Genomic DNA, 90750 nt, shown 5'->3' on the forward strand with positions numbered 1-90750 from the left:
CTGTTGCTGTTGCTGTTGCTGTTGCTGTTGCTGTTGCTGTTGCTGTTGCTGTTGCTGTTGCTGTTGCTGTTGCTGTTGCTGTTGCTGTTGCTGTTGCTGTTGCTGTTGCTGTTTTAGCTTTTCTTCTACAACCGATAGGTTTTTCTTCGCGGCTTCAAAGTTAGGCTTATCCTCTAGCAGTTTTTTATACAAATCAGCCGCATCTTCTAATTGACCATTTTGAGCGAGCGAGTTGGCGAGGTTATAGCGGCCGTTAAGGGAGGCATCATGAGAAAATGCTTCGATAGCGGCTTCGTAGTCACCTTTTTGATAACTGGCGGCTCCTTTCCAGCTTGGGTTTGTAAATAGGTTTTGCGCCTGTTCATACTCACCTTGCTTGTAGAGTTCCGCTCCTTGTTGGTCGGCATTTAAGAACGGATTAGCTTCTGCATGCGGTGTCCACGTTACTGGGACTACAGTCGCAACTAACACCCAAATCAGGCCGCGTCGAAACAGTAAAGCCGCAGGAATAAGTAACAACGGCAGTAACCAAAAGCCACTGTTGAGACGAGAATCAGTTTTAACTTCTTCGCTTTGGGTCGCAGAAAGCTGGCTACCAATGTTATTAGTAAAGGCCGCGATATTTTCAACATCACGGTTGGTGTGCTGAATAGGAACAAATAGACCGCCAGTTTTATTCGCTAGCGTCTGTAGATTTTTCAGGTTTGTTTTCGCTACGACGGTTGTGCCTTGTGCAGTTTTTAGCAGAGAGCCATCGGGCAGCGCGATAGGCGCACCGTTAGGAGTCCCGACGGCAAGAACAGAAATGCGAAACTTTGTACCTTGGACTAAATCTAACGCGCGAGACAGCTCTGACGTATCAAGATCATCCGCTAACACGATGATATCGCCTTGTTGCGTGCCAGCTTGAGAAAACTGGTTGATCGCAAGTTCAATCGCGGCAGGCAGGTTTGCTCCTTGAAAAGGCATCAGCTCTGGTGACAAATTTTCGATAATGCCCGCAAGCGTGCTGGAATCAGTTGTCAGTGGACTTAAGTTATAGGCATCGCCAGCGTAAGCAATAAGTCCAGTGGCTCCCTCTTTCCATTTAGGCAGCAAATCGAGCGCCTTATAACGTGTTTGTGCTAACCGATTGGGTTTGATGTCTGTAGCAAACATAGAGCGAGACATATCAAGCACCAAGATTCGGTTTTGGTTTAACTCAAAGCTTGGTCGAGCATTGGACTGCCAGCTTGGCCCCGCTAATGAAATGCAAGTTATTGCCCAAGCTAAACCCCATAGAGTGAAGTAATGCTTAGACTGCGTGTTTTGTCCGAGCATCCGCGATAGGTGAGGGGCAATCAGTGTGGACTTTTGGGCTCTAAATTTGTGATTAAGCAAGAGTGCTATAGGGATCACGATGAGCCCCAAAAGCCAATAAGGATTGAGGAAAATAAACTCAGCCATGTTTTCTCCTTAATAGGAATAACAATACCGATAATACAAATGCAGCGCTTAATGGATATGGAAACCATTCAGACTGTGGGCGCCAAGTTTGTGTGTCGCTAGATACGGGTTCTAGCTGGTTGATGGTGTCATAAATCTTTTCGAGCTCTTCCGTATCTCGCGCTCGAAAATATTGTCCACCTGTCACCTCTGCCACTTTAGTCAGTGTTTGTTCATCTAAGTCGGCTGCGGTGTTGACTTTGCGAGTCATGAAAAACTCTTTCACCATCATTTCACCAGCGCCCACGCCCACGGTGTAAATAGTGGCGTTGTATTTTTTCGCAATTTCCGCTGCTTCTAGCGGCTCGAGCACCCCTGCAGTATTGCTGCCGTCACTGAGCAAAATCATGACTCGTTGGGGAGCATCACTGTCTACAAAGGTTTTTGTGCCTAACCCAATACCATCACCAATGGCGGTTCGTTGACCAACCAAGCCGATGACGGTTTGATTAATCTGTTGCATGACGCTTTTGCGGTCTGCAGTGAGTGGTGTTTGCAAATAAGCATGGTCGCCAAACAAAACAACTCCGAGACGGTCACCTTTTCTCTTTGCTACGAAATCAGACAGAACTTTTTTGACTGCTGTGAGGCGATCGATATATTCGCCGTTGAGTTCCATGTCTTCCTGCTGCATCGAACCGGACAGATCGACGACTAACATCAAGTCCCGATATTTGGGTTGGAATTCAACGGGATCGCCAAACCAAACTGGACGCGCACAAGCGACGACAAGAAGGCCCCAGATCGCGATTGAAAGCGCTTTTTGCAGGGCTTGCTTAGGTTTGCTGCTATTCTCATTAGTTGGTAAGTACGCCAATTTGATCTCGGCTTGTTGAGATTCTTGTGGCAGGAACTTGTATACCAGCCAGGGGATGGGCAACAAAAACAGTGCCCACCACCAGACAAATTCAATGTTTAGCCATTGGGCAAGATCGGTTATGAGTGTTTGCTCAGTCACGGTTATTTGCCTTTTTCTTTGGTGGCAAAGCGTAGGTTATCCAAACGACACAATCGTCTACCAAGCTTTGATGATGCCCTTGGGAGGAATTCTGATACAACGCTTCTTGCCACTGATGTTGTTTGTCTACGAATCGACTCTCTTTGGTATGGCTATCGAGAAATTCATACCAAGCGATTCCGGTTAATGGTGCGATCTCTTCACGCGGAAAGTAACTCAATGCTGCCTGGCGCAATATTTCCAGAGCAGAAGAGGGGGTATGAGGCGCGGTAGGTTGAGTTAAAAGTGTTAATGCTGTCTTTTTTGCGCGTAAGTGTTTTTTACGCCATCTCACATAAAGACAAATGCCGAAAACGAAGAGCAAGGTGGCTGCAAGCACCACCCACCATCCCCAAGCGAGCGGAAACCAATCCGGTGCGTTTGGCAAAATCAAAGGTTCAAGGTCTAGGCTTTGGTTGTTTGTTGTCATTATTATTACTGCTTAATAAATACTGCTTGTCAGTTTGTTAGCTTAATTGTGAAATTAAGGGCCAGCCACTTGATAGCGTGTTAAATGGAATTGCTATCGAATGGCACTGCTGCTTAATGGTTTCTTGATGTTGGGTAAAGTGGCTTTCGAGTTCTCTTCGTTGTCCTTTAGAGCCAAAGTTAAACCATTGACTATGCAGCCCATCCGAAGCTTTCACTTGACCTCTAAAGTCTGTTTCGCCTCTTTCTAACGGATCATAAAACTGAACGGCCCTTACGCTATTGTGTTGTTTGAGTCGACGTAGTTGTGCCAGTTCCGTTGGTGTTACGTGGGCAAAGTCACTGAGCATAATCAATTCGCTGCCTTTTGGGGTGAGCGTATGAAGTGTCTCCAATACTTGTGTATAAGGCAGTGTACGAGTGTCGTTGCTTGCAGTACGAGTTACTTGCGCATTATGTATGTCGACTATGGCGTTAAGAATCCGCAGCCCTTGTCTTTGTAAAGAAGAGGGGCGAAATTCAAGACATTGATGTCCGTCATCAATCACTGCGCCGATGCGATCTTTTTTAGCTAGAGTTAGCCAAATTAGAACACTGGCAAAGTGGGCCAATTGAACGGATTTGAGTACATACTTAGATCCAAAATGTAGACTAGAACTTAGATCAAGATAAAGAATGACCGCTTGCTCTTTATCTTCTGCAAACAACTTTGTATGTGCTTTACCGGTCCTAGCGGTGACTCGCCAATCAATGCTGCGAATATCGTCGCCAGGTTGATATTGGCGTACCTCCATAAAATCCATACCTCGCCCTTTTTGGCGACTGGTATGGTTACCACTCATCTGCGACCAGAGACTCTGTGCTGGTGGTAACCAACGTACAGATTGAGTGCGATATTGGAGCAGCTCTTCAAGGGTTAATGTCACCCCATTCGCATGAGGTGGTAATGAATGTGTAGCGGACATATCACTCACCTGTTTATGCACTGCCAACAAGGTTTAGCAGTTTATCGATGACCTGGTTTGCCGTAATGCCTTCCGCTTGAGCGTGATAACTCAACAATAAACGGTGGCGCAGTACCGGATAAGCCATGGTTTGAACATCTTCCGGAGAGACAAAATCACGACCAGCAAGCCAAGCGTGCGCACGTGCACAGCGATCAAGAGCGATGGTGGCACGCGGACTCACACCCATTGACAACCACTTGTCCAACTCAGTGTCATATTCGTTGGCTTGACGTGTCGCCATCACTAAACGGACGATGTACTGCTCTATCGTTTCCGCCATATGAATATCCAACACTTCTTTACGTGCGGTGAATATATCGTGTTGGCTTAACATTGGGCGTTCAACCTTTGCTTCGCCTTTTGCTTCTCCGCGGTTAATACGCAAGATAGACAGCTCATGCTCCGCATCTGGGTATTCCACTTCTAAATGCAATAAAAAGCGGTCTAGCTGCGCTTCAGGAAGGGGGTAGGTCCCTTCTTGCTCTATCGGGTTTTGAGTTGCCATAACCAAAAACAACTCTGGCAGCGGGTAGGTATGACGACCTGCTGTGACTTGTTTCTCTGCCATTGCTTCAAGCATTGCCGCTTGTACTTTGGCTGGCGCACGGTTTATCTCATCCGCAAGAATAAGCGAGTTGAAGATAGGACCTGATTGGAAAGTGAATTCTCCGGTTTCGGGACGGAAGATATCGGTGCCGGTTAAATCGGCTGGCAGCAAATCAGGGGTGAACTGAATGCGGTGGAAGTCGCCTTCAACACAGTCTGAGAGTGATTTTACTGCACGGGTTTTTGCTAACCCAGGAGGGCCTTCAACTAAAATATGCCCATCCGCAAGAAGCGCAACAAGCAGTTGCTTTACCAGATCTTGCTGTCCGATGATCTGCGACTCTAAGTATTGCTGAAGAGTTTCGAAGTTAGATTTATGCATGCTTTGGACTCTCGGTATCCATATGATTTTCGTGTTGAGTATTGGTCATTTTCCATGTGAAAAAAGTTCCAACGCTCTATTGCAATTTATCTTTTCAATATTGGGACGCTACAGAGAATTGCAAGTACGTGCTATCTCTGAAAGTGCTTATTTGACAGTGTGTTACATTTATTTTTCATAATATAATGAGAAATGCCTCTAGTTTTGTATATATGAGCCGATAAAGATTCCGTGGTGTGCGTGTCATGAGATATGCACCTGATTCCCCTTGTGGGGCCAATAACAAGTGATTCTTTTAAAAGGTCCGAATATGTTGAAACTTCATTCCTTGAGCATCAAACAGAAGGTTGTACTTGGCATTACGTTTGCTGTTCTAGCATCAACAATCATTGTTGGTGTTATGGCTCAGCGTCATGCGAGAGATGTATTGAGCCATCGTCTTATTGACATCGAGCTACCTGCGATGTTGCAGCAAATCAATACCGAAATTGACCGCGAAGTTGTCGAAATGCAACAAGCGGCAAAACAGCTGGCTACAAACGAATTTATTGTTGAAGCCCTATCTAATACAGACCGTGATCCGTCAGTAGAAGTTCAGTTGGTTCAGCAGCTCAATAACGTTAAATCACAGTATGGTCTTAATGATGCTTCGGTAGCGAATCGTCAAACGGCATATTACTGGAACCAAAACGGGTTCTTACGTCAACTTAACCAAACGCAAGATGCTTGGTTCTTTGGATTTACGTCGTCTGGTCAAGAAACGTCCGTGAGTGTGTTCCAAGAGGCAAATGGCGAAGTGAAAATGTTTGCCAATTTCCAAGATCTTAATGGTACATCAATGTCAGGTCTCTCTAAATCTATGGGAGATATGGTTGCTTTGCTCAATGGGTTTAAAATTGAAGATACGGGTTACGTGTTCCTCTCTAATGAACAAGGCCAGATTCAAATACACCGCCAACAAGGTAAGAACCAAACTTCTATCACTAAACTATTTGGTAGTGACGCAAGTGCGCTGTTGAACAAAAATAGCTTCAACCTAATTAATGTGGAGTTTGAAGGGCAGGATACTTTTGTTTCTAGTTTGTATGTTCCTTCAATGAACTGGTTTGTTATTGGCGTGGTTCCCGTTGATGAAGTATTCGCAGACCTGAATGCGACAGCTAAAAAAATGCTGTTTACGACCATCATTGTTGCCGTTGTATTCATCCTCATGGGCGTATGGTTAGCAAACAGCATTACGAAACCAATCCGACTGATTGCCGATCGTTTTACCGACCTTGGGCAAGGTGAAGGCGATTTGGCGCAGCGTATTGAAATTAAGGGTAATGATGAAATTGCTCAGCTTTCAAAAGGCTTTAATGGATTTATTGAGAAGATTCATGCCACGATGAAAGAGGTTGCTTTAACCAGTGGCTCATTAAGTCAAGCGGCAGAAAGTGTGTCAACGAAAGCAACATCCACACACGACAACAGCCAAGAGCAGCGTGATCAAACCATTCAAGTAGTTGCAGCTATCAACCAAATGGGGGCGACCATCAGTGAAATTGCATCGAACGCTGCTACCGCGGCTGATACGGCAAATCAGGCTTCAGATAACACTCAAACTGGTCGAGAAGTTGTGATGAAAGCAAAAGAGGTGATCAGCCGCCTAGCCGATGATGTTGAAACAACCAATATTGTTGTGACGCAGTTGGCATCGACAACCAAAGATATTGGCTCGATTCTGGGTGTAATTCGTGACATCTCTGAGCAAACGAATTTACTTGCGCTAAACGCTGCAATTGAGGCTGCTCGTGCTGGTGAGCAGGGACGTGGTTTTGCGGTTGTTGCTGATGAGGTAAGAAACCTAGCTTCACGCACGGCTGATTCTACAGAAGAGATTCAGCGCATGATCAATCAGCTTCAAAGTGACGCACAAGACGCGGTAAGTGCTATGGAAGCGGGCAAAGCGGTCACCATAGAAGGGGTTACTTCTACCGATGAAGCAGTCGAGGTCTTAATCAGTATCTCTGAACGAATCACCGACATCTCTGATCGTAATACACAAGTTGCAACGGCGACGGAAGAGCAATCCACGGTGGTGCATACCATTAATCAAAATATCGAAGAAATCAACGCGATAAATGAAATGACAACCGCGACAGCAGAAGAGTTGGCGGATGCAAGTCGCGATCTTCAAGCGCTCTCTTCTCGTTTGGACAAGATGGTTGGTAGCTTCAAGTTATAGAGTTGGATAGAATAGGCGAAGTTTAAAAGTTCAATCATTAATTTTAGGTAAGTACTATGAATGACTTCGAAAAAGAACTAGAGCAAATTTCTCAAGAAACCGCTCAGGAGCCAGAAGTAAAACTGCCGTCGCTAGAAGAGCAAAAAGCGATCGTCGCTGAGCTGAAAAAGCTGGAAGCGGAAGGTAAGCTGACGCCAGAAGTGTTAGAACAACACTTTGGTAAGTTTAACCAAAAAAACGCAGTTCCAATCCACTAAGTTAGGTGGTGTTTTGCCTCTAACGTGCGTGATTAAATCACCTGCTCAAACACAAAAAGGGAGTTTATACTCCCTTTTTTAATGTCTGAAAAATGCTAATACCTCTCATATACTTGCCACTTAAAAATTATTGACACTTCAATGAGTTATTAATTAGTACTAGTGATTTTCATACTTGACAATACTACCGCTCTATCTAAATCTATTGCGTATTTCAATAAAAACGACCAAGGGAATGCGATCAGGATGGAGCAGCAAAAAAAAAGAAACGTTATTTTAATCACGGAGGGAAGTCTACAGTCATCTCTGTTGAAAGATGTATTGGAGACCAAACTCGGTATTAGTGTTGCTCTAATCACGCCAGATAATCTGATTCACGGAGTGTTACATGAATCTCTTGCATCAGCCATTATTGTTGATTGCAGCGTGATCACGGATGAAATTTTTCGCCGTTATGCGGAGTTTAAAGCGGCCAAGCAGAAAGACACGCTTGAAATCTTAATTAATTGTGAGCAATCCATATCGACAGAAGACCTCTTTGCTTGGCGTACTTTGGCCGGTATTTTCTATACCTCTGATGATATAAAAACGTTGCAAGTTGGTATTGGTAAGGTGCTTCAAGGAGATATGTGGTTCAGCCGTAAGTTTTCTCAGCAGTATATTACTTACCTTCGTCGACATTGCAAACCTATAAATAAGAATGTTTCCGCTATTTTGACCAAACGAGAGCAACAAATAATTACCTTTCTTTCCATGGGGGCGTCCAATCAACAAATCGCCGAACAATTATTCGTCAGCGAGAATACGGTAAAAACGCATTTACATAATATTTTCAAGAAGATTGATGTGAAAAATAGAGTTCAAGCACTTATTTGGGCAAAGGAAAATATTTCAGACAACTCGTTAACGGTGTAATGCTATTGCAATATTAGGTTGCCTAATTTAGTAAACTCTTAATAATTTCAGTGACCTGAATGTGTTAAAAGTGTTTCTTTTATGAGAAACACTTTTTTTGGTTCTCTTTTTAATAACTTTAGAATTTAAAAAAGTAGCAAATAACTTTACTCTGTGAACTAGGACTTACATATCAAACTAAGTGCTGACGATTAACTACTAATTTAAGAATGTTAAGTCACTGAAAGTATGAGAAACATTATGGAACAGTATATGGAAAAGCCTGAAATCCTAATGCTCACTCAACAAAGTTTACAGAGTGAAAACTTTAAGGAAATGCTTTCTAAAAATACAGAAACTAAAATAACGATCATTGATACTAAAAACCCTAGTTATCATGAACTCATTCCGGAACGCTACTTTTTGCTTGTTGATTTTTCAGTTGAGATTCCTTCCGAAACTTTAGTTTATTTAAAAGATAGTAATAAAGTGCTAGGAACCATAATGCTTAATCTAGGTTATGACTTAGACACAGAAGAACTCGCTTCTTGGCCTCATGTAAAAGGTATATTTGGTCCAGGAGATTCAATGGACAAGGTTTGTCAGGGATTAAAAGCAATAATAAAAGGGGATAATTGGCTGTCTCGAAGATTACTTGATCAGCTAGTAAATTATTATCGAGGCAGAGAAGTAAATAGCATTATCGAACCTGCTATTGAGGTTGAGCTTACTCGGCGTGAAGTTCAGGTTTTAAAAATGTTGAAAGAAGGTGGTTCAAATATGGAAATCGCTGATTCTTTATTTATCAGCGAGCATACTATTAAATCACATCTATACAATATTTTTAGAAAGTTAGAAGTAAAGAACCGTACGCAAGCTACAAGTTGGGCTAAGAGAAACCTGTAGTACTAGTATTAACTTGCTGTATTTAAAAGAAAATGTCCTATAAAGTACTAAATTTTATATTTATTATTAAAATGTCAGTCTGAAATATCATCCCATATTCAAACTTATTCCTATTCAGTTGACTATTAGACTTCTCATGTCGTGACGAATCTAGTCAGACGTGGAACAGAAGGTCTATTCAATTAATAAGCTAAGAGGGAATAAAAATGAGCGCAAGTGACAATGACACGTATTTAGGCGATGCAGGTGTAAATAACCAATTTGCTGATTTCGATGGCGGCGATGATTTGTTTATCGGTTTTGGTGGTAATGACTCGTTTGTTGGCGGTGGCGGTAATGATTATGTGATCGGCGGCGACGGTGATGATCGCCTAATTGGTGGTGCTGGAGATGATTTGTTAAAAGGTGGGATTGGTGATGATCTATTAAAAGGAGGTTTTGGAAACGATAAGCTTTTAGGTTTGTTGGGTGATAACAAGCTATTAGGAAACACTGGTGATGATATTCTTGTTGTAGGGGCTGGAGATAACATATTGGTAGGTGGGAGTGACAGTGACAAGTTTGTGTTCACGGATAAGTTTGGTGGCCATGGCGAAGCAAAGGTTATGGATTTCACCATTGGTGAAGATTCTTTGCACATTATTAGCGACTCGGTTACAGCCTTCGGTGATTTAAGCTTTAGCTACGATGCAGTTGGGAATGCAGTGTTTACCGATGGGGCTGATCTAACAGTGAAACTTATTGGCGTGACTGAAACTGACATCAACACCTATGGTGCAGATCTGTTCGTAATCTAAACGACTGAAAATAACTCTGGATGGGAATTAGTTTGCGTGGCTCTGCCATGCTGAAGCGAACTAACCGGACACTCTAGAGCGATTTGAGGTTACCTTAAGCTAGGCGCTAGTATTTCTGGCGCCTACAATTTTCACGTTAAACGGAAGTAGTCGTGCAAAAAACGGTTTTCAAAGAAGTGAAACAAAAACTATGCACGCTTGCGGGCTTGCTGATCGTTTTTAGCCTTTTTATCAACTTATTGGTTCTCTCGATTCCGCTGTACATGCTTCAAGTGTACAACCGAGTGATATCTTCCTACTCAACCGATACTTTATTCTTGCTCACTGTCATCGTAATTGTCGCGCTGTTAACCATGTCCATCATCGACATTGCACGAGCACAAATGAGTAAATCTTTTGGTTATTGGATGGACACAAAACTCTCCGCTTTCATGCTCAAGCGCACGATTCAATATCAATCACATACCGGGAAGAGTTATACCTCGCAAACTCTGAGAGACATTCAGAACATCAAAAGCTTTTTGAGCAGTCAAGCACCTTATCCACTGTTGGATGCGCCCTGGACACCGCTGTTTATTTTATTTGTGTATTTATTGCACCCGATACTAGGTCACATAGCGTTACTTGGATCTATCGTATTGTTTAGCCTAGGTCTACTCAATGAGCTGATGACGCGTAAAACAATGCAAGAGAGCGAAGTCAGAGCGATTTCTCATATCAACAACGCTGAATTAGCCACGCAAAACTCCAATTCAATTCTCGCAATGGGGATGATGAATGCATTTTTAGAGAAGTGGCAGTCGCGCGTGAGTGAAGTGAATGTGCTTGAAGAGCGAGTTGCAGGTAAGTCCATCTACATGGCTAACTTTTCTAAGTTTGTACGTGGCTCATTACAGATATTTTTACTGGGAGGTGGTGCATGGTTAGTTATCCAACATGAGATAACGGCAGGGGCGATGATCGCGAGCTCCATATTAATGAGTCGGGCATTATCGCCGATGGAGCAGGCGATAGGCACGTGGCGAAGCGCGATGTCTGCTAAAGGCGCCTATAAAAGGTTGAAAGAAATCGATGCGATCGTGCGCCAAGATGAATCAGATATGCCACTGCCTAAACCAAAAGGACACTATGAGCTTTCCGGACTGGCCTATCGCCATCCTGGAGCAACTGAACCAGTGCTCTCATCGCTCAGCTTATCGATTCCTCCGGGTGTTGCTGTTGGGGTGATTGGCCCTTCTGGTACGGGTAAATCGACGTTTGCTCGGCTGCTATTAGGTACGGTTAAGCCGTTAGCGGGTAAAGTGACTCTTGATGGTATGGAAGTCTCCGTATGGGCATCTGAAGATCGCGGCGTACATTTTGGGTATCTCGCTCAAGAGGTGGAGTTATTTCCTGGCACAATTCGAGAGAACATCGCACGCTTTAAAGAAGAAGACCCCGCTAAAGTCATCAAGGCGGCGCAACTAGCAGGATGTCATGAATTAATACTCAAGAAAAACAAAGGCTATGATTGCATTATTGGTGAAAATGGCCGTGGTTTATCTGGGGGGGAAAGGCAGAGAATCGCTCTTGCAAGAGCCGTTTATGGCGACCCATCTATTGTGATTTTCGATGAAGCGAATGCCAACCTCGATGGTGAGGGAGAGGCTGCATATCAACGTTTGATTGCCCATTTAAAAGCACAGAGTACAACGATTATCGTCATTGCCCACAATCCGAGTACGTTGCGACAAATGGATAGGCTGTTGTATTTGGCTGACGGCCGAGTCAAGTTATACGGCGCTAAAGATGAAGTATTAAAACGTTTGATGGGCGAAGAAAGAACAGATATCCCAAGGGTAAGAAATGAGCAATCAACTGCCAACCGTTAATCAGAGTTCTACCGAGATCGTATATCGTTTTAGCCCCAAAGCGAGACTAAGCTTTCGAAAACCAATTTTACTCGGTGTGGTGACCTTAAGTGTTTTTCTTGGAGGTCTTGGCTACTGGGCTGCAACAGCCAAGTTAGAAAGTGCAGCGATTGCTTATGGTGATTTGTCAGTTCTCACTAAGCGACAAGAAATTCAGCATTTAGAAGGCGGTATTATTGAAAAGCTATATGTACAGGAAGGGGATTTAGTCGAAAAAGGTCAGTTATTAATTCAACTTTCTAAGCGTCAAGCTATGGCTAAGTTGGATTCGTTAAGTGGTCGTTTTATCCATACTCTAGCAAAGGAAAACCGTTTAAGTGCGGAGCTTGATGAGCTTCCAACGATTGTATGGTCTGATGATCTTGAGAGCATTCCCCGTGTCGATATCGTCCAAGAAGCACAACTGGTTCAAAACAAGATCTTTGAAGCGAGAAAGCGATTCTTTGATAGTAAACTGAGTATCATTGAGCAGAGTATTTCTGGAGCAAATTTAGAGCTTGAAAACCTTCAGCAAACCAAAGTGATTGAGACGGAACGGCTCAACTTTATTGCTGAAGAAATAGATAGTAACCAAGCCTTGGTGCAAAAAGGTTTCTCGGGGAAATCTACCTTACTTCAACTCAAGCGCCTAGCAGCGGAGGTGAGAAGTACCTTAAGCCAGTTAGACAGGCAGTCGCTCACCGTTAGAAAAAGGTTAGATGAGAACCTAGCGCAAATTGAAGAGTTGAAGCTTGAAAGGCTGAATGAGATTGTCGAGGAACTACGAAATACCAAAACGGAAATTGTCGCAATTCGGGAAGAATATCGCTCCGCTCAAGATATTGTCGCAAGAACGACGATCAACGCACCTATTTCTGGTCGCGTAGTCAACATGCAAGTGTTTACCGAAAAAGGTGTGATTGGCTCGGGTGAAACGTTACTAGAACTGGTCCCGCAAGACGATAAGTTGTTAGTCGAGGCTCGTGTTAATCCTCAGGATATTGATTTAGTGAATCCAGGCCAGCAAGCGCATGTTCGTCTGACCGCTCTGAATGCACGGACGTTGGCACCTTTAGACGGTACTGTGCTGACGATTTCTGCCGATAAGCTCTCGCAAGAAAACCAAGAAGATTTTTATCTCGCTAGAATTGCAATTTCACCGGAAGATGTGACAAAACATCGTTTAACCTCAGGCATGAATGCCGAAGTGCTTATTTTATCTGAGCCACGAACGCCATTGAGCTACCTAATAAAGCCAATTACAGAAAGCATGAATCGCGCCTTCAGAGAGGAGTAATTTCAAAAAGACTTGAGTGAGCACGGACAACAGACAAAATAATTTGTTATCGTTAGCTGTTACTGGGCCGTATTTTTATTCGAGGGAGCCGTGGAATGGAGAAAGTGCAGTTAGTTGTCGATTTTCTTCTCACTCATAAATTGATTTTTACCGCACTGATCTTTGCGATTATGTGGTTAATTCGTCGTGCAATTTTATCGATGATTCGTGGTGATCACGCTTTTCTCTCAGAAGATCAGCGTAGTTGGATGTCCAGAACTAAAAATGGCACCTTTGCTGTTACATTACTGATTTTATTTATTTTATGGCAATCAGAAATTAACGAGTTTGCTCTGAGTGTAACGGCGATTGCCGTTGCCATTGTAGTGGCATCCAAAGAAATCATTTTGTGTTTTACGGGTTCGATTCAAAGAGCAAGTTCACGTTCTTTTCGCGTTGGGGACTGGATTGAGGTCGGGAAGTTATGCGGTGAAGTGATTGAGCACAATATGATGGCGACGGTGATTCAAGAGATCGACCTGCATCATGGGCAATATCATTACACCGGCAAAACAGCGACATTGCCTAATAGTATGTTCTTTACCTATCCAGTAAAGAACCTCAACTTCATGAAGCGGTACGTTTACCACAACTTTTCTGTAGTGGTGAAAGACTTCGTCAATTTGTATCCACTGCTACCGATTTTAACTGATAAAATTGAAGAACATTGCAGTTACTTTGCTGATGTTGCACATCGTTACAATGCGATGATTGAAAAACATGCCGGTGTTGACCTTCCTGGTTCTGAGCCACATATGCATATTTCTAGTAACATTAATGGTGAACAAATTCTGCACGTGATGATTTTCTGCCCAACCGATAAAGCGAACCACTTAGAGCACTTAATTCGTAAGGACTTTATGGAACTTTATGAGCAACGTTTTCCTGTAGTGCGAGAAGAATAGAGCATCGTACTTCGCCTTTAATTTCAAACCCCGCTATCAAAATAGCGGGGTTTGTTTTTCTTAGCGTATTTTTAGGCTGTAACAATATTCCCAACTTAGCTGAATTTACTCTTCAGCATTAAAAATAGGAAGTAAGTGCTGCCTATAATAGCGACCAACGTGCCAGCTGCGACCTGACTTGGATAAATAGCGATTTGTCCTAGCCAATCTGCCCACAACATTAGGGTTGCGCCAATTAAGGCACCGACACACAGTTGCTCTTTCACTTTTCTTGCTCCTAACATCATCGCCATATGGGGAGCGACCAAGCCAACAAAAGATATTGGACCAACTGTAGCGGTAGAAAAGGCGCATAACAAAGCAACGATGGTGAGCATAAGCGTATTGGCTACGGTAGGGTTAAGCCCTCGTGCATTTGAGAATTGTCGCCCGATGGAAATTAGTGTTAGCCAACGAGAAATCGAGAATACAGCGGCAAGCAGAACTATTATGGCCAAACATAGCATCAGTGCGGTGTCGGCTGTGACTCGATAAATAGAACCAGTTAGCCACAATAAAATTTTGTAACTGTCACCTGAGCCTTGAGCTAGCGAAAATTGAACGAGGGCTTCTAATAGTGCCGTTAGTGCGATGCCGGACAACACGAAGTTAGATGGATTAAAATGGCTTCGTTTACCGATAACCAGCAATAACATCAATACGGACATACTTCCGAAAAAAGCGATACCCCAGCTAAATGCGGAGAGAAGCGACCCAGCGATGACTCCTGTCGTAATAATGGCAAACGTGGCTCCGGAAGACACACCGAGAATATCGGGACTTGCCAGAGGGTTATAAACAATGCGTTGCAAAATGATTCCGGCAACGGATAGCGCAATACCGACAGAGAGTGCGGTTAACATTCTCGGCCAACGCAATTGCCATTGGAACTCACCTGGCACAGACCATTGAATTCCGTTTATACCATGGGTAACGAATGAGTAAGCTAGAATCCCAACCAGACTGAATAGCGCAATGCTGCATACCGCGCGTTTAGAAAGCGCCGTTTTTCCTTGGCTCATTGAAAGGTTAAGTTGATCGGTTGCCGTCAGCTTTTTACGAGTAAACCAAATTAAAGCGGGAGCGCCAATAGCTGCAGCCGCTACGCCGCTAGGAATGGTTTCCTCTAACCATAAGCTCAGCGAGATAGCGGCAGAGTCTGTGATGATTAGTAGCATTGCGCCCAAAAGCATGCTGCTGATCAATTCGTCGCGCGGTGTTCTTGCCCCCATCGCTCTGGCAATATTGGGTGTCAGTAATCCGATGAAGCTGATAATGCCAACTGCGGTGATTGAGGCAGATACCAGCCAAATACCCATCACCATTAACGCACCAAACGCGGGTAATACCGCTAAGCCTCGGGCTGCTGCGCCTTCTTGTCCTAGTTTCATTAAGGTCAGAATACGTGGTGCGACGATCAAAATTACGATTGCGATAGCGCAGCGAGGCAATAACCACTCAAACCAATCCCAGCTGTATTGAGAGAGGTCTCCTGCTCCCCACATAAAAATATTCTGTGCGAACTGGGCGTTTAAAATAATAATGGCTGTGGCGATAGAACCGAGCAAGATATTGATCACCATCCCCGAAACGACCAGCGGCAAACCTGTCATGTTACGCACACCGGCAATTGATACGATCAGGCCAAACGCCACTAAAGCCCCAACCATTGCGGCTAATGCAGAGTAATCGGCGACCCAATCGACGAACCAAATGTTTACCACGACTAATGCAAGCCAAGCACCAGAAGAGGTGCCAAGAGTCAACGGCGAGGTGAGGTTATTCTGCGTTAATTGCTGCATTAAGCTGCCGGTGAGACCAAGCATGGCACCAACAAGCAGGGTCATACTTAACCTAGGAAGCTGCGCTTGCGTAAAGAATACGTCACGAAACTCGGTTGCTACCTCTGGTTTTGTTAATAATTGCCATTGTTCGAAAAGTGATAAATTAGTATCAATTTGTAGGCTAAAGACGCTAAGTAACGTAATCAGCGCCAGATAACCAATATAATGTTTCGTTCTCATTGTTCTGGTGCCAACTCTATTAGACTGTCGGTAATCGCTTCAGCGGTGTATTGCAAAGACATGGCACCGCCATACGCCCACACTGCTCTGACTGAATTTACCCGCTGCTTTTTCACAAACGGCATCGCTTGCCAAAGTGGCGACTCTTTCAGTTTTCGTTCTTCTGGGAAAGGCTGTACGTAGAGAACGTAGCTGTTTTGAAGGCTCTGAAGCCGATTGATTCGATCTTGCTTTACTCCCCACGCACGTGGGTCCTCTTTAATTGGAGCCTGTAATCCCAGTTTTCTAACCACGTAGTCAGTGGTGGAGTTTTCGGTTGCAAGTAATACAGTATTCGGGGTTGAAAATCGCATCACAAGAACGCTGAGTGGAGCAGAGTAATAGTGGCGAATTCGCTGGCGCATCTGCGCAAATGAAGCATCTAATTCTGCCAATTTCTGTTCAGCAAGTGCCTCTTTATTGAATAGCTTGCCGAGCGTACGAAAGTGACGAATGGCCGTTTCAGCTGCGGCCTCATTTTCAGAAAAATTAGGTAAATAGATTACCGGAGCAATTTGTTTGAGTAACGGAATCAAGTCTTGCTGTGGAGACGCAGCAAGGATGACATCTGGTTTCAAACTGGCTATTTTTTCTAAGTTGGGTTCTGCTCGGGTCCCAATATCTTCAATTGACTCTGGTGCGGTTGGATTGACTACCCATTGGCGGTAGCCTGGTAAATTTGGGGCTGCGATTGGCTCTACGTTTAGCGCCAAAACTTGTTCTAAGATGTCCCAGTTTAAGGCAACAACGCGTTGTGGCGCTTGCTCAAAACTATGCTCACCATATTCATCAGTAATGGTGATTTTTGCATTTGCGTTGGTCATAAAAAATGCCGATAGGAAGGCAGATTGCATAACCAAAGTAAGTAAACGAGCCATTATGCGCATACAACAGCCACCTTTTGGCTCGCTAATGTGTTAGCCGGGCTTGGGTGCTCAATCAGCTTAATTGGTGACTCATATAGTTTAGAAAGGCGTGCCTCGTCTAACAACATGTCGGCGTTGCCTTCAAAGGCAATTTTGCCTTTTTTGAGCGCAACAATGTGGGTGGCGTAGCGCAGTGCTAAGTTCAGATCGTGCAGGATCACGATAATGCCTACATTCTCGGTTCGATTCAGTTCTGCCAGCAGCGCCATTAGTTGAAACTGATGGTGAACATCGAGCGCCGAGGTTGGCTCATCGAGAATTAAAATTGGCGATTGTTGAGCCAGTAGCATAGACACCCAAGCACGTTGGCGCTCACCGCCCGATAAGTCATCCGCCAAAGCTTGAGCAAAAGGTGTAACCCCTGTTCGTTCCATAGCCTGCGTGATGATCTGTTTGTCTTCGGTTTTCCAACGACCAAGTGCCCCACGCCACGGAAAGCGACCTAAGCGCACTAGCTCTTCGACCGTTAAACCAGCTGAAGAGGGCAGCTTTTGTGGCAAATAGGCGATCTGTTTTGACAACTCTTTGGTTTTAAGTGATGAAAGGGAAGTATCGTTTAGTGTTACCGTGCCTTTATCTGGTGGCATTTGACCAGAAAGCAGGTTCACCAGTGTCGACTTACCTGAACCGTTATGGCCTAAAACGACCGTTAGCTCATTTGTTGGGATGTTAAGTTGTTCGATGCCGAGGATCTGACGTCCACCTCGCACGATCTCAATATTAGACAGTTGAAACATGGATGGCTCTTAGGAGAAAACTCCCCTCAATAGAGGGGAGTAGAAGTACAATTACCAGCGGTAGTTTGCGTTTAGCATAACAGAGCGAGACTGGCCGTAGTAACACCAGTAATCGCAACCTGAAACAAACTCTTTATCTAGGATGTTGTTCACGTTTAGCTGTGCTTGCCACTGTGAAGTGATGTCGTAAGTGACTGACGCATCCCAAAGAGTGACAGAAGGAACCGTTAGGTTCGAGCTCTTAGGGTTATCTTTTGACTCACCTACGTAGCGCACACCAGTACCGATATTGAGGCCTGGAATCAGGCTGTAGGCGCTGTAGTCTACCCATGCAGACGCTTGATGCTCAGGAATAAGTGCGGCTTGTTTTTTACCTTGGCCAAAGCTCTCATCTGTTTTCGCTTTAGTGTAGGTGTAGCTTGCCATCAGTTTTAGATCGTCGGTTAGCTGCGCCGTGCTTTCTAGCTCAACACCTTGAGATGTCACTTCACCTGTTTGTGTCGCAATCCATGTTGATGGGTTTGTGACCAATGCATTCTTTTGCGTGATGTCGAACCATGCAAGGTTGATAAAGCCATCCATAAAGCTTGGCTCATACTTCACACCCACTTCTACTTGCTCGCCTTCCAGCGGTTTGTAAAGTTCATTGGTTGCCGCATCAATAGTGCTGATCACTTCAAACGACTGAGAGTAGTTTGCGTAAGGTGACAGGCCATTGTTTGCAAGGTACATCACACCCGCACTTAGAGAGAGCTGACCATCATCACGAGATTCACTTTGATCAACGGTAGCGCCTTTGCCAGAGTTTTCTGTTTTCACCCAGTCGTAACGAGCACCGATGTTACCAATCCACTGTTCATGCAGTTTCAATTGGTATTGTGAATAGAGACTTGCTTGAGATTTCTCAATCTCACGTTTCACGTTGTTGGCAGGATCAAGAGGGGTGAAGTTACCGTAAACTGGGTTCCACGGATTGATGGTGCCAAATGCGTAGTTGTCCTGCTCGTCGCCATCGGTTTTGTGGAATTGCAGATCCATACCGATAAGCACTGTGTGCTCTGCGTTGTCTGTCATCCAGTTACCGACAGCATTGTTATCGAACGTGATGCTCTGGTTTTTTCCGTCACGGAATACGATGCCTTGCGTTAACTCTTCTTTCGCTGGATCGTTGTTTGAGAACGCGTAAGAGCTGCGCAAGTACAACTCATTCGAACCGTAGTTGAGGTTTTGCGAGAGTGACCACGTGTCATTGATGTCGTGCTCTAGTAAGTAACCTAGAGAAAACTGCGTGCGTTCGTATTTATCGTAGTTTGGCTGACCAAGGTTAGTCGAAGGATCGATTTTGCCAAAGTTAGAACCAATCAGAGTACCTGCTGCCGGGAAGAATGGGTTAGTTGGTACACCGTCATCATGAAGGTAAGTTGCCAAAACGGTCAGCATTGTACGGTCAGAAATGTCGAACTCGACACTTGGCGCTAGGTAGAAACGCTCGTTATTTGTGCCGTCCAGTTCACCATCTTGGCTTGTCATCAAGCCAACCAAACGATAGCGCACAGTGCCTGCGTCGTTTGCTTCGTCAGCAATGTCAAAACCTACGGATTGGTGTTGGTTGTTGCCAACTTCGACTTTTACTTCGCCTTGAGGCGTAAACGTTGGTTTTTTCTGAACAGCATTCACGATACCGCCTGGTGCCGATTCACCAAACAGAATAGCCGATGGACCTTTAACGACTTCTACACTTTCTAGGCCGTAAGGTTCGACCAACCATGTGTAGTAACCATCGCGGAATAGGCGGTTGCCGTTTAGGTAAGTCGCTGCATCAAATCCACGAACTTTGAACCAATCAGTGTCGTTGTCTGCGCCATAAGGCTGAGCGGTTACACCAGACGTGTAGCGTAATGCTTCATCTAGCTTTTTCGGTGCACGAACACGAAGTTCATCTTCAGAAATGATAGATACGCTGCGCGGCGTTTCTGCTGCCGGGGTTTCTACTTTAAGTGCTTGCGCGGTGACCGTTATGGTCTCCATGGCAATCACGTCATCTTGTACGACGTCTTCTTGAGCTTGTGCTGTGAATGCAACCACTGCTGTAGGTGCTAAAGCACAAACCAACGCGTTGCGGATAGCGATGGTCAGTGAGTTATTCTTTTGCATAAATCTATTCCCGATAATTATGATTAACGCTAAACTTAATTGTAATTATTATCATTTGAGCTTTTGTTTCGGTATTTTACTGACTTTTGTATCAAAAGATAGTAAAACGTTCGCAAATTCATTCGCGGTACCTAAAGTCATTGTTATGTTCAATTGGTTTGAAAAACTGACCCAACCCTTTCCCCAGATGGAAACCGAAAAGCCACCGAAGACGCTATTTGGCTTTTGTCGTTTTTACACTCGTGGCTTTGAAGCCCCTTTACTCGTTATGGCAGTGTTCAGTGCGCTTATTGCCATCACAGAGGTGACGCTGTTGCGTTATATGGGCGAGCTCGTCGATATTCTCTCTAATCAAGATCGCGCAACATTCTGGCAAGACCAGGGTGATCGCATGCTAATGATGCTGTTCTTAGTGGCGGTTGTGATGCCAGCTCTCGGTTTTGTCCACTCAATGGTGATGCACCAAACGTTATTGGGTAACTACCCGATGTCTATCCGTTGGTTGATTCACCGTTACTTGCTAAAACAAGCGGTTGGATTTTTCCAGCGTGACTTTGCAGGCCGAGTTGCGACCAAAGTGATGCAAAGTGCGTTAGCGGTACGAGAAACGGTCATGAAGCTGGTGGATGTACTGGTTTATATCAGCGTTTATTTTCTTTCGATGCTCTGGATGATGGGCGAAGCCGATGGTTTGCTAATGTTGCCTATTGTGATTTGGATAGGAATGTACGCGGTTATCCAGTTCTACTTTATCCCTAAAATGAAACAAGTAGCGACGGAGCAAGCGGATGCTCGTTCTGTAATGACTGGGCGCATTGTCGATTCTTACACCAACATATCTACCGTAAAGCTATTCGCGCACTCGCAAAGAGAGTTGGAATACGCAGAAAGCAGCATGAAGCAATTTTTGGTGACGGTTTACCGCCAAATGCGCATGGTGACTTGTTTACTGTTTAGTGTGGATGCCATCAACTATTTGCTGCTGATGTCTATTAGTGCCATTTCGGTTTATCTATGGCTAGATCACGCTGTAACAATTGGTGCTATTGCGATTGCCATCAGTATTGCGTTGCGCGTACAAGGTATGTCGAAGTGGATCATGTGGGAAGTTAGCGCACTGTTTGAAAACATCGGTACAGTAGTAGACGGTATTAATACGATTTCAAACGATGTTGAAGTGAAAGACGTACCAAATGCTAAGCCTTTGCAAATCTCTCAAGGTGAGATCTGCTTTGATCACGTAGGTTTTAACTACAGTGATGAGAAGGCAGTATTTGAGAACTTGAATCTGACTATCAAACCGGGCGAAAAAGTCGGCATTGTCGGTCGCTCTGGGGCAGGTAAATCCACGTTGGTCAACTTGTTGCTGCGCTTTTACGACGTAAATAGCGGTAAGATTTGCATTGATGGACAGGACATTTCTCAAGTTGAACAAGAGTCTCTTCGCCAACACATCGGTATGATCACGCAAGACACCTCTTTGCTGCATCGTTCAATTAAAGAGAACATTCTTTACGGTGATCCAGATGCTTCAATGGATGCCGTTATCGCAGCTGCTGAGAAAGCACATGCTCATGATTTCATTCAATCTCTACGAGACGAGCAAGGTAACGTTGGCTATGACGTTGAAGTGGGTGAACGCGGTGTGAAGCTGTCTGGTGGTCAGCGTCAACGTGTGGCGATTGCTCGCGTGCTGCTGAAAAACGCGCCAATTTTGATCATGGATGAAGCAACGTCTGCACTTGATTCAGAAGTAGAATCGGCAATTCAAGAAAACCTTGAAGTTCTGATGGAAGGAAAAACAGTGATTGCGATTGCTCACCGTTTATCAACGATTGCCGCGATGGATCGTTTGATTGTAATGGATGACGGCAAAATCATTGAGCAAGGATCGCATTACGAGCTGCTGCAATTGGGTGGTGTTTACGCTCAGCTGTGGAAGCATCAAACCGGCGGCTTTTTGTCTGAGCAAGGTGATGCTCAACTACAAGTCATCTAATATGACGCTACACGAAAGAGGAGCAAATGCTCCTCTTTTTTGTGTCTGTCGTTTATACCGAGTAAGTAGGCGTTAATGGGCAACGTTAACTTGTGATTATTCATTGAGTTAGGCCAACTTAATGATGATTATGTTTATAACTTACTGTCGTTATTGAATTTTTTACGCTTTTTTTACGCGAACTCCGAATGGGCTTTTGCTAAAGTTTTCTACATCGAATTTTGGTTGATGTATTTTATGTTTGTTCAATGGCGAGATAACACCTTTCTCTTTTCTACTACCGTGATTGTTGGCGCGGTTGTCGTCTCATGGTTGTTAGACCAACTGTTTGGCTCTACAGCCGCAGTCCTGCTGATTTTACAGTTAGCTGTCGTGGTAGTGGCGTTTCAATGCAACTCGCGATTCGCTTATGCGGCGGCGGTGATCGAAGCGCTGAGCTTCAACTTCTTTTTTACGACACCTCGTTACTCTTTGCAGATGTTTCGTCCGGAAGACATTTTTAATTTAGTCGTGTTTATGGTGGTGGCTTTTATCACCAGCACCTTTGCGGATCTTTATCGTCGGCAGCAGGGAGAGTTAAAACAAACCAAGCTGCAAAACAGCATCCTGCTATCGGTGTCCCATGATCTACGCACGCCGCTAGCAACCATTATTGGAACACTGACCACACTCAACGAGTACATGCCCAAGCTCAATGACTTAGAGCGCAAAGAATTGCTCGACAGTGCGACTTCAGAAAGCCACCGTTTGCACCAATATATCGAGAACCTTTTACAGGCGACTAAGCTCCAGCATGGCACATTAAAAATTACCAAAAAAGATGAGCTGATTGCAGATATTGTGCGGGATGCGGTTTCTCGTTTGCCGAATTACACCGAGAAAGTTTCCATGAATATGGATGATTCCGTTGGTTATTTATCAGTAAGTCGTTCGCTAATCGAACAAGCGATTTTTAATGTGTTGGATAATGCCATGCGATTTTCACCAGAGAATGAATCTGTTGAGGTTTCACTTTCTAAGCAGGGTTCGTCGTGCGTGATTGATGTTCGGGACATGGGGATTGGCATCAAAGCTGAAGATGCGGAAAAAATATTCAGCCTTTTCTATTCCGGTGTGAACAACAAATCGGCCGATTCAGGCACCGGAATGGGACTCGCGGTTGCCAAAGGCATCATCACCGCACACCAAGGATATATTCAATCTATGCCAGTATCAGAAGGGACGCTGATCCGCATTCGACTTCCACTCAATCAAGGAGCAGAGCAGGCGTGAGTTACAAAGTTTTAGTCGTGGACGATGAGCCTCGCATTCATACCTTTATTCGAATTTCGCTGTCTGCTGAAGGGTTTGATTACATTGGCGCGAGTACCATTTCAGAAGCCAAAGCGTGTTTCGAAGCGCATTCGCCGCACGTCATTCTGCTAGATTTAGGCTTGCCCGACGGCGATGGGGCGGAGTTTCTCACTACGCTTCGTCAGACCTATAAAACGCCAGTGCTAGTGCTGACAGCTCGCGATCAAGAAGAGGAAAAAATCCGCCTTTTAGAAGCGGGCGCGAATGATTACTTGAGCAAGCCTTTTGGCGTAAAAGAGCTCATCGCGCGCATCAAAGTGCTGGTTCGAGATTTGGTGGATGAGCAAACCGTCGCTGATGAGCTGGTGGCTGGCCGAGTCAAAATCATCAAAAGTACTCACCAATTTTGGTTGGATCAGAGGGAAATTCCACTCACCAAGAAAGAGTTTTCTTTCATTGAACAGTTGATTCTCAAGCCGGGAAAACTCATTGAGCAAACTCATTTGCTAGCGGTGATTTGGGGAAAAAGTCATGTCGAAGACACTCACTACTTACGTGTGTTAGTGAGTCAACTACGCAAAAAACTGAACGATAGTGCTGACGAACAGCGGCTATTAAAAACCGAGCCGGGGCTGGGTTATCGTTTAGTGCTTGAGACGTCCAAGCACTACTAAATTCCAAATTTAATCAACGTTAATGCCAAGGTTTAGTGCTGGTTATCGGCACTCGAACAGGATTCGTGTTGCCTATTTTCCGTGACGGAAAATCAGTCTAGCCCTTAACGCATTAGCATGTTCTATACATAAAACACAGTTAGGTATTGATATGGCTCACTTTACAGTAATTGGTCTAGGGCGATTTGGCGTTGCCGCCAGCTTAGAACTTATTCATCTTGGACACACCGTAACGGGGGTGGATAGCGACCCGAAAATCGTCGAAAAATACGTCGAAGAGTTAACGCAAGCGGTCATATGTGACGCAACAGACGAAGGTGCACTCAGAGAGTTAGCGCTAGCGAACAGTGATGTGGTGTTGGTGGCGATTGGCGAAGACATGCAAGCCAGTTTGTTGTGTACGCTGGCGCTGAAAAATCTGGGTGTGAAATCCATTTGGGTCAAAGCGAGCACCAAAGCGCACCACACCATCGTGTCTAAGCTTGGCGTACAACGCATTATTCATCCGGAAGAGGAGATGGGCGTAAGAGTCGCGCAGGCACTCAACTATCCGATGGTGAACAACTATTTGGAAATGGGTCATGGTTTGTATGTGGTGGAAATCCACGTTAAATCCAATCTGCACGATATGCCGCTTTCTAAGTTGATCAGCCGAGGCAGTTACAACATTCAGCCTATCTTGGTGAAGCGCGAAGAAGCCGTCTACACCAATATCAATGATGAGTTTGTGCTTAATGAGTTCGACACGCTGTTGCTTTGTGGTAGTCGCGCTGAGCTGAAATACGTCGCTCCAAGGTTGGTGTAACATGGTTTTGTGGCATCCCTCTATTATCCCCATCGAGCGAAAACCCAAAGCGGGCAAAAAATTGTTGGGCGCACCGCCATTAATACTTAGCCTCAGCTTTGCGTGCTTGATCATGCTCGGCACGGTCTTACTCAAACTGCCGATTGCCACCACAGAGCCCATCACTTGGATTCAAAGCCTGTTTACTGCGACATCGGCCATTACGGTGACGGGATTAGTTGTGGTAGACACGGGCACGGCGTTTACGCCTTTTGGGCAAGTGGTTATTGCTTTCCTGATTCAATGTGGTGGCCTAGGTTTGATGACGTTTGCTATCGTGACCTTGCTGGCTCTGGGCGGAAAAATTGGCTTTTTGGAGCGAGCAGTCGCGAGAGAGGCGTTCAACCAGACTGATTCATCGACACTCATTGCCACCGCTAAATCTGTATTGATGTTCGCTCTGCTCGTTGAACTTATTGGTTTCACTATTTTGAGCGTTTATTGGAGTGAAGAGCTGGGCTGGAAAACCAGTTTGTTCCATGGTTTCTTCTACACCATCAGTGCGTTTAACAATGCAGGTTTTGCGTTGAGTGCCGATAGCTTAATGCCTTACGTGGACGACCCGATCGTTAACTTCACCATTACCAGTTTGTTCATTATTGGTGGTTTAGGCTTCTCGGTTTGGATTGACTTAAAACGCAATCGCCGTTGGCAGCGACTCACCGTTTACAGTCGAATGATGATCTTAGGCACGGTGATCATTAACGTGGTGGCACTTATCGCGATTTACCTGATTGAATATGAGAACCCCAACACGCTTGGCCCTTTGAGCGAAGCAGGGAAATGGTGGGCATCGTGGTTTCAAGCGGTGACGCCAAGAACGGCAGGGTTCAACACTTTAGCTATCGATCAGTTGGAAGATGCCACAACGGCGATCATTCTGGTGTTGATGTTTATCGGCGGTGGATCATTGAGTACGGCAAGTGGCATTAAAGTTGTGACATTTATAGTGTTAGTCTTGGCGACTTACAGCTATTTGCGTCGCGATGAAGCAACCTATGCCTTTCAACGCGAGATTCCCAAAGAGACCATCAGCAAGGCATTGGCGCTGACTCTGATCTCGGTGGGGGTGACTTGGTTTGCCATATTCACGCTGTTACTGACAGAGAAAGCGTCTATGTTAGACATTATGTTCGAAGCAGTCTCGGCACTGGGTACGGTTGGTTTGTCGCGAGGCTTAACGGGCAGTTTATCCGAACCGGGTGAGTTAGTGATCATCTTCATGATGTTTATGGGACGATTAGGCCCCCTTACTTTGGCGTACTTCTTAGCCAGTCCAAGAAAGAAAAAAGCGCGTTACGCGAGCACTAAATTGGCAATAGGGTAAATGGGCTAACTCGAAGAAAGTGAGCAAAAGGCTAGGCAAAAGAGGAGTAACTGCTCCTCTTTTTGTGCTCGTTGTAGCCACGAAACTGTATACGGCAGTCTCTCTCACAACAATTTATGATTCATCTCTATTTTTTATCATTTATAAATTGTCGTTTTTGGGGTGTTGTCCAGAATGGCATTATCCACGTGCAACATAAGATTGCCGGGAATAAAAATAATTACAATACTGCCTTACTGGAAGATACATGAAAATCAAACCCCTCCCACCTTTAAATAGCCTCGTTGCGTTTGAAGCGTCGGCGCGGCACTTGAGTTTTACATTAGCCGCTGACGAGCTAAACGTGACCCAAGGTGCTATCAGTCGCCAAATTAGACAATTAGAAGAATACTTAGGCAAGGCTATGTTCACGCGAGCCAATCGAAGCATTAATTTAACGCCTACAGGTCTTCAATATTATCAAGCTGTCAGCCAATCTTTGCTCGATATTGCTCAAATCACGGGTGAAGTGAAGAAGTGGCAGGGCGAACAAAAGCTCACGGTTGCGACGACAAATGCAATGGCAGCCTTGTGGTTGTTGCCTAAGGTTGCTCAATTTCAAAATGAACATGATGACATCGATATAAGGATATTGGCCTCAGATAATGTGTTGGACTTACGCCGATTAGATTGCGATATCGCCTTGTTTTATTGTCGCACTCCACCTGCGGAAATGGACGTGACAACGCTATTTTCAGAAGAAGTATTCCCTGTGTGTAGCCCGCTTTATTTAGAGAAAATCGGCCAGCCTAGTGAGCCAGAAGAAGTCTTCAATAAAACGTTACTCTATCTGGAAGAGTCTCAAAGAGATTGGGTGAATTGGGAGCAGTGGTTTGCGAGTGTAGGATTGCCAAATATTTCGCCTCGTAATCGCATGAACATCAATAACTATCCAATGCTGTTACAAGCGGCAATTAATGGTCAGGGAATCGCGTTAGCCTGGGGGTCATTAGTGGACGACTATTTACAAAGCGGTGCTTTAGTTAGGCCAGTCGAACACGTGCTTTCAACACCTTCCAATTTCTCTATGCTTGAACCTAAAAATAGAGGTTTAATCCCAGCAAGCGTCAAGCGTTTTAGAGAGTGGCTTTTGCAACAGTTGCCAGATGAGGTAGGTGATCGAGGTTTAGCCTAAATCAGTAAGCAGAGAAAATAACAGAGTTTGGTCATGTTAAAAAGCGGGAGTACCAGTTCCCGCTTTGTTTTAATTGATTGATGAAACGACGCACTAAGTGAGTGCTGGTCCTTGATTGAGTGTGGAATCATCTTTCAGCGAGGATGTTGAAGCGATAGGCTCGGAAGCCACAGTTTTGCTTTCAACAAGCGGTTCAACAGGACCATCAAGTTTCTCTTGCTCTGGGTGAACATGCTCAGGAAGCATTGCCCATGGCTTAGGTTCGCGTCGAATACTATGGAACAGCGTTAAGCTCATCACCGCGATAAAAATCGCGATAGGGAAACCGGCAATAATGGAGGCCGTTTGCATTGCTTTTAACCCTCCGGCGTATAGAAGCACTCCCGCAATGGCGGCGATCATGATCCCCCACAATACGCGTATAGAGGTAGGAGGCTCACTGTGCCCAGCGGCATCGAGGGTACATAGAACCAAGGTACCCGAGTCTGCGGAGGTAATGAAATAAGTACCGAGCAATAGACACGCAAGCACGCTAAGGAGTTTACCAAACATACCTGTATCTAGATTGTCGAATAGCGTAAACAAAGCGCGCGTCGTATCGGCTTTAGTCGCTTCAAGAATCGGGCCGCCAGAAAAATCCGCAGGTGGTGTTTGTTTGGCTTCTTGTGCCGCAGTGACTTGCTCTTGATGAGCAAAACGAGCGTCTTGCTCTACCTTCAACGCTGCACCACCAAATACTGAAATCCATAAAAACGTGATTAGCGTAGGTACGATTAATGCGCCACCGATAAGTTCACGTATTGTGCGTCCTTTAGAGATACGAGCCACAAACATGCCAACGAAAGGTGCCCAAGTCATCCACCAAGGCCAGTAATAAGCCGTCCACCAGTTTTGCCAGCCAGAGTCATTCTGTGCATCGCTCCATAAGCTCATACCGACAATGTTTTGTGCATAAAGCCCCGTACTTTCGAGTAGCGTATTTAAGATATAGCGAGTTGGACCAATATAAAGTACGACTAGCACGAGTGCGAGCGAAAGCAGCATGTTCCATTCTGATAAACGGCGAATACCTTTTCCTACACCAGATAGCACCGACGCAACCGCACAAGTACAAAGGGAAACGATAATAAAGAGTTGAATCCCCAAACTAATGTCTAGACCAAAGGCTTGATTCAAACCAGAGTTTATTTGGATAACTCCCATCCCCAAGGTTTGAGAGATACCGAAAGCAGTCACCGCGACTGTTAGGATATCAACCGTGTGTCCGATAGGCCCATAAATACGATCACCAATCAAAGGGTACAAGATAGAGCGTAGGGTAAAAGGCAGATCTTTACGGTAGGAAAAGTAAGCTAATGCGAGTGCAACAATGATAAAGACAGACCAAGGATGTAGACCCCAGTGAAAGAATGTCAGTTTCATTGATGTTGTTGCGGCTTCATTGGTCAGGCCTTGAGTAAATGGGTTGTCAGCGTAATGCCACATCGGTTCGGCGACCGACCAGAAAATTAAGCCTATCCCCATGCCTCCGGAAAAAAGCATGGATACCCAAGACAAATAACTAAACTCTGGTTTTTCGTCATCTTTACTCAAACGAATATGCCCATATCGACTAACCATAAGGTAAAGAAGAAAACCGACAACGAGTGAAACAAGTCCGATGTAAAACCACTTCATATTCTGTAGCAAAATGCCGGAAATCGTTTCGAAGTATTGGCCCGCTTGGTTGGCGAGAATGGCGCAGAAAAGTACAAAACCGATAACGACGATCTTTGATGCGATTGTCACAGTCGGATTGAGTCCTTTCAATATCCCAGATGTTGCTCTCATAGGCATCCCTCACAGTGCGTTTGTTTTAGCGTTATTGTTTGTTGCGTTATTGTTAATTTTTGAAAGAGAGTAGAGAGAGGGCTTTTGTGTTTCAACTGATTAATACTCATCGGTTAATGAGTATTAATCATGACAAGAAGATCATTGTTAATTAAAAGGTTATTTTTTTGTTCGAGATCAATGCATGAATGACAAAAACTCATCCAAGCCCGGCGAAAAAGTCGTTTGTTTGTTGCCGGGTTGTTAATCAAAATCATCTCCACTAACACAACACGATGTTGTACGCACTGGATGCAACTCGACTCTCGGAGATAAGAATATGAGCAATGTCAACCAAACCATTATTCCTGTTGAACTTGTTGATAATGTACTGAACCCAATCAGTGAAGCAACAGGAATGCCGAATCAGGCCTACACCAGCGAAGAGTATTTTACTTTTGAGCGTGATCAGGTGTTTGGTAACACTTGGGTATGTATTGGTTTTGCATCAGACCTGCTTAAAAATGGTTATGTGATGCCACTTGATTTCATGAATCTTCCACTACTCATGATGAGAAATCGCCAAGGTGAAGTCCAAGTTTTCCACAACGTATGTAGTCATCGTGGTATGAAGCTGGTTCATGAGGCAGGCGAAGTTCAAGGCATGATTCGCTGTCCTTACCATTCATGGACGTACGATCTTGACGGCAATCTAAAAGGCACACCACACATTGGTGGTATCGCAAAACATAAAGATGATCGATTTAAGTGTGAAAAGCACGGCCTTAAGCCACTTCGTTCAGCCATTTGGATGGACATGGTATTCGTCAACTTATCGGGCAAAGCAGAAAGCTTTGAAGAGCATATCGCGCCGCTAGAGCAACGTTGGCAGCAATTCTTAGGTGAAGAAGGATTAGGGCTTCTTCGCCGCGTGAACATGGGTGGCAACTTAGAGATAGAAGTGAAAAGTAACTGGAAGCTTGCCGTAGAAAACTACTGTGAAGCTTACCACTTACCTTGGGTGCATCCGAGTTTGAATAGTTATTCTCGCCTAGAGGATCACTACAACATCATGTTTGCAGAGCGTTTTGCTGGCCAAGGTAGTCTCGCATACAACCTCTCTGATACTGCAGGAACACACTTACCTAAATTTCCAAGCTGGCCAGAAGATAAACTGCGTCATGCAGAATACGTTGCACTCTTTCCAAACGTGTTGCTTGGTATTCAAGCCGATCATGCCTTTGCGATGATGATTGAACCAATCACTGCGAATAAGAGTGTTGAGCACCTACGTGTTTTCTATGTGGGTGATGAAGCAACGAAAGATGAGTTCGCTGCGTGCCGTACTGCTACCGTTGAGTCATGGCGAGTCGTATTCGGCGAAGATATTGGAGCGGTCGAGGGCATGCAGGAAGGTCGTTACTCACCTGGCTTTGGTGGTGGTGTGTTCTCACCAGAAATGGATGTTCCGACGCATTTCTTCCAAACCTGGTTGGCAAAGCAAGTGAAAGCGGCACTGGAGCAGTAATATGATGCATTACCTTAATTATATTGATGGTGAGTGGTGCGATTCAGAGCAAGCGCTGACCGTCATGAACCCTGGCACAGCCGAAGCGTATGCGACGGTTGCAGAAGCCACTATCACCGATGCAGATCGCGCAATGGCAGCGGCACGTCGAGTAGTCAATCAAGGCCTTCTTTCGGACGTTCGTCCAGCCGTCAGAACCGAGTGGATGTTAAAAGCCGCCGCGGCTATTCGTGAAATGGTTGATGAAGGTGGGTTAGTTGCCTGCCGTGAAAATGGGAAATCTTTGCAAGATGCCAAAGATGAGTTTTTAGAATCGGCACGTTACTTCGAATACTACGCTGGCATGGCCGACAAGCTAGAAGGCACGTCAATTCCGTTGGGTAAAGATTATGTCGATTTCACCCAATATGTGCCGTTTGGTGTGTCAGTGCAGATTGTGCCGTGGAATTTCCCAGTTTCTATTTGTGCACGCTCATTAGCACCTGCATTAGCTGCTGGTAACGCAGTGGTGATCAAATCGCCAGAGATTTCCCCACTCGCTATGACGTTGTTGATTAAAGCGATTGAAAAAGCGGGTTTCCCAAAAGGCGCGATTAACTTGCTATGTGGCAAAGGCTCCGTAGTTGGCAGCCACTTGGTGCAGCATCAAGACGTTGATCAAATTGTCTTTACAGGTTCTGTGCCGACCGGCCAACGCATACTGAAAGATTCAGCGCAACGCGCCACACCATCTGTGATGGAGCTGGGTGGTAAATCGGCCGCTATCGCACTGAAAGATGTGAGTCTCGAAACGCTTTTACAAAGCGTTCAAGTCGGTATTTTCTTTAACGCTGGTCAAGTTTGTTCGGCAATGTCTCGTTTGCTAATTCAAAAAGAGCGTTATGAAGAAGTAAAAGCGGCGGTAGTGAAAATGGCGCAAGACCTAACCATTGGTCAAGGTGAAAGCCAGCCGGATATAACACCGTTGGTATCGGCTGATCAACAAGCGCGCGTGCTTGAAATGATAGAACAAGCAAAAGCCGACGGCGCGAACATCCTAACGGGTGGATACGCCCCTGATTTGTCGGGTTACTTTGTGGCACCGACGGTGATTGAAGCCTCACCAGATATGCGTATTGCTCAAGAAGAAGTGTTTGGTCCTGTACTGGTAATTACACCGTTTGAAACCGAGCAAGAGGCCGTTGAAATCGCGAATGGCACCGATTTTGGCCTGGTCGCTGGTGTCTTTGGTGAAAGCCTAAACCAAACATTGCGTGTGGCACAGCAACTGCGTGGTGGACAAGTGTTCATCAATGAATGGTTTGCTGGTGGCATCGAAACACCATTTGGTGGCGTGGGCTTGTCCGGGTTTGGGCGAGAAAAAGGACAAGAAGCGATTTATAGCTACGTCCAGACACGCAATATTGCCATTCGTTTGCAGCAAGACAGCAACGTATAGCTACCGTGTAACTGTATTTTCATCACCTCGTACCGGCTTGGATTTCAGACCACAAGCTAGGGCGAGGTTGATGGAATCACAACAAATCTGACAGCGGTTTGTAAACACGGAAATTCTGAACAAGGTAGTTGGAGTATAAGTGATGAGAAAGTGGCTCTGTATTATTTGCGGCTTAATCTATGATGAAGCACAAGGTTGGCCATCCGATGGCATTGCACCAGGAACAGCATGGGAAGATGTACCGGATGACTGGTTATGTCCTGACTGTTTAGTGGGTAAGGCCGATTTTGAAATGATCGAAATTACCGACGACGCGCCACTAGAAGAGGTTGCAGCGGTGTCTTCGGTGTCGGTAGAAGCGTCTGTTCAGCCAAATACTGCTCAGCCTCTTCCATCTGAAGTTACTCAACCTGTATTCTCAAATGACCCTATCGTTATCATCGGTAGTGGCCACAGTGGTTACCAGTTGGCGGCGGCACTTAGAGCGCAATCTGAGACGGTTCCGATCACTGTCTTTACCGCTGATGATGGCGCACTGTACAGCAAGCCTGCCTTGTCTAATGCACTGGTCATGAATAAAGACGGCGACGCGCTACAAAGTGAGAGCGCGTTGGAGTGGGAAAGCCGTCTCAATATCCGAGTTTACCCGCATACCCGTGTTGAACAGATCGATCGTGCCAATTCAACGTTACATACCTCCATCGGTAAATACGCCTACAGCCGCTTGGTACTGGCAACAGGTGCATCACCGATTGAAATCCCAATTGAGGGCGATCGCTCTTGGGTTATGAGTGTGAACGACTTAGTTGATTACCGCCGTTTCAGAGCGGAGCTGCAAGACAAAAAGCGCATCGCGATCCTAGGTGATGGCTTAATTGGCTGTGAGTTCGCAAATGATCTGATCGAAAGCGGTTATGAAGTAACAGTTATCGGGTTGGGTCAATGGCCAATGGAGCGTTTGATCCCGCAACAGTTGGGTGAATCATTACAAAGCGCACTTGCCGATCGAGGCGTGCAATGGGCTCTACAAGACAGTATCACCAGAATCGAACCAAGGTCGGAATCTAGTGCGGTTTTACATCTAAACAGTGGCAAGCAGATTGAAGCAGATCTAGTGCTGAGCGCGGTTGGACTCAAGCCAAATGTTTCTCTGGCTGAGCAAGCAGGGCTCGAAGTGGGCCGCGGCATTAAAGTGAATCAATTCGGCCAGACGAGTGATGAGAATATTTACTCGCTAGGTGACTGTGTTGAAACTGAGCAAGGTTGGCAGCCCTATATTGCACCTATTAATCAAATGATCCCTTCTGTAGCGAAAAGCTTGCTAGGCGATGTCGCCCCTATCTCGTTAACACCAACTCCAGTGATTGTAAAAACGCCGATTCTTCCACTCACGATTTTCACGGTAGCCGCTGAAGAACAGGGACAATGGTACATCGAGACCCAAGCAGATGAATTGACCGCTGCGTTTTATTCACCAGAAGGAGCAATGCTCGGTTTTGCGTTGCTAGGAAGAAAAGTACAGTCATTACGCGGCCCTTGGCTAGATCAATTGTCATTGAAACTGTCAGCAGCGTAGCGGAGAAAAAAGATGATTCATTTACCCAATGATGACGTGACGTGTGGTTGGTACCATGCGTTGCCAAGTATTCCAGAAAAATCGGCGTTAAAAGGTAAACAAAGTGCTGACTATGCCGTGTTAGGTGCCGGTTTCGCAGGCCTAGCTATGGCAAGACGTTTAGCTGAACTTATGCCTAATGCACGAATTATACTGATTGATGCGCAACGTATCGGCCAAGGGGCTTCAGGAAGAAATTCGGGCTTTGTTATCGATTTGCCTCATAAGTTTTCACTTGAGCATCCCGACCCTGAGCACAAGCAAAAGTTATTATCACTCAACCGTTCTGCGATTGCTCAGCTAAACACTTTAGTGTCGAAGCACAGTATTTCTTGTCAGTGGTCAGCAAAGGGCAAATATCAAGGAGCCGTAGGGGCGCGCGGTGAAGCATATCTCGATCACTTTGAGCACCTAATGAAAGACCTTGGCGAACCATACTTCCATGTTAATGGCAGTGAGCTGGCGAAAGTCTTGGGAACCAACTACTACAGCCGAGCAATTTACACGCCAGGTGGTTATTTAATGCAACCTGCTGCTTTGGTGCGTGGGCTAGGGGAAAGCCTTCCAGAGAACGTCGAGGTGTTAGAAAACTCGCCAATCCGCAAGCTCAGTAAAGAAAACGGTTGCTGGGTATTACATGGAGATAGTGGCTCTGTTGAAACCCCTGAACTGCTGCTTGGGACCAGCATTTTTACTCGGGAGTTTGGTTATCTTAAAAACAGATTACTTCCAGTGATGACGTTTGCAAGCTGGACGCGTCCATTAACCGACGCAGAAATGCAGCGATACGGAGGTGAGCTGAATTGGGGGTTAACTCCAGCTGATCATGCGGGAACGACGTTACGTATGACCGCCGATCGACGTATTTTGATCCGCAATACTTACAAACACGTGCCGAAATATGGCTCAAGCATGAACGATAAAGTCAGAGAACAAATTCGCGACGATCATCGTCAGGTCTTTCTGGCGCGTTATCCCGAGCTGGCCGACGTACCATTTACTCACACATGGGGTGGGGTGTATGCCATCTCTCGTAACTTTACTAACTTTTTCGGTCAATTAGATGAAGGTGTTTATGCCAGCGCTTGTGACAATGGTGTTGGTGCTGCGTGGGGAACCATTTCTGGAACACTGTTAGCTGACTATGTCGTTGGTGCGACATCTAAATCATTGGATGACATACAGCAAGTGACAGGAATGCCTTGTTTGAATCCGCCAGAGCCTTTTTTAGGTTTGGGAGTAAAAACGCGTATCCAATTAGCAAAATGGCAAAGCCGGAGTGAATTATGAAGCAAGTCAAACTTGTTGATAGTAAAAGTCTAGATTTTAATGTTCGTGGTGATACGCCGGGAATGGCGTACGTAGCCCGAGCGTTAAGCCCGGAAATTTCACCAAACATTGGCGTAGGCTTTGCTAAATGGGAAGGCGCTCAAGTGGCTTGGACGGTGCTTTATGATGAAGTTATTTTCGTGATTGAAGGCTGTTTCGAGCTGACCGCAAATGGTGAAAAACATTTTGTGCACCCAGGTCAGATGCTGTGGATACCGGAAGGAACTGAATTGGTTTATGGTGGGCATGCTCTGTTCGGCTATGTGGTTCATCCAGGAAACTGGAAAGAGTTACATGGTATTGAATGACTTTTATCATTTAGTAGTGTCTCGGAAAGGCAAAACAAAAAACCGATTTTTACCCATGAGTTTTCGTAAAAGAACTTAATCTCAATGGAGCAAGGGTTTCTTACTTGCTATGTTTCTTGGTCACGTTTCCAGACGTGTTAGACCTTTCTCAATTGCTATTTTATCTATCAAAAAGGGAAGCCTTGGCTTCCCTATAATGAGTCTTCTTTTGGCTTGGCTAAATCTTTTATTTTAGCTCAAATTTACCCTGCATGATTGCCCAGTGACCCGGGAACGAACAGAAGAATGAATAGTCACCGCCGGCTTTCATTTTCTCAGTACTGAACGTAATGCTGGTGCTTTCACCGCCACCAATTACTTTTGTGTGAGCGTAGACGCGATCATCATTTGGTTTTACGTAGTTATTTTCTGCTCCAGCTGCCATGCCATCAGTACCGACTGCTTGTAGGTTGGCTGTGTCAGAGATGACCACGTTGTGACCCATCGATTGCGCTGGCATCTTACCTGTGTGATTCAGTGTCAGTTTTACCTCTTTACAAGTGGCTGGTACGCTCAATGTTTTAGTAGAAAACTGCATCATATCGTTAGCATCTAATGACACTTCACACTCGGCACTGGCTTGGGCACCAAAGCTCATTCCGACTAATGCGAAGGTTGTTGCTAATAAACGTAAAGACATATAACACTCTCCATTTTGTATTTTAGGCTGACTTGGATTGATCTTATCCAATAGTTCTCATTATCAGCCAATTTTCACTCCAAAAACGTGCTTCAATCGGTATATTGACGTTTTGTTGCAAGCTTGTACTGGTCAGTTCCGCTATTTGATCACTCAAATGCCTTATTTCATGCGATTGCGTGAGTTAAATCAAAAGTCGTGATTAGCCAGAGTTAAGGTGAAATTAATCTCGCTAAACGGGTGGAAGAATCGTTTGGTTTTAAGGTATTGGAGAGGTTTCGAGAAAGAAGCTCAGCTAAATTGCTGAGCTTCTATAGAACAGACGACAAGTAAACCTAGCGAGTTTGTTTTAACGCATGCAACACATCATGCAGTGAAGGTGCGACAGTATGGCCTAATTGCTTTATTTCGTCACAAGGCTCAACCAAATCAGGGATTTGATAAGTGATCATGTTCGCTGCTACAGCAGCACGCACGCCATTATTTGAATCTTCAAAGGCGAGACATTTGGTTGGATCTACGCTTAGACGACTTGCTGCAAGCAGGTAGATCTCTGGATCAGGTTTGCCGTGTGACACTTCACAGCCCGTCGTTAAGTTGTCGAAATACTTGCTTAGGCCCGCTAACTCCAACTTCTTCTGTGCCACTTCTTTTGCTGTAGAAGTGGCGACTGCAATTGGCAACCCTTGGCTTTTCAACCACTCAAGCAGCTCAATCACCCCTTCTTTTACTGGTATCGCTTGGTGCTTAACCACAGCGTCGTAACGGTCGCGCCACTCTTCGTGTAAGCGGTCAAGATCATCCCCATAAGCTTTACGAAAAATCACTTCAATGCCCGCTGCATTGCGACCAATGATTGAAAGGTAAACATCTTTATAGAAGGGTAGGTTCTGGGCTTCACATGCTTTTTGGAAAATATGCATACAGACGCGCTCAGTATCAAGGAGCAAACCATCCATATCAAAAATAGCAGCTTGGTAGTTCATTACATTAAGACTTTTTGGTTGGGATGGCGCATTTTGACACAAGCAGATCGGTTTTTCTTCTAAAAATTAGAACTTGATTTTGATCCTATGAGTTCACATTGCCTCTGAACACACTATACACAGAGTCTATAAATTAGGTGTGAAATATAATATTTTTAAAATTATAAAAATTCAGTTAAATAGATAAAACTCTATCTTAATATAAGCTAGAGTTTTATTAATATTTAATATTCTATTGTTATTTTAACTATTGGATAATTTATTAATAGTTAAAATTAATAATAAAATAATACCAAGTCACGATTGTTTACGACTGCATGAGTGTACCAGCTCTTGACTTCAGATATTTGTTGCTCTGATAAGCCTCCGAAGTCAACGTTATCTTGGTGAATATCTTGATTTTTTATCATAAAAACAACAGGGAAATCGTCAGGGAATGGGAATTTTATAGGATAATCGGTATTAGTGAATGGAATATCGCAGAAATCGTTTACATCGCAAGGATACCAAGAGTTATTGGATAAGTAATAACCAGTTATCTTACATATAGCTTCAAGCAAGTAAGCATAGGCGTAACCCAAGTGACTGTATTTTATCTCTTCAGACAACATTTGCATAAGAAGCTCTTCAGCTCGGATGCTTTCGCCACTACTTTCCAGCATTTCATTAATCACCTTAAAGGAGTCTTGACACCTTTCCATTATGGCTTTTTCTAGCTCTGGATTACGCTCATTCTTTAGTACGTTAAAAACCTTTTCAGTATCTAATGAATATACTGTCGCCCCATATCCCATATTTTATTCTCCTCACTTTTATACAGTTAAATTCATTTAAGTGTTTTTTATCGAAGGGATTATATTTTGATGTTTTTTGAAGGTAAAGTGTATATATAGAGGTTGTATTTATTATGATGAACTTTGAAAGTTTAGATTCTTAAAATAAATACTATATATTTAATTTTATTAGATCTAGCTCATAAAAATACCTTAACTATTATTGTGTTTATTGTTAAGGGTCATTAAATCTGTGAGGTGGTTCAAGACAATAAAATTTAGAAGAAAATACCGTCAAACTTAGGTAGCTATTCTATCTGAGCACTCAGCCCACTACTTATGGTGGGCTGAGTGCGCGGTTGGGCATCAGGCACATTATTTGGCGATGAATATGCCATATTAGGTGATATTCGTTAGTGTCTATTTTATCCCTAGGCGTTTTGCTAAGCGGTGTAAATTACCGTTATCTAATTCAAGCTGACGTGCAGTTGCTGCCCAGTTACCTTGGTTCTCTTCCAGAGCTCGAACAATCATCGCTTTTTGGAAGGCATCTGTGGCAGGCTTTAATCCACCTTCTGGTAGCTCACGCCGAGAGTTTTGCTCCGTTTCTTCAACATTCTTGATGTTCTGATTCGGCGTTCGAATATCAAAATCTTGCTCAACCAACTCAATGTCTATGGCGTGAGTACGTGCTTTTGCCAAAACACCAGCACGTTTAATGACATGTTCAAGCTCTCGCACGTTGCCTGGCCATGAATAGTCTTTGAGTGCCTGCACCAAAGTGGGAGACAAACGAATGCTGTTCAATCCCAATTTGCTTCTTAAGCGTTCGGCGAAAAAGCCCGCTAACAACACCACATCGTCTTCACGTTCACGAAGAGGTGGAACATGAAGCGGGAAGACGCTTAGGCGGTGATATAAGTCGGCTCGGAAGCGACCAGCAGTCACTTCTTCATGCAATATACGGTTAGTTGCGGCGACAATGCGTGTGTTGACTCGAATATGGCGGTCATCACCCACACGTTGAATGTCTCCATATTGTAGAGCTCGAAGTAACTTGGCTTGCAGCTCTAACGACAGTTCGCCGACTTCATCCAAAAACAGTGTGCCGCCATCGGCTTGTTCGAACTTACCTTTACGATTGCTGATCGCGCCCGTAAATGCGCCTTTGATATGTCCGAACAACTCGCTTTCCGCGACTGATTCGGGCAGCGCTGCACAGTTGAGGTAAACCAAAGTATTGTTCGAGCGGCTAGAGCGATGGTGAATAGCGCTGGCAACCAACTCTTTACCTACGCCCGTTTCTCCCATCACTAGCACAGACAATTCAGTATCGGCGACTGCATCAATCTGCTCTTGAAGATTCTTCATCCCCTTAGAGTTGCCAATGATTTCATTACTTAAGGTGCGTTTCTCGGCGTAAGAGTCGCGTGGCAGGCTCGCTTGTGTCTCGAGCTGTTCTAGTAGGAGTGCAGTGTGCAAGCCACCTGCTGCCAATGCGCTGACAAAACGTAACTCTTGGTTGCGTAGCCCATCAAATTGGTTGGGGTCGAAGGCGTCAATCGTAATGGCACCAATCAGTTGATCGTCGATCAGCAGAGGTAAACCAATGCAGGAATGGACATGCAGTTTGTCATCGTGGTTTGGAATCAAGCCGTCGTATGGATCAGGTAAGTCGCTGTCGGAGGGAAAGCGCACGATGTCGCCTGCTCGGGCAATGGCTTCTAACCTTGGGTGCTGCTCAATGGAGAAACGGCGTCCAAGGACTTCTTTCGCCAATCCATTAATCGCTAAAGGTTTAAAGTGCTGGTCTTCATACAAAAGAAGGGCAGAAGAGTCACACTTCAATACATCTCGAATCGTGGTTAATAACGTATCGAAGCGAGCCTGTTGAGTGAGCGCCGAGTTAAGGTCTTGCGTGATGTGTAGCCATTGCGCGATTAAAGAAGTCATAGCCAATACCGATTGTGTCAATATGACTATTGTAGTGTCTTAATGACAATTTTCAACTGTGTCTAAATGACACTTGTTAAAGTTGTTTTTTGATTAAAGTATTGAAATGTATAGTAATTAAAAGTTGGCACGCCCGGTGCAATACAAGAAGAAATTATTTTTGTTTATCCCGTCATTCAAGGTAGTAATTATGACAATTCACGTAAAAAACAACATTCACTGGGTAGGTCAACGCGATTGGGAAGTTCAAGACTTCCACGGTACAGAATACAAAATGACAAAAGGTACCAGCTACAACAGTTATCTAATTCGTGAAGAGAAAACCGTATTGATTGATACGGTCGATCACCGATTCAGTCAACAATTCATCCAAAATTTAGAAATGGAAATCGACCTTAAGTCTATCGACTTTATCGTGGTAAACCATGCAGAAGAAGATCACTCAGGTGCATTGTCGGCATTAATGGAGAAGATTCCGAACACGCCAATTTACTGTACAGAAGCGGCGATTGATTCAATTGTGGGTCATCATCACCATCCTGAGTGGAACTTCAAAACCGTAAAAACGGGCGACAGCATTGATATTGGTAATGGTAAGCAATTGGTCTTCGTGGAAGCGCCGATGCTGCATTGGCCAGACAGCATGATGACTTACCTAACTGGCGATGCAGTGTTATTCAGCAATGACGCATTTGGTCAGCACTACTGCGATGAACGCTTATTCAATGATGAAGTGGATCAAAATGAGTTGATGGAACAGTGTTTGCGTTACTACTCAAACATCCTAACGCCATTCAGCAGCTTGGTAACCGCAAAAATCAAAGAAGTGCTGAGCTTTAATTTGCCTGTCGACATGATCGCAACGTCACACGGTATTGTATGGCGCGATAATCCAGTTCAAATCATCGAGCAATACTTAGCATGGGCAGACAATTATCAAGAAGATCGCATTACGATTTTCTACGATTCTATGTCAAACAACACCCGAATGATGGCCGATGCAATCGCGCAAGGCATTCACGATGTCGACCCTGGCGTGGCGGTCAAAGTCTTTAATGTCTCTAAGCATGATAAGAATGAAATTCTCGCCAACGTATTCCGCTCAAAAGGCATCTTGGTTGGTTCGTCTACCATGAATAACGTCATGATGCCGAAGATCGCAGGCATGCTAGAAGAAATTACCGGTCTGCGCTTCAAAGCGAAGAAAGCCGCTGCGTTTGGTAGCTACGGTTGGAACGGTGGTGCGGTAGATCGTATCCATGCTCGATTGACCGACGCAGGCTTTGAAACCGCAGTGAGCTTGAAAACCAAATGGCGACCAGATGGTAAAGCGATGCGTGAGTGCCGTGAGCATGGTCAGAACATCGCGAAATTGTGGGCAAAGCATGACCTGACAAGTCCTGTTATTTCTCCGGCGATTGTGGCGTCTGCACCACAAGTTCAATCACAACCCGCTGCGGCAGCGACAACACAGGCGGTAGTAGATGCTGCTCCTAGCAACCCTAGTGCCGAGGCGCATCCTGCAGATTGTCAATGCATGGTTTGTACGGTTTGCAATTGGGTGTACGACCCAGCTAAAGGTGAGCCTAATCAAGGCGTTGAACCGGGTACGGCATGGTCTGAAGTGCCAGATTACTTCTTGTGCCCAGAATGTCACTTGGGTAAAGACGTCTTTGTCGAATACAACGGGTAAGGGGGCGAATATGCAAGCACCTATTGTGATTATTGGTAGCGGCTTTGCGGCTTACCAATTGGTGAAAACAGTGCGTCGAATGGACGCACATATTCCGCTGCAAGTGTTTACTGCTGATGATGGCGCGGAATACAACAAGCCTGATTTGAGTCATGTATTCAGCAACAAGCAAACCGCCCAAGACTTAGTGGTTAAAAGTGGTGAGGCGTTCGCACAGGAACACAACATCGAACTGTTCGCCTATACAATGATTGAGCATGTCGACGTGCAAGCTCAGCAAGTGGTCGCCAACGGCCAAACCTATACTTACTCCAAACTGGTGTTTGCGACAGGCGCGAAAGCCTTTGTGCCGCCAATATCTGGTGATGCTGCACCTGAGGTGATAACGTTGAACTCGCTACAAGAATATCAATTAGCGGAAGAGCAAATCAGTCGTGCGAAACGAATTCTAGTAATGGGTGGTGGTTTGATCGGCGTTGAGATCGCCATGGATCTCGCAACCAGTGGTAAAGCCGTTACGGTGGTTGAGCCAAATCCCCGTTTGCTCGCTAACTTGATTCCTGAATTCGTCGCATTGCCGCTGGAGAACCAACTTAAGCAGCAAGGTATTCAACTTGCCTTGGAGACTGGAGTTGCTGCGATTAATCACTCAAATGATTCGCTGGTGGCAAGCTTGAGCCAAGGTAAAGCAATTGAAGCTGATGTAGTGATTTCAGCGGCGGGTTTACGTGCTAACACTTGGTTAGCGAAGGCTTGTGGGTTGAGTGTCAATAAAGGCATTGAGGTGAATGCCCGATTACAGACATCAGCAGCCAATGTGTTCGCATTAGGCGATTGTGCTGAAATCCAAGGTCGAATGATGCCTTATCTCCAACCGATCGTGCTAAGTGCCAATGCTTTGGGCAAACAGCTACTAGGGCAAGAAGCAGAGCTGAAACTACCGCCTATGATGGTAAAGGTGAAAACGCCGAGCTACCCAATTCAATTGGCAGGCGATTTTAGTTCGGTGACGAACTGGAGCGTGCAGATTTCTCAAACTGGCATTGCCGCGAAAGCAGAAGATGAAAATAGCCGACTCATGGGCTTCGTCGTGACGGGAGAACAAGTTACGCAAGCATTTCCATTACTTCGAGAGTTGTCTCAAGCCGGTCAGGTTTAACCGATTTAAACGAAAAGAATTGTAATTAGAGAGGGTATTATTATGTCGCATCTACGAATTCCTAAAGACTGGACTGTTCAACGTTCAACGCCTTTCTTCACTAAAGACAATGTGCCACCAGCGCTGCTGACTCATCACAATACTGCTGAGGGAGTGTTTGGACAGCTGTGCGTCATGGAAGGGCAAGTGACTTACTACGGCTTTGCTGATGAACACGCAACAGAAGCAGAAGTAGTGGTGGTGATTAATGCAGGCCAGTTTGCTACCAGCCCACCGCAGTACTGGCACCGTATTGAGATGAGCGATGATGCTCAGTTCAACATCAATTTCTGGTCGAATAAGGACAAGAGTGGGCAAGCGATGTTCCATGCTAAGCAGTAGTAAACCTTTTTAAGTGCTTTGACTGTTATGCTAATCGTCAAGTAAAGGGGTGTAGAAGGCGCAATAAACGAACTGAAATACTGGATCATCGAGACCGTGGAAAGAGAAATCACGAGTAATGATTTCAATTCTTTAGTAGCATGTTACGAAACATTTCAGTCAGGTGAACTAAGGGAAGCGTGCAATGGAAAAACAACGAGTAGCATTTATTGGTCTGGGTGTGATGGGGTACCCAATGGCTGGTTACCTAAGTAAAGCGGGCTTTGAAACCAAAGTATACAACCGCACAAAAGCGAAAGCCGATAAGTGGGCTGAAGAATACCAAGGTGTGGCTTGTGAAACACCACGTGAAGCCGCAGAAGGCTGTGACATTGTTTTTACCTGTGTGGGTAATGATGGTGACGTTCGTAGCGTTGTTTACGGTGAAGAAGGCATTCTGGTTGGTTTGAAAGCGGATGCAGTGTTAGTGGATCACACGACGACTTCTGCAGACCTAGCGGTTGAGCTGGCTGAAGCGTGTGCTAAGTATGGTAATCACTTCATTGATGCGCCAGTTTCTGGTGGTCAAGCGGGCGCAGAAAATGGTGTTCTAACCATCATGTGTGGTGGTGAACAAAGCATTTTTGACTGTGTGTCTCCGGCGATGGATGTGTACGCGAAGCAGATGACGCTACTGGGTAAAAACGGTCAGGGTCAACGCTGTAAGATGGTAAACCAAATCTGTATTGGAGGCGTTTTACAAGGCCTGAGTGAAGCTTTGCTGCTGGCACAAAAATCAGGCTTGGACATCGCTCAAGTTGTAGAAACGCTTAAGCATGGCGCTGCAGGTTCTTGGCAGATGGAAAACCGCGCAAATACGATGGCTGAAGACAAGTTCGATTTTGGCTTCGCTATTGATTGGATGCGCAAAGACTTAGGTTTCTGTCTGCAAGAAGCTGAGCGAGTGGGTCTAGAACTTCCACTGACTAAGAAAGTGGATGAGCAATACGCAGACCTTCAACGTGATGGTTTAGGTCGCATGGATACATCAGTACTGATCAAAGCGGTCGCTAAAAATCAGTAGTTGATGAATCAGTAATAGATAAACAGTTCTTTGGTATCAAAGAGCTTAAAGAAATCTAAGTTAATCATAATGAACCTCCTTGAGCATGGTTTATGACTTGTGATTAAGGATTAGTGATTTGAAATCAGGAGGTACTGTAGAGTACCTCCTTTTTTCGTCTTTAAATCACACAGTGTAATGATTGCAGCGTTCGCTTACTTGTTTAAGCCTAGTGCAATTTCAAGACCTTTGCCGTACGCTTCGTCCGCTTGGTATGCGTGTTGAACGTGGCGCTGTTGGATGAACTCTGGCACACCGTCCATTGCGCGAGCTGTGTTATCGAACAGAGTTTGACGTTGCTCTTCGCTCATCAGACGGAATAGGTCACCCGCTTGGCTGAAGTAGTCTTCGTCTACACGATGATCGTAGTGATCAGCGTTGCCGTTGATGCGTAAAGGTGGCTCAGAGTAATCTGGTTGCTCTGCCCATTCTTGTTTGTAGTTTGGCTCGTAACCTAGTGTTGAACCAAAGTTGCCATCAACGCGCATTGCGCCATCGCGGTGGTAGCTGTGAACAGGACAACGAGGTGCGTTCACTGGGATTTGATGATGGTTCACACCTAGACGGTAACGCTGAGCATCGCCGTAAGCGAACAGACGACCTTGTAGCATCTTATCTGGAGAGAAGCCGATACCAGGTACGACCGCTGCTGGGTTGAACGCTGATTGCTCAACTTCTGCGTAGAAGTTTTCTGGGTTACGGTTCAGTTCGAACTCACCAACTGGGATCAGTGGGTAGTCTTTTTGAGACCATACTCGTGTTAGGTCGAATGGGTTGAAGTTGACTTCATCCGCTTCTAGCTCAGGCATGATCTGTACGTACATCTTCCATTTAGGGAAGTCTTGACGCTCAATCGCTTCGTAAAGGTCACGGTGATGGCTTTCGCGGTCTTTACCTACGATTGCTTCTGCTTCTTGGTCAGTTAGGTTTTTGATGCCTTGCTGAGTTTTGAAGTGGAATTTCACCCAGTAACGCTCGTTTTCTGCGTTGATGAAGCTGAATGTGTGGCTACCAAAACCATGCATATGACGGTAAGAAGCAGGGATACCACGGTCACTCATTACGATAGTCACTTGGTGGAATGCTTCTGGTAGTGATGTCCAGAAATCCCAGTTGTTGGTAGAGCTACGCATGTTAGTGCGAGGGTCGCGTTTTACTGCGTGGTTTAGGTCTGGGAATTTTAGTGGGTCACGTAGGAAGAATACTGGTGTGTTGTTACCAACCAAGTCCCAGTTACCTTCTTCAGTGTAGAATTTTAGTGCGAAACCACGGATGTCGCGTTCTGCGTCTGCTGCACCGCGCTCACCAGCTACAGTAGTGAAGCGAGCGAATAGTTCTGTTTTTTTGCCGATGTCAGAGAAGATCTTAGCGCGAGTGTATTTTGTGATGTCGTGCGTTACTGTGAACGTACCGTAAGCACCAGAACCTTTTGCGTGCATACGACGCTCAGGGATCACTTCGCGGTCAAAGTGTGCCAATTTTTCAAGGAACCAAACGTCTTGTAATAGTTGAGGGCCACGAGGACCTGCAGTCATAACGTTTTGGTTATGTGCGACAGGGCAACCTGCTGCTGTAGTCAATTTCTTGTTTGTCATTTTTCTTCCCCCTCCAGGGCTCAATACCATAGAAACTGTAGAGGAGGTTATTACGGAAAAGCTGGAGGAGAAAACTGATATTGCTTATCAATTCAATAGATGGTGACTATGGTCGAAACTATATTAGAATCAGAAATTTACTACATTAGCTTGATTGACATAACAATCGACGTTCTCGAAAGCGATTGACTGAGGGGGAGCGCTATCCAGTTAGCGTGTCTGCGATGCCAGTAATATCGCCCCTTAAATGAAGTTTTACGTGTCATCAAAGGGGCGAAAGGGGTGAAGTAATTAAGAGTACTTCACTTCAAGTTGTTCAGCTTTTGCAAATGCTGGGTGTGTCGCGAGCTGTTTCCCATAACGTTCAATATTAGGGAAGTGATTAACTAAACCAAACTTTTGAACCAATTCGACAATGAAAGACATCATGATGTCAGCGCCAGTCAGACGCTCTTCTACTAGGTAAGTTTTGCCTTCTAAGGATTGCTCGAAGTAGCCTAGTACATTCATTGCTTCCTTGTCGGCATAGCCTGATAAAAACTGAGTTTCATTTGGCTCTTTGCTTACGAAGATTTTTAGCAGCATAGGTAAAATTGCAGAGCTTTCTGCAAAGTGCATCCATTGCAAATATTCTGTGTGTGCTTTTGTACCACGCTCAGGAGCAAAGGCTCCGTCACTGTATTTCTCAATCAAATATTCGGTCATTGCACCTGACTCAATGATAATCTCGCCGTTATCTTCAAGAACAGGTGACTTTCCTAATGGGTGAACACTTTTTAGTTCTGGCGGTGCCATGAAGGTCACGGAATCACGGACATAGGGTACAATCTCGTAATTTACATCTAGCTCTTCAAGTAACCAAATGATGCGCTTTGAACGAGACTGATTGAGGTGGTGAAGTTTAATCATTTACATATCCCTTTTTATAATGGGTCGTTAATCTGTACTACAAGCTTGCCGAAATTCTTACCTTCCAACAGACCGATGAATGCTTCTGGCGCATTATCCAGTCCTTGTACTAGATGTTCGCGGTACTGGATCTTTCCTTCTGCCAACCATTGATTAATATCTTGCGCAAATTCACCGTAACGATGTCCGTAATCATCAAAAATGATGAAGCCTTGCACCTTGATTCGTTTGGTCAGGAGCTTACCCATTAGTAATGGAAGATGGTCGGTACCTTCAGGCAGCTCTGTCGCGTTGTACTGAGAAATCAAACCACAAAGTGGGATACGCGCATTTGTATTCAGAAGTGGCATTACAGCCTCGAATACTTTGCCACCTACGTTTTCGAAGTAAACATCGATACCTTTGTCACAGGCATTTTTCAGTTGTTCTGCAAAGTCTTCAGCTTTGTGATCAATACACTCATCGAAACCAAGCACCTCTTTAGCGTAACGGCACTTTTCTTCTCCGCCTGCTATACCAACAACTCGGCAACCTTTGATTTTACCAATTTGACCAACTGTTGCGCCTACAGGCCCCGTAGCAGCTGCTACCACGATGGTTTCCCCTGGTTTTGGCTGACCAATGTCGAGTAAACCCATGTACGCGGTAAATCCTGGCATACCTGCAACGCCTAGCGCGTAAGAAGGATTTTGCGGTTCTTTACCAAGTTTAATGACCATCTCACCAGTTGAGATAGCGTAGTCTTGCCAGCCAACAGTGTAGGCAAGAACCCATTCACCTGCTTCGTAATCTGGGTGGTTTGATGCTTCTACCTGACAAACTGTACCACCGACCATTACGTCATCAATTGCAACAGGGTCAGCGTATGATTCGGCATCACTCATGCGACCACGCATGTATGGATCTAGAGATAAATAAACCGTTCTCAATAGCATTTCACCCTCTTTCGGAGTCGGTTTCGTTACCTCTTCTAAACGAAAGTTTTCTTGTGTCGGTGCACCATGGGGACGTGACGCGAGTACTATTCTGCGATTTGTTGCGTTAGTCATATCTATCTCACTTTTTGATTAGACCGGTCGTCTAGTATTTATTTCAAAATATCCCGCTTATTTAAAGCGGGAAGGTTTACTGTGTTAACACTGACGCTTTTTCTGACAGTGAAACGTGTGTAGGGTGTTCATTCTGCTTCCACGCCGCCTGTTATGGACAAGTGCGCGTATTCTGCAGTAAGTGTTGAGTATAGGTCAGACTTTGCGTCAATGCTGCCTGATCTTGATAAAGTTTGTTCAGCAAGCTAGCGCCATTCCAAAGGTAGTATATCTGCCTTGCTAATAACGCACTGTCACCATTGGGGATTGAGCCATCTTGAATGCCGATGTCAATGCAATCCGCTATCGCTTGAATGGTTTTGTCTGCTCCTTGGCGTAATGCCAAGCGCATTGACTCTGAGAGATCGGAGACTTCTGCACTTAACTTAACCAATAAACATTTGTTCGCATTACACACGTCGTCTTCTACTTTGACCATTTCTTCGAAATAGCTCATTAGGCGTTGGTAGCCACTCAGTTCAGTATTGGTAAAGCGTGCGTTTAAACGCTCAAAATACTTAGTAAAGTAGTCTTGAATCATCGCTTCACCAAATTGTTCTTTGGATTTGAAGTAATGATAAAACGAGCCTTTTGGCACTGCGGCCTTTTTTAATAGCTCTGAAAGACCAACACTCGTGAACCCTCGGTTTACGATTAACTCGTATCCGACGTCGAGAATATGTTGGCGTGTGTCATTCGTCTTTGTGTTCATGAAGTGTACTATAGAATGAATTAGACCAGTCGTCTAGCCTTTGTTGTGGGTTATTTAATCAGCTCATACTCAATAACAAATAGCGTGTCGGTATTTGGGTAGATTTCTCGAATTAACTGCTTAAGTTTTGGTAGTTCGATGGCTTCTTGTTCTGCATGAAACTCATTAATATCTTCAAAGTGAAGTGGTTCTACAGAACGTATCTTGATATCGCAGACTTTACGATCCGTTTCTAAGGTAAAAACTTCGACTTCTGTATTGGGAACGTAATGGCTTTCTGATTCATCTCGAATCGTTATCGTCTTTTTGCCTGACGTGATCAACGGAGTTAAGAATTCAAAAAAAGTAATCTTGGTTGGATGAGATGGCATGATGTACTCGTTAGTCTGGTTGTTTGGCGTAATTATATACCCAAATCCCTCAGAGATTCCTGTATTACTAGAACGATCGAGCGCGGATGAAGCGAATTAACTTGGCACTAAAGTAACCTGAGATAACACCTATCCAGTTGGTGCTGAGATCATCAAAACTAAATGATCGATTTGGAATAAAAAGTTGGCTTATTTCTTCCATTGAAACGATAGCCAACAGCAGTAGCAAAAGACGAATCCCAAAAATGTCGGTTTTATTCGAGCTCACCAGAGAAGGGAACGTGAAAACCGATAAAAAGCCGATCAATAAACTGAAAGTAAAGTGAAGCGTACTCGATCCGCCTAAGTAGGTTTCCATTTGCAGGTAAGCAGTATGGTGTAGGTCAGAGCTTTTCCACAAAGAGAGTGAAGCGGTTAGCATCAGGACTAAAACAAAACTCGTGCGTGCCAGTATTAAAGCCATAATTAACCTATTGGAAAGAAGCCTAAGTAACGTTTTACAAAGTACAGTGCAGCTAAATTCTGGATAGCCATGCCAATTGCCATTGCCCACGCTGCACCAATCACACCAAACATTTGACAAAGCGTAACAAGTAGGCAGATGGACACCGTACCGGAGGAAATTGTAATGTATTTCATGGTTCTCTCATGACCACTCATTAATAATAAAAAACCTACTGAACCAGTCGCAACATTGACTAACTGCCCCAGAGAAAGGACGACTAATAGTGGTGCCGCGGCGAGAAACTCCTCACCAAAAAACTGCATTACAAACTCGGGGAAGAGGGTGCAAATAATTACGGGTACAATCGCTAAACCAACATTGGCTCGGCACGCCAAGCGGCTCAGGTTCTGCAGTTTGCGCATTTGACGCTCTTTGTAGAGAGAGGCAAACATCGGGGCGACCACAAAGTTAATGGTAATCAGCACAAAGCCAATCAGTAGTGATGTGCGTTGGGCTGCGGCTAACAAACCGATTTCCGCTGTTGAGATAAAAAAGCCCGCAATAACAAGGCTTCCCCATTGAAGAACATTCGTGAAGATACTGCCAACCCAGACTTGCTTGGCAGAAGCGGCCATTTTTTTGTTTGGTACGAAAGCCGATGTTTGATATTGATCTGAGCCAAGCCAATTGGCACTAGATATGACCGCGACGCCTATGCTCGCTAAAAGCAGTGCGGTCATTAGATTGTTGATATTTTGCTGACCGATATAGTCTAGGGCAAAGACAAAAATGACCATCAACATGCTTACCCCAAGCTGCAACGCAAACAGAGATGATACGACTTTTCTACATGCTTGAAGCACCCGACTGTTGGTTTGCGCAAGCACCAAGAAAGGTATACAAAGCAAGCATAAAGTAATCGCATACATTGGTGATTGAGTCTGGTTTAGCTGTTCTGGAAACAGATTAAACCCTGCCAACAAAACGCCTATGGCGAGCAAGCAAAATGCCATACTTCGATAAAGTGCGGTTTTATAGTTTTGGCTTTGTTCAAGCTTCTCTTTGTTATTAAAAGCGATCGCATTGTAACGAACTAACGAGACATCAAAACCTAGCTGAGAAACGATGGCGAGTAGCGAGACTAGGTTGAATAAAAAGAAGAATTGACCGGCCGTCGAAGCGTCACTGGTCTTCGATACAATCAGAGTCAGTAAAAAAGCAAATAGCGCACTCAACACACGCGTGATTGCGGTTTTTAATCCAGTAGATAACAAGCTTTTTTTACCGCTGGGCATCAACAGTAATTTTTGTTGAACAGTGTGAAACATAGGAGCATTTAACCGTATAGTTTATTGAGTGCTAGGCGCTGTTTTTCTTCACTGAAGGCATCGTTTAATTCTGCTGTATATTGGCGAAAATCGATCTCTTCATAATGATTGACACAATGCGCGATCTGCTTGGCCATTTCTTCAGGTGTGAGCGCTAAAAACGGGTAGTTGAGATCTTTGGTTGCGCCGATGGTCCGAATAACCATAGGAAGATGTAACTTGGATGCTTCTAGAATGGTTAACGGCATCCCTTCCCATGCTGCAGTGTGTAGATAAAGGTCTGAACCCTTGAGCTTTTCAACTACCTCATCGCGAGGCAGCATGCCCGTTACATCCACATTTTCAGTGCGTAATTTCTGTTCGAGTACGTGGTCACCGCCACCTATCCATGTGATCTCTATCGGGCGGTTAAGCGCATACCGATTAAGGAACTGCAATGTGCTGATAAGAAACTGAGGATCTTTTTGAGGCGCGACACGACCAAGTACAATGAGCTTCAGCGCTTCTTGCTTGTCTCGCTCTATACGATCTTCACTTTGATAAGACACGTAGTTGTTGAGCAGTTCGGCATGTTTCGCACCAATGCTAATGGCTAGGTCACACTCTCGTTGGCTACAGCCTGCAACCACATCAATTTTGCTCAGTTTTACTTTCTCTAGTGCTTTATAGATCTGGCGTGCAAGCTCTGAGATATCTTCACGTTCGAAGGCATAACAGTGCGGTGTGTAAACCAAGCGTGCCTTGCCAAGCTTTAGAAATCGGCCGAGAAATCCTGCTTTACTCGAGTGCAAATGCACGACGTCGGGACTAAGTGATGCAATCATGTGGTTTGCATCGCGAATAAATTGAAGCAAGCCGCCTTCTACCCACTTTGTCTGTACGAAAATGTGGTGGTTGTTCTCATTGGTTAAGTCGTTTTCTCGGGCTCTGGCTAGCAAGAAATGCTGGTAAGGCTCGTCTCTGGATGAGTGAACATAACTATAGAGGGCGGTTTGAACGCCACCTCCAAACGCTTCTGTAACATGGAGTACTTTCTTCATGATGATTTTGTCCCTGGTGTTTGCATCCATTTGTGTTTAAAGGCATCACGCTCTTGCTCTGAATAAACGTGGCGATACAAGGGAAGATCGTACATATAGAACAGTTTTGAGAAGTCGTAGTGATTCTTAAAGTGTTGGTGGATATTGGAGTACCACTTGTTTTTCGCTTCGTTACTGTTTTTCAGCACGAAGTCTTGCAACTCAAGAAACTCACCGATTTCTTTATCAAGAGAACTGAGCTGTTCGCATTTGATTAGCATGACGTTGGCCTGATCGTTCTGGAATGTGAAGAAAGGTTGAGTGTTGTCCAGCTCTTGGCGCATCACATCGATATTGAAATTACGCTTTAACTCGTTGTCGAACCAGTCCGCAAAAAAGTTGAGATTGATATAGTTATCAAAACAATGCTCGAGGTGCTGATACGTGACTTCCATATCTCGGTGAATTGCATCGTTCTTTTTGCCTTCGATAAATTGCAAATGGAGATCTTGAAAGAAGCGAGAAAAGACAGTTGCGATTGGATCGCGGACCAGAGTAACGATTTTAATCTGCTCGCGTTTTTGTAAGATACGTTTTCGCTGCTTGAGCACTAAGCGATAGAGTGCGCGGTTTCGGAAGTCGAAGAATTTACTCACGTCTTTTTTATTGTGATACATGTGAAATTCTTCGTGATCATCAAAGGTGTGGATGTGATAGCTCGGGATATTTTTCTCCCCTAGCGTGTGCTCAATTGATGAGGAGCCAACTTTGCCCATTTGGTAAACTAAAACAAAATTATCAGCTTGGAGTTCTCGGTTCTTTTCAAATTGTCGAGAGATTGAATACTTCATCTATCCTATCCTTGATTATTCATATTCGTGGTGATGGTTTACCGGAAAAGTATGAGCAATGGCCCTTGAGTCGTTGCTCATGCTGATCATGACGGGTAATAAGAGTATTAAAATTATGGTGGTGTTTACCGCAACGAAAAACACCATGATGAGGGCGTATATCGCAAGTAATAGGCTTTTTCTGTTTTCATTAAGACTACGGAAGCAAAAGCGAATAAAAAGAAAATAACCACCAAACAGCAGACCGATACCAAGCAATCCGTATTCAATTGCGGTATCTAACACAAAGTTGTGGGTGTAGATCGCCAGCTCATCATAGTTAAAGTAACTGATCATAAAGTTGGGTAACATTTTCGCGCCGACACCTAGCACTGGGTGTTGAAGTAAAATATCTAGCCCATTGGCAAGTAAAAGTTTTCTATGAAGATTCGATACCCAGCGGGCTTCACTTTGGTTGGCAAATAAGACGTCTTCTTGGGTTATTTCCAATGTGTCTGCTAGCGTTTCAAACCCAACGTAGAGTGTGGTTGTGACGGCAGTAAACACAATGAAGCTCAAGGCTAATAAAATCGCCCACGTGTACGTTTCGCTGAGCGATTTTCTCATTAAGTTTTTTACGAGCAGTTGGTCAAAGAAGAAAAGCAGACAAAAACCAAGTAGCGCTTTTCTTTCTTGTGACAACACCAGTAATACTAAAGCTACGAGCATCAAAAGGTGAAAAGCGCGAATTTTATCTCGATAAAGGTACAGTAGTGAGCACAGTACACCGAACCCGTATTTACTTACCCCGAGTAACTTAAACCCGCTTTGATAACCCTGAGCAAAGTGCCATAAGGCAACGAGCGTACAGATGAAAAACAACAGATACGTGAAATAAACCATTACCCGTTCGTCATCAAACACGCCATAGGCGTACATTAGGCTCAGTAGGCACAAAATCGCTAACCATTGCACAGTTTCTATAACTAGCGGCATTAAAGGGACGCGATTTAGCAGACCATTTATGAACACATACCCAGTGAACAATACGAGGAACCCCATACATGGATGCATGAGTTTTTCAGCTTTTCCTTCCAATACCACTAATGCAGTAAAACCAATAGACAAAAGGCTTGCGATGTCAGATGGGGCTAGCGCTATTCCTCCAGCACGAAACTTCATTGGAATAAAGAACAATGTTAGTAAGCACGCAGCTATTATCGGAGTTTGGTTATTTATCGGTACAAAGTTCATCATAAATTTTGTAATAGCTGTTCCTAAAGTTATTCAAAGTAAACTGGTTACAACGTTCGACAAAAAAACAGGAAGCAGCTTCATAGGAGCTTTTACTACCCACTATGTGAAGTATTTTTGTTATTAAGTCATCGGATTGACCTTGTTTAAATAAATAAGTTTTATCTCCGATTACTTCATTTAGTCCGGGGACGTCCGAGCCTAGAACTGGTAACCCTTCAGCCATAGCCTCTACAGCCGCAAGACCAAAACCTTCTACTTTTGAAGATTGCACATACAGATCGAGACTAGATAAGAATCGAGGAATGTCAGATGTGATACCATACCAATGTATACGATGATCGCAGTTCAAATCTTTTGCTTTTTTTCTAAGAACTTGTTTTTTTTCTCCGTCTCCAGCTAGATGGAGGTGGTAGTTTTCTGGTAATTTAGCTATTGCACATATTAATGTATCGTGGTCCTTATAGTGATGAAGCCTACCAACCATTCCTATGTTTATAACTCCTTTTTTTTCTAGCGCCTTATATAATTTAGGTTGTCTAGAGAATCGATGAAGATCTACACCATTGAATATTACTTCATAGCGGTCTTTGTATGCTGGTATGAATTTAACTAATGCTTCTTGAACCTTGTGAGTGATGCAAATAGTTTTGTCATTGTTCATATAAAGAAGGTGCTCCATAAACTTAAATAATGGATAGTCCCTGCGTCGATTAGTTGTGTTATGTTCTGTTTGTATTTTCCTTTTTCCAAAGGAAAATAGAGCGAGGTATATAGAAGGAAATAAATGACTATGTACCAAATCTGGCCATTGGAGTATTTTCCATTTTTCAATTAGAGACAGTGACTTCCAAACATAGCACGTCACTTCACTTTCTTTCAGTTTTTCCTCGAAATCATTGTCTGGATTAAGAATGAGAACTCGTATTTTATATTGAGGCATACGCTGGACTACTAGATCTACAAGAAAGCGCTGCGCTCCACCATTGCTAGATAAGTCATTGATTATGTGTAGTATTTTCATTTAAATACTTTTCCTTGAGTGATAGGATTTCAGAGTTTGAAAAGAAACGTTGTGCTAATTTTGATGAGAACATTTCTTCAACGTACTCGGGTGTAGGTTGAAATTGCGTTTTGAATTCTTTCATTAGTGGCGAGTACCATTTGTTGTCTGATTGATTTTCATAAACAACATCCACGGGGTAACCTAAAAAGTCTTCAACTGCGGAGTTAGCCTTCGTTAGCTTGTCACTTCGAATGACCAACAGTGAGAAGTTATTGTTATGGTATGTTTGATAGCCTACTTCGTGATTAAAAGACTCGTTAAACACATCAATCCCTGTTAGTTGTTTGATCTCGTTGTCAAACCACTGCAGCGCATATTGATGATTCATGTGCTTATCAAATGCTTCTTGGAGTAATTGCGGTCGTTCGGTACGTATTGCGCTGTCATCCTTTAGATATTTGTCCGCCATCCAAAAAGGAAGTGCTTGAAAGAACATTGAGACATTTCGTCCGATCGGTTCACGCACCAGAGAGATAATTCGAACTTTTTTCTTGCGCTTTAACATATGGCTCATCGTTATACGCTTTAGTCGTCGCTTTAACGCATTGATCTGAGGCTTATGCAATTGCGCTCTAACGGGGGATATTTGTTTTTGCGCATCGACGGTCATAAGGTCGTGCAAGTGAATCGAGTTAGGAATGGAATGCTCTAATGCACTCGAACCTACTTTGCCCATTTGATAGATCAATACCGGCTGTTCTTGGCTTTTCAACGTTTGGTACCAAGATAGGTTTACGTTAGTAGGCGTATTTCTGGACATAAAGCGTCTCTCCTTCCTTGGCCTTGGCTTGTGTGATTAAGACGCCAAGAGATGGAACTGAGTGTTGTATTTGTTTAGATAACGCAAGGTTAACCAGTGATGATTTTGTTGATTCTGAGCGAATGACGGTGATCAGACCATTGGCATACTGACCAAGAATAAGTGCGTCACTCACTGACAGTAGGGGTGGTGTATCGATAATGATCCGGTCATACTTATTTTGAAAATGTTCGAGCAACTTTTTAAAGCGATCAGAAGCCAGTAATTCCTGTGGGTTTGGCGGAATTAGGCCGGCCGGTAATACATCTAAGTTGGCTTCTTTTATATGTGTAACACAATCTTTGATTGGCGTATCCATCGTCAGGATATGCGTTAAGCCAGGGCTTGATTCAGCAATACCGAATCGCTTTGCGATGGAAGGTCGACGTAAATCGCAGTCGATGATCAACACCTTTTCCATTTTTGAAAACGACACCGCCATATTGATACTGGTCGATGTTTTTCCTTCTTCTGGAATAGCAGAGGTAAAGGGCAATATCTTTTGCTTCGTGTTGGTTAATCTGAGCAGAAGCGAGGTTCTGACGGAGCGGCAAGCTTCACTAAATAGCTTTTCTTCATCATCTAAATACGCGGTATAACTGACGCCGTTTTTACGCAAATTGCGTTTTTTGACCATAGGAATCACACCTAAACACGTAACACCAAGTTTTTCCTGCACATCGGCTGTGCTTCGGATAACTTCTCGCATCGTTTCTAAGATGATGACTAGAGCGCAAGCAATGGCAAAGCCAAAAAAGGTGGCAATCAGTACCAGTTTGATTCGTTGTGGTGCCACCGGGAATAGAGGAATGATGGCTTTATCAGTAAAGCGAGCCGTGACATTCTTGTAGTCGCTGGTGGCGTTGGTCTCTTTCTCACGATTTAAGAACGCTTCATAGAGTGCCTTATTGGATTCAACCTCGCGTTTTAACTGTTCGTAACGCGCTTTTTGTGACCCTAACGATTGGAAGTCTGACTTTTTGTTATCGAGTTCTGCTCGAAGCATGTCCTCTTGCGCTTTTGCAGCAAGAAGGTCTTGTTGCTTACTGAAGGAAATGTCACGGATGAGTTGCTGGGTTCTTGATTGAATTTCAGCAAGCTGTGCTTTCGCCTGAATCATTCGATCATGCTTAGGTCCGTAGCGCTGTGCCAGTTCAGAGAGATTTTTGGCTGCCTGTGCTTCCGACAATTTTAGATCGCGGATTTGCGCTTGATTAGCGAATTCATCAATTGACAACAAGCTGTCTAAACTTTGCGAAGATTTACGTTGTAACAGTTGGATTAACGTCTGCGCTTCAATACGCTTATTAACAGCGATATTCAGCTTGCGAGTGAGTTCTTCTAGCTCATTTGCGTAAATTTCATCAATACCGTTTATATCGATCAACCCTTCTTTTAACAAGAATTCTTGCAGCGCTTGCTCCGAGTTACGTAATCGCTCCTCCAATTTTTGAGAGTTATTTGTCAACCAAGTAGCCGCATTTTGTGTAACGACCAATTTGGCTTCAAAATTTGCGTCAATGTAGGCTTGGCCGACCGCGTTGGCGATTGTCGTCGCAAGCTTAGGATCGGTAGAGCGAAAGCGAATTCTGACTAATTGGGTGTTACGTACTGGCTCAATATCGAGTTTACTTCTGAAAGCTTGAAGTGCCTGATAATAGGACTCTGAAAACTGGGCGGTTTCTTTTGGGCTTGGTGCCACATTCAGTAGGTCTTGAACAAAAGGAATCGACTTTATTTGGTCGATTTTTTTATTTAACCCCCCTGAGCTTGTGAATTCAGGTAATTGGGTGAGGTTCAGCTCTCTAATGACCTTATCTGCAATATGATTCGATTTTAAAATGGCGATTTGCGTTTGAAAGTACTCTTTTTTTGTCGTGTCGACGCCATATACTTCCTCGATTGAAAGGGCGCTTTTTTGCTCCTCTTGGATGAGTAGCGTAGCTGTACCTTGGTATATCGATGCTTTGGAGTAGATATACCAAGTACAAGTTAATGAGAACAGAAGCGTGAATGCTGCGATGCTTAGCCAATTCTTTTTAATCGCTTTGAAGTGATGGCCAAAACGAATCAGTTCTACTTTGTTCATCTGGAGATTATTTGGATGAGTCCCGTTCATTTGATTCCCTGTCACTTAAAAGAAGCTCTGGCCAATAAATACAATGTCACCAGGTTCAACGTTGCGGTGCATACTGACTCCTTCCATCGTTTGACCCGTTTTATGCTTGGTTAGGTTAATGCCTTTGCGTGAGGCTCTGTCGGTCAAGCCACCTGCTAAAGCGATCGCCTTCTCTATGGTTAATCCTGGACGGTACTCAAATCCACCAGGCTTCCTGACTTCGCCATTAACGTAAAACAGACGAAAATTATTGATGGTGACCATCACTTTTGGATTGATGAGATAATCGCCTTTTAAACCCGTTTCTATTTCGTATTTGAGTTGTTTCGGTGTTTTTTTGATTGCTTTGATTCGGCCAAGGTAGGGGTAATCAAAATAGCCATCTGACGTTATTAGAATATTTTTAATCGTAAGATCTTCTTCACCATAGACCTGCACGGAAATGGTATCGCCAGTATCGAGTAAGTAATCTTCCTCGTTTGAGTCAGCGTTGACCAAAGTGCTAAATAGCAACAACGCTACACTCATGAATTTGATGAATGCCTTCATTAATAATCCTTTTTACAGAGAAAACTGTGCGCTTAAAGTCCAAATGTTCTGTTCGAAGCTATAACCCGATCGGCTAGAGTTTTTATCTTGGTATTGCCAATCGGCTTGCAGCTGTATCCAACGTTTGATCTGATAATCGATACCAAAAGATAGAGTGTACCGATCGTCGTTTCTGGAGATTCCCGTGTAATCATCTTGTTGATAAACAGCACCTAAGCGAGTTGCAAGGTAACTATTCCAATCGTGCTTCAGGTTCAGTCGGTAACGAGTTTGTAGGTTGTAATCGCCATCTTGATCGGGGTTAACCGCCGCTTGAGTGGTTTTCACGCTGACTAGAGTTTGTTCTTGAGGCAACCATTCAAAGCCGATATCCCAACTAAAGCCTTTAAATGTCTCTCGTTGAGCGCTGTCAAAATCTTTGATTTGATAACCGAGTCGAGCGATGCCTTTGGTTTTTCCTGTGACTTCCCATTCGGCACCGGTGTAATAGAAACTGGTGTTGTTATCTTTCGATGGCTGCGCAGAATTTCGGTGCTGATAATCGGTTACGATTTGGTTTGTTCCGACTAACCAATAGGTTCTTGGCGTCGCTCTTAAATAGAACTCCAAATGTGCATTGGGAGCTCGAAAATCGTTGTATTTAGTTTTAGCGTTTGGGCGACCAGGCAAGCCGTCACGATAGTTTTGATAGGTTTTATCACTGTAGCCTAAACCGAATTCGAGTCTGCCTTTGGCACCGTTAGATCCAAAGACATAATTGGTTTTTACATCGTTACGGTTGAACTCTATTGGTGAGTCGATTGCACTACCATTACCTTCGGTAATATCTTCTCCTCGAACTTCATGCTGGGCGCGAAAACGGTAATCAACCACTAAACGATGACGATGATTAAATTCGAAAAAGTTGGAAAACTGAAAAGTGTGGTCGTCGAAGTCGTTGCGATCGTCAGATGAAAAGCCCGCTTTTAACTTATATAAAATATCTGCGCGATAGCGATTCCGTTCTATACGTGCTAGTAAGCTTGGTTCTATACCCCAAATATTGACCGATTCTACATTGCCGGATTTTTCCGCTTTATTGATGTTGTCATCTCCCTCGTAGAAAGTTTTTACGAGGGGAATCAACTCTATACCAGACTCGGTTTGGTAAGCCATCGGTTCTGCGAGCAAGTCAGTAGAAAACAGACTCAATGCTATTGCCATTGTCAGTTTCTTCATAATCTCAACCTTAGTAAGCGTTAGCACCAGTGAAGCCTTTGAAAACGGTCATAAAGATGATTTTGATGTCCATCCAAACCGACCAATGGTGGATGTAATCCAAATCAAACTCGACTCTCTTTTCCATTTTTTCTAAGGTGTCGGTTTCGCCGCGATAACCATTAATCTGTGCCCAGCCAGTAATGCCTGGTTTTACTTTGTGGCGCAACATGTAGCGATCCACGATCTGACGGTATTCTTCATTGTGTGCCACGGCATGAGGGCGTGGGCCGACAATAGACATGGTCCCTTGCAGTACATTGATAAATTGAGGTAGTTCGTCCAAAGAGGTGCGACGTAGAAATCCGCCAAAAGGCGTAATACGAGGATCGTTCTTTGTCGCCTGTTTCACGTTGGAACCTTGATCCATGGTTGTCATTGAACGGAACTTCCAGACTTCAATCTTGCGTCCATCAAGACCGTAACGATGTTGTTTAAAGATGACAGGGCCTTTAGAAGTTGCCTTAATGCCAATCGCAATGACGAATAGAATAGGGGCGATTAAGACCAAAATAATGCTCGAAAACAAGATGTCTTCAAACCGTTTTACCCAAGAAGAAATTCCAGAAAAAGGTGTATCAAAGACACTTAGTGTTTGAACTTGGCCGATCTGCGCCCAACGAGAATGTAAAAGGTTATAAGTGAAGAAGTCGGGAATCAGATACGTATTTGCGGTGGTATCTGAGAATTGGTTAAGAAGTGACGCAATGCGCTCTTTTGCGTGCATTGGCATCGCGATATAGACGTAATCTACTTCCCCTTTTTTAGCTCGCTCAAGGGCGTGGTCAACAGCTCCTTTAATAGGATAATCAGAATTTGGCAATCTGTCGGAAGATCGTTCGTCGTAAAAGCCATCAAAAAGCACGCCGTGTTCTGTGTGGTTTTGAATTTCGTTAGCTAGGGTAATGCCGTGAGGAGTTTGGCCGATGATGATCGCAGTGCGAGTGTTGAATCCTTTTTTTCTCAAATAGGCTAATCCGGTACGGAATGTTACTCGCCATGCTAAAAGCAGAGCGGGCGTAATCGCAAACCACAGCGCTAAAATTGTGTTATCAAATAAGGTATGGACTTCAGAAAAATACAGCACAATAAAGATAAGTGCAGAAGTCACCGCCCAAGAAACACAGACAATAAACATCTGCTCTTTAAACGAACTGGTTCGCCAAGAGCGATACAGATTGCCGCTTTCTGCCATAAATAGAAAAGAGATGCCTCCAACGAAAGCCAATATGACGTAATCTTTCCCCATCGCAGTATTCATGTCTTTGAACACTAAAAGCAGCATAAAAGAGACGATGACAGCAAGATCTGAGATGCGATATAAAAAAGCGAACTCCATCTCATGAGAGCGGATAAGTCCTTTTTGTTTCATGACTCAGTTTCCCTTCTGACACGCTACCGCCCTTGGGTGTCTTCCCCAATTGCCGTGTCGTGAACGTTATTAGTAGTTGGTGCACAGAGCATTCTGTTGAATGCTACTGAGTTTTTTTGTCACGTGTAATTTCGTTGATAAGTGTAAAAATTTGCGTTGTTGAGGTAAGTGGAAATAAGAATGATATTTAGCCCTTTGGCTAAGTTTGGCGGGTTAGGAAAAAGCTGGTACTTACTTATGAGGAATGAGGAAAAGTATTAAAAATGAAGTATCAGTACAAAGACAATGGTTTATGTGAGGGTAGAAGAAACGGGTGATTTGATTCGTTAACGATTAATGATTTAGTATCGAATTGCTGATATTTATTAAGATAAAAAAATCCCTCTCACTTGAGAGGGATTTTTGAGTAAGGACGAATTAGCTATTCGACTTCTACGCCGTTTTCTTTGTATAGGCGGCGGCATGCGCGACCATCACTGTGGAACAGGTGACAACGATGAGCTGGAATACCGATCTCGATTTTATCGCCAGTGTCGACTGCAAGTGTGTCAGGCTGACGGAAAATAACGTCGGCGTCCGCGCCTTCTAGATTTAGGTATACTTGAGTTTCGTTACCTAGCTTCTCAACAATCATCACTTCACCGTGAATACTTGCATCAGCTTCAGAAGCGGATAATAGGTGCTCAGGGCGAATGCCTAAAGACATTCGGTCGCCGCGGTTAACTGTTGTACCATCCACCGGAATCCAGAAAGATACGCCGTTAGATAGTTGAACTTTGACGCGCTCTGCTTCTACTTCATCAATGAATACGCTCATGAAGTTCATTTTCGGAGAACCGATAAAGCCAGCTACAAAGCGGTTTTGTGGGTAATTGTAAAGTTCAAGCGGCTTACCAACTTGCGATACATAACCGCCGTCTAGTACAACGATTTTATCTGCCATTGTCATCGCTTCTACCTGATCGTGCGTTACGTAGATCATGGTACAACCAAGTTGGCGTTGTAGCTTAGTAATTTGTGCACGCATGTTTACACGCAGTGCCGCATCCAAGTTTGATAGTGGCTCATCTAGAAGGAATACATTTGGCTGCGATACCAATGTTCGGCCAATCGCCACACGTTGACGCTGTCCACCAGAAAGTGCTTTTGGTTGGCGCTCAAGCAAGTGGCCTAGTTGTAGGATTTCTGCTGCTTGTTCAACACGCTTGTCGATTTCTGCTTTGTCTGCTTTTGCTAGTTTCAAGCCAAATGACATGTTGTCATATAAGTTAAGGTGCGGGTAAAGAGCGTAAGACTGGAATACCATACCAACACCACGTTTGGATGGTTCGACGTCATTCATGCGCTGGTCACCAATATACAAATCACCTGAAGTAATGTCTTCAAGACCGGCAATACAACGTAAAAGGGTAGATTTACCACAACCTGATGGACCTACGAAAACAACAAATTCACCTTCGTTGATTGTTAGGTCTACGTTCTTAGAAATCAGTACGTCGCCATACGCTTTACAAACATTTTTTAACGTGACACTCGCCATGTAGCTCGTCCTCGATCAATTTTTTATTATTCACCGCTCATCATTATATGAATTATCTAGCGAGCAGTAACAGTAGGAATCGGTAAGTTCTTGCGGTTGGTAAGAAAAGTAGGGTAGCACTTCAATAAAATGTCCTGAATAGAAGTGCTACCCATCATAGCCAAGTACGAGTTTCTCTCCCCCACATTATTCGTATTGTCTCCCCCGTGAAATAATTACCACAAACAACACTAATAATGACATTCCACTCGTCTGGCAATGCAAAACCAGCAAATCTTTTCCTAATACGTAGGCACTGCTGGGAAAGGGTTCTTACCATCCACTCTTGGATGACTGCAGTTTCTAAGATTGTGCGTAGTGCGACATCCTCCTAATAGAAATAATTGTAGGGGGAGTAGAAAGGGAGGAGTAAAAAAGGAGGAGGAAGAAAGCAGTTGGTCGGAAATCACATTATTGCACCACCTAAAGTTGAAACCGATCACAGGAACTGTCCATTTTGTGATTTGAGTCTCTTACCCTTGGCGATTTAGATCACGAAAATACGTCATAATTGTAAGGGCGTAGGGATTAGGAGGATGAGACATATTGGATTATTTCAGATGATATATGTCGAAATACGGCTGAACCTCAATGGACTAGCCCTACATCAAAAATATAAAAAGGATACGAACATGAAAAAGTTAAGCGCTGTAGCACTAGGTACTCTTGTTGCTTTGGGTTCTTTTGGTGCTAATGCTGCCATCGAAGAAGGACAACTTACTATCTGGATCAACGGTGATAAAGGCTACAACGGCCTTGCTGAAGTTGGTAAGAAATTTGAAGAAGACACAGGCATTAAAGTGACTGTGGCTCACCCAGATGGCCTTCAAGACAAATTCCCTCAAACTGCAGCGACTGGCGACGGTCCTGATATCGTATTCTGGGCTCACGACCGTTTCGGTGGTTACGCAGAAGCTGGCCTGCTAGCAGAAATTAAACCTTCTAAGAATATTCAAGAAGGTATCGTTGATTTCGCTTGGGATGCAGTACGTTACGACGGCAAATTGATCGGCTATCCAGTTGCGGTTGAGTCTCTATCTCTAATCTACAACAAAGACCTAGTTCCAAACCCACCAAAGTCTTGGGAAGAGGTTGCAGCATTAGATGCAAAACTTAAAAAAGACGGCAAGTCTGCAATCATGTGGAACCTAAAAGAACCGTACTTCACTTGGCCACTAATGGCGGCTGATGGCGGCTACGCGTTTAAATACACTTCTGAAGGTTACGATGTTAAAGACGCTGGTATCGCGAAAGAAGGCGTTAAAGACGCAATGAGCTTCGTAAAAGGCTTAGTTGATAAAGGCGTAATCTCTGCGGATATGGATTACTCAGTGTCTGAGTCTGCGTTCAACCAAGGCAAAACAGCGATGACGATCAACGGGCCATGGTCTTGGGGCAACATTGAGAAGTCTGGCGTTAACTACGGCGTGACTACGCTACCTAAGTTCCAAGGTCAATCTTCTAAGCCATTCGTTGGTGTTCTAACAGCTGGTATCAGCACTGCGTCTCCAAACAAAGACCTAGCAGTTGAGTTCATTGAGAACTACCTACTAACAAACGATGGCCTACGTATGGTTAACAACGATAAGCCTCTAGGTGCGGTAGCGCTTAACTCGTTCCAACGTGAGCTAGATTCAGATACTCGTATCGCTGCAACAATGGACAATGCGATGAACGGCGAAATCATGCCAAATATCCCTCAAATGAACGCATTCTGGGGTGCGGCTAAGAACGCAATCATCAACGTAGTTGACGGTCGTCAAACTGTCGATGCAGCTCTTGCAGATGCAGAAAAACAAATGACTAAATAATTAAGTAAGATCTTTTTAAGGAGGAGGCAACTCCTCCTTACTTTTCTATATTTATTCTATATTCGCTAGCAGGTTCCCTATGCAGTCAGTTCAAGGTACAAATGCTATGACAGCACCAGAAGCCAGCCTTCCGAGCAGCAAAAAAGTGTTCATGAAATGGTCACTTTTAGGCACAGTCGGCATCATCAATGGCTACGCAACAATCCTTATGTATTCTCGCGGTGAGATTGCGTTTGCACTACTTACGCTCATTCTTACCGCTTTAGCGTTGTTCATCTTTGGTAGTAAAAAGACGTACGCACACCGTTACATCTACCCTGGTATAGCAGGGATGATCCTTTTCATTCTTTTTCCTTTGGCGTACACCATAGGTTTGGCGTTTACCAACTATAGCGCGAAGAACCAACTCTCTTTTGATCGCGCTCAGAACGTACTTTTGGACCGAACTTACCAAAGTGGTGATAGCTACCCGTTCACTTTGTATAAAACGGAGCAAGGCCATCAACTTGTGGTTGAAAAAGATGGTGAGCTACTTGCAAGCCCGACTTTTCAGCTTGATAACCTTTCAGCATCGGAGTTTGATCTTTCACCAATTGAAGAAGTGACGGGTGAAAAAGAATCAATCAAGGCGATTGTTAAGAACCGCAGTGCGTTGAGCAGTGTCGATTTACATTTGCCAAGCGGTGATGATATCCGTATGAGTGGGCTGCGCAAATTTGCTGCAGTTGTGCCTTTGTACACATTACAAGAAGATGGTGAAACGCTTTACAACAACCGGACTGAAGAAACGCTACGTCCAAATATGGAAGTAGGTTACTACCAGCCTGTCGATGAAAACGGTCAATTTGTTGGCAGCACAGTGTCACCAGGTTTCGTGGTGAACATTGGTACCCACAACTTTGAGCGTGTTTGGAAAGATGATGGTATCAAAGAGCCGTTTATCAGTATCTTTATCTGGACCATTGTTTTCTCTGCGCTAACCGTATTGTTTACGCTTGTTATTGGTCTTGTCCTTGCCAGTGTGGTTCAGTGGGAAGCACTTAAAGGTCGCTCAGTTTACCGTTTGTTGCTAATCCTGCCTTATGCAGTTCCGGCGTTTATTTCTATCTTGATCTTTAAAGGTTTGTTTAACCAAAGCTTTGGTGAGATCAACATGTTGTTGGAAGGCTTATTCGGCATTAGCCCGGCTTGGTTCTCTGATCCGTTCATGGCGAAAACCATGATCTTAATTGTTAATACTTGGCTTGGTTTCCCTTACATGATGATTTTGTGTATGGGCTTACTAAAAGCGATTCCAGACGATTTATATGAAGCATCAGCCATTGATGGTGCGAACTTTGTCACGAACTTCACACGTATCACACTACCAATGATGTTGAAGCCGTTAACACCATTGTTGATCGCGAGTTTTGCATTTAACTTCAACAACTTCGTACTTATCCAGTTGTTGACTGGCGGTGGTCCAAACATGATTGGTACATCAGAGCCTGCGGGTTACACCGACCTGCTAGTAAGTTACACCTACCGAATCGCATTCGAAGGTGCTGGCGGTCAAGACTTCGGTCTAGCAAGTGCGGTAGCAACGCTTATCTTCCTATTGGTTGGCGCATTGGCACTTATCAACCTACGCGTAACTAAAGTAGCTCAGGACTAAGGAGAAATTACAATGGCAATGGTACAAGGTAAGTCATTAAAGTATCGTGTTTGGGCTACTCATATTGCGATGTGGGCATTCTTGGCACTGATTATTTTCCCTTTACTGATGATCATCGCGATTTCATTCCGTGAAGGTAACTTTGCAACGGGTAGCCTGATCCCAGACAACCCAACACTTGATCACTGGAAATTGGCATTAGGTTTCTCGGTGACTAATCCAGACGGTACAGTTACACCGCCACCATTCCCAGTAATGACATGGTTGTGGAACTCGGTAAAAGTGGGTGGTATTTCTGCAATCCTAATCGTGGCGCTATCAACCACATCGGCTTACGCGTTTGCTCGTATGAAGTTCAAAGGTAAGAACACCATTCTTAAAGCGATGATGATCTTCCAGATGTTCCCTGCGGTGTTGGCACTGGTTGCTCTGTACGCGTTGTTCGACAAACTGGGTCAGTACATTCCTTTCCTTGGTCTGAACACGCATGGCGGTCTGATCTTCGCTTACTTAGGCGGTATCGCACTGCACGTTTGGACCATTAAAGGCTACTTCGAAAGTATTGACTCGTCTCTAGAAGAAGCAGCGGCTCTTGATGGTGCTACACCATGGCAAGCATTCCGTTTGGTATTGCTGCCACTGTCTGTGCCAATCCTAGCGGTAGTCTTCATATTGTCGTTCATCATGGTAATTGGTGAAGTTCCTGTAGCGTCACTACTGCTTTCTGATGTAGACTCGTACACACTTGCAGTGGGTATGCAGCAATACCTATATCCACAAAACTACTTGTGGGGTGACTTTGCCGCAGCTGCTGTACTTTCAGCAGTGCCAATCACTGCCGTATTCTTACTTGCGCAGCGCTGGTTGGTTGGTGGTCTAACCGCTGGTGGCGTGAAAGGATAATCTCTTGTGGTCTGAGATTGATAAGAATAACTAGAAAAGGGCGACCACATGGTCGCCCTTATACTTAGCACGGATATTACAATTTTGGTTTGGCCGCCGATCAGTAATATCTTGGCTTTTATTGGCGTTACGCATAGCTGGCTGTTAGCTTAGTTCCTTACGATTCAATCACTAACAGTTTTTGTAACCATAACCTGAGTTTAGACTCAGGTTTTTTTATGCCTGCTAAAGGCAATTTTGCAATAAGTAGATAGAGATTAGCGGCTTTGCAATGGATTACACAGGGCTTGAATAATGCCCTGCGTAGCACTTCACATAAATAACTAGAGCTTAGTAAAAAGCTAAATTGAGGTAGGGAAGGAAGAGATTAAAACTCTCGGCTGGAAGGTGCGCATCCAACGTATTGAAGCAGCGTGTACAAACTTTCTTGCTGCAGTGCGACGCGACGAAATAGATTAGCAAAGGTAACGTCACCGCCAAAGCAAGTTTGAATGTAATGATTAATTTCTGTTTCGTTATACCCCTCGACGTACATGGTTCTCACCCACTGGTACTCGACCGCTTTTAAATTGGTCAACGTCTCTTCACTTAAGGTCGTTTCTTTTAGTCTCAAGATCCAAACTCTATCCAACTCTAAAATAATGGATGGATTTAAGCAAAGCTAGGTGAAGGATTTATGACAGAGAAGGGCGAGCGTGAAACAAATGGCAAAACCATGATGTTGCTCCACACTCTGGGTCTAGGTAACGTTGAGGTACTTAATAGCGTTCTTAACGGATGCCAGTTACTTGAGGTATTTAACGTGTGCTTCCATTTCTTCCCCAATCTCTTTACGCATGTTCATAAGACGGATAGCGGATTGCTCTAAGGCTTTGTCTTCATCTGACTCTGGAATCCATTTCGGTACATCGGTTGGTTTTCCGTTTTCATCTACAGCAACCATGATAACGATACAGTGAGTGGTGAGTCTGTTTTTCATTTGCTTTGGATCACTAGCTTGCACGTCAATCGCAATGTGCATTGAGCTTCGTCCGGTATAAATGACTTTCGCGCTAACTTCGACTAAGTTGCCGACATGAATCGGAGCAACAAACCGAATGCCGCCAGCATATGCGGTAATGCAATATTTACCACTCCACGCTGCAGAACAGGCGTACGCTGCCAAGTCGATCCATTTCATTACGGCGCCGCCGTGCACTTTTCCGCCAAAATTTACGTCGCTGGGTTCTGCTAAAAAGCGAAGGGTAATGTCTCTTTGACCACTGCTCATCTGTCTTTCCTTGATGGGTTATTGTTTTCCCAATTTAGCAGCAAGATGAATTTTCGGGAATAGCGAATGAAACAAAATTTTAACTTTTATTCGAACGCTGGAAGTGACAAGCCACAGCGTAGTTCTGTGGCTTGGGGTGTAGATGTTAATTGGCGGTAGAGGCAATCTCAGAATTGGATAATGGTTTTCTCTGTCTTACTTTTACTTGCGACAGGATAACGCCAGAGATGACTAACAACCCACCAATAATGTGGTAAGCGTAAATTTTCTCACCAATTAGTGTTGAAGCAAGTATGACGGAAACCACAGGCATTAGGTTCATGAACATAGCACTTGAATCAGCACCAATTGAATCAATCGCTTTGACCCACATCAGCGGCGCGAAAATGGAAGCAGCAATACCAGCATAAGCGATTAATGGTAGCGCGTCTTGGCTTGGTAACAGTTGCTCACTAGAGAGCCAAAGTGGTGTGAGCATCAAAACAGAAAAGAAGCCCTGCATGTAAACCAGAGTCAAACTACTGAATGGCATTTTCCAGCGTTTTAGCAGAACACAATAAGCCGCGTATACCATGGCAGCAACGAGCATTAAGCTGTCACCTTGCGTTAAGTCTTGATGTAAAAAGTAAGTGATATCACCGTGACCAAGCATAAATGCCAAGCCGCCGAGCGAAATGACACCACCGACGATACTTAACATTGATATAGATTTACCGAGCAATGGGACACTTAAAAACACACTGATCAAAGGAACTAAAGAGGTGATCAGGGCCATATTAGAGGCCGTTGTTGTTAAACCGGCATAGTATCCAAGTGACTGGTTGAGAACCATACCAAGTAACGCAAGAAACGCCAACTTAGCTAAGTAAGGTCGAATAATGTGTCGTTGTTTGATGATTGCAGGCAGGCAAAATGGCGTTAGGAGTACCATTGCGACAAACCAACGGTAGAAACTCATCGCACTTGGTTCAATGGCGCTCGCAGCCATCTTGTTCACAATTGAGTTACCACCCCAAATCATAACGGTGAAAAACGGAAGTAAATAAATCATGAGAACCCTATAGCACAATTATTGATGGCGCTAGTCTGGCAGGTCTTTATAATAAAAAGTATCTCTTAAAAGACATCGTAAGCGATAGGAAGACAATTTTGAAAAAGAGCGCCAGAAATCTTCACCCCTCCTTATCAATCGATCGTGCGCCATCAGATGTATTTATGAATTTCGAAGCGTTTCTCTCTAATACAGAAACACGAATTCATAGCCACCCTTGGGGGCAAGTGCAACTGATCAGCGGTGGGATTCTGGAGATGGATGCAGAAGACACAAGATTTCTAGCACCTCCACATCTTGCTATTTGGGTTCCCGCCGGAATTCGTCACACTAGCTACAACCGTAAGCCAATCGAATATTGTTCTTTGAATATTGCCCCTGAATTGACGGCGCATTTTCCAACTAAAACGAGCTTGATCAAAGTGACTCCAATCGTGTCATCTATTATTGAGGACTTTCGTCAGCGAGACATTAATGTGGCGCAAACTGATGAAGACAAGCGCTTGGTACAAGTGTTATTGGACCAGCTTGCAAAGCAAGAAGTCGAACATCACTTTTTACCGACTACCGACAATAAGTATCTTGAACCGATTTTAAAAGCAGTAGAAGAATCGCCGACGGATGAGATCAGTTTGGCGGAGTGGGCGGCAAAAGTGCATACCACAGAACGCACGTTAGCGAGACATTGCCAGAGTGAGTTGGGCATGAGCTTTACTGAGTGGCGCTTACGTGTGCGATATTTACATTCTATGGAGTTGCTGCGTAAAGGGCAGACTGTGAAAGAAGTCGCTCTGACGTTAGGTTATAACCAAGCTAGCCCTTTTATCGCGATGTTCAAGAAATACTCCGGCATGACACCGGAGCAATACAAGAATCGATTGTTGTAAAAGTGTAGAGTCTATTTTAAAAAAATTGACAATGCGCTGTATGATGACCGACTCGAAAAGCTGATGGTATTGGAAAGACCTACGTCTATCTTGTGTCAGATTGAGTCAGAATTATAACCTTGAGAATTCGCTTTATTATCATTGCTTTACAACATGCCTGTAAGATTCTTTAGATGATACAATGTGCTAAAGTGACAAAAAAACTCAATTGACACCGCTTAGATTTAAGTATTGATTGTTATTAGTTTCTTCAGCCGCCAATTTGTCCCTACTTTTCAAGGAAGTAGAGTTGTACTGTGCAACTATAACTCTTCTACCCTCAATCGTGAGTTCCAATGTGGGTGACCATATATTCTGATCGCGATGCGTCACAATAATCACGGTCGAGTTCAATGTTTGAATATGTTGAGCAATACTTTTTTCGGTTGCTTCGTCTAATGCTGCCGTCGCTTCGTCGAAAATGAGGATTGGCGCCTTTTTAATGAGAGCTCGCGCAATTGCAACTCTCTGTCTTTCACCTCCTGACAACCCTGAGCCTCTTTGTCCTACTGTTTGATGTATTCCTTTAGGAGATGAGTCAATAAGTTTGTCCAATTGTGCGTGTCTTGCAAAGCTCTCAACTTCATAATCACTTGCATTGGGATTACCTAACCGAATGTTATCCGCCAATGTGCCAGTAAAAATGACCGGTTCCTGAGCAACATAGGCTATATGCTGGGTGAGCACGTCATAAGGGATATTCTTTAGATCTATCCCTCCGAGCGAAATAAGACCTTGGTCAGGATCATCAAACCTTAGAAACAGGCCCAGTAAAGTGCTTTTCCCACTGCCACTGACTCCATTGATGACGACGGTATCACCTTGTTTGATCTCCGTGCTAGCATCTTCAAAGAGATCTAAATGGCCCACAAGGTTCAGTTCGAACTTATGGTTTTTGGGGGAGGTTGCAAATTGAGGATTAGGCTCAGGCAGAACAGGGACATTCGTTAACTGAGCGTAATTTTTAATTGAGGATTTTACGTCGTTAATCGCAAAGCCTGCCAACGCGAGTTCACCCAAAGGTGCAGCTGCACGGGTAATCAATATCAATAAAGCCAAGGCTAATAAGGGTTGAGTAATCGGCTCTAAGACGAGATAGATGGCGATACCTGCAAGAGGTAAAATCGTTGCCAATCCTGATACTAAGGTTGCGATAGAAGCGTTACGATTAATAGTTGAATGAGCTTCTTCTTGTGCGTGCCAACTCTGTTCAATACGCTCGATTGAGCGCTCAGGCCCCGCTGTTGAGCGAAGTAACTCAAGGTGATCTATGAGCTCAAGTGTTGATTTAGTCGCTTGAAGCTCTGCGTCATGTCGGTCGCTATCTGAGCGACTTAGGTATCTTTGCGCCTTGTACTGAACGAGCAGTGCAACTAGTAACAATACGGCACTGAGTAGTGCAATTTCACCTCCTCCAACGACCCCAATACCGATAATTAAAAATATGGGTAACATTGGAGCGTGCAAAAATGTTTGTAGCTGATGAGCAGGAATGGCCATAAAGCCAGGTATTCCTCGTTCTGCTAGTTGAGTGAGCTGAGTTCTATGCTGATCATTAAACCAAGCTAACTTTGCTTTACTGAGCGAATGACCTACTGATGAATAAAGATCCCCAGCCAGTTTCGCACCAGAGAGAAATCCAGAACGAGTTACAATAACGGTAACTATCACAGTTAGAACAGCAGCTATTATGACGTTCAATGGTGAAGCTTGTTCGACAATAGATATTGCAAGAAATGTGTAAGCCGTTGCCTCAAATAATGCAACTAGTCCCCAACCTATAGCGACTCGATATAGACGGTGCTTTGCACTTTGTGGAATTGTCGAATTGGAATAGAGGGTATTGTGAGCCGTCATACTTCTTCATCCTGTCGTTGAGCCTTTCTGTTGAGCATCAATGTAGTGTCTGCAAGTTTCGCGAGTTCTGAGTCGTGAGTAATTATGATCAATATCTTGTCTTGTGTTTTCGCAAACTTCGCGAGATTTCTGATCACAGTGAAGGCCGTATTTTTATCGAGAGCACTGGTTGGTTCATCCAGTAATAGAACGTTGGCTTGAGTTAGAAATGTGTTAGCTATTGCGACACGTTGTTGCTCGCCTCCTGAAAGCACGCTTGCATCAGAATTGAGGTCAATCTTTAATTGAGCTTGTTGCAAAGCTTGGTTCAGCTCGTCGTCACTTGAACTTGGCGTTGATAGTTTCAAATTCTGCCTAATGGTAGTTTTGAGTACACCGATATCTTGGGGTACATAGCGTATGGAGGAGTATCGGGATATCTCAGAGAGTTTAGACAGTTGATTGCCTCCTAAGGTAACGAAGCCTGAAAGAGGTGTTTCTTGACCTGCTAATAGACGTAGTAACGTACTTTTGCCTGCTCCGCTAGGCCCCATGATGGCTGTAAATGAACCCCGTGGGAAGTAGTGGGAGAAGTTATCAATAATATTAACGGTTCCATTAGCCACTACGATATTTGATGCTTGTAGTGATAGCGGTTTTTCTCCCGCGCTCAAACTGCCACTTTCTATTTGTGGTTGCTGTAAAAAGTCGCTGATGTTCTTTGCAGCATTCTTTCCTGCGTTAACGTAGTCCAATCCATGGCCAAGCTTCAGTGCGGGTGATACGACGGCCAAACCAAAAAAGAATAGCGACGCCATTGCCACGGGACTTAATTCATAGCCAATGGTATAGGCCATTGCGAAAGTCGAAACCGCTTGAAGTAATGCGGTAGCAATTGCTGCTGGAAGGGCAACGCTACCAACCCATTTCACTATGCCGTGAGTAAAGCGTCTTGTGGCATCATTATAGCTGTCGAGTGCTCCTGCTTGCGTGCCGTAAATTCGATTTACTCGGATACCTCTTGTGTAGTCGTTTACTGCGGTAACGATATCACCCATTATTGTCATGCGCTCTTTGCCATGTTTAGCGGCGAACCTAGGTAAAAAGAGTAGGTAGTACAATGATGCAATTAGACCAGGGAGCAGAGTAAGCATCGCTACCGGACCTGTGAGATTCAACATGATAAAAATAGAAGTTGCGGGTACGACAATGAATGTCACGAGTTCTGAAGGCAAATGCGCAACCATGTGGTGAAGCGTGCTGATGTCTTCGGAAACTATGCGACGCAGTTGATTATCACCATATTGAGAGATGGTCTTGCTTGGCAAGCGCGTCAAGTGCTGAGCAACTTGGCGACGTAATCGAGTGGAAAACTGCGACTCGGCATCATGAACTAACCACGAGCCCACTGATGAGGCAAGTGCGCTAGCCGCCCAAAGTCCTATGGCACCGTAAATCCATTGGTTTGCAAATTTATCGATAAGGTTTATCAAGCATAGCAGTGCACCAACTTTTGCCACAGCGGCAAGTGCTTCACAAAACGTTCCCAAAGCAAGCTTCTTAATCGATGGCTTTAAGCTAGGCGTAACGTAATGTTGGCTGATTTTACTTATCATATTGTCACCTTATCTAGCCTATCAAGCGAAAATAAGGAGAACGTGGTAGAGCATATTGAGCTCTTATCGTTTTTCATATAAAGCCTATGGAAGTGGACGTTGATGGATTATGTTTTGAATTAACTTTGGCCGTAGGTGTTGCGAGCTCTTTGTCTGCTTGAATGTTGAAGATGAGTACTTCCTTTGATTTGTTGTGAATTTTCATGAACAGCCAAATGGGAGTAAGTCCCCCTTAGAAGGCAGGCTAAAGGGGAGGTGGAGGGATTAGAAATCCGCAGTAGCTGACAGCATCACTGTACGTGGTGCGCCAAGAGCTAGGTCCGCATAGTGGGTGGTTGTCCAGTAATCTTCATCCAGTACATTGTTTACGCTAAGGCGCCAAACCACGCTTGTTTCAGCAATATTTGAGTTGTAGCGTGCGCCAAGATCAAGAATAGTCTGTGCAGGTAATGCCTGAGTGTTTTGTGCATCAATGTATTGTTCAGACATATAGTTCGCTTGGCCGATAAGCGTGAGATCACGCATCGCAGGGAGGTTCCATTCTAATGCGAGTTTAGCTTGTAAATCGGGTAGCTTAGTTGCTTGTTTCCCCTCCTCTGTCACATCTGTTGCTTTTGTAATCTCTGCATCTGTATAGGCGATACCACCGATGAGTGTATAGTCCTTTGATAGTGTGCCGTAGAACCCCCATTCAATACCGCGATTGCGCTGTTCACCACCGAAAGAAAAAATGTTGGTATCCGGATCTTGGTACCCATTTGGCTTATTAATCTCAAATAAACTGAACGTATGAGCAAAGCCGTCCAGGTCAAGCTTCACGCCTGCTTCAGTCTGTTTGGTTTTTTGGGGTTCAAAAGCCTCTCCTGCGTTTGCAGCGCTAGAGCCTGCTGTTTTCCCATTCGTTAAGCCTTCGGTGTAGTTACCATAAAGCGAAACTGAGCTCGAAACTTTGTATAATGCTGCAAGTGCGGGAGTGTAAGTACTTTCCTTAAACTTGGTGGTAGGAAGCGACATTCCGTTCATTATTATTCCAGATTCATAATCAATGCTCTGGTAACGCAAGCCGAGCGTGATTTGGTATTTCCCATCAACAAAAGATAACGTATCGGCAATGCCATAGCTGACCTGAGTTGAATCGATAGGTAAACCATAGTAGTTGTCGTAAACTGAATTTTCTGGTCCCCAAACAGGATCATAAATATTCGAGTTCCAAGGGGCTGGATTATTATTACCAGTTGGAGAATCATTTTTATCTTCTCTAAAGTAAGTACTATTCAGTACAAGGTGGTGTTCTACTGGGCCAGTGTCAAAGTTGCTACGAACACCTATCTCACCTGAAGTCCGTTTGTTCTCAAGCTTAACTGATCCGAGAGATACCTCTAGGTTACCCTCGTTATCGATGATTTTGATTCGTTGCGGTACATTTGAATGAAAATCTGTACGGCTACCACCCAATGCGCTGTATACAGTTACAGAGTCACTAACGTTTAGCTCCCCGCGAATCATCATCCCTTTATCTTCGCTATCATTGTAGGCCCAACTTGGCGTCAATAATGTGTCAGATGGAGGAGATGATGGGATTTTGAGACCAGAAGCGATGCTTAACCCACGGTTTGCACCTTCAACTCGCTCTGTACTGTAGTAAAAATCTGCTTCAAGGAAAGCAATGTCATTACGCCAATCAAGGCTTAATGATGCAAGTTGAGTTTTGTTGCTTTGGTTGTTTATCGCGGTGTCTCCATCTTTAAATGCACCGTTGAAACGAATACCAAATTCTTCATTTGTACCAAAGCGACGTCCAATATCGATATGTCCTCCGAATTGAGTGTCCGATAAGTAGCTGCCGGTGAAAGATGTGATTGGTGTTTCTTGTGCTCTTTTTGTCACTAAGTTGATGGTGCCACCAACAGATCCATTCGGTGGCATACCGTTGAGCAAAGAAGCAGGACCTTTAAGTACATCAATACGTTGATACATTTCAGGAGAGGTTCGGTAATAAGGAGCGATACCATACAATCCATTAAACATAACGTCGCTAATGTCTGAGTTGAAACCTCTTACTTTGAAACTTTCTTTGTTTAAGCCGGTTTCACCGCTGGTGAAAACAGAGGGATCAGAAGCTGAGATTACATCTGAGATATCGCGTGCTTGTTGGTCTTGAATGTGTTTTTCTGTGTATCCAATCGTATTGAAAGGCGTTTCCATGAAGTTTTTGTCGCCAAGCATTCCCATATTACTCGCGTGAGAAACTTTGCCAGCGGCATAAACTCCGTTTGCTTCACCATAAACTGTCATTGATTCATCTACGACTTCTTCAGCTTGAGCGATACTAATTGGTACGACAAAAGTACTAAATTGAAGTGAAATAAAGAGGGCGATATGACACGGGCTTGGTTTGTTTTTCTGTGAAGAGTCCATCGCTATCTGATGATAGTCATGAGTCATTATAGATTCCTTTTCTTTGTTTGGGCTAGCTCACATCCGTTCTGACGTCGATTGAGTGTTGAATTACTTAAGATCCAACTCATTGTTATTAGATTTAGCTTTGGTAACCTTTTAGGATGTCTTCAATTATGATTTTCAGAGATGTGATGCTTGCTGAAGTGATGTACCAAGCATCGGCATCAACAAAAACGACGTTGTCGTTTTTCCATGCTTTGGTTTGACGGAGTAGTGGGTTTGCTAAGTGTTCCGCATCAATGACAGGCTTTCCTTCCATTACTGCTGTTCGATCAATGATGTAAAGAATGTCTGGATCAGCTTGGCTAATGAACTCGCTAGAAATTGGCTGACCATGCAAACCTGTCTCCACTTTTTCACTCGCTGGTTTTACCCCCAGAACATCGAAAACGAAGCCATAACGAGACTCAACGCCAAATGAGCTGAAAGCACCATTGTTATGCATGACAACCAAAGCTTTTTCAGAACGCTCTTTCGTAACAGCGCGCACTTCTGCGACTTTTGCATCGATTTCGGCAACTTTCTGTTGGGCTAGCTCCTGCTTTTCAAAGATCTCACCAAGCTCTACAAGGTGTTTCTTAATGGTATCGACGTGATGGTCACGACTATTACGGTAGTTGATGTCAAAATGTAAAGTCGGAGCGAGTTGAGAGAGTTCTTCATACTGATTAGCATGTAGCGGAGTCATCAATACGAGATCTGGTTTTAGGGCATAGATCTTTTCCATATTAGGCTGAACTATCGCACCAAGATCCGCTATCTCAGGTGTGTCTTTGTATTTCGCTAGAAAGTGAGGAACAAAGTCTTTCACCATTCCTGAGATTGGAACATTTAGCTGATCTAAAAAGTCCACTTCGTTCATATCTAATGCTGCCACTCGTTGAGGGCGATGAGAAATAGTAGTTGCTCCGAGATTGTGTTCAATCACGATGAGCTTTTCTAATGGCTGAGTATCTTCAATTTTAGTTATTTCCGGCTCGCAACCTGATAAGGTTCCTAGAGCGCAGCAAGCAAGCGCGATACTCAAACGTAGGGGGCTATTAAACATGGGGTATTTCCTTTTTGTCAGTGAGTTGTCTTTAAACAGGCGAGTAACAGTTTTCATATTTGGCTTCTTGTTCTTATCGTGATGGCTAGGAAATATCCCCCACAAAGGACATTCACCAAAATAGAGACGGTGGTTTTAAAGTTAAATAAGTGCTCTACCAGAAGTTGACCAGACAAGAACATGACAATTGCAATAGCACAAGCAACGAGCAATATGTGTCTGTAGTTCGGTGCGCTAGTAACGGAATAAGCAATATTGGCAATAAAAATTCCCATAAAAGCCGTTGGGCCAATCAAGCTCGTCGAAATTGCTACTAAAATGGCGATTACAGCAAAGAACTTTGGTACATATTGCTTATCATTTAGTCCTAATGACATCGCTTGGTCTCGACCTAGACCTATCACATCTAGCTCGCGTGACCATCTGTTAGCAAAGAGTGCCAAAACGCTTAACGCAATACTGGAAAAAAGTAACGTAGAAGGTTTCGCTCGCTCAAACGAGGTATAGCTGAGCCCTTGAAGGATAGAGAATTCTCCAGGGCTTATTCTGAGCTGGATAAATTGAGCAAGAGTTGTCAGCACCATTGTCAAAACAAAGCCAATCAGCAGAACTTGGTGCATGTCATGTTTAAATCTATTGAGTACCCAAGATTGAATCGCTAAGGAATACAACAGAATGAGTATTGCAGAGACAGCGAAATTACCGACAACACCTAATGTAGCAATGCCAGAAGTGCCCCCTAGTAATAAGAGTAGGGTTTGCCAAACCAGATAAACCGACTCATATCCCATAATGGATGGCGTAAGAATACGATTACCAGCTAAAGCTTGGAAAATAACAGCAGAGATGGCCACGCAGCTGCCCCCAATAACTATGGCACCAAGTTTAATCAGCCTCTTAGGGATGACGTAATCAAAATCCCACCCAGAGCTTGTAAAGATAAAGGCGATAGACAGTATGCAAACGAGTATAATGCTCACTCGCATGTTTGAGTAATGTGATCTCATACTCGTGCTCCTTTCAAAAGAAACACAAGAAACATGACTCCCCCGATAGCACTGGCTGTTAATCCAATTGGGACTTCAAAAGGAAAGGCAACAACTCTGCCTATGACATCGCAAAAAATAAGTAACGAAGCGCCGCCTAGTGCAACGATTGGTAGGGTGTTTTTAAGGTGATCGCCATATTTTAGTGCGACTAGGTTAGGTATGACTAAACCGATAAAATGAATGGCACCTACGGTCACCACTGTTATAGCAACTGTCACGGAAACTAGCATTAGACCCAAGGCGGCAGTGAACGCAATATTAATTCCTAAGTTGGACGCAACATCTTCGCCCATTCCCATCACAGTAAACTTATGTGCATATAAGTAAGTCAGTAGGGTGATGGGTAAAATCAAGAAAATTATTTCATAGTGTTCTTGGACCACTTTGGAGAAATCTCCCATTAACCAACCGGACATACTCTGTAAGATGTTGTTTTGATAAGCATAAAACTCCGCTATAGCACTTAGTACACTACCAAACATAAGCCCAATCACAGGTATTAACGCAGAGTTACTGAATTTAATTTTTCGTACGATGGCAATGTAGATAAGGCCAGCGGCGAAGCAAAATAGTACGGCGAAGAGCATACGTTCAAGCTTGTCTGAGGATGGAAGCATGACGATAGATACCAAAATACCGAGCTTTGCCGCATCGATACCGCCTGTGGTGCCCGGCTCAACAAAACGATTTCTAACAATATGTTGAAGAATAACACCACATATTGCGAGACCAGATCCGGTAAGAATTAGTGCGATTAGCCTTGGTAATCTGCTAGCAGTAATCGGTAGCCAAGCTTTGTCATCCATGGTCAGCAATAACGACCAATCTAGTTGGTTTGCGCCGACGAAAATTGAAGTTAAGCACAGTATAAAAAACAGGCTTACTACGTGAATACTCATACAGAATCTGCCCCAAAATAAAGTGAGTTTCTCTTAACTTATGACTTGGGGATGGAATACGAATAATGAATATCTATTCGCATATAGGTTCTAAATTCCAACAAAACATAACCAAGTTATTTTTTATAAACATTAAGGTCACAATCCAGCCCTCAAAGTATCACTAGGCCATACCTAAAAATTCAACGTGCTGATTTGGCTTTAAAACTGGATTAACTAGCAAAAGAAAAGTGCCGCTTTCAATGCAAAGAGAAAGAGGTTCTCGATTTAAAATTAAAATACAAATGATAATTATTTTCATTATATCTTTGTTTTTTCGGTTAAGCAATGAAGTTCATATGTGTTTCTCTAAAAAGATCAATCGCGTATAAAAAACAAGGCAATGGCTAATGCATGTGCTTTTGGGTAAGTGATTAAAAAATAAAGCCAAAGAGCATTAAGCTTTCTTATTGTTTAAGGATGTTTTTCGCTTCAGAAGCTCGTTGGTTGAGGTTTGATTTAAATGGTATGACGATAGTTTGTTCAGGAAGAGGAGTTAGTAGTGACGATGATGTCTAGATGTCGTTTGTATTTTAGGATTTATTAGATACCGCATTAAAATAGCGTCATAAAGTCGTGATGCTTCGCATCTTCAGTGTTAGCGATGTTAATGCGGTAATTTCTAATAAACTAGCGGATTAATGTCTCAACTTGCTTTTGGAGCAAAGTAAAGCTGATTCACAATTCAAAGACATCGTCAGTTGCTTTATTGTTAACCTGTGTTATTCGAGCTTACTTAGTACGTAATTCAAACCACCAACTACGGCTGCAACCTGTGCATCGTTGCATTCTTCGTCGGTCACCGTTGGGCTGTCTGGGTACACTTCCGTTGTCGTGCCGTAAACGCAATTTGTTACGCCGCCACACAGGCCCAGTTTTACCATTGGGTAGTTGATAACGCCAAACTGTACGACGGGTGAACCAATGATTTCGCCGTTTTCATCTGCTGGTGCAATGTGAGTCACTTTTGCAACTGACTCAATGACCGCTTTTTGGAAGTCAGGCTGAGGGTTTTCACTATCTCCCACCGTGTAAAAGCCATCTGGGATCATACCTTCAATGTACTCAATACCATCACGAGCAGCTAAGGCTGGACGGAACTCAGTTTCGTCAGAATCTGTCGTTTCATGTAGATCAATGTGCATTAACACATCGCCTAAAGTTGCAACTAGCTTTATGAGATTAGCGGACTCTTCGGCAGGGCTATCCTTATAGAAAGAGCGGTTTGGATCAATCGCGTTTGGATTCCAGCGGTTGATCACCTCGTAACCCCAAGGGCTTACGCAGGGTGCAACGACAATATTGAAATGCTCTGCATAGCGCTCTGCTTCTGTTTCTACAAACTTTAATGCGCCATGTACACCGCTGGTTTCGTAACCGTGCACGCCGCCTGTGACCAACACAACAGGTTTAGTTGAATCCCAATTGCGTGTTTTGATACAAAACAGAGGGAAGCGTGCCTCGTTGTATGAGAGCGCACCATATTGTTCAACATCAAAACGCTCGCGTAGGGCATCGATTTTACTGACGACTTCATCTTGGTAGCTACGTTTTACTTCTTGCGTTGCTAACCAAGCTTTACGTTCTTCTTCGTTCCAAGGTTGGCCAGGAGTACCGATCGGGTAAATGTATCCACTTTTCATCTATACTTTTTCTTTTGACTGCTGAAAGGTATCACAAGACTAGACCTGTCTTATCTTTACGGCAATATAAAACACCATTTGGGGTGGTATTCTTTGCAAAATCATCACTTTGATGAGTTATTCATTGGTGTTACATTTTGTTACTTACTCAATTTCATATAAGAGACAAAAAATGGCTGGAGCAAGTTTACTCACACTGTTGGACGATATTGCCACGGTGCTTGATGATGTCGCCTTAATGTCAAAAATGGCGGCAAAGAAAACCGCAGGTGTGTTGGGAGATGATCTAGCGTTAAACGCTCAACAAGTGTCTGGTGTTGCATCTGAGCGAGAGATTCCAGTGGTTTGGGCGGTTGCAAAAGGCTCATTCAAAAATAAATTGATTTTGGTTCCTTCTGCTTTACTTATTAGCGCCATTATTCCATGGCTTATCATGCCATTATTGCTAATTGGCGGCTTATTTCTCTGCTTTGAAGGGGCAGAGAAAGTACTTGAGAAAGTGTTTCCTCACTCGCATCCGCACGAAGAAAAAGAGGAGCTAGTTAATACTGGCGAGTCGATAGAAGAGTATGAAAAGCGTAAAGTTTCTGGTGCAATTCGAACAGACTTTATCCTTTCAGCAGAAATTATCGTGATTGCGTTAGGTACCGTGACCGGAGCCAGTCTTGTTACGCAAATTTTAGTTGTCAGTTTAATTGCAGTGATTATGACGGTTGGAGTTTATGGACTAGTCGCTGGGATTGTGAAGCTAGATGATTTAGGCCTTTACCTTGAGAGTCGCTCAAACGGTAAAGGTTGGGTGGCGAAAGTCGGAGGGGCCTTGGTCGCTTTTGCACCAAAGTTGATGAAGTTGTTAACCATTGTAGGAACTGCTGCGATGTTTTTGGTGGGTGGGGGAATTGTAGTGCACAACGTGCCAGCCATTCATCACTTTGTAGAGCCGATTATTATGAACTTTAGTGGTCATTCGGTTGCTACAGCCATTTTGCCTATTTTATTGAACGGTATTATCGGCTTTGTGGCGGGGTTGGTTGTGGTTGCGGTATGGACGATGGTTGAAAAGCTTCGTGGTCAATAATCACATCTAAAACATGAGACGATAATAACAAGGGTCATGACTTCTTTTTACAAAAAGCATGACCCTGTTTTATAGGTGAAATGTCAGTAAAGTACTTACTTCACTTTCCACTCGATCTGTTCATTTGCTCGAATAGGCACAACGATATCATTGCCAAATGGCATCGTTTCTGGCACATCCCAAGCGGATTTTTCTAACGTTACCGTATCTTTGTTACGTGCAATGCCGTAAAAATCAGGACCGTTGAAGCTTGCGAAAGCTTCCAAGTTTTCCAACTTGCCTTCTTTTTCGAAGACTTCTGCATAAAGCTCTAGCGCTGCGTGTGCAGTGTAAGAACCAGCACAACCGCAAGCCGATTCTTTTGCCCCTTTCGCATGTGGCGCTGAGTCTGTACCTAGGAAAAACTTCTTGCTACCACTAGTTGCTGCTTCGATCAGCGCTTGCTGGTGGGTTCCGCGCTTAAGAATTGGCAAACAGTAGAAATGAGGTTTAATACCACCCACAAGCATGTGGTTACGGTTGAAAAGAAGGTGGTGGGCAGTGATGGTAGCCGCTACGTTGTCTGAGGCGTTGCTAACGAAGTTTGCTGCGTCGGCGGTGGTGATATGTTCTAGTACGATTTTAAGATTAGGGAAGTCATTGACGATAGGAGCGAGGACAGTATCAAGGAATTCTTTCTCTCGGTCGAAGATATCAACATCGTGATGTGTTACTTCGCCATGAACCAGAAGTAACATTCCGACTTCTTCCATCGCTTCTAAAACGTGATAAATGTTCTTCGCATTGGTCACACCGGAATCTGAGTTTGTGGTAGCGCCTGCAGGATAAAGCTTGGCAGCAACAATGTTTCCGGTTGCTTTAGCCTTACGTACTTCGTCTGGTGTCGTGTTATCTGTAAGGTAAAGTGCCATTAAAGGCTCAAACTGTTCGCCATGTTGCTCTTTGAGAATTCGGTCACGGTAGGCTAGGGCGAGCTCAGTTGTAGTAACAGGTGGGACGGTATTTGGCATAATCAGCGCCCGGCCATTGTAGCGGCTGATGTCGCGAACGGTGTCTTTAAGAACTTCCCCATCGCGTAAGTGAACGTGCCAGTCGTCAGGACGAGTGATAGTCAGTGTTGTCATTAATTGCTCCCACCATTGAAAAGTTGTCTGATTGGAGCCTAAGCGCCGTATTTGCTTTTGAGCAAACGCTTGCGCTTAGGCGACAGGATGATAGAGGAATTGCCCTCATATTTCATCCCATTTTTCAATTTTATAAAGAGTGAGAGTGTAAGTGGTTACTTCATTGTTAACCAAAGCGCGTGGATCGTACCTGGTAGAAAGAAGAAACACGTCAATATTAGATTAATCAAAAAGTCTTTATTTAGACCTTTCTCCATAAACACCGCGACAGGCGGAAGAAAGATACATAACAAAATCAGAACCAGTTTTCTTGTATCCATAATTAAGCTCCAAATCGATAAATGGGAGTAGTGATAACTTGGGTGAATTATGTGTGTCGTATCACACTTTATCAAACGGTATTTGGTCAGAACGGTGTTAAAAAACGCGAATATTGAGTGTAGTAAATACTTGTCACTAAAACCAAATTTATAAGAATATGGTTTCGAGAAAGTTGCGATGGATGAAGAGGCAGTAGACTCTGCAACTTAATGTGATTTGAGTATACAATACCGCAACAAATAAAAAACACCCGTAGGAAGAAGGCCATGTCGCAACCCGTTTTATCCCAAATTAATGTTTTTCCGGTTAAGTCAGTTGGCGGATTATCGCTGTCGTCCGTATGGGTTGAGAAGCAAGGATTGAGCTTCGATCGTCGCTTTATGATTGCGAAAGCTGATGGCTCGATGATCACTGCGCGAAAGTATCCGCAAATGGTAACCATTAAGTCTGCCCTATTGTCCGATGGAGTGGTGTTTAGTAGTTTGGGTATGGAGCCACTTAAAATCCGTTACCAAGATTTCAAAATGCAGGAGACACCTGCAACGGTTTGGAAAGATACATTTACTGCCTATACCACGACAGATGATGCAGATGACTGGTTTAGTCGTGTGTTGGGGCTGCGCGTTGAGTTGTTATTTAGTGGTGAGCAATCGAATCGTGTCCGTGAAAAGCTAGGTCAAAACGTCAGTTTTGCTGATGGTTATCCGGTTTTAGTGATCAGTCAAGCTTCACTTGATGAGCTGAACCGAAGAAGTTCAGAACTACACTCAATGGATCAGTTTCGTACTAACTTAGTTGTCTCTGATACTAAACCATTTGAAGAAGATTCATGGAAGCGCATACGAATCGGTGAGGTAGAGTTTGAGTCTCTCAAACCTTGCGAGCGCTGTATCCTGACTACGGTGAATACCCAAAGAGGCACATTCCGTGAGAGCAAAGAGCCGCTCAAAACCTTGCAACAGTTCCGTGCAAACGATGTCGGTGGTGTGTTCTTTGGCCAGAATCTTGTCGCGCGAAATGAAGGCATTATTCGTCAAGGCGATAAAGTTGAAGTATTGGAGTACAAAGAGCCGGAGTTTTACGCAGATAACTCGCCAGTGCGCATGAAGCTTACATGTGTTGAGCGTGAAGAAATTGCCCAAGACTTTGTGACCTTATGGTTAGAGCCAAACAAAGGCTCGTTGCCTAATTACTTGCCAGGACAACACCTGCCAATAGAGGTGAATATTGATGGTAAGAAAGTGGGTCGACGCTATACCTTATCATCCAGTCCTTCTCGCCCGGGTCGTTATGCTATTTCTGTAAAGCGTATCGCGGGTGGAAGAGTCTCTAACTCACTCTTAGACAACTTACAAGTCGGTGATGTTTTAGAGGCAGAACAACCTGACGGTCAGTTCCACCTTAAAACGCATGAAGCGCAGCCTCTGCTGTTACTCTCTGCGGGTAGCGGAGTAACACCAATGTTATCAATGGTGCGTTACTTAGCGGATCACAATCAGTTGGATAACGTGGTTTTCTACCATCAATGTCGCACCGAGAATGATATTCCTTGTCGCTCAGAGTTGGAGCAGTTAAAGCGTGAGCACCCAGGGCTAGAAGTAAAAGTCTGTTTAACGCAACCTGCTGTTGATTGGTTTGGTTTGAAAGGGCGTTTAAGTTTGTCACACATTAAGCAAATCAAAGATGTTGAACAGCGCCAAGTGTTTGTGTGTGGTCCTGATGGTTTTATGGAGAAAGCGAAAAATCTCCTGCTAAGAAAAGGGCTGCCAGAAGAAAACTACCATCAAGAAGCGTTTGGCGTATCTTCAGTCACTTCAAGACCAGAGAAGAGCATAGCGATCGATTTCAATGGGACGAAAGTTGTAGGGAATAATCAGAAAACGTTGTTAGATCAGCTTGAAGACGCAGGGAAGGTTGTTAGCAATAGCTGTCGTGCTGGCTTATGTGGTGCCTGTAAAGTTCAGCTTACGTCGGGTCAAGTACATCATCCGGACGTGCCCGCGTTGACTGATGAGGAACGTGCACTGGGAACCGTATTGGCGTGTTGTGCTGTGCCAGAGACGGACGTAACAGTAACCAACTAGGCGAGAGCAACTTTGTCCTTCGACAAAAACTGTTCCTAGACAAAAAAACGCTGCTATTTTTAGCAGCGTTTTGAGTTTTAAAGAGAGCTGAAAATATCGCTTAGTCGTAAATCGTCGGGATTGGCTGGCGTTTGTGCTGCGTTGCTTTGTAAATCGCTACCAGACGGTCACTAACTTGCTGTGGAACAGGTTTGCCCTCTAAGAAGTCGTCGATTTGCTCGTAAGTTAGGCTTAGGGCATCTTCATCTGCTTTTTGTGGAGCAAGCTCTTCTAAGTCTGCTGTTGGCACTTTCTTCACTAGTTGCTCAGGTGCACCCAATGTAGCAGCCACTTCACGAACTTGGCGCTTACTTAATCCGAACAATGGTGCCATGTCACAAGCGCCATCACCAAATTTAGTGTAGAAACCAGTGATGTTTTCTGCTGAGTGATCAGTACCAAGAACAAGGCCGCCTACGTAGCCCGCGATCTCGTATTGAGCAACCATGCGAGCACGCGCTTTTACATTGCCTTTTACGAAGTCGACTTTTGCTGCATCAGTTGGTAAAAGACCTGTACCTTCTAATGCAACGTGAGAAGCCGAATGAAGCCCATCAACACCTGCTTTGATGTTTACCGATACAGAATGGGTTGGCTGGATAAAAGACAGAGCGAGCTGAGCCTCATCTTCATCTTTTTGCTCCCCATAAGGCAGGCGAACTGCGATAAATTGGTAGCTGTTGTTGCCCGCTTCTTCGTTCAGTTGGTCTACAGCCAACTGAGCTAAACGACCGCATGTCGTTGAGTCAACGCCACCGCTGATGCCAAGAACAAGAGACTTACAGCCCGCTTCTTGCAATTTACGCTTAATAAAAGCGACACGGCGTTCAATTTCAAAATGCGGATCAATTGAAGGGAGTACGCGCATTTCGTCACGGATGGATTGTTCCATTTAGGGTTCCTTTTCCTGCAAATATTTCAGACTCTAAAGCACATTTGCTCAAATGGTGATAAACCATACAGTTGAGGCTCATTAAACGCGACTTTAGGGTCAAAAGCTGTAAAGATTAGTAGTATCATACCGAAATCATCAGATTAGAAAACTCTCTTCAACCAGGTAATCACCGGATATGAAAAAAATCGCCATTTTTGGTAGTGCATTTAACCCACCTAGTTTAGGGCATAAAAGTGTTATTGAGTCATTGAGCCACTTTGATCTTGTGCTACTTGAGCCAAGCATTGCACACGCTTGGGGCAAGAACATGCTTGATTACCCAACTCGGTGCAAAATGGTTGATGCGTTCATCAAGGATATGGGGCTTTCTAATGTTCAGCGTTCTGATACAGAGCAAGCTTTATACCAACCTGGACAAAGTGTGACGACCTATGCGTTGTTAGAAAAAACTCAAGAAATCTACCCAACTGCCGATATAACTTTTGTCATTGGTCCTGATAATTTCTTCAAATTTGCTAAATTTAGTAGAGCTGAAGAGATTACGGAACGTTGGACTGTTATGGCATGTCCTGAAAAAGTAAAAGTCAGAAGCACAGATATTCGCAAAGCATTGGCCGAGGGTGAAGAGATCGGTGCCTATACAACACCTTCCGTACGTGATTTATTACTTAGTAAAGGCTTATACAGAGAAACATTGTCTGGGAACTGAGAGGTCAGATTTTCATGGTCAGAGTCGTTTTATTTAGTGCATGTGCGCTGCTTGTGGTGACACAAGCTCATTCCGCGTGTAACTATTTTTCTGATCGTTCCGTGGTGTTTGAAGATAACACTCTTCCAATCTGTGAAGAAATTTTAGATTCCATCGGCGTGTTAAGTACTGAAGCATTGATTTGGTATGCAGCGGAAGCGAAGCTTGAAGGACCAACAGAAAACTATTGGGAGGAGTGGGCGATTAAGCCGGAAGAGACCCCACTTCTAACTCAAAACTTAGAAAAGAATTACTTTGGTCTTGGTTTTTGGATGCCGGAAGAGCTCCGAGACGAAGAGAGTAAAATGGATACAGAAGAGTGGCTTCGTAGTCACGGGTTGATGTTCAGCGTCGGTTTTGGTGATAAATCAGACGGACAGCCAAGAATGCGGTTTGATTATCGTTGGCACGAATATTATGACGCTGACTGGATGATGCAGATAGAAGTACCTTTCTAGACATCTCAAGCAAATGAAAAAAGGGCGTACATTATCAATGTACGCCCTTTTTGTTTTTACTTGAATCTCTACTTTCTGTATCCGTAACTCTACGTAATGCTGAAAACGTAGCTTGTTAAAGAGCAAGTTATAGCGCTTCTCCAAAGACTAAAAAGCAAAGCTGTTCATATTCTTCGGTGTTACCAGCAAAAAGAGAGTCAACAATTTGCTCTTCCTTCTTCCCAGACAGTTTCATTTTTCTTGCTTCACGTAGTGTTAGTACCAAGCAAAGCTCTTTAGAAATATTCATGTCACAGCCAGGAGTCCATTGATTGATGGTTCTCGTTAACGTTGAGTGCGCTAGTTTAGGAGACAGCGTCAATATTTCATGTCTTACTACTGTTAGTAGATCGGTTTGCAGATCCGAGCGTTCGGCAGTTGTTGCTAGCTTCTCGACGAGCGCTTTGAGTAGCGGTGAAGGCTTCACAAAGCCCGCCTGTTGTGAGAAGTCGTCATTTAAACGCACAGAAAAATCACAACGATATACACGAGAATTAGGTAAAAAGGTGAGGGAGCTCAAACATCCTTGAGGAATCCAAAAATATTGGCCTGGTTCAATGGCATACTCCTGCTTACCCAATTTAATGACGGCTAACCCTTCGATGACAGATAGTAGACTGTGCTTCAGTGCTTTTTTACGCGCAGCTACATCAAGAAAGGGGTATTTAGCGTCGTGAAATTCAATTGCGTAGTTCATTATGAGTACCAGTGTTTTTTGGCGCTAAGGGTAACGTTAAACCCATACGATTCCAACTGGCTGAGAGAATTTTTTAGCATGATAAATGGTGGCTTAACTGGTATGACCATGTTAAAAGTATGGGTTGAAATGCTGCTTGTCAGCAAAACTATGCGTAAAATGTGCCAGCTTTTTTTGATATGTAATGAACAATGACAGCCAATACTGATCCTTATATTGAAATTCGTCCTTACAACGACGAAGAAATTCCAGCAGCGCTGGATCGTCTAATCCAAGATGATGAATTTATCACTGCTATCCTAGAACATCGCTTTGCTAATAAAGCAGCGTGGTTCAAAACGCTAATGAGCCCGATCCTGCGAATCTACCTGAAAGCCAAGTGGAGCAAGCTTGATTCTGTCGAAGCAATTCAGATTGAAGTGAAGAAGTATCTGAAAGATACATTGAATAAGACAACGGATGGCGTCACTTTTTCTGGTTTGGATAAGCTGGATAAAAACACGTCATACCTATTCGTTTCTAACCACCGTGATATTGCGATGGACCCTGCGCTCGTAAATTATGGCTTGTACCAAAGTGGGCACCGTACAGTTCGTATAGCGATTGGCGATAACCTGCTGAAGAAGCCATGTGCGACAGAATTGATGCGACTCAATAAGAGCTTCATCGTTAAGCGCTCTGCTAAGGCGCCTAGAGAAATGATGAAAGCATTGGGACAACTGTCAAGCTATATCAAACATTCGCTTGATACTGGCAATTCAATTTGGATTGCCCAAAAGGAAGGTCGTGCTAAAGATGGAAACGACTTTACTGATCCTGCGATTTTAAAAATGTTCCATGTTGAAGGTCGTAAACAAAAAATCAGTTTTGGTGAGTACACGCGTTCTCTGAAAATCGTTCCTGTCTCGATTGCCTATGAAAATGATCCATGTGACATTGCCAAAGCAAAAGAGCTGTACGAAAAAGCAGAAAATGGCCGCTATGAAAAAGGCGAATTTGAAGATATCGAAAGCATCATTCAAGGTATCGTTGGCTATAAAGGCCGTGTACATGTTGCGTTTGGTGATGTGATTGAGCAAGAGTTTGAAACGCCGGAAGCTCTTGCTGGTGAAATCGACCGCCAAATTCACAACAACTACAAATTGTACCCAATCAACTTGTTAGCTGCTGGGCATGAAGATTCGAGCATCATTACGGAAGCGGTTAAGCGTCATCTCTCGGATAAGTTGGATCAGCTACCTGAAGGAGCAAGACCTTATTTGGTGGCGAGCTATGCCAATCCTGTGAATAACCAAGAGTAATCTTCGTCACTGAACTCGTTGATTCAGAATGCCTTAAAGCCTCGGTCTGCCGGGGCTTTTGTTTATCTGCTCTTTAAGGTGCGACGGCACCACCAAGGGTTAAATTGCTGGGCCATTTTGTGATCCTGTTACCACCTAAATAGATATTCCCTTTCACCGTCATTGTGTCTGGAAATACTTTCAGCGCTGATCCTCCAATATAGAGATTACCATCAACCACTAATCCTTCAGGAAGATCAGAAATGGGAGTGCGAATAACACTTAGATCACCTTTTACTCGAAGTTTAGCTGGAAGCGCTTTTAGCGGTGTATCTGTCAGGTTTAGGTAACCGCCTAATTTTATGCCTTTAGGCCAGTTTTCGATCTTACTACCTAGTAGGTTTGCATAGCCTTTTATCTTTGTTCCTGAGCGAATAACTTTGAGTGCGCTGTTAGTTGCTTCCAGACTGCCTTCAACATCAAGCCCTTTGGGCAAGGTTTTGATAGGGGTTTGTGAGATGTTTAAGTTGCCCTTTACCACTAGGCCAGAGGGGAGTTGGGTGTAAGGCTTGTTTCTAAGATCAAGATTGCCGTAATTATCGATGTGACCAAACTTAGAATAGTAATCTAGCTCATATGCCAAAGGAGACGAGCAGAGCAGGATTGAAGTAAGGCATAGGGAAACAAAACGCATAGTCAAAGATTTAGTTAAATACCGAGATCAACAGGTGCTTATCTTATACTTAAATAAACCTATTATGCATTTTTTGCTCACAGTTTTTGATTCATAACTTAAATATTCAAATTAGAGATGCACGCTAAAAGTGTGCGCTTCTTTACTGCGCTAAGTAACTTCAAGCTTACTAAAATGAGATAAATTAAATGATTGAATGTGAAGCAGATTCAAGCGTAGAGGTGAGAAAAATATCAGTAGATATTTGAATAATATGAGATTCTTCCAAGAACTTCACAAGGGTCCTTGTTAGTATTATTGAGGTTTGAGGGAGATTTTCATGAAGTTAAAAAGTGTATCTATTTTTACCGCTGGTGTTTTTGCAGTACTGCTGTCGGGTTCCGTTTTTGCTAAATCATACAGTACACCAGAAAACAAAGCGCTAATAGTTGCTGACGGTAAGGTAGGTCAGCGTATCTGTTACTACGATGATAAAGCCTACACCACAGGGGCCGTGATTAATGTTGAAGGCGTACTACTGATGTGTACCGCTGAGAACGATTTTGAAACCAATGGCTCGTTAAAGTGGGTCGTGTTCAAAAAAGATAAATAAACGCGCCGAAGTTGTCTGTTTCATTTAGAGCGGTTTAAGATTAAGAGATTGGAAAAATAAAAGCGAGCATCATGCTCGCTTTTTTCATTTTCAGCCCTAAACCACCTACTTCAGTAGGTGGTTATCATCCGTTTCGGCTTTGCCTGTAAAACTACTCATGCTAA

79 protein-coding genes and 1 pseudogene are annotated in these 90750 nt (G+C 44.0%); 34 read left to right on the forward strand and 46 right to left on the reverse strand.

Annotation, left to right across the window (positions count from 1 at the left end):
- The 5 genes from R7P36_RS07400 to R7P36_RS07420 form a co-directional block, all read right to left on the reverse strand.
- Nucleotides 1–1446, reverse strand: a 1446-nt coding sequence (locus R7P36_RS07400) for a VWA domain-containing protein (protein WP_318122086.1), incomplete at its 3' end; no start/stop codon positions are given.
- Complete coding sequence (locus tag R7P36_RS07405; protein ID WP_025768550.1) at nucleotides 1439–2443, reverse strand: vWA domain-containing protein; 1005 nt, start codon at nucleotides 2441–2443, stop codon at nucleotides 1439–1441. The genes R7P36_RS07405 and R7P36_RS07400, both read right to left, overlap by 8 nt.
- A complete protein-coding gene (locus R7P36_RS07410; protein WP_213899113.1) occupies nucleotides 2436–2912 on the reverse strand; it encodes a DUF4381 domain-containing protein in 477 nt (158 codons plus the stop codon). Before R7P36_RS07410 ends, R7P36_RS07405 begins: the two co-directional genes overlap by 8 nt.
- A gap of 37 nt (nucleotides 2913–2949) precedes the next feature.
- Nucleotides 2950–3876, reverse strand: a complete 927-nt coding sequence (locus tag R7P36_RS07415; protein WP_025768548.1) for a DUF58 domain-containing protein — start codon at nucleotides 3874–3876, stop codon at nucleotides 2950–2952.
- Nucleotides 3877–3889: 13 nt separating this feature from the next.
- Nucleotides 3890–4846, reverse strand: coding sequence for an AAA family ATPase (locus R7P36_RS07420; protein ID WP_054578631.1), 957 nt, complete (start codon nucleotides 4844–4846; stop codon nucleotides 3890–3892).
- Nucleotides 4847–5156: 310 nt separating this feature from the next.
- On the opposite strand from R7P36_RS07420, the gene R7P36_RS07425 reads away from it, so the two are divergent.
- From R7P36_RS07425 to R7P36_RS07460, 8 genes are all read left to right on the forward strand, one after another.
- Nucleotides 5157–7073 carry a methyl-accepting chemotaxis protein gene (locus R7P36_RS07425; protein WP_213899114.1) on the forward strand — a complete coding sequence of 639 codons (1917 nt, stop codon included), beginning with the start codon at nucleotides 5157–5159 and terminating at the stop codon, nucleotides 7071–7073.
- Between the two features lie 56 nt (nucleotides 7074–7129).
- Nucleotides 7130–7330 carry a restriction endonuclease subunit S gene (locus tag R7P36_RS07430; RefSeq protein WP_005375165.1) on the forward strand — a complete coding sequence of 67 codons (201 nt, stop codon included), beginning with the start codon at nucleotides 7130–7132 and terminating at the stop codon, nucleotides 7328–7330.
- A gap of 246 nt (nucleotides 7331–7576) precedes the next feature.
- Complete coding sequence (locus R7P36_RS07435) at nucleotides 7577–8245, forward strand: LuxR C-terminal-related transcriptional regulator (protein WP_021707603.1); 669 nt, start codon at nucleotides 7577–7579, stop codon at nucleotides 8243–8245.
- 228 nt (nucleotides 8246–8473) lie between these two features.
- Nucleotides 8474–9130 (forward strand): LuxR C-terminal-related transcriptional regulator, encoded by a 657-nt coding sequence (locus R7P36_RS07440; protein ID WP_031777174.1) that lies wholly within the window; start codon nucleotides 8474–8476, stop codon nucleotides 9128–9130.
- 206 nt (nucleotides 9131–9336) lie between these two features.
- A complete protein-coding gene (locus R7P36_RS07445; RefSeq protein ID WP_213899115.1) occupies nucleotides 9337–9927 on the forward strand; it encodes a calcium-binding protein in 591 nt (196 codons plus the stop codon).
- Between the two features lie 152 nt (nucleotides 9928–10079).
- Nucleotides 10080–11798 (forward strand): type I secretion system permease/ATPase, encoded by a 1719-nt coding sequence (locus R7P36_RS07450; protein ID WP_025768544.1) that lies wholly within the window; start codon nucleotides 10080–10082, stop codon nucleotides 11796–11798.
- On the forward strand, nucleotides 11773–13113 hold the full coding sequence (locus R7P36_RS07455; protein WP_005383906.1) for an HlyD family type I secretion periplasmic adaptor subunit: 1341 nt from the start codon (nucleotides 11773–11775) through the stop codon (nucleotides 13111–13113). Before R7P36_RS07450 ends, R7P36_RS07455 begins: the two co-directional genes overlap by 26 nt.
- A 95-nt stretch (nucleotides 13114–13208) precedes the next feature.
- Nucleotides 13209–14057 carry a mechanosensitive ion channel family protein gene (locus R7P36_RS07460; protein ID WP_005375171.1) on the forward strand — a complete coding sequence of 283 codons (849 nt, stop codon included), beginning with the start codon at nucleotides 13209–13211 and terminating at the stop codon, nucleotides 14055–14057.
- A 95-nt stretch (nucleotides 14058–14152) separates the two neighbouring features.
- Here the strand turns inward: R7P36_RS07460 and fhuB are convergent, their stop codons facing one another.
- Genes fhuB through R7P36_RS07480 form a run of 4 tightly spaced genes read right to left on the reverse strand, consistent with a single transcriptional unit; the run spans nucleotide 14153 to nucleotide 19976 of the window.
- Entirely contained in the window at nucleotides 14153–16120 is a 1968-nt protein-coding gene (fhuB, locus tag R7P36_RS07465) for a Fe(3+)-hydroxamate ABC transporter permease FhuB (RefSeq protein WP_115386784.1), read from the reverse strand.
- The gene (locus tag R7P36_RS07470) at nucleotides 16117–17046 is read right to left on the reverse strand and encodes an iron-siderophore ABC transporter substrate-binding protein (RefSeq protein ID WP_213899116.1); all 930 of its coding nucleotides are present in this window, start codon (nucleotides 17044–17046) and stop codon (nucleotides 16117–16119) included. Before R7P36_RS07470 ends, fhuB begins: the two co-directional genes overlap by 4 nt.
- The gene (locus tag R7P36_RS07475) at nucleotides 17037–17822 is read right to left on the reverse strand and encodes an ABC transporter ATP-binding protein (protein WP_318122087.1); all 786 of its coding nucleotides are present in this window, start codon (nucleotides 17820–17822) and stop codon (nucleotides 17037–17039) included. Before R7P36_RS07475 ends, R7P36_RS07470 begins: the two co-directional genes overlap by 10 nt.
- 51 nt (nucleotides 17823–17873) lie before the next feature.
- Entirely contained in the window at nucleotides 17874–19976 is a 2103-nt protein-coding gene (locus tag R7P36_RS07480) for a TonB-dependent siderophore receptor (protein ID WP_132936302.1), read from the reverse strand.
- A gap of 145 nt (nucleotides 19977–20121) precedes the next feature.
- On the opposite strand from R7P36_RS07480, the gene R7P36_RS07485 reads away from it, so the two are divergent.
- The 6 genes from R7P36_RS07485 (at nucleotide 20122) to gcvA (ending at nucleotide 27287) form a co-directional block, all read left to right on the forward strand.
- On the forward strand, nucleotides 20122–21975 hold the full coding sequence (locus R7P36_RS07485) for an ABC transporter ATP-binding protein (protein WP_042521744.1): 1854 nt from the start codon (nucleotides 20122–20124) through the stop codon (nucleotides 21973–21975).
- A 237-nt stretch (nucleotides 21976–22212) separates the two neighbouring features.
- Nucleotides 22213–23247 (forward strand): DUF4118 domain-containing protein, encoded by a 1035-nt coding sequence (locus tag R7P36_RS07490; RefSeq protein ID WP_169628842.1) that lies wholly within the window; start codon nucleotides 22213–22215, stop codon nucleotides 23245–23247.
- Complete coding sequence (locus R7P36_RS07495) at nucleotides 23244–23942, forward strand: response regulator transcription factor (RefSeq protein ID WP_169628843.1); 699 nt, start codon at nucleotides 23244–23246, stop codon at nucleotides 23940–23942. The genes R7P36_RS07490 and R7P36_RS07495 overlap by 4 nt, the downstream gene beginning before the upstream one ends.
- A gap of 151 nt (nucleotides 23943–24093) precedes the next feature.
- Nucleotides 24094–24747: a potassium channel family protein gene (locus R7P36_RS07500; protein WP_169628844.1), complete on the forward strand. Its 654-nt coding sequence runs from the start codon at nucleotides 24094–24096 to the stop codon at nucleotides 24745–24747.
- Nucleotide 24748: 1 nt separating this feature from the next.
- Nucleotides 24749–26113: a TrkH family potassium uptake protein gene (locus R7P36_RS07505; protein ID WP_213899117.1), complete on the forward strand. Its 1365-nt coding sequence runs from the start codon at nucleotides 24749–24751 to the stop codon at nucleotides 26111–26113.
- Between the two features lie 247 nt (nucleotides 26114–26360).
- Nucleotides 26361–27287: a transcriptional regulator GcvA gene (gene gcvA, locus R7P36_RS07510; protein WP_213899118.1), complete on the forward strand. Its 927-nt coding sequence runs from the start codon at nucleotides 26361–26363 to the stop codon at nucleotides 27285–27287.
- A 93-nt stretch (nucleotides 27288–27380) separates the two neighbouring features.
- Here the strand turns inward: gcvA and R7P36_RS07515 are convergent, their stop codons facing one another.
- Complete coding sequence (locus R7P36_RS07515) at nucleotides 27381–29117, reverse strand: BCCT family transporter (RefSeq protein WP_245398147.1); 1737 nt, start codon at nucleotides 29115–29117, stop codon at nucleotides 27381–27383.
- A gap of 319 nt (nucleotides 29118–29436) precedes the next feature.
- Here R7P36_RS07515 and R7P36_RS07520 point away from each other — a divergent pair, with 319 nt between their 5' ends.
- The 6 genes and pseudogenes from R7P36_RS07520 to R7P36_RS07545 all read left to right on the forward strand — a co-directional run bounded on the left by R7P36_RS07520 (nucleotide 29437) and on the right by R7P36_RS07545 (nucleotide 35314).
- Entirely contained in the window at nucleotides 29437–30624 is a 1188-nt protein-coding gene (locus R7P36_RS07520; RefSeq protein ID WP_054574469.1) for an aromatic ring-hydroxylating oxygenase subunit alpha, read from the forward strand.
- 1 nt (nucleotide 30625) lies between these two features.
- The gene (locus R7P36_RS07525) at nucleotides 30626–32062 is read left to right on the forward strand and encodes an aldehyde dehydrogenase family protein (protein ID WP_213899119.1); all 1437 of its coding nucleotides are present in this window, start codon (nucleotides 30626–30628) and stop codon (nucleotides 32060–32062) included.
- Nucleotides 32063–32204: 142 nt separating this feature from the next.
- A pseudogene (locus R7P36_RS07530) lies at nucleotides 32205–32366 on the forward strand (rubredoxin); the annotation flags it as partial.
- On the forward strand, nucleotides 32355–33638 hold the full coding sequence (locus R7P36_RS07535; protein WP_237667901.1) for an NAD(P)/FAD-dependent oxidoreductase: 1284 nt from the start codon (nucleotides 32355–32357) through the stop codon (nucleotides 33636–33638). The pseudogene R7P36_RS07530 and the gene R7P36_RS07535, both read left to right, overlap by 12 nt.
- A gap of 12 nt (nucleotides 33639–33650) precedes the next feature.
- Complete coding sequence (locus tag R7P36_RS07540) at nucleotides 33651–34967, forward strand: NAD(P)/FAD-dependent oxidoreductase (protein WP_005385877.1); 1317 nt, start codon at nucleotides 33651–33653, stop codon at nucleotides 34965–34967.
- A complete protein-coding gene (locus R7P36_RS07545) occupies nucleotides 34964–35314 on the forward strand; it encodes an ethanolamine utilization protein EutQ (protein ID WP_213899120.1) in 351 nt (116 codons plus the stop codon). Before R7P36_RS07540 ends, R7P36_RS07545 begins: the two co-directional genes overlap by 4 nt.
- A 226-nt stretch (nucleotides 35315–35540) precedes the next feature.
- On the opposite strand, the gene azu is transcribed toward R7P36_RS07545, so the two are convergent.
- The 4 genes from azu to norR all read right to left on the reverse strand — a co-directional run bounded on the left by azu (nucleotide 35541) and on the right by norR (nucleotide 39705).
- Nucleotides 35541–35993, reverse strand: coding sequence for an azurin (gene azu / locus R7P36_RS07550; protein ID WP_005375211.1), 453 nt, complete (start codon nucleotides 35991–35993; stop codon nucleotides 35541–35543).
- A 335-nt stretch (nucleotides 35994–36328) separates the two neighbouring features.
- Nucleotides 36329–36979: an HAD family hydrolase gene (locus tag R7P36_RS07555; protein ID WP_064369655.1), complete on the reverse strand. Its 651-nt coding sequence runs from the start codon at nucleotides 36977–36979 to the stop codon at nucleotides 36329–36331.
- 275 nt (nucleotides 36980–37254) lie between these two features.
- Nucleotides 37255–37773: a hypothetical protein gene (locus tag R7P36_RS07560; protein WP_005375218.1), complete on the reverse strand. Its 519-nt coding sequence runs from the start codon at nucleotides 37771–37773 to the stop codon at nucleotides 37255–37257.
- Nucleotides 37774–38172: 399 nt separating this feature from the next.
- A complete protein-coding gene (gene norR / locus R7P36_RS07565) occupies nucleotides 38173–39705 on the reverse strand; it encodes a nitric oxide reductase transcriptional regulator NorR (protein ID WP_213899121.1) in 1533 nt (510 codons plus the stop codon).
- Nucleotides 39706–39895: 190 nt separating this feature from the next.
- On the opposite strand from norR, the gene norV reads away from it, so the two are divergent.
- The 4 genes from norV to R7P36_RS07585 all read left to right on the forward strand — a co-directional run bounded on the left by norV (nucleotide 39896) and on the right by R7P36_RS07585 (nucleotide 44001).
- Nucleotides 39896–41398: an anaerobic nitric oxide reductase flavorubredoxin gene (norV, locus tag R7P36_RS07570; RefSeq protein ID WP_025768528.1), complete on the forward strand. Its 1503-nt coding sequence runs from the start codon at nucleotides 39896–39898 to the stop codon at nucleotides 41396–41398.
- A gap of 10 nt (nucleotides 41399–41408) precedes the next feature.
- Complete coding sequence (gene norW / locus R7P36_RS07575; protein ID WP_213899122.1) at nucleotides 41409–42557, forward strand: NADH:flavorubredoxin reductase NorW; 1149 nt, start codon at nucleotides 41409–41411, stop codon at nucleotides 42555–42557.
- 42 nt (nucleotides 42558–42599) lie between these two features.
- Nucleotides 42600–42938, forward strand: coding sequence for a DUF1971 domain-containing protein (locus R7P36_RS07580; RefSeq protein WP_017635297.1), 339 nt, complete (start codon nucleotides 42600–42602; stop codon nucleotides 42936–42938).
- 184 nt (nucleotides 42939–43122) lie between these two features.
- Nucleotides 43123–44001, forward strand: a complete 879-nt coding sequence (locus tag R7P36_RS07585; RefSeq protein ID WP_213899123.1) for an NAD(P)-dependent oxidoreductase — start codon at nucleotides 43123–43125, stop codon at nucleotides 43999–44001.
- A gap of 194 nt (nucleotides 44002–44195) precedes the next feature.
- On the opposite strand, the gene R7P36_RS07590 is transcribed toward R7P36_RS07585, so the two are convergent.
- The 17 genes from R7P36_RS07590 to malK form a co-directional block, all read right to left on the reverse strand.
- The gene (locus tag R7P36_RS07590) at nucleotides 44196–45635 is read right to left on the reverse strand and encodes a catalase (RefSeq protein WP_017821260.1); all 1440 of its coding nucleotides are present in this window, start codon (nucleotides 45633–45635) and stop codon (nucleotides 44196–44198) included.
- 291 nt (nucleotides 45636–45926) lie between these two features.
- Nucleotides 45927–46544, reverse strand: a complete 618-nt coding sequence (locus R7P36_RS07595; RefSeq protein WP_005375238.1) for a glutathione S-transferase family protein — start codon at nucleotides 46542–46544, stop codon at nucleotides 45927–45929.
- 14 nt (nucleotides 46545–46558) lie between these two features.
- Nucleotides 46559–47593, reverse strand: a complete 1035-nt coding sequence (locus R7P36_RS07600) for an NADP-dependent oxidoreductase (RefSeq protein WP_115386773.1) — start codon at nucleotides 47591–47593, stop codon at nucleotides 46559–46561.
- 151 nt (nucleotides 47594–47744) lie between these two features.
- Nucleotides 47745–48344, reverse strand: coding sequence for a TetR/AcrR family transcriptional regulator (locus R7P36_RS07605; RefSeq protein WP_213899124.1), 600 nt, complete (start codon nucleotides 48342–48344; stop codon nucleotides 47745–47747).
- Between the two features lie 50 nt (nucleotides 48345–48394).
- Nucleotides 48395–48715 (reverse strand): N(4)-acetylcytidine aminohydrolase, encoded by a 321-nt coding sequence (gene yqfB / locus R7P36_RS07610; RefSeq protein WP_005385855.1) that lies wholly within the window; start codon nucleotides 48713–48715, stop codon nucleotides 48395–48397.
- Between the two features lie 67 nt (nucleotides 48716–48782).
- Nucleotides 48783–49178: a VanZ family protein gene (locus R7P36_RS07615; protein ID WP_031781000.1), complete on the reverse strand. Its 396-nt coding sequence runs from the start codon at nucleotides 49176–49178 to the stop codon at nucleotides 48783–48785.
- A 2-nt stretch (nucleotides 49179–49180) separates the two neighbouring features.
- The gene (locus tag R7P36_RS07620) at nucleotides 49181–50488 is read right to left on the reverse strand and encodes an oligosaccharide flippase family protein (protein ID WP_213899125.1); all 1308 of its coding nucleotides are present in this window, start codon (nucleotides 50486–50488) and stop codon (nucleotides 49181–49183) included.
- Between the two features lie 8 nt (nucleotides 50489–50496).
- The gene (locus tag R7P36_RS07625; RefSeq protein WP_115386771.1) at nucleotides 50497–51528 is read right to left on the reverse strand and encodes a glycosyltransferase family 4 protein; all 1032 of its coding nucleotides are present in this window, start codon (nucleotides 51526–51528) and stop codon (nucleotides 50497–50499) included.
- Entirely contained in the window at nucleotides 51525–52358 is an 834-nt protein-coding gene (locus R7P36_RS07630; protein ID WP_318122089.1) for a putative capsular polysaccharide synthesis family protein, read from the reverse strand. The genes R7P36_RS07625 and R7P36_RS07630 overlap by 4 nt, the downstream gene beginning before the upstream one ends.
- A gap of 15 nt (nucleotides 52359–52373) precedes the next feature.
- The gene (locus R7P36_RS07635) at nucleotides 52374–53594 is read right to left on the reverse strand and encodes an O-antigen ligase family protein (protein WP_395234529.1); all 1221 of its coding nucleotides are present in this window, start codon (nucleotides 53592–53594) and stop codon (nucleotides 52374–52376) included.
- Nucleotides 53569–54615: a glycosyltransferase gene (locus R7P36_RS07640; protein WP_213899126.1), complete on the reverse strand. Its 1047-nt coding sequence runs from the start codon at nucleotides 54613–54615 to the stop codon at nucleotides 53569–53571. The genes R7P36_RS07635 and R7P36_RS07640 overlap by 26 nt, the downstream gene beginning before the upstream one ends.
- A complete protein-coding gene (locus tag R7P36_RS07645) occupies nucleotides 54590–55417 on the reverse strand; it encodes a putative capsular polysaccharide synthesis family protein (protein ID WP_213899127.1) in 828 nt (275 codons plus the stop codon). The genes R7P36_RS07640 and R7P36_RS07645 overlap by 26 nt, the downstream gene beginning before the upstream one ends.
- Complete coding sequence (locus tag R7P36_RS07650; RefSeq protein WP_213899128.1) at nucleotides 55395–57575, reverse strand: GumC family protein; 2181 nt, start codon at nucleotides 57573–57575, stop codon at nucleotides 55395–55397. The genes R7P36_RS07645 and R7P36_RS07650 overlap by 23 nt, the downstream gene beginning before the upstream one ends.
- Nucleotides 57576–57590: 15 nt before the next feature.
- On the reverse strand, nucleotides 57591–58124 hold the full coding sequence (locus R7P36_RS07655) for a polysaccharide biosynthesis/export family protein (RefSeq protein WP_213870339.1): 534 nt from the start codon (nucleotides 58122–58124) through the stop codon (nucleotides 57591–57593).
- A 12-nt stretch (nucleotides 58125–58136) separates the two neighbouring features.
- Entirely contained in the window at nucleotides 58137–59342 is a 1206-nt protein-coding gene (locus R7P36_RS07660) for an outer membrane beta-barrel protein (RefSeq protein WP_213899129.1), read from the reverse strand.
- Nucleotides 59343–59352: 10 nt separating this feature from the next.
- Nucleotides 59353–60753: an undecaprenyl-phosphate glucose phosphotransferase gene (locus R7P36_RS07665; protein ID WP_213899130.1), complete on the reverse strand. Its 1401-nt coding sequence runs from the start codon at nucleotides 60751–60753 to the stop codon at nucleotides 59353–59355.
- Nucleotides 60754–61174: 421 nt separating this feature from the next.
- The gene (malK, locus tag R7P36_RS07670; protein WP_318122091.1) at nucleotides 61175–62293 is read right to left on the reverse strand and encodes a maltose/maltodextrin ABC transporter ATP-binding protein MalK; all 1119 of its coding nucleotides are present in this window, start codon (nucleotides 62291–62293) and stop codon (nucleotides 61175–61177) included.
- Between the two features lie 671 nt (nucleotides 62294–62964).
- Here malK and malE point away from each other — a divergent pair.
- The 3 genes from malE (at nucleotide 62965) to malG (ending at nucleotide 66700) form a co-directional block, all read left to right on the forward strand.
- On the forward strand, nucleotides 62965–64143 hold the full coding sequence (gene malE, locus R7P36_RS07675) for a maltose/maltodextrin ABC transporter substrate-binding protein MalE (RefSeq protein ID WP_005375272.1): 1179 nt from the start codon (nucleotides 62965–62967) through the stop codon (nucleotides 64141–64143).
- A gap of 79 nt (nucleotides 64144–64222) precedes the next feature.
- Nucleotides 64223–65797 (forward strand): maltose ABC transporter permease MalF, encoded by a 1575-nt coding sequence (malF, locus tag R7P36_RS07680; RefSeq protein ID WP_005375273.1) that lies wholly within the window; start codon nucleotides 64223–64225, stop codon nucleotides 65795–65797.
- Nucleotides 65798–65809: 12 nt separating this feature from the next.
- Complete coding sequence (malG, locus tag R7P36_RS07685; RefSeq protein WP_005375275.1) at nucleotides 65810–66700, forward strand: maltose ABC transporter permease MalG; 891 nt, start codon at nucleotides 65810–65812, stop codon at nucleotides 66698–66700.
- 367 nt (nucleotides 66701–67067) lie between these two features.
- On the opposite strand, the gene R7P36_RS07690 is transcribed toward malG, so the two are convergent.
- From R7P36_RS07690 to R7P36_RS07700, 3 genes are all read right to left on the reverse strand, one after another.
- A complete protein-coding gene (locus R7P36_RS07690) occupies nucleotides 67068–67313 on the reverse strand; it encodes a hypothetical protein (protein ID WP_005375277.1) in 246 nt (81 codons plus the stop codon).
- Nucleotides 67314–67484: 171 nt separating this feature from the next.
- Nucleotides 67485–67970 carry an acyl-CoA thioesterase gene (locus R7P36_RS07695; protein WP_005375279.1) on the reverse strand — a complete coding sequence of 162 codons (486 nt, stop codon included), beginning with the start codon at nucleotides 67968–67970 and terminating at the stop codon, nucleotides 67485–67487.
- 145 nt (nucleotides 67971–68115) lie between these two features.
- Nucleotides 68116–69021 carry a DMT family transporter gene (locus R7P36_RS07700; RefSeq protein WP_054574462.1) on the reverse strand — a complete coding sequence of 302 codons (906 nt, stop codon included), beginning with the start codon at nucleotides 69019–69021 and terminating at the stop codon, nucleotides 68116–68118.
- A gap of 98 nt (nucleotides 69022–69119) precedes the next feature.
- On the opposite strand from R7P36_RS07700, the gene R7P36_RS07705 reads away from it, so the two are divergent.
- The gene (locus R7P36_RS07705) at nucleotides 69120–69908 is read left to right on the forward strand and encodes an AraC family transcriptional regulator (RefSeq protein ID WP_005385013.1); all 789 of its coding nucleotides are present in this window, start codon (nucleotides 69120–69122) and stop codon (nucleotides 69906–69908) included.
- Between the two features lie 204 nt (nucleotides 69909–70112).
- On the opposite strand, the gene R7P36_RS07710 is transcribed toward R7P36_RS07705, so the two are convergent.
- The 7 genes from R7P36_RS07710 to R7P36_RS07740 form a co-directional block, all read right to left on the reverse strand.
- Nucleotides 70113–71804, reverse strand: coding sequence for an ABC transporter ATP-binding protein (locus R7P36_RS07710; RefSeq protein ID WP_017821247.1), 1692 nt, complete (start codon nucleotides 71802–71804; stop codon nucleotides 70113–70115).
- The gene (locus R7P36_RS07715; protein ID WP_213899132.1) at nucleotides 71801–73399 is read right to left on the reverse strand and encodes an ATP-binding cassette domain-containing protein; all 1599 of its coding nucleotides are present in this window, start codon (nucleotides 73397–73399) and stop codon (nucleotides 71801–71803) included. The genes R7P36_RS07710 and R7P36_RS07715 overlap by 4 nt, the downstream gene beginning before the upstream one ends.
- A 264-nt stretch (nucleotides 73400–73663) precedes the next feature.
- The gene (locus tag R7P36_RS07720) at nucleotides 73664–75844 is read right to left on the reverse strand and encodes a TonB-dependent receptor (RefSeq protein WP_318122093.1); all 2181 of its coding nucleotides are present in this window, start codon (nucleotides 75842–75844) and stop codon (nucleotides 73664–73666) included.
- 94 nt (nucleotides 75845–75938) lie between these two features.
- Nucleotides 75939–76907 carry a siderophore ABC transporter substrate-binding protein gene (locus R7P36_RS07725; RefSeq protein WP_053307880.1) on the reverse strand — a complete coding sequence of 323 codons (969 nt, stop codon included), beginning with the start codon at nucleotides 76905–76907 and terminating at the stop codon, nucleotides 75939–75941.
- Nucleotides 76908–76960: 53 nt separating this feature from the next.
- The gene (locus tag R7P36_RS07730) at nucleotides 76961–77914 is read right to left on the reverse strand and encodes an iron chelate uptake ABC transporter family permease subunit (protein WP_053307879.1); all 954 of its coding nucleotides are present in this window, start codon (nucleotides 77912–77914) and stop codon (nucleotides 76961–76963) included.
- Entirely contained in the window at nucleotides 77911–78855 is a 945-nt protein-coding gene (locus R7P36_RS07735; RefSeq protein WP_033906772.1) for an ABC transporter permease, read from the reverse strand. The genes R7P36_RS07730 and R7P36_RS07735 overlap by 4 nt, the downstream gene beginning before the upstream one ends.
- A gap of 761 nt (nucleotides 78856–79616) precedes the next feature.
- Entirely contained in the window at nucleotides 79617–80537 is a 921-nt protein-coding gene (locus tag R7P36_RS07740) for a M14 family metallocarboxypeptidase (RefSeq protein ID WP_005375292.1), read from the reverse strand.
- Nucleotides 80538–80709: 172 nt separating this feature from the next.
- Between R7P36_RS07740 and R7P36_RS07745 the strand changes: the two genes are divergently transcribed.
- Nucleotides 80710–81615, forward strand: a complete 906-nt coding sequence (locus R7P36_RS07745) for a DUF808 domain-containing protein (RefSeq protein ID WP_017821242.1) — start codon at nucleotides 80710–80712, stop codon at nucleotides 81613–81615.
- A gap of 95 nt (nucleotides 81616–81710) precedes the next feature.
- Here the strand turns inward: R7P36_RS07745 and pyrC are convergent, their stop codons facing one another.
- Nucleotides 81711–82739 carry a dihydroorotase gene (gene pyrC / locus R7P36_RS07750; RefSeq protein ID WP_213899134.1) on the reverse strand — a complete coding sequence of 343 codons (1029 nt, stop codon included), beginning with the start codon at nucleotides 82737–82739 and terminating at the stop codon, nucleotides 81711–81713.
- A gap of 155 nt (nucleotides 82740–82894) precedes the next feature.
- On the reverse strand, nucleotides 82895–83059 hold the full coding sequence (locus tag R7P36_RS07755) for a YqaE/Pmp3 family membrane protein (RefSeq protein ID WP_005375297.1): 165 nt from the start codon (nucleotides 83057–83059) through the stop codon (nucleotides 82895–82897).
- A 267-nt stretch (nucleotides 83060–83326) separates the two neighbouring features.
- Here R7P36_RS07755 and R7P36_RS07760 point away from each other — a divergent pair, with 267 nt between their 5' ends.
- A complete protein-coding gene (locus R7P36_RS07760) occupies nucleotides 83327–85144 on the forward strand; it encodes a hybrid-cluster NAD(P)-dependent oxidoreductase (protein WP_213899135.1) in 1818 nt (605 codons plus the stop codon).
- A gap of 100 nt (nucleotides 85145–85244) precedes the next feature.
- Here R7P36_RS07760 and nadE read toward each other — a convergent pair whose 3' ends face one another.
- Nucleotides 85245–86075 (reverse strand): ammonia-dependent NAD(+) synthetase, encoded by an 831-nt coding sequence (gene nadE / locus R7P36_RS07765; protein WP_053350088.1) that lies wholly within the window; start codon nucleotides 86073–86075, stop codon nucleotides 85245–85247.
- Nucleotides 86076–86253: 178 nt separating this feature from the next.
- Between nadE and R7P36_RS07770 the strand changes: the two genes are divergently transcribed.
- Both R7P36_RS07770 and R7P36_RS07775 read left to right on the forward strand, forming a co-directional pair.
- Nucleotides 86254–86787 carry a nicotinate-nicotinamide nucleotide adenylyltransferase gene (locus tag R7P36_RS07770; RefSeq protein WP_318122094.1) on the forward strand — a complete coding sequence of 178 codons (534 nt, stop codon included), beginning with the start codon at nucleotides 86254–86256 and terminating at the stop codon, nucleotides 86785–86787.
- A 14-nt stretch (nucleotides 86788–86801) separates the two neighbouring features.
- Nucleotides 86802–87284: a hypothetical protein gene (locus R7P36_RS07775; RefSeq protein WP_005375301.1), complete on the forward strand. Its 483-nt coding sequence runs from the start codon at nucleotides 86802–86804 to the stop codon at nucleotides 87282–87284.
- Nucleotides 87285–87411: 127 nt separating this feature from the next.
- Here the strand turns inward: R7P36_RS07775 and R7P36_RS07780 are convergent, their stop codons facing one another.
- A complete protein-coding gene (locus R7P36_RS07780; protein WP_167415897.1) occupies nucleotides 87412–88020 on the reverse strand; it encodes an AraC family transcriptional regulator in 609 nt (202 codons plus the stop codon).
- A 191-nt stretch (nucleotides 88021–88211) separates the two neighbouring features.
- Between R7P36_RS07780 and R7P36_RS07785 the strand changes: the two genes are divergently transcribed.
- Nucleotides 88212–89321 carry a 1-acyl-sn-glycerol-3-phosphate acyltransferase gene (locus R7P36_RS07785; RefSeq protein ID WP_065275430.1) on the forward strand — a complete coding sequence of 370 codons (1110 nt, stop codon included), beginning with the start codon at nucleotides 88212–88214 and terminating at the stop codon, nucleotides 89319–89321.
- A gap of 73 nt (nucleotides 89322–89394) precedes the next feature.
- On the opposite strand, the gene R7P36_RS07790 is transcribed toward R7P36_RS07785, so the two are convergent.
- The gene (locus R7P36_RS07790; protein ID WP_005375305.1) at nucleotides 89395–89994 is read right to left on the reverse strand and encodes a hypothetical protein; all 600 of its coding nucleotides are present in this window, start codon (nucleotides 89992–89994) and stop codon (nucleotides 89395–89397) included.
- A 319-nt stretch (nucleotides 89995–90313) separates the two neighbouring features.
- On the opposite strand from R7P36_RS07790, the gene R7P36_RS07795 reads away from it, so the two are divergent.
- A complete protein-coding gene (locus R7P36_RS07795; protein WP_005375306.1) occupies nucleotides 90314–90586 on the forward strand; it encodes a YnjH family protein in 273 nt (90 codons plus the stop codon).
- Nucleotides 90587–90750 lie beyond the last annotated feature (164 nt).

Origin of the sequence: Vibrio sp. 397 (assembly GCF_033339395.1) — a bacterium.
GTDB classification, from domain to species: domain Bacteria; phylum Pseudomonadota; class Gammaproteobacteria; order Enterobacterales; family Vibrionaceae; genus Vibrio; species Vibrio alginolyticus.

What these genes read in the sequence shown, in the direction of transcription:
- R7P36_RS07560 (WP_005375218.1), bottom strand. Translation starts at nt 37,773, where the DNA reads ATGGGATATGGGGCGACAGTATATTCATTAGATACTGAAAAGGTTTTT.
- R7P36_RS07625 (WP_115386771.1), bottom strand. Translation starts at nt 51,528, where the DNA reads ATGAAGAAAGTACTCCATGTTACAGAAGCGTTTGGAGGTGGCGTTCAA.
- R7P36_RS07515 (WP_245398147.1), bottom strand. Translation starts at nt 29,117, where the DNA reads ATGAGAGCAACATCTGGGATATTGAAAGGACTCAATCCGACTGTGACA.
- R7P36_RS07615 (WP_031781000.1), bottom strand. Translation starts at nt 49,178, where the DNA reads ATGGCTTTAATACTGGCACGCACGAGTTTTGTTTTAGTCCTGATGCTA.
- R7P36_RS07425 (WP_213899114.1), top strand. Translation starts at nt 5,157, where the DNA reads ATGTTGAAACTTCATTCCTTGAGCATCAAACAGAAGGTTGTACTTGGC.
- R7P36_RS07775 (WP_005375301.1), top strand. Translation starts at nt 86,802, where the DNA reads ATGGTCAGAGTCGTTTTATTTAGTGCATGTGCGCTGCTTGTGGTGACA.
- R7P36_RS07595 (WP_005375238.1), bottom strand. Translation starts at nt 46,544, where the DNA reads ATGATTAAACTTCACCACCTCAATCAGTCTCGTTCAAAGCGCATCATT.
- R7P36_RS07580 (WP_017635297.1), top strand. Translation starts at nt 42,600, where the DNA reads ATGTCGCATCTACGAATTCCTAAAGACTGGACTGTTCAACGTTCAACG.
- yqfB (WP_005385855.1), bottom strand. Translation starts at nt 48,715, where the DNA reads ATGCCATCTCATCCAACCAAGATTACTTTTTTTGAATTCTTAACTCCG.
- R7P36_RS07645 (WP_213899127.1), bottom strand. Translation starts at nt 55,417, where the DNA reads ATGTCCAGAAATACGCCTACTAACGTAAACCTATCTTGGTACCAAACG.
- R7P36_RS07460 (WP_005375171.1), top strand. Translation starts at nt 13,209, where the DNA reads ATGGAGAAAGTGCAGTTAGTTGTCGATTTTCTTCTCACTCATAAATTG.
- R7P36_RS07760 (WP_213899135.1), top strand. Translation starts at nt 83,327, where the DNA reads ATGTCGCAACCCGTTTTATCCCAAATTAATGTTTTTCCGGTTAAGTCA.
- R7P36_RS07470 (WP_213899116.1), bottom strand. Translation starts at nt 17,046, where the DNA reads ATGCGCATAATGGCTCGTTTACTTACTTTGGTTATGCAATCTGCCTTC.
- pyrC (WP_213899134.1), bottom strand. Translation starts at nt 82,739, where the DNA reads ATGACAACACTGACTATCACTCGTCCTGACGACTGGCACGTTCACTTA.
- malK (WP_318122091.1), bottom strand. Translation starts at nt 62,293, where the DNA reads ATGGCGAGTGTCACGTTAAAAAATGTTTGTAAAGCGTATGGCGACGTA.
- R7P36_RS07700 (WP_054574462.1), bottom strand. Translation starts at nt 69,021, where the DNA reads ATGATTTATTTACTTCCGTTTTTCACCGTTATGATTTGGGGTGGTAAC.
- R7P36_RS07545 (WP_213899120.1), top strand. Translation starts at nt 34,964, where the DNA reads ATGAAGCAAGTCAAACTTGTTGATAGTAAAAGTCTAGATTTTAATGTT.
- R7P36_RS07590 (WP_017821260.1), bottom strand. Translation starts at nt 45,635, where the DNA reads ATGACAAACAAGAAATTGACTACAGCAGCAGGTTGCCCTGTCGCACAT.
- R7P36_RS07540 (WP_005385877.1), top strand. Translation starts at nt 33,651, where the DNA reads ATGATTCATTTACCCAATGATGACGTGACGTGTGGTTGGTACCATGCG.
- gcvA (WP_213899118.1), top strand. Translation starts at nt 26,361, where the DNA reads ATGAAAATCAAACCCCTCCCACCTTTAAATAGCCTCGTTGCGTTTGAA.
- R7P36_RS07720 (WP_318122093.1), bottom strand. Translation starts at nt 75,844, where the DNA reads ATGACTCATGACTATCATCAGATAGCGATGGACTCTTCACAGAAAAAC.
- R7P36_RS07790 (WP_005375305.1), bottom strand. Translation starts at nt 89,994, where the DNA reads ATGCGTTTTGTTTCCCTATGCCTTACTTCAATCCTGCTCTGCTCGTCT.
- R7P36_RS07640 (WP_213899126.1), bottom strand. Translation starts at nt 54,615, where the DNA reads ATGAAAATACTACACATAATCAATGACTTATCTAGCAATGGTGGAGCG.
- R7P36_RS07435 (WP_021707603.1), top strand. Translation starts at nt 7,577, where the DNA reads ATGGAGCAGCAAAAAAAAAGAAACGTTATTTTAATCACGGAGGGAAGT.
- R7P36_RS07695 (WP_005375279.1), bottom strand. Translation starts at nt 67,970, where the DNA reads ATGAGCAGTGGTCAAAGAGACATTACCCTTCGCTTTTTAGCAGAACCC.
- R7P36_RS07420 (WP_054578631.1), bottom strand. Translation starts at nt 4,846, where the DNA reads ATGCATAAATCTAACTTCGAAACTCTTCAGCAATACTTAGAGTCGCAG.
- R7P36_RS07505 (WP_213899117.1), top strand. Translation starts at nt 24,749, where the DNA reads ATGGTTTTGTGGCATCCCTCTATTATCCCCATCGAGCGAAAACCCAAA.
- R7P36_RS07730 (WP_053307879.1), bottom strand. Translation starts at nt 77,914, where the DNA reads ATGAGATCACATTACTCAAACATGCGAGTGAGCATTATACTCGTTTGC.
- R7P36_RS07480 (WP_132936302.1), bottom strand. Translation starts at nt 19,976, where the DNA reads ATGCAAAAGAATAACTCACTGACCATCGCTATCCGCAACGCGTTGGTT.
- R7P36_RS07785 (WP_065275430.1), top strand. Translation starts at nt 88,212, where the DNA reads ATGACAGCCAATACTGATCCTTATATTGAAATTCGTCCTTACAACGAC.
- R7P36_RS07740 (WP_005375292.1), bottom strand. Translation starts at nt 80,537, where the DNA reads ATGAAAAGTGGATACATTTACCCGATCGGTACTCCTGGCCAACCTTGG.
- R7P36_RS07525 (WP_213899119.1), top strand. Translation starts at nt 30,626, where the DNA reads ATGATGCATTACCTTAATTATATTGATGGTGAGTGGTGCGATTCAGAG.
- R7P36_RS07780 (WP_167415897.1), bottom strand. Translation starts at nt 88,020, where the DNA reads ATGAACTACGCAATTGAATTTCACGACGCTAAATACCCCTTTCTTGAT.
- R7P36_RS07605 (WP_213899124.1), bottom strand. Translation starts at nt 48,344, where the DNA reads ATGAACACAAAGACGAATGACACACGCCAACATATTCTCGACGTCGGA.
- R7P36_RS07630 (WP_318122089.1), bottom strand. Translation starts at nt 52,358, where the DNA reads ATGAAGTATTCAATCTCTCGACAATTTGAAAAGAACCGAGAACTCCAA.
- R7P36_RS07430 (WP_005375165.1), top strand. Translation starts at nt 7,130, where the DNA reads ATGAATGACTTCGAAAAAGAACTAGAGCAAATTTCTCAAGAAACCGCT.
- R7P36_RS07520 (WP_054574469.1), top strand. Translation starts at nt 29,437, where the DNA reads ATGAGCAATGTCAACCAAACCATTATTCCTGTTGAACTTGTTGATAAT.
- R7P36_RS07555 (WP_064369655.1), bottom strand. Translation starts at nt 36,979, where the DNA reads ATGAACTACCAAGCTGCTATTTTTGATATGGATGGTTTGCTCCTTGAT.
- R7P36_RS07490 (WP_169628842.1), top strand. Translation starts at nt 22,213, where the DNA reads ATGTTTGTTCAATGGCGAGATAACACCTTTCTCTTTTCTACTACCGTG.
- R7P36_RS07410 (WP_213899113.1), bottom strand. Translation starts at nt 2,912, where the DNA reads ATGACAACAAACAACCAAAGCCTAGACCTTGAACCTTTGATTTTGCCA.
- R7P36_RS07755 (WP_005375297.1), bottom strand. Translation starts at nt 83,059, where the DNA reads ATGGATACAAGAAAACTGGTTCTGATTTTGTTATGTATCTTTCTTCCG.
- azu (WP_005375211.1), bottom strand. Translation starts at nt 35,993, where the DNA reads ATGTCTTTACGTTTATTAGCAACAACCTTCGCATTAGTCGGAATGAGC.
- R7P36_RS07485 (WP_042521744.1), top strand. Translation starts at nt 20,122, where the DNA reads ATGTTCAATTGGTTTGAAAAACTGACCCAACCCTTTCCCCAGATGGAA.
- malF (WP_005375273.1), top strand. Translation starts at nt 64,223, where the DNA reads ATGCAGTCAGTTCAAGGTACAAATGCTATGACAGCACCAGAAGCCAGC.
- R7P36_RS07585 (WP_213899123.1), top strand. Translation starts at nt 43,123, where the DNA reads ATGGAAAAACAACGAGTAGCATTTATTGGTCTGGGTGTGATGGGGTAC.
- R7P36_RS07635 (WP_395234529.1), bottom strand. Translation starts at nt 53,594, where the DNA reads ATGATGAACTTTGTACCGATAAATAACCAAACTCCGATAATAGCTGCG.
- norW (WP_213899122.1), top strand. Translation starts at nt 41,409, where the DNA reads ATGCAAGCACCTATTGTGATTATTGGTAGCGGCTTTGCGGCTTACCAA.
- R7P36_RS07660 (WP_213899129.1), bottom strand. Translation starts at nt 59,342, where the DNA reads ATGAAGAAACTGACAATGGCAATAGCATTGAGTCTGTTTTCTACTGAC.
- R7P36_RS07620 (WP_213899125.1), bottom strand. Translation starts at nt 50,488, where the DNA reads ATGTTTCACACTGTTCAACAAAAATTACTGTTGATGCCCAGCGGTAAA.
- malG (WP_005375275.1), top strand. Translation starts at nt 65,810, where the DNA reads ATGGCAATGGTACAAGGTAAGTCATTAAAGTATCGTGTTTGGGCTACT.
- R7P36_RS07500 (WP_169628844.1), top strand. Translation starts at nt 24,094, where the DNA reads ATGGCTCACTTTACAGTAATTGGTCTAGGGCGATTTGGCGTTGCCGCC.
- R7P36_RS07655 (WP_213870339.1), bottom strand. Translation starts at nt 58,124, where the DNA reads ATGAAGGCATTCATCAAATTCATGAGTGTAGCGTTGTTGCTATTTAGC.
- R7P36_RS07440 (WP_031777174.1), top strand. Translation starts at nt 8,474, where the DNA reads ATGAGAAACATTATGGAACAGTATATGGAAAAGCCTGAAATCCTAATG.
- R7P36_RS07735 (WP_033906772.1), bottom strand. Translation starts at nt 78,855, where the DNA reads ATGAGTATTCACGTAGTAAGCCTGTTTTTTATACTGTGCTTAACTTCA.
- R7P36_RS07455 (WP_005383906.1), top strand. Translation starts at nt 11,773, where the DNA reads ATGAGCAATCAACTGCCAACCGTTAATCAGAGTTCTACCGAGATCGTA.
- norV (WP_025768528.1), top strand. Translation starts at nt 39,896, where the DNA reads ATGACAATTCACGTAAAAAACAACATTCACTGGGTAGGTCAACGCGAT.
- R7P36_RS07600 (WP_115386773.1), bottom strand. Translation starts at nt 47,593, where the DNA reads ATGACTAACGCAACAAATCGCAGAATAGTACTCGCGTCACGTCCCCAT.
- R7P36_RS07770 (WP_318122094.1), top strand. Translation starts at nt 86,254, where the DNA reads ATGAAAAAAATCGCCATTTTTGGTAGTGCATTTAACCCACCTAGTTTA.
- R7P36_RS07745 (WP_017821242.1), top strand. Translation starts at nt 80,710, where the DNA reads ATGGCTGGAGCAAGTTTACTCACACTGTTGGACGATATTGCCACGGTG.
- fhuB (WP_115386784.1), bottom strand. Translation starts at nt 16,120, where the DNA reads ATGAGAACGAAACATTATATTGGTTATCTGGCGCTGATTACGTTACTT.
- R7P36_RS07535 (WP_237667901.1), top strand. Translation starts at nt 32,355, where the DNA reads ATGATCGAAATTACCGACGACGCGCCACTAGAAGAGGTTGCAGCGGTG.
- R7P36_RS07445 (WP_213899115.1), top strand. Translation starts at nt 9,337, where the DNA reads ATGAGCGCAAGTGACAATGACACGTATTTAGGCGATGCAGGTGTAAAT.
- R7P36_RS07665 (WP_213899130.1), bottom strand. Translation starts at nt 60,753, where the DNA reads ATGAAACAAAAAGGACTTATCCGCTCTCATGAGATGGAGTTCGCTTTT.
- R7P36_RS07415 (WP_025768548.1), bottom strand. Translation starts at nt 3,876, where the DNA reads ATGTCCGCTACACATTCATTACCACCTCATGCGAATGGGGTGACATTA.
- nadE (WP_053350088.1), bottom strand. Translation starts at nt 86,075, where the DNA reads ATGGAACAATCCATCCGTGACGAAATGCGCGTACTCCCTTCAATTGAT.
- R7P36_RS07475 (WP_318122087.1), bottom strand. Translation starts at nt 17,822, where the DNA reads ATGTTTCAACTGTCTAATATTGAGATCGTGCGAGGTGGACGTCAGATC.
- R7P36_RS07725 (WP_053307880.1), bottom strand. Translation starts at nt 76,907, where the DNA reads ATGTTTAATAGCCCCCTACGTTTGAGTATCGCGCTTGCTTGCTGCGCT.
- R7P36_RS07650 (WP_213899128.1), bottom strand. Translation starts at nt 57,575, where the DNA reads ATGAACGGGACTCATCCAAATAATCTCCAGATGAACAAAGTAGAACTG.
- norR (WP_213899121.1), bottom strand. Translation starts at nt 39,705, where the DNA reads ATGACTTCTTTAATCGCGCAATGGCTACACATCACGCAAGACCTTAAC.
- R7P36_RS07715 (WP_213899132.1), bottom strand. Translation starts at nt 73,399, where the DNA reads ATGATAAGTAAAATCAGCCAACATTACGTTACGCCTAGCTTAAAGCCA.
- R7P36_RS07795 (WP_005375306.1), top strand. Translation starts at nt 90,314, where the DNA reads ATGAAGTTAAAAAGTGTATCTATTTTTACCGCTGGTGTTTTTGCAGTA.
- R7P36_RS07710 (WP_017821247.1), bottom strand. Translation starts at nt 71,804, where the DNA reads ATGACGGCTCACAATACCCTCTATTCCAATTCGACAATTCCACAAAGT.
- malE (WP_005375272.1), top strand. Translation starts at nt 62,965, where the DNA reads ATGAAAAAGTTAAGCGCTGTAGCACTAGGTACTCTTGTTGCTTTGGGT.